The 84502-nt window shown below is 71.1% G+C and carries 82 protein-coding genes; 30 read left to right on the top strand and 52 right to left on the bottom strand.

The window, feature by feature from the left end:
- The first annotated feature begins 495 nt into the window (after positions 1 to 495).
- The 5 genes from ytfQ (at position 496) to TSO352_RS10765 (ending at position 6190) form a co-directional block, all read left to right on the top strand.
- Positions 496 to 1473, top strand: coding sequence for a galactofuranose ABC transporter, galactofuranose-binding protein YtfQ (gene ytfQ / locus TSO352_RS10785; RefSeq protein ID WP_109107304.1), 978 nt, complete (start codon positions 496 to 498; stop codon positions 1471 to 1473).
- 88 nt (positions 1474 to 1561) lie between these two features.
- Positions 1562 to 3124 carry a galactofuranose ABC transporter, ATP-binding protein YtfR gene (gene ytfR / locus TSO352_RS10780; RefSeq protein ID WP_109107303.1) on the top strand — a complete coding sequence of 521 codons (1563 nt, stop codon included), beginning with the start codon at positions 1562 to 1564 and terminating at the stop codon, positions 3122 to 3124.
- Positions 3121 to 4179: an ABC transporter permease gene (locus tag TSO352_RS10775; RefSeq protein ID WP_109107302.1), complete on the top strand. Its 1059-nt coding sequence runs from the start codon at positions 3121 to 3123 to the stop codon at positions 4177 to 4179. The genes ytfR and TSO352_RS10775 overlap by 4 nt, the downstream gene beginning before the upstream one ends.
- On the top strand, positions 4176 to 5153 hold the full coding sequence (yjfF, locus tag TSO352_RS10770; RefSeq protein WP_109107301.1) for a galactofuranose ABC transporter, permease protein YjfF: 978 nt from the start codon (positions 4176 to 4178) through the stop codon (positions 5151 to 5153). The genes TSO352_RS10775 and yjfF overlap by 4 nt, the downstream gene beginning before the upstream one ends.
- A complete protein-coding gene (locus TSO352_RS10765) occupies positions 5153 to 6190 on the top strand; it encodes an aldose epimerase family protein (RefSeq protein ID WP_109107300.1) in 1038 nt (345 codons plus the stop codon). The genes yjfF and TSO352_RS10765 overlap by 1 nt, the downstream gene beginning before the upstream one ends.
- A gap of 60 nt (positions 6191 to 6250) precedes the next feature.
- Here the strand turns inward: TSO352_RS10765 and TSO352_RS10760 are convergent, their stop codons facing one another.
- From TSO352_RS10760 to TSO352_RS10710, 9 genes are all read right to left on the bottom strand, one after another.
- Positions 6251 to 6547 (bottom strand): hypothetical protein, encoded by a 297-nt coding sequence (locus tag TSO352_RS10760; protein WP_109107299.1) that lies wholly within the window; start codon positions 6545 to 6547, stop codon positions 6251 to 6253.
- A gap of 120 nt (positions 6548 to 6667) precedes the next feature.
- The gene (locus tag TSO352_RS10755; protein ID WP_109107298.1) at positions 6668 to 7678 is read right to left on the bottom strand and encodes an ABC transporter ATP-binding protein; all 1011 of its coding nucleotides are present in this window, start codon (positions 7676 to 7678) and stop codon (positions 6668 to 6670) included.
- Complete coding sequence (locus tag TSO352_RS10750; RefSeq protein ID WP_109107297.1) at positions 7675 to 8679, bottom strand: ABC transporter ATP-binding protein; 1005 nt, start codon at positions 8677 to 8679, stop codon at positions 7675 to 7677. Before TSO352_RS10750 ends, TSO352_RS10755 begins: the two co-directional genes overlap by 4 nt.
- A 20-nt stretch (positions 8680 to 8699) precedes the next feature.
- On the bottom strand, positions 8700 to 9758 hold the full coding sequence (locus TSO352_RS10745) for a D-TA family PLP-dependent enzyme (protein ID WP_109107296.1): 1059 nt from the start codon (positions 9756 to 9758) through the stop codon (positions 8700 to 8702).
- A gap of 80 nt (positions 9759 to 9838) precedes the next feature.
- Entirely contained in the window at positions 9839 to 10222 is a 384-nt protein-coding gene (locus tag TSO352_RS10740; protein ID WP_109107295.1) for a RidA family protein, read from the bottom strand.
- Between the two features lie 25 nt (positions 10223 to 10247).
- Positions 10248 to 11855 (bottom strand): D-aminoacylase, encoded by a 1608-nt coding sequence (locus TSO352_RS10735; RefSeq protein WP_109107294.1) that lies wholly within the window; start codon positions 11853 to 11855, stop codon positions 10248 to 10250.
- A gap of 1 nt (position 11856) precedes the next feature.
- Positions 11857 to 12765: an ABC transporter permease gene (locus TSO352_RS10730; protein ID WP_109107293.1), complete on the bottom strand. Its 909-nt coding sequence runs from the start codon at positions 12763 to 12765 to the stop codon at positions 11857 to 11859.
- Between the two features lie 14 nt (positions 12766 to 12779).
- Complete coding sequence (locus TSO352_RS10725; RefSeq protein WP_109107292.1) at positions 12780 to 13721, bottom strand: ABC transporter permease; 942 nt, start codon at positions 13719 to 13721, stop codon at positions 12780 to 12782.
- A gap of 258 nt (positions 13722 to 13979) precedes the next feature.
- Positions 13980 to 15557, bottom strand: a complete 1578-nt coding sequence (locus TSO352_RS10710) for an ABC transporter substrate-binding protein (protein WP_109107291.1) — start codon at positions 15555 to 15557, stop codon at positions 13980 to 13982.
- 157 nt (positions 15558 to 15714) lie between these two features.
- Between TSO352_RS10710 and TSO352_RS10705 the strand changes: the two genes are divergently transcribed.
- The 5 genes from TSO352_RS10705 (at position 15715) to TSO352_RS10685 (ending at position 19047) form a co-directional block, all read left to right on the top strand.
- Complete coding sequence (locus TSO352_RS10705; RefSeq protein ID WP_109107290.1) at positions 15715 to 16494, top strand: IclR family transcriptional regulator; 780 nt, start codon at positions 15715 to 15717, stop codon at positions 16492 to 16494.
- Positions 16495 to 16596: 102 nt separating this feature from the next.
- Positions 16597 to 17256, top strand: coding sequence for a hypothetical protein (locus TSO352_RS10700; protein WP_109107289.1), 660 nt, complete (start codon positions 16597 to 16599; stop codon positions 17254 to 17256).
- A 99-nt stretch (positions 17257 to 17355) separates the two neighbouring features.
- Positions 17356 to 18147, top strand: a complete 792-nt coding sequence (locus TSO352_RS10695; RefSeq protein ID WP_109107288.1) for an SDR family NAD(P)-dependent oxidoreductase — start codon at positions 17356 to 17358, stop codon at positions 18145 to 18147.
- A gap of 126 nt (positions 18148 to 18273) precedes the next feature.
- Positions 18274 to 18534, top strand: a complete 261-nt coding sequence (locus tag TSO352_RS10690) for a hypothetical protein (RefSeq protein ID WP_109107287.1) — start codon at positions 18274 to 18276, stop codon at positions 18532 to 18534.
- Positions 18535 to 18651: 117 nt separating this feature from the next.
- On the top strand, positions 18652 to 19047 hold the full coding sequence (locus tag TSO352_RS10685; protein ID WP_109107286.1) for a hypothetical protein: 396 nt from the start codon (positions 18652 to 18654) through the stop codon (positions 19045 to 19047).
- Positions 19048 to 19099: 52 nt separating this feature from the next.
- Here the strand turns inward: TSO352_RS10685 and TSO352_RS10680 are convergent, their stop codons facing one another.
- The 6 genes from TSO352_RS10680 to TSO352_RS10655 are packed head-to-tail and all read right to left on the bottom strand — an operon-like array spanning position 19100 to position 23510.
- Entirely contained in the window at positions 19100 to 19825 is a 726-nt protein-coding gene (locus TSO352_RS10680) for a (5-formylfuran-3-yl)methyl phosphate synthase (protein WP_109107285.1), read from the bottom strand.
- The gene (locus tag TSO352_RS10675) at positions 19822 to 20400 is read right to left on the bottom strand and encodes a DUF447 domain-containing protein (protein WP_109107284.1); all 579 of its coding nucleotides are present in this window, start codon (positions 20398 to 20400) and stop codon (positions 19822 to 19824) included. Before TSO352_RS10675 ends, TSO352_RS10680 begins: the two co-directional genes overlap by 4 nt.
- A 28-nt stretch (positions 20401 to 20428) precedes the next feature.
- Positions 20429 to 21814 (bottom strand): DUF6513 domain-containing protein, encoded by a 1386-nt coding sequence (locus tag TSO352_RS10670; RefSeq protein ID WP_109107283.1) that lies wholly within the window; start codon positions 21812 to 21814, stop codon positions 20429 to 20431.
- Positions 21790 to 22497, bottom strand: a complete 708-nt coding sequence (locus tag TSO352_RS10665; RefSeq protein WP_199231554.1) for an aspartate/glutamate/uridylate kinase — start codon at positions 22495 to 22497, stop codon at positions 21790 to 21792. The genes TSO352_RS10670 and TSO352_RS10665 overlap by 25 nt, the downstream gene beginning before the upstream one ends.
- An 11-nt stretch (positions 22498 to 22508) precedes the next feature.
- Positions 22509 to 22955 carry a dihydroneopterin aldolase gene (locus TSO352_RS10660; RefSeq protein ID WP_109107282.1) on the bottom strand — a complete coding sequence of 149 codons (447 nt, stop codon included), beginning with the start codon at positions 22953 to 22955 and terminating at the stop codon, positions 22509 to 22511.
- Positions 22956 to 22997: 42 nt separating this feature from the next.
- Positions 22998 to 23510: a DUF3280 domain-containing protein gene (locus TSO352_RS10655; protein ID WP_247872019.1), complete on the bottom strand. Its 513-nt coding sequence runs from the start codon at positions 23508 to 23510 to the stop codon at positions 22998 to 23000.
- 66 nt (positions 23511 to 23576) lie between these two features.
- Between TSO352_RS10655 and TSO352_RS10650 the strand changes: the two genes are divergently transcribed.
- Entirely contained in the window at positions 23577 to 24182 is a 606-nt protein-coding gene (locus TSO352_RS10650; RefSeq protein ID WP_247872018.1) for a hypothetical protein, read from the top strand.
- A 12-nt stretch (positions 24183 to 24194) separates the two neighbouring features.
- On the opposite strand, the gene TSO352_RS10645 is transcribed toward TSO352_RS10650, so the two are convergent.
- From TSO352_RS10645 to TSO352_RS10625, 5 genes are all read right to left on the bottom strand, one after another.
- A complete protein-coding gene (locus TSO352_RS10645; protein ID WP_109107281.1) occupies positions 24195 to 25517 on the bottom strand; it encodes a quinoprotein dehydrogenase-associated putative ABC transporter substrate-binding protein in 1323 nt (440 codons plus the stop codon).
- 7 nt (positions 25518 to 25524) lie between these two features.
- On the bottom strand, positions 25525 to 26043 hold the full coding sequence (locus tag TSO352_RS10640) for a c-type cytochrome (protein WP_109107280.1): 519 nt from the start codon (positions 26041 to 26043) through the stop codon (positions 25525 to 25527).
- Between the two features lie 94 nt (positions 26044 to 26137).
- Positions 26138 to 27964 carry a methanol/ethanol family PQQ-dependent dehydrogenase gene (locus TSO352_RS10635; RefSeq protein ID WP_109107279.1) on the bottom strand — a complete coding sequence of 609 codons (1827 nt, stop codon included), beginning with the start codon at positions 27962 to 27964 and terminating at the stop codon, positions 26138 to 26140.
- A 411-nt stretch (positions 27965 to 28375) separates the two neighbouring features.
- Entirely contained in the window at positions 28376 to 29191 is an 816-nt protein-coding gene (locus TSO352_RS10630; protein ID WP_109107278.1) for an ABC transporter permease, read from the bottom strand.
- Positions 29188 to 30006, bottom strand: coding sequence for an ABC transporter ATP-binding protein (locus TSO352_RS10625; RefSeq protein WP_109107277.1), 819 nt, complete (start codon positions 30004 to 30006; stop codon positions 29188 to 29190). The genes TSO352_RS10630 and TSO352_RS10625 overlap by 4 nt, the downstream gene beginning before the upstream one ends.
- Positions 30007 to 30261: 255 nt before the next feature.
- On the opposite strand from TSO352_RS10625, the gene TSO352_RS10620 reads away from it, so the two are divergent.
- From TSO352_RS10620 to TSO352_RS10610, 3 genes are read left to right on the top strand one after another with little or no spacing between them, the layout of a single operon-like run.
- Positions 30262 to 31404: an ATP-grasp domain-containing protein gene (locus tag TSO352_RS10620; protein WP_109107276.1), complete on the top strand. Its 1143-nt coding sequence runs from the start codon at positions 30262 to 30264 to the stop codon at positions 31402 to 31404.
- Entirely contained in the window at positions 31401 to 32315 is a 915-nt protein-coding gene (locus TSO352_RS10615) for a RimK family alpha-L-glutamate ligase (protein WP_109107275.1), read from the top strand. The genes TSO352_RS10620 and TSO352_RS10615 overlap by 4 nt, the downstream gene beginning before the upstream one ends.
- Positions 32312 to 33151, top strand: coding sequence for a dihydrofolate reductase family protein (locus TSO352_RS10610; protein WP_109107274.1), 840 nt, complete (start codon positions 32312 to 32314; stop codon positions 33149 to 33151). The genes TSO352_RS10615 and TSO352_RS10610 overlap by 4 nt, the downstream gene beginning before the upstream one ends.
- 12 nt (positions 33152 to 33163) lie before the next feature.
- On the opposite strand, the gene pqqE is transcribed toward TSO352_RS10610, so the two are convergent.
- From pqqE to TSO352_RS10595, 3 genes are all read right to left on the bottom strand, one after another.
- Entirely contained in the window at positions 33164 to 34300 is a 1137-nt protein-coding gene (gene pqqE, locus TSO352_RS10605) for a pyrroloquinoline quinone biosynthesis protein PqqE (protein WP_109107273.1), read from the bottom strand.
- A gap of 182 nt (positions 34301 to 34482) precedes the next feature.
- Positions 34483 to 34563: a pyrroloquinoline quinone precursor peptide PqqA gene (gene pqqA / locus TSO352_RS10600; RefSeq protein ID WP_109107272.1), complete on the bottom strand. Its 81-nt coding sequence runs from the start codon at positions 34561 to 34563 to the stop codon at positions 34483 to 34485.
- Positions 34564 to 34839: 276 nt separating this feature from the next.
- Complete coding sequence (locus TSO352_RS10595) at positions 34840 to 35895, bottom strand: ATP-grasp domain-containing protein (RefSeq protein ID WP_109107271.1); 1056 nt, start codon at positions 35893 to 35895, stop codon at positions 34840 to 34842.
- A gap of 23 nt (positions 35896 to 35918) precedes the next feature.
- Between TSO352_RS10595 and TSO352_RS10590 the strand changes: the two genes are divergently transcribed.
- Positions 35919 to 36626 carry a HisA/HisF-related TIM barrel protein gene (locus tag TSO352_RS10590; protein ID WP_109107270.1) on the top strand — a complete coding sequence of 236 codons (708 nt, stop codon included), beginning with the start codon at positions 35919 to 35921 and terminating at the stop codon, positions 36624 to 36626.
- A 49-nt stretch (positions 36627 to 36675) separates the two neighbouring features.
- Here the strand turns inward: TSO352_RS10590 and fae are convergent, their stop codons facing one another.
- The 9 genes from fae to TSO352_RS10545 all read right to left on the bottom strand — a co-directional run bounded on the left by fae (position 36676) and on the right by TSO352_RS10545 (position 45162).
- Positions 36676 to 37197: a formaldehyde-activating enzyme gene (gene fae / locus TSO352_RS10585; RefSeq protein ID WP_109107401.1), complete on the bottom strand. Its 522-nt coding sequence runs from the start codon at positions 37195 to 37197 to the stop codon at positions 36676 to 36678.
- Between the two features lie 325 nt (positions 37198 to 37522).
- On the bottom strand, positions 37523 to 37894 hold the full coding sequence (locus tag TSO352_RS10580; protein WP_109107269.1) for a hypothetical protein: 372 nt from the start codon (positions 37892 to 37894) through the stop codon (positions 37523 to 37525).
- Between the two features lie 62 nt (positions 37895 to 37956).
- The gene (locus TSO352_RS10575; protein WP_109107268.1) at positions 37957 to 38163 is read right to left on the bottom strand and encodes a hypothetical protein; all 207 of its coding nucleotides are present in this window, start codon (positions 38161 to 38163) and stop codon (positions 37957 to 37959) included.
- A 137-nt stretch (positions 38164 to 38300) separates the two neighbouring features.
- A complete protein-coding gene (locus tag TSO352_RS10570; protein WP_109107267.1) occupies positions 38301 to 39275 on the bottom strand; it encodes a PQQ-dependent catabolism-associated beta-propeller protein in 975 nt (324 codons plus the stop codon).
- Positions 39276 to 39289: 14 nt separating this feature from the next.
- A complete protein-coding gene (locus TSO352_RS10565; RefSeq protein ID WP_247872017.1) occupies positions 39290 to 40543 on the bottom strand; it encodes an ABC transporter substrate-binding protein in 1254 nt (417 codons plus the stop codon).
- Positions 40521 to 41276 carry a formylmethanofuran dehydrogenase subunit C gene (locus tag TSO352_RS33905; protein WP_109107265.1) on the bottom strand — a complete coding sequence of 252 codons (756 nt, stop codon included), beginning with the start codon at positions 41274 to 41276 and terminating at the stop codon, positions 40521 to 40523. The genes TSO352_RS10565 and TSO352_RS33905 overlap by 23 nt, the downstream gene beginning before the upstream one ends.
- 24 nt (positions 41277 to 41300) lie before the next feature.
- Positions 41301 to 42212 (bottom strand): formylmethanofuran--tetrahydromethanopterin N-formyltransferase, encoded by a 912-nt coding sequence (gene fhcD / locus TSO352_RS10555; RefSeq protein WP_199231553.1) that lies wholly within the window; start codon positions 42210 to 42212, stop codon positions 41301 to 41303.
- Positions 42212 to 43879, bottom strand: coding sequence for a formylmethanofuran dehydrogenase subunit A (locus TSO352_RS10550; protein WP_109107264.1), 1668 nt, complete (start codon positions 43877 to 43879; stop codon positions 42212 to 42214). The genes fhcD and TSO352_RS10550 overlap by 1 nt, the downstream gene beginning before the upstream one ends.
- A complete protein-coding gene (locus TSO352_RS10545; RefSeq protein ID WP_109107263.1) occupies positions 43873 to 45162 on the bottom strand; it encodes a formylmethanofuran dehydrogenase in 1290 nt (429 codons plus the stop codon). Before TSO352_RS10545 ends, TSO352_RS10550 begins: the two co-directional genes overlap by 7 nt.
- Before the next feature lie 330 nt (positions 45163 to 45492).
- On the opposite strand from TSO352_RS10545, the gene TSO352_RS10540 reads away from it, so the two are divergent.
- The 7 genes from TSO352_RS10540 to TSO352_RS10510 are packed head-to-tail and all read left to right on the top strand — an operon-like array spanning position 45493 to position 52113.
- Positions 45493 to 46524 (top strand): beta-ribofuranosylaminobenzene 5'-phosphate synthase family protein, encoded by a 1032-nt coding sequence (locus tag TSO352_RS10540; RefSeq protein ID WP_109107399.1) that lies wholly within the window; start codon positions 45493 to 45495, stop codon positions 46522 to 46524.
- A gap of 14 nt (positions 46525 to 46538) precedes the next feature.
- Positions 46539 to 47441 (top strand): NAD(P)-dependent methylenetetrahydromethanopterin dehydrogenase, encoded by a 903-nt coding sequence (locus tag TSO352_RS10535; RefSeq protein WP_109107262.1) that lies wholly within the window; start codon positions 46539 to 46541, stop codon positions 47439 to 47441.
- The gene (gene mch / locus TSO352_RS10530) at positions 47441 to 48427 is read left to right on the top strand and encodes a methenyltetrahydromethanopterin cyclohydrolase (protein ID WP_109107261.1); all 987 of its coding nucleotides are present in this window, start codon (positions 47441 to 47443) and stop codon (positions 48425 to 48427) included. The genes TSO352_RS10535 and mch overlap by 1 nt, the downstream gene beginning before the upstream one ends.
- A 7-nt stretch (positions 48428 to 48434) precedes the next feature.
- Positions 48435 to 49271, top strand: a complete 837-nt coding sequence (locus TSO352_RS10525; protein ID WP_109107260.1) for a triphosphoribosyl-dephospho-CoA synthase — start codon at positions 48435 to 48437, stop codon at positions 49269 to 49271.
- A complete protein-coding gene (locus TSO352_RS10520) occupies positions 49268 to 50311 on the top strand; it encodes a hydantoinase/oxoprolinase family protein (RefSeq protein ID WP_109107259.1) in 1044 nt (347 codons plus the stop codon). The genes TSO352_RS10525 and TSO352_RS10520 overlap by 4 nt, the downstream gene beginning before the upstream one ends.
- A 14-nt stretch (positions 50312 to 50325) precedes the next feature.
- Positions 50326 to 51261 (top strand): quinoprotein relay system zinc metallohydrolase 2, encoded by a 936-nt coding sequence (locus TSO352_RS10515; protein WP_109107258.1) that lies wholly within the window; start codon positions 50326 to 50328, stop codon positions 51259 to 51261.
- Between the two features lie 57 nt (positions 51262 to 51318).
- A complete protein-coding gene (locus TSO352_RS10510; protein ID WP_247872016.1) occupies positions 51319 to 52113 on the top strand; it encodes a quinoprotein dehydrogenase-associated SoxYZ-like carrier in 795 nt (264 codons plus the stop codon).
- Positions 52114 to 52131: 18 nt separating this feature from the next.
- Here the strand turns inward: TSO352_RS10510 and TSO352_RS10505 are convergent, their stop codons facing one another.
- On the bottom strand, positions 52132 to 52476 hold the full coding sequence (locus TSO352_RS10505; RefSeq protein WP_109107256.1) for a hypothetical protein: 345 nt from the start codon (positions 52474 to 52476) through the stop codon (positions 52132 to 52134).
- Between the two features lie 170 nt (positions 52477 to 52646).
- Between TSO352_RS10505 and folP the strand changes: the two genes are divergently transcribed.
- On the top strand, positions 52647 to 53744 hold the full coding sequence (gene folP / locus TSO352_RS10500; RefSeq protein ID WP_109107255.1) for a dihydropteroate synthase: 1098 nt from the start codon (positions 52647 to 52649) through the stop codon (positions 53742 to 53744).
- A 36-nt stretch (positions 53745 to 53780) separates the two neighbouring features.
- Here the strand turns inward: folP and TSO352_RS10495 are convergent, their stop codons facing one another.
- Positions 53781 to 53975 (bottom strand): hypothetical protein, encoded by a 195-nt coding sequence (locus TSO352_RS10495; protein ID WP_109107254.1) that lies wholly within the window; start codon positions 53973 to 53975, stop codon positions 53781 to 53783.
- Positions 53976 to 54275: 300 nt separating this feature from the next.
- Between TSO352_RS10495 and otnI the strand changes: the two genes are divergently transcribed.
- Together otnI and putA are read left to right on the top strand one after the other, a co-directional pair.
- Positions 54276 to 55061, top strand: a complete 786-nt coding sequence (gene otnI / locus TSO352_RS10490; RefSeq protein ID WP_109107253.1) for a 2-oxo-tetronate isomerase — start codon at positions 54276 to 54278, stop codon at positions 55059 to 55061.
- A 555-nt stretch (positions 55062 to 55616) separates the two neighbouring features.
- Positions 55617 to 59348 carry a trifunctional transcriptional regulator/proline dehydrogenase/L-glutamate gamma-semialdehyde dehydrogenase gene (gene putA, locus TSO352_RS10485; RefSeq protein ID WP_199231552.1) on the top strand — a complete coding sequence of 1244 codons (3732 nt, stop codon included), beginning with the start codon at positions 55617 to 55619 and terminating at the stop codon, positions 59346 to 59348.
- 5 nt (positions 59349 to 59353) lie between these two features.
- Here putA and TSO352_RS10480 read toward each other — a convergent pair whose 3' ends face one another.
- From TSO352_RS10480 to cynS, 4 genes are all read right to left on the bottom strand, one after another.
- Entirely contained in the window at positions 59354 to 60199 is an 846-nt protein-coding gene (locus TSO352_RS10480) for a helix-turn-helix transcriptional regulator (protein ID WP_109107252.1), read from the bottom strand.
- 101 nt (positions 60200 to 60300) lie between these two features.
- On the bottom strand, positions 60301 to 61152 hold the full coding sequence (locus TSO352_RS10475; protein WP_109107251.1) for an alpha/beta hydrolase: 852 nt from the start codon (positions 61150 to 61152) through the stop codon (positions 60301 to 60303).
- Between the two features lie 29 nt (positions 61153 to 61181).
- Positions 61182 to 61559 carry a nuclear transport factor 2 family protein gene (locus TSO352_RS10470; RefSeq protein WP_109107250.1) on the bottom strand — a complete coding sequence of 126 codons (378 nt, stop codon included), beginning with the start codon at positions 61557 to 61559 and terminating at the stop codon, positions 61182 to 61184.
- Between the two features lie 159 nt (positions 61560 to 61718).
- Entirely contained in the window at positions 61719 to 62207 is a 489-nt protein-coding gene (gene cynS / locus TSO352_RS10465) for a cyanase (RefSeq protein WP_109107249.1), read from the bottom strand.
- Between the two features lie 183 nt (positions 62208 to 62390).
- Between cynS and TSO352_RS10460 the strand changes: the two genes are divergently transcribed.
- Positions 62391 to 64295 carry a sigma 54-interacting transcriptional regulator gene (locus tag TSO352_RS10460; protein ID WP_109107248.1) on the top strand — a complete coding sequence of 635 codons (1905 nt, stop codon included), beginning with the start codon at positions 62391 to 62393 and terminating at the stop codon, positions 64293 to 64295.
- 168 nt (positions 64296 to 64463) lie between these two features.
- Here TSO352_RS10460 and TSO352_RS10455 read toward each other — a convergent pair whose 3' ends face one another.
- On the bottom strand, positions 64464 to 67238 hold the full coding sequence (locus TSO352_RS10455) for an HAD-IC family P-type ATPase (RefSeq protein WP_109107247.1): 2775 nt from the start codon (positions 67236 to 67238) through the stop codon (positions 64464 to 64466).
- Between the two features lie 170 nt (positions 67239 to 67408).
- Here TSO352_RS10455 and TSO352_RS10450 point away from each other — a divergent pair, with 170 nt between their 5' ends.
- A complete protein-coding gene (locus TSO352_RS10450; RefSeq protein WP_158284564.1) occupies positions 67409 to 68224 on the top strand; it encodes a universal stress protein in 816 nt (271 codons plus the stop codon).
- Between the two features lie 33 nt (positions 68225 to 68257).
- Entirely contained in the window at positions 68258 to 70129 is a 1872-nt protein-coding gene (locus TSO352_RS10445; protein ID WP_109107245.1) for an alpha/beta fold hydrolase, read from the top strand.
- 11 nt (positions 70130 to 70140) lie between these two features.
- Here TSO352_RS10445 and TSO352_RS10440 read toward each other — a convergent pair whose 3' ends face one another.
- The 6 genes from TSO352_RS10440 to TSO352_RS10415 form a co-directional block, all read right to left on the bottom strand.
- Entirely contained in the window at positions 70141 to 70548 is a 408-nt protein-coding gene (locus TSO352_RS10440; RefSeq protein WP_109107244.1) for a host attachment protein, read from the bottom strand.
- A gap of 74 nt (positions 70549 to 70622) precedes the next feature.
- On the bottom strand, positions 70623 to 70979 hold the full coding sequence (locus TSO352_RS10435; RefSeq protein ID WP_109107243.1) for a c-type cytochrome: 357 nt from the start codon (positions 70977 to 70979) through the stop codon (positions 70623 to 70625).
- Positions 70976 to 71353, bottom strand: a complete 378-nt coding sequence (locus TSO352_RS10430) for a cytochrome c (protein WP_146210737.1) — start codon at positions 71351 to 71353, stop codon at positions 70976 to 70978. Before TSO352_RS10430 ends, TSO352_RS10435 begins: the two co-directional genes overlap by 4 nt.
- 42 nt (positions 71354 to 71395) lie before the next feature.
- Entirely contained in the window at positions 71396 to 71671 is a 276-nt protein-coding gene (locus tag TSO352_RS10425; protein ID WP_109107241.1) for a hypothetical protein, read from the bottom strand.
- A gap of 103 nt (positions 71672 to 71774) precedes the next feature.
- A complete protein-coding gene (locus tag TSO352_RS10420; RefSeq protein WP_146210736.1) occupies positions 71775 to 72632 on the bottom strand; it encodes a Crp/Fnr family transcriptional regulator in 858 nt (285 codons plus the stop codon).
- Between the two features lie 292 nt (positions 72633 to 72924).
- Positions 72925 to 75672, bottom strand: a complete 2748-nt coding sequence (locus tag TSO352_RS10415; RefSeq protein ID WP_109107239.1) for an ATP-binding protein — start codon at positions 75670 to 75672, stop codon at positions 72925 to 72927.
- Positions 75673 to 75962: 290 nt separating this feature from the next.
- Here TSO352_RS10415 and TSO352_RS10410 point away from each other — a divergent pair, with 290 nt between their 5' ends.
- Both TSO352_RS10410 and TSO352_RS10405 read left to right on the top strand, forming a co-directional pair.
- Positions 75963 to 77309: a sodium:proton antiporter gene (locus TSO352_RS10410; protein WP_109107238.1), complete on the top strand. Its 1347-nt coding sequence runs from the start codon at positions 75963 to 75965 to the stop codon at positions 77307 to 77309.
- Positions 77310 to 77416: 107 nt separating this feature from the next.
- On the top strand, positions 77417 to 77956 hold the full coding sequence (locus TSO352_RS10405; protein ID WP_109107397.1) for a hypothetical protein: 540 nt from the start codon (positions 77417 to 77419) through the stop codon (positions 77954 to 77956).
- A gap of 15 nt (positions 77957 to 77971) precedes the next feature.
- On the opposite strand, the gene TSO352_RS10400 is transcribed toward TSO352_RS10405, so the two are convergent.
- The 7 genes from TSO352_RS10400 to TSO352_RS10370 all read right to left on the bottom strand — a co-directional run.
- Positions 77972 to 78487: a flagellar protein FlgN gene (locus TSO352_RS10400; RefSeq protein WP_109107237.1), complete on the bottom strand. Its 516-nt coding sequence runs from the start codon at positions 78485 to 78487 to the stop codon at positions 77972 to 77974.
- The gene (locus tag TSO352_RS10395; protein WP_109107236.1) at positions 78484 to 78831 is read right to left on the bottom strand and encodes a rod-binding protein; all 348 of its coding nucleotides are present in this window, start codon (positions 78829 to 78831) and stop codon (positions 78484 to 78486) included. Before TSO352_RS10395 ends, TSO352_RS10400 begins: the two co-directional genes overlap by 4 nt.
- A gap of 41 nt (positions 78832 to 78872) precedes the next feature.
- On the bottom strand, positions 78873 to 80048 hold the full coding sequence (locus TSO352_RS10390; protein ID WP_109107235.1) for a flagellar basal body P-ring protein FlgI: 1176 nt from the start codon (positions 80046 to 80048) through the stop codon (positions 78873 to 78875).
- Positions 80049 to 80058: 10 nt separating this feature from the next.
- Complete coding sequence (locus TSO352_RS10385; RefSeq protein WP_109107234.1) at positions 80059 to 81162, bottom strand: flagellin; 1104 nt, start codon at positions 81160 to 81162, stop codon at positions 80059 to 80061.
- Positions 81163 to 81167: 5 nt separating this feature from the next.
- On the bottom strand, positions 81168 to 82565 hold the full coding sequence (gene flgK / locus TSO352_RS10380; RefSeq protein WP_109107233.1) for a flagellar hook-associated protein FlgK: 1398 nt from the start codon (positions 82563 to 82565) through the stop codon (positions 81168 to 81170).
- 25 nt (positions 82566 to 82590) lie between these two features.
- On the bottom strand, positions 82591 to 83835 hold the full coding sequence (locus tag TSO352_RS10375; protein ID WP_109107232.1) for a flagellar hook protein FlgE: 1245 nt from the start codon (positions 83833 to 83835) through the stop codon (positions 82591 to 82593).
- Between the two features lie 171 nt (positions 83836 to 84006).
- Positions 84007 to 84502: OmpA family protein (locus TSO352_RS10370; RefSeq protein ID WP_146210744.1), on the bottom strand; the 496-nt coding region annotated here is incomplete at its 5' end.

Below are 84502 nucleotides of genomic sequence, written 5' to 3'. Positions count from 1 at the left end.
CGGCGCCAAGTACGTCGTCGCCCCCGGCTTCAGCATCGGGCCGGAGTACAACCACTTCAAGCTCAGCTCCGATGTCGCCGCCAACAGCGACAAGGGCGACATGTTCCTGGTCCAGACCAACCTGGCCTTCTGACCTTCGCGCCGCCGCGGTGTCCATCCCACCGTGGCGGCGCGTCCCGGCGCGCTCTCCCTCGGGTGCGTCGGCCTCGTGTCCTCTCCCGGCGCGAGGTCAACTGGCGGCCAGACGGTGTTCCGTCTGGCCGTTTCTTTCCGGGCCACCGCCCGGATATACCGATTTCCGTATCAGGCTGGCCGATAAACATATTGGACAGTTATGTTTTTGAGTACTTAAAGTAGGCATAACGGACAATTTGTGAGCCGGCTAATGCCGTGATGCTGTGCCGCAGCGGCCCGCTTTCCACATTCCGCAGCCTCATCCCCCCTCGCCCCATCCCTATCGTCCAAGAACACGACAAAACTCAGGGAGTGAAACGAATGTCCAGGAATTGGCTGACGTCCGCCGCCACCGCCGCCGCCGCCGTGACGGCCCTGCTCATCGGGCTGGGATCGGTCCAGGCCGCCGACGGCAAGCTGGTGGTCGGCTTCTCGCAGATCGGCTCCGAGTCCGGCTGGCGCGCCGCCGAGACCAAGACCGCCAAGGCCGAGGCCGACAAGCGCGGCATCGACCTGAAGATCTCCGACGCCCAGCAGAAGCAGGAGAACCAGATCAAGGCGGTGCGTTCCTTCGTCGCCCAGGGCGTCGACGCCATCTTCATCGCGCCGGTGGTGGCGACCGGCTGGGATTCGGTGCTGAAGGAGGCCAAGGAGGCGAAGATTCCGGTGGTTCTGCTCGACCGCCAGATCGACACCAAGGACCAGAGCCTCTACATGACGGCCGTCACCTCCGACACCGTGCATGAGGGCCGGGTGGCCGGCGAATGGCTGGCCAAGCAGACCGGCGGCAAATGCGCGGTGGTGGAACTGCAGGGCACCGTCGGCTCCTCCCCGGCGATCAACCGCAAGAAGGGCTTCGACGAGGTCGTCGCCAAGAATCCCGGCATGAAGATCATCCGCACCCAGTCCGGCGACTTCACCCGCGCCAAGGGCAAGGAGGTGATGGAGAGCTTCATCAAGGCCGAGGACGGCGGCAAGAAGATCTGCGCCGTCTATGCCCACAACGACGACATGGCGGTCGGTGCCATCCAGGCGATCAAGGAAGCCGGCCTGAAGCCGGGCAAGGACATCCTGGTCGTTTCGATCGACGGCGTTCCCGACATCTTCAAGGCGATGGCGGAGGGCGAGGCCAACGCGACGGTCGAGCTGACGCCCAACATGGCCGGCCCGGCCTATGACGCGCTGGTCGCCTTCAAGAAGGACGGCAAGGCGCCGCCGAAGTGGATCAAGACGGAGTCGGCGCTGTTCACCCCCGACACCGCCAAGGCCGAGTACGAGCGCCGCAAGGACGCCTACTGATCCGGCGCCGGGGCGGTTGCGGGACGGCGTTTCCGCAACCGCCCCGGCGTCTTGTCGTTTTTGTCGACGCGTGGCTGGCGAGGCTCCGATGACGCCGCACATTCCCGAACCGTCTTCGCCGCTGCTGGCGATCCGCGGCCTGTCCAAGGGCTTTCTCGGCGTCCAGGCGCTCGACGGGGTCGATTTCACGCTGCGCCATGGCGAGGTCCACGCGCTGCTCGGCGAGAACGGCGCCGGCAAGTCGACGCTGATCAAGACGCTGACCGGCGTCTACCAGCGCGACGCCGGCACCGTCACGCTGGAGGGGCGGGAGATCGCGCCGCGCGGCGTCGAGGAGGCGCAGCGCCTGCACATCGGCACCGTCTACCAGGAGGTCAACCTGCTGCCCAACCTGTCGGTGGCGGAGAACCTGTTCCTGGGCCGCCAGCCGATGCGCTTCGGGCTGGTCGACCGCGGGGCGATGCGGCGGCGGGCGCGGGCGCTGCTGTCCGGCTATGGGCTGTCGCTCGACGTCACCGCGCCGCTCGGCCGCTTCTCGGTGGCGACCCAGCAGATCGTCGCCATCGCCCGCGCCGTCGACATGTCGGCCAAGGTGCTGATCCTCGACGAGCCGACCGCCAGCCTCGACGCCCACGAGGTGTCGGTGCTGTTCGGCGTGCTGCGCGGGCTGAAGGCGCGCGGCATCGGCATCGTCTTCGTCACCCATTTCCTCGACCAGGTCTATGCGGTGTGCGACCGCATCACCGTGCTGCGCAACGGCCGGCTGGTCGGCGAACGGCGGACCGACGAGCTGCCCCGCCTCGACCTCGTCGCCATGATGCTGGGGCGGGAGCTGGAGGCGGTGGCGCACCGCATCGCCGCCGATGACGCTGCCGACAGCGACGCCCGCCCGCCGCTGGTCCGGTTCCGCGGCTTCGGCAAGGCGCGCAGCGTCGAGCCGTTCGACCTCGACATTCGCCCGGGCGAGGTGGTCGGGCTGGCCGGGCTGCTCGGCTCCGGCCGGACGGAGACGGCGCGGCTGGTCTTCGGCATGGACCGTGCCGACCGTGGCGAGGCGATGGTCGACGGGCGCCCGGCGCGGCTGCGTGGGCCGCGCGAGGCGATCCGGCTCGGCTTCGGCTTCTGCCCGGAGGACCGCAAGAAGGAGGGCATCGTCGGCGAGCTGTCGGTGCGCGAGAACATCATCCTGGCGCTCCAGGCGCGGCAGGGCTGGCTGAAGCCGATCCCGCGCCGCCGCCAGGAGGAGATCGCCGACCGCTTCATCCGCCTGCTCGACATCCGCACGCCCGACGCCGAGCGGCCGATCCAGCTTCTGTCGGGCGGCAACCAGCAGAAGGCGCTGCTCGCCCGCTGGCTGGCGACCGAGCCGCGCCTGCTGATCCTGGACGAGCCGACGCGCGGCATCGACGTCGGCGCCCACGCCGAGATCATTCGCCTGATCGAGCGGCTGTGCGCCGACGGCATGGCGCTGCTGGTCGTCTCGTCCGAGCTGGAGGAGATCGTCGCCTACAGCCGCCGCGTCGTGGTGCTGCGCGACCGCCGCCACGTCGCCGAACTGAGGGGAGGGGAGGTCACCGTGGACCGCATCGTGTCCGCCATTGCGTCGGAGCCGGCTTCGGCTCCGGCCGGATCCGGGGAGGCGCGGGCATGACGCTGTCGCTTCCCGGCCCGACCCCCGGCCTGCTGCGCAACCTGCCGCAATACGGCGCGCTGGTCGCGGTGCTGCTGGCCAACTGGCTGTTGTTCCCCGATTTCTTTTCCATCCGCCTGCAGGACGGCCGGCTGTTCGGCAGCCTGATCGACGTGCTGAACCGCGGCGCCCCGGTTGGGCTGCTCGCCATCGGCATGACCATGGTCATCGCCACCCGTGGCGTCGACCTGTCGGTCGGCGCGGTGATGGCGATCTCCGGCGCGGTGGCCGCCACCATGACCCAGGCGGGCTGGGGCCTGCCGGCGGTGCTGGCGGCCTCGCTCGGCGCCGGGCTGCTGTGCGGGCTGTGGAACGGGCTGCTGGTGGCGCTGCTGCGCATCCAGCCGATCATCGCCACGCTGATCCTGATGGTCGCCGGCCGCGGCATCGCCCAGCTGATCACCGAGGGGCAGATCGTCACCTTCGTCAGCCCCGGCCTGGCGTCGATCGGCAGCGGGTCGTTCCTGACCGTGCCGATGCCGGTGGTCATCACCATCGCCATGCTGGTGGTGACGGCGCTGCTGGTGCGGGCGACCGCGCTGGGGCTGATGATCGAGGCGGTCGGCATCAACCGGCTGTCCAGCGCTGGGGCCGGTGTCAACACGCCGGTGGTGCTGATCGCCGTCTATGTCTGGTGCGGCCTGTGCGCCGCGGTGGCGGGCGTCATCGTCACCGCCGACATCCGCGGCGCCGACGTCAACAACGCCGGCCTGTGGCTGGAGCTGGACGCCATCCTGGCGGTGGTGGTCGGCGGCACGTCGCTGCTCGGCGGGCGGTTCGGGTTGCTGCTGTCGGTGGTGGGGGCGGCGATCATCCAGGCGATGAACACCGGCATCCTGCTGAGCGGCTTCAAGCCGGAGTTCAACCTGATCGTCAAGGCGGCGGTGCTGCTGGTCGTGCTGCTGCTCCAGTCGCCGGCCCTGACGTTGTTTCTGCCCCGGCCCAAGGGTGCGCTCGCGGTCAAGCCGACCCTCCAGCCGCCGGGCAAGCGCGAGAGCGGGAGCGTCAAGCCATGATCCACCGTTTCCTTCCCCTGATCGTCACCATCGCCGTGCTGGTGGTCGGCTTCCTGCTGTGCGCCGCGCAGTTCCCCAACTTCGCCTCGCTGCGGGTGGTGGGCAACCTGCTGACCGACAACGCCTTTCTCGGCATCACCGCGATCGGCATGACCTTCGTCATCCTGTCGGGCGGCATCGACCTGTCGGTCGGGGCGGTGATCGGCTTCACCACCGTGCTGCTGGCGGTGCTGATCGAACAGGGCGGCTGGGATCCGGTGGCGGCCTTCGCGGTGGCGCTGCTGACCGCCGCCGGCTTCGGCGCGGTGATGGGCGCCATCATCCATGTCTTCCGCATGCCGCCCTTCATCGTCACGCTGGCCGGCATGTTCATCGCCCGCGGCACCGCCTTCGTCCTGACCACCGATTCGCTGCCGATCAACCACCCGCTCTACGGCGAGCTGAACGACGTCGCCTGGCGCTTCGACGCCGGCGGCAAGCTGAGCCTGCCGGCGATGGTCATGCTGGGCGTGCTGGTGCTGGCGATGGTGCTGGCGCACTGGACCCGCTTCGGCGCCAACCTCTACGCGCTGGGCGGCAACCGCCAGTCGGCGGAGCTGATGGGCGTGCCGGTGGCGCGGACCACGGTGGCGGTCTACACCCTGTCGGGCCTGCTGGCCGGGCTGGCCGGCATCGTCTTTTCGCTCTACACCGGCGCCGGCTATTCGCTGGCGGCGACCGGGGTGGAACTGGACACCATCACCGCGGTGGTGATCGGCGGCACCCAGCTGACCGGCGGCTACGGCTATGTGCTGGGGACCTTCGCCGGGGTGCTGATCCAGGGGCTGATCCAGACCTACATCACCTTCGACGGCACGCTGAGCAGCTGGTGGACCAAGATCGCCATCGGCGCCCTGCTGTTCATCTTCATCCTGCTGCAAAAGGGTCTGCTGGCGGCCTGGGCCGGCCGCGGCGGCGAACCGGCGGAGGCGTGATGCCCATCCAAACCTTTCGCTTCGACGAACTGGACGGCCGGCCGGTGGAGGGCTTCACGCTTGCCGCCGGCGGGTTGGAGGCGACGGTCGTCGCCCATGGCGCCCGGCTGGTCCGCTTCGTGATGCCCGACCGCGACGGCCGGCCGGCCGACATCGTGCTCGGCTTCGACCGGCTGGCCAAGTATCTGGCGAGCGATGCCTATTTCGGGGCGACCTGCGGGCGCTACGGCAACCGCATCGGCGGCGCGGCCTTCACGCTCGACGGCGTCCGCCACCGGCTGACCGCCAATGAGCCGCCCAACCAGTTGCACGGCGGCAGCGACGGCTTCGACCGCCGGATGTGGGACGCGACGGTGGACGAGGCGGAGAACGCCGTCACCTTCACCTTGCGCTCGCCCGACGGCGACCAGGGCTATCCCGGCGCGCTGGCGGCGAGCGTCCGCTACCAACTGACCGGGGACGGCGTGCTCGACATCCGAATGGCGGCGACCACCGACCGGGCGACCGTGGTCAATCTGGTCCATCACAGCTATTGGAACCTCGCCGGGCATGCGGCCGGCGATGTGCGCGGCCACCGGCTGGCGGTGCGCGGCGGCTTCATCACCCCGGTCGGCGCCGACCTGATCCCGACGGGGGAGGTGCGGCCGGTGAACGGCACCCCCTTCGACCTGCGCAACGGCCCGTTTCTGGGCGAGGCGCTGGACGCGGTGGGCGGCTTCGGCTTCGACCACAACTGGTGCCTGGACGGACCGGCGGGGGCGTTGCGCCCGGTGGCCTCGCTGGAGGACCCGGCGTCGGGCCGCCGTCTGGAGCTGTCCAGCGACCAGCCGGGCCTGCAGGTCTACACCGGCGGCTATCTCAGCGACCGGGTGATCGGCAAGGGCGACCGGCCCTATGGACCCTTCGCCGGGATCGCGCTGGAGACCCAGCGCTTCCCCGGCACGCCGAACATCGCCCATTTCCCGTCCGCCCGGCTCGACCCCGGGCAGCGGTATGAGCACCACATGCAACTGCGGTTCCGGACCGAGGGGCGCTGACGTCGGCTGGGCTTGCCGGCACTCCGGCCCGCTTTGGGGGCGGAGGCCGGAGCGCCCGGTTCAGGCCTTGTCCTTGCCCGATTTGCGGCCGGCGCCGCCGGTCTCGCTCGGCATCGGCATCATGCCGGAGCCGGTGGTGAGGCCATGCTGCGGGTCGTCGCCCGCCCGCGGCGTGTTGCCGGGGCTCATGCTGTCGACCGCCCGCCGGGTGCGGTCGGCCTCCTTGCGGGCGTCGTCCCGGTCGCCCGGCAGGTCCTTGGCCTGATCGATGGCGTGGGTCATCCGGTCGCTGTCGGACGATGCCTGATCCCGGCTGCCCCGGTTGTCGTCCTGTCCCTTCGGGTTCTGGCTGGTCATCGGCGCTCCTTCCGTCTGGTGTGAGCGCACCGCGGGATGTCCGCCCGCCGTGCCGCATCACCATCAACCGGAACGGACGCCCGGATTGCTCCGGGCAATGGGGGTAGCCGGTCGCGGCGCTCAGGCCGTGGGTGCCACGATGTCGTCGCGGATGCAGGAGACGGCGTGGCCGGGACCGAGCTCGCGCAACGCCCGGGCGCTCGGTTCGGCGCAGGCGGGCAGGGCGAAGGGGCAGCGGGTGCGGAAGACGCAGCCCGACGGCGGGTTCATCGGGCTGGGCACGTCGCCCTCCAGCAGCAGGCGCGCCTTGGGCGCGTCGGGGTCCGGGTCGGGGGCGGCCGACAGCAGCGCCATGGTGTAGGGGTGGCGCGGCCGTTCGTAGAGCGCGTCGCTCGGCGCGATCTCCATCAGGCGGCCGAGATACATCACCGCCACCCGGTCGCTGATGTAGCGGACGACGGCGAGGTCGTGGGCGATGAACAGCACCGCCAGCCCGAGTTCGCGTTGCAGGTCGCCCAGCAGATTGACCACCTGCGCCTGCACCGAGACGTCGAGCGCCGACACCGGCTCGTCGGCGACGATGAAGTCCGGCTCCACCGCCAGGGCGCGGGCGATGCCGATGCGCTGGCGCTGGCCGCCGGAGAATTCGTGCGGGAAGCGGTCCATGGCGTCGGCGGTCAGGCCGACCTTGTCCAACAGCGCGGCGATGCGGTCGCGGCGGTCGGCGCGGCTGCCGATGTTGTGGATCACCAGCGCCTCGCCGATGACGTCGCGCACCCGCTGGCGCGGGTCCAGGCTGGCGTAGGGATCCTGGAAGACGATCTGCATGCGCCGGCGGCGGGCGCGCATCTCCGCCGCGGCCAATCCGGTGATCTCCTGGCCGTCGAAGCGGATGGAGCCGCCGGTCGGCTCGATCAGCCGCAGGATGCTCCGCCCGGCGGTGGTCTTGCCCGACCCGGATTCGCCGACCAGCCCCAGCACCTCGCCGCGGTTCAGGTCGAACGACAAATCGTCGACCGCCTTGACCCAGCCGACCGGCCGTTGCAGCAGCCCGCCGCGCACGGGAAAGCGCTTTTCCAGGTTGCGGACCTGGAGCAGGGGCTGGTCGGAGGAAAGGGTTTGGGCGCTCATTGGACGTCTCTCCAGCGGCGGCAGCGGACGGCGTGGGTGGGGCCGATGGCTTCGAGCGCCGGTTCCCCGGCGGTGCAGGCCGGCTCGGCGAGCGGGCAGCGCGGGGCGAAGGTGCAGCCGGCCGGGCGGTTGACCGGGCTCGGCGCGTTGCCGGGGATGGCGGCCAGCCGGCCGCCGTCGCCGCGGCGCTGGCCCAGATGCGGCAGGCAGGCGAGCAGGCCGCGGGTGTAGGGATGCCGCGGCGTCTTCAGCAGGGAGCGGACGTCGCCCTCCTCGACCACGCGGCCGGCGTACATGACGACGACGCGCTGCGCCACCTCCGCCACCACGCCCAGATTGTGGGTGATGAACAGGATGGAGGTCCCGGTCTCCTCCTGAAGGCGGCGCATCAGGTCGAGGATCTGGGCCTGGATGGTGACGTCCAGCGCGGTGGTCGGCTCGTCGGCGATCAGCAGGGTCGGCCGGCAGGCCAGCGCCATGGCGATCATCACGCGCTGGCGCATGCCGCCCGACATCTGGTGCGGGAACTCGTCCAACCGCCGCTCCGCCGCCGGGATGCCGACCTTCTTCAGCATGGCGAGCGCCTCGGCCCGCGCTTCTTTCCGGTTGAGGCCCTGGTGGTAGCGCAGCGACTCGCCGATCTGGTCGCCGACGCTGTAGACCGGGTTCAGCGAGGTCATCGGCTCCTGGAAGATCATGCCGATCTCGTTGCCGCGGATGCCGCGCATGGCGCGCTCGCTGACGCGGGCGAGGTCGCGCACCTGCCCGTCGCGGCCGCGGAACAGGATCTCGCCGCCGGCGATGAGGCCGGGCGGCGAGGGGATCAGCCGCATCATCGACAGGCTGGTCACCGACTTGCCGCTGCCGGATTCACCGACGACGGCCAGCGTCTCGTTGCGGCGGACCGTGAAGGAGACGCCGTCGACCGCCTTCGCCACGCCGGGATCGGCGGTGAAGTGGGTTTGCAGGTTGCGGATGTCGAGCGTGATGTCGGCGTCCATGGACGACTCCGGGGTTCAGGTCAGCGCGTGCAGCCGCGCGCCGCGACCGGCCATTCGCCGATCACGTCACCGTTGCGGCTGACCGCCATGCGGTCGTGCAGGTTGCTGACCACGCAGACATGGTTGGGCAGGATGCGGACGCGGTCGCCGATCTCCGGCTTGGCAGCGCTGTTGCTCAGGTCGACCACCGCGTGCTCCTCGTTGACGCGGACGATCACCGCGTCGGGGTAATCGAGGATCAGGCCGTAGCCCTCGCCGACCGACGGGGCGACGCGGTCGCTCGACAGCGTCTTGCTGCCGCAGTCGAGCACGGCGCGGTCGGGCGTCGGGCGGCTGACGACGGTGGCCAGCACATGCACCGCGCACTCGTCCAGCGTCGCCACCCCGGCGCCGACGGTGGCGCGGTCGTGGTAGATGTAGGTGCCGACGCGCAGCTCGGTCACGCCGGGCAGCTCGTGGGTGTCCCAGCAGCCGGGGGTGCCGCCGACCGACACGGTGTCGACCGGGATGCCGGCGCCGTCGAGCAGGGCGCGCGCCTCGGCGACGAAGGGCACGGTGCGGGGGCCGCGCGGGTAGGTCATCAGGCCGCGGAAGCGGGTCAGGCCGTTGCCGTTGGCGCGGCGCGCCAGCTCCAGCGCCTCGCCCGGGGTCTGCACGCCGCAGCGGCCGTCGCCGCTGTCGAACTCGACCAGGATGCCGATCTCCACCCCGGCCTCGGCCGCCGCGGCGGCGACGGTGTCGAGCGCCACCGGGTTGTCGAGCGCCACCGACAGCCGGGTCTTGCGCGCCAGCTCGGCCAGCGGGCCGATCTTGGTCGGGCCGACGATGGGGTAGGTCAGCAGGATGTCGGCGCAGCCGGCCTCCGCCATCACCAGCGCCTCGCCGATCTTCTGGCAGGTGATGCCGACGGCGCCCAGCTCGATCTGGCGGCGGGCGAATTCGGGGAGCTTGTGGGTCTTGATGTGCGGGCGCAGCGCCAGCCCGTGCCGGTCGCAGTAGGCCTGCATCTTGGCGAGGTTGTGCTCGACCCGGTCGAGGTCGATGACGGGGACGGGGGTGTCGAGATCGTCGACGCGCATGGGACCGCTCCGGAACGCAGATTTGGGAAAGGGGCCGATCCCGGCGGCGACGCCATGGGACCGGCCGTACGCATTGGATGTTACGCCGCCGGCAGGACGGCGATGCAGTCGATTTCGATCTGGATGTTGTTCAACTGGCAGCCGATGGTGGTGCGCGCCGGCGGCTGGTCGGGGAAGAACTCCGAATAGAGCGCGTTGTATTCCTGGAAGCGACCGAGGTCGGCGAGGTAGCTGTTGACCTTCACCACATGGGCGAGGTCGGTGCCGGCCGCCTTCAGGATGATCTCCAGGTTGCGCAGGGTCTGGCGCACCTCACCGGCGAAATCCTCGGGCAGGGCGCCGGTCTCCGGATGGTGCGGACCCTGGCCGGAGACATAGACGAAGCCGTTCGCGACGATCGCGTGGCTGTACTGGCCGGCGGGCTTCGCACCCTTTTCGGCGAAGATCGGCTTGCGGTTGGTCATGAGTCCTCACAGCTTTCTGGGAAAGTCAGGCGCGCGCCAGCGTTCGGCCGGGGCGGGCGCCGGTGTGCCCGCCGTCGCGCAGCACGAAGGCCCCGGCGACGAGCACGTCGGTGATGCCGTGCGGCGGCCGCGTCGGATCCTGGAAGGTCGCGCGGTCGGCCACGTCGGCGGTGAACAGGGTCAGGTCGGCCACCATGCCCGGCCGGATCAGGCCGCGGTCGCTGAGGCCGAAGCGTTGCGCCGGGACGGCGGTCATGTGGCGCACGGCATCCTCCAACCCCAGCTTGCCCTCGCCGGTGATGGCGCGGGCGAGATAGCGCGGGAAGCTGCCGAAGGCGCGGGGGTGCGGCTTGCCGGTCTCGCGCGGCAGGCCATCGGAGCCCAGCATGTGCAGCGGGTGCGACAGCGCGGTTTCCAGATCGGCTTCGGCCAACTGGAACATGACGATGTTGGTCCGGCCGCGATCGAGGGCGATCAGCCGGACCAGTGTATCGAAGGGCTGTTCCAGCCGCGTCGCCGCGATTTCCGCCAGCGACAGCCCTTCCAGGGGGCGCAGATCGTTCGCCGAAACGCCGCCGATGCGGACATTCTCCCAGCCGATCAGGCGGATCTTGGATTCCCAGCCGGGATCGGCCGGGGCCTCGCCCTCCTCCACCGCGCGGCGCAGGGTGGCCAGCCCGTCCGGGTCGGCGAGGCGGGCCAGCAGGGCGTCCACCCCGCCGGCCAGCGCCGACGGCGGCAGCAGTTGCAGGATGGTGCTGGAGCCGGCCGGGTAGGGGTACATGTCGAAGCTGACGTCGGTGCCCCCCCTACGCGCGATCTCCAGCCGCTCCACCGCCCGCGGCAGGCTGCCCCAATAGGGCCGTCCGGCCGCCTGCAGGTGGGAGAGCAGGCCGCTCGCCCCGCCGGCCTTCAGCAGGTCGAGGAACTCGTCGACCGAGGCGATCAGCCCGCCTTCGTAGGAGCGGACATGGGCGGTCAGCAGCGCGCCATGCTCCGCCACCACCTCGGCCAGCCGGACCAGCTCGGCGCGGTCGGCCCAGGCGCTGGGCGGGTAGACGAGGCCGAGCGACAGGCCGTGCGCGCCCTGGCGCAGCTGGTCGGCCAGCAACGCTGCCATCGCCTCGCGCTCGTCGGCGGTGGCGGCGCGGTTCTGCCAGCCCATCACGGCGAGGCGGAGCGCGGCGTGCCCGACCAGCGAGACGAGGTTGATGGCGGTGCCGCGCCCGTCGAGCGCGAAGCGGTAGGACGTGAAGTCGGCGAAGGTTTCCCGATCCGCCACGCTGCCCAGCAGGTTGCCGAAATGCTCGCGCAGCGGGCCGGCGCTGGCCGGGCTCTGCGGGTAGAGCCCGAAGGAGCAGTTGCCGACCACCACGGTGGTGACGCCCTGCGCCACCTTCTCCGGCCGGCCGGGCTGGCGCAGCTGGATCAGGTCGTCGTGGCAATGGGCGTCGATGAAGCCGGGGGCGAGGAAGCGGCCGGCGGCCTCCAGCGGTTTGGCGTCCGACGCGTCGAGCGCCGGGCCGACGGCGGCGATGCGGCCACGCTCCACCAGCACGTCGCCGGGGAACCAGGGGGCGCCGGTGCCGTCGAGGATGCAGGCGTTGCGAATGAGGATGGGGGAGGTGTTCATCTCACTTCGCCTTCTGGAGCCGGGGGTCGAGCGCGTCGCGCAGCCCGTCGCCGACGATCTGCAGCGACAGCACGGTCGCCACGATGGCGCCGCCGGGAAACAGGATCAGCCAGTCGGCCTGCTGGAAATACTGCTGGGCGCCGGCGATCATGTTGCCCCAGGTCGGCGTGGTCGGCGGCACACCGACGCCGAGGAAGGACAAGGCCGCCTCGGTCAGGATGGCGTAGGCGAAGATGAAGGTGGCCTGCACCAGGATCGGCGACATCAGGTTGGGCAGGATGTGCAGGAAGACGATGCGCGGCGTGGTGGCGCCCAGCGCCGTCGCCGCCTCGACGAACGGCATCTCGCGCACCACCAGGCAGGCGGCGCGGACGACGCGGGCGACGCGCGGGGTGTAGACGATGCCGAGCGCCAGCACGACGTTGTAGAGCGACGGTCCCAGCGCCGCCATGAAGGCGATGGCGAGCAGGATGTCGGGGAAGGCCATCAGCGCGTCGGTCAGCCGCATCAGCGCGCCGTCCAGCGGCCGGACATAGCCGGCGGCCAAGCCGAGCAGCGTGCCCAGCACGGTGGCGACCACCACCACCAGCAGCCCGACCAGCAGCGACAGCCGGGCGCCCAGCATCACGCGGGACAGCACGTCGCGCCCGAACTCGTCGGTGCCGAACCAATGGGCGGCCGACGGCGGCTTCATCCGGCCGAGGATGTCCATCTTCATCGGGTTGAACGGCGAGATCCACGGCGCCAGCAGCGCCACCGCCAGGATCGCCACCATCACCGCGAAGGCCAGCACCACCAGCCGGCGGCGGAAGAGCTGGCGCATCAGCAGGGCGAAGGGCGACCGGCTGCGGTGCGGCGTGGGCGCGGTGGCGAGGGGGACGCTGCCGGGGGTGGCGGGAACGCTGGCCATCGGGTCCTCCCTTCTCAATAGCGGACGCGGGGATCGACCACGGCGTAGAGCAGGTCGACCGTCAGGTTGATCAGGACATAGATGGCGGAGACGACCAGCAGGGCGCCCTGGATCACCGGATAGTCGCGGCGCAGCACGGCCGAGACGATCAGGTTGCCGACGCCGGGCAGGCCGAACACCGTCTCGGTCACGATGGCGCCGGCGATCATCACCGCGGTGGTCAGGCCGATCACCGTCAGGATCGGGATCATCGCGTTGCGCAGCGCGTGCTTCAGCACCACCACCAGCGGCGGCAGTCCCTTGGCCCGCGCGGTGCGGACGTAGTCGTGGCTCAGCACGTCGAGCATGCTGGTGCGGGTGAAGCGCAGGATCAGCGCCGAATTGGGGATGCCCAGCGCGATCGCCGGCAGCAAGAGGTGGCGCAGCCGCTCGCCGAGCGACGCGTCGGGCGGGCCGTAGCCGGCGACCGGGAACCAGCTGTGGTCGACCGCCAGATACTTGATCAGCGTCAGCCCGATCCAGAAGCTGGGCACGCTGGCCGCCAGCATGGCGAGGCCGAGCGCGGTCTGGTCGATCAGCCGGCCGCGCTTGGCCGCCGACAGGATGCCGATCGGCACGCCGATCAGCATGGCGATCCCCACCGACATGGCGGTCAGCAGCGCCGTCAACTCCGACCGCTCGGCCAGCGCCTGGGTGACCGGGCGGTTGAGGAAGATCGACTCGCCGAGGTCGAAGCGCAGGATCTGCCCGAGATAGAGCAGGAACTGGGTCAGCAGCGGCTCGTCGAGGCCGAGCCGGCCGCGTAGCGCCGCGACGTCCGCCGGGGTGGCGGAGGAGCCCAGCATCACGGCGGCGGGGTCGCCCGGCACGACGCGGGCGATCACGAAGACCACCATGGCGACGAGCAGCATGACGATCATCATGCCGGCGAACCGGCGCACGATGTAGACGAGCATGGATGCGGTCCCGGACCGATGGGGAAATAAAGCCCTCTCCCGTCCCGGGAGAGGGAGGGGACCCACGAAGTGGGGAGGGTGAGGGGCAGGGCAAGAAACCAGAACCGCATGGTTCCTTGCTTTACCCCTCACCCTTCCCATGCTTCGCATGGGCCCCTTCCCTCTCCCGGGGCTCTCAGCGGATCTTCGATCCGCCTGACGCCGTCAGCACAAACGAAGTTTGTGCGAGAGGCGGGAGAGGGAGTCTTCAGACGCCCCTCAGCTCTTCAGGCTGGTGTTCCAGAAGAACGGCCAGGGCGTCGGGGTGTAGCCGGTCAGTTTGTCGCTGGCGGCGGCGAGGTTGTAGAACTCGCCGACCTTGACGCTGGGCACCTCGCTGTAGAACAGCGTCTGCAACGCCACCCATTTCGTCTTGCGCGCCGCCGGGTCCATCTCGCGGTTGAAGGCGGCCAGCGCCTCGCGCTTGGCCGGGCTGTCCCACCAGCCGGGGTAGCTGGGGTTCAGCACGGTGATCAGCGACGGTTCCGGCACGAAGGTGTGGTAGGTGAAGAAGGCGTCCCATGCCTTCTCGTCGCCGCGGCGCTGCAGCAGCGTCGCCCAATCCAGCACCTGGAGGTCGACCTTGAAGCCGGCGAGTTCGAGCTGGGCCTGGGCGACCATGCTCATCTTGTAGAGGAACTCGTACTGGACCGAGGTCATGATGCGGATCGGCTCGCCCTTGTAGCCGGCGGCCTTCAGCAGCTCGGCGGCCTTGCCGGGGGCGTGGTCGGCGTAGGGCTTGGCGCTTGCCGCGTCGTAATAGGGTGTGCCGGGGGCGTAGATCGACCCCTCCGCCGCGACGAAGGCGGGGTCGCCGAGACCGGCCAGCAGCATGTCGCCCGGGTCGAGCGCCGCCAGCACCGCCTGGCGCAGCTTCGGGTTCGCCATCACGCCGGTCTTGGTGTTCATGATCATCAGCGGGAAGCCGAAGGGCTTGACGATCACGGGCTTGACACCGGCGGCGTCCTTGATGCGCGGCAGGGTTTCCGCCGGCAGGCTGTCGGCGAACTGGTACTGGCCGGCCAGCACGCCGGACACCCGGGTGGCGGCGTTCGGCACCGGGACGAAGCGCACCTCGCCGATGGTGGCCTTGCGGCTGCCGGCATAGCCGCTGGGCGCGCCGGCGGGCGAGGCGTAGCCGTCGTGGCGCACCAGCCGGATGTATTGGTCGGGCTTGTGCTCCAGCAGCTTGTAGGGGCCGGTGCCGATCAGCGACTTCAGGGCGCCCGGCCCGTCGATCACCGACTTCGGCACGATGGCGGCGGCGCCGTTGTTCATCGCCAGCAGGGCGGTCAGCGGCGCGAACGGCTCCTTCAGCGCGACGACGACGCTGTCGGCACCCTTGGCGGCGATGCTCTCGACCAGCGGGGCGACGGTCTTTCCGCGCGGCGACGCCTTGGTCCAATGGTCGAGCGAGGCGACCACGTCGTCGACCGTGACGGTGCTGCCGTCGTGGAAGGTGACGCCGCCGCGCAGCGGGATCGTGTAGGTCTTGCCGTCCGCCGACACCTGCGGCAGGGCGGACGCCACCAGCGGCGCCAGCTTCCAGTCGCCGTCGAAGGTGAACAGCGTCTCGAACATGTGCTGGGTGATGATGCTGACCAGATCGGACGTGGTGCCGACCGGGTCCAGCGTCGGCGGCTCGCCGATGGTGGCGACCGTCACGACCGAGGCGGCGGTGCCGGATTGAGCCCGCGCGGGCGTCGTCCAGGCCCCGAGGATGCTGGTGGAAAGCCCGCCGGTGGCGATGGTGGTGCCGAGGGCGGTGTTGAACAGGCGGCGTGAGAATCGTGTCATGTGAACCTCCCGGACCGTTTGTCCGAAATATCGGACGTCGGTCTTGTATTCCAGACAAGCGAACGGTATATCGGACAAAGAGCGCTGGCAAGCCGAAAAGCGGCGTGCTAATCGGTGGTGCGGCCCAGGAACCAGGGCAGGTTGGAGCGTGGACGCGATGAAGAGCGACGGGACCGTGGACATTCAGGACAAGGCGACCGGCCGTGCCCGCGGCATCGACCGCGTCATCGCGCTGATGAACCACCTTCACCAGCGCCGCGTGCCGACGCGGATCGCCGACATCGCGCGCGAAACCGGGACCCCACGCTCGACCATGTATGAGCTGGTGAACACGCTGGTGGAGGCGCGCTGGCTGGAGCTGCGCGACGCCGACGGCACGGTCTATTTCGGCCCGGCGATGCATTATTTCGGCAGCGACTATCTCGACAGCGTCGACCTGATCCGCAAGGCGCGGGTGGAGGTCGCCCACCTCGCCGAGACGGTGGGGGAGACGGCGCAGTTCTGCACGCTGGAGGGCGACAAGTATCTGGTCGTGCTGAATGAACCGGGCCGGCGCATGTTCCGCATCAGTTCGGAGATCGGCATCAAGGTGCCGATCCCGTGGACGGCGTCCGGCCGGCTGCTGGTCGACCACATGGCGCCGGACGAGATCCTGCGCTTCATCCCGGCGGACGACTTCACGCTGCCGGACGGCCGGCGCATCGTCGAGGACGAGTTCCTGCGCGACATCGACCAGGCGCGCGGCCAGGGCTTCGTCCGCACCACCGGGCTGGTCGACCGCTTCACCACCTGCCTCGCCGCCCCGGTGCGCGACCCGGCCGGGCGCTGCATCGCCACCATCTGCTTCGTCGTCCCGGCCGACACCGACGAGGACGCGCAGCAGACGATGATCGACACGCTGAAGGCGAGCGCGGAGCGGCTGTCGCTGGCGCGGTGACGGCGCCCCGGCCTTGCGGCTGCGCCCGTCCCGTCCCCGGGAACCAAACCGGAAGGGGGCGGTTGGACGTCAGGATCGTCCCCCACGCAAAGGCAGCCCGCCATGGGCACCGTGACTTGTCCCATGGGCATGGGCACCGCCGCCACCGTGTTCGTGCTCTCCTCCCTGGCGGCCTTCACGCCGGCCCGGGCCGCCGCCGAACAGCCGGTGGCGGTCGAGGGCTCCGGCTGCCGGCTGTGGGATCACTACCCCGACCGGCGCAAGACCCTGCGCTGGTCCGGCGCCTGCCGGAACGACTGGGTGAACGGACCGGGCGTGCTGGAGTGGTTCTACGACGGCCGTTCCGACGGGCGGGCCGAAGGCACCTTCGTCGACGGACGCCTTGAAGGCCGCGCCCGCGTCGCCTGGCGGGACGGCCGCCGCCTCGATGCCGAGTTCCGGCGGGGGGTGGCCTCGGGGCAGGGAACCCATGTGTGGCCCGACGGCCGGACCTACCAGGGCGCGTGGCAGGACGATCGCCGCACCGGGTTCGGCACGCTCAGCTTTCCGGATGGCAGCCGCTATGTCGGCGCGTTCCGCCGCAACCGGCCGACCGGCGAGGGGGAGTTCGTGACCGCCGATGGCCGGCATGTCCAGGCGCGCGTCGATGCGCGCGGCCAGGTCGGTCCGGGCGCCCCCCTGAACCCCCCGCAGCAATCCGCGACGATGCCGCCCGCACGGCTCGAGGACTGGTTGAACGAGCCGGCGCGCGCGCCGCGCTGATCGACAATGTTGCAGTGCGGCGGGGGTGGTGATGGGCCGGAACCTCCGCTCCGCCGATGCGGTTGACGGGACAGCACCATTTTCCGAGAGGGCAGTCCCATGGCTCGCGCCGCCAACACACAGCTTGCCGTCGTCACCGGAGCCTCCAGCGGCATCGGTCTCGAACTCGCCAGGCAATGCGCCCGCAACGGCTTCGACCTCGTCATCGCCGCCGATGATCCGGCGATCGAGACGGCCGCGCGGGAGCTGCGGACGCTGGGTGCGGCGGTCGAGACGGTCCAGGCCGACCTTGCGACGCTGGACGGGGTCGACCGGCTCTACGCCGCGCTGAAAGGGCGTGCCGTCGACGCCCTGCTGGCGAACGCCGGCCACGGGCTGGGCCACGGCTTCCTCGACCAGGAGTTCGCCGACGCCCGGCACGTCATCGACACCAACGTCACCGGCACGCTGGCCCTGATCCACAAGGTCGGGCGGGACATGCGCAGCCGGGGCGAGGGGCGCATCCTGATCACCGGCTCCATCGCCGGCTTCATGCCCGGCTCCTTCCAGGCGGTCTACAACGGCACCAAGGCCTTCATCGATTCCTTCTCCTTTGCGCTGCGCAACGAGCTGAAGGACAGCGGCGTCACCGTCACCTGCCTGATGCCGGGGCCGACCGACACCGAATTCTTCGAACGCGCCGGCATGATGGACACCCAGGTCGGGCAAGGAAAGAAGGACGATCCGGCGATGGTCGCCAAGGTCGGCTTCGACGCGATGATGAGCGGCGAGGGCGACGTGGTCGCCGGCTGGAAGAACAAGCTGCAGACGGCGATGGCGACCGTCACCCCGTCCGGCGTGCTGGCCGAGCAGCACCGCAAGATGGCCGAGCCGGGATCGGGCAAGCACTGAGCGCCGCCCGTCCCGGCGGCCGGGGCACGCCGCAGGCGACAAACGCGCTTTATGGTCTATGATGGCTCGCAACGCCCGGTCGGCGGCCCCGTCACCGTCACGCCGACCGGCTTGGGAGTTCCTGCGATGAGCGCCACCCGCAACACCGCGACCACGGTCGCCTTCACCCGCCCGTTCCAGTTCCGCAACATGGACCACCAGCGTCCGGCCGGAAACTATGTCGTGGAAACCGAGGAGGAGCGGATCGAGGAACTCTCCTTCGTCGCCTATCGGCGCACCGGCGCCTGGATCCGCCTGCCGCCCCAGCCGGGCGTGTTCGAGCCCGAACAGCTGGTGCCCATCGACCAGGACGAGCTGGAGGCGGCGCTGGGGGCCGCGGCGCCGTAGCGTTCCGGCACCCCCAAAAGATCAGGCCGGCGCTGGGGAATATCCGTTGCCTCGTCGCGTCCTTGATACGGCGGCACCGCCACCCGGCGGGCTCGCCTTTGGGGAGGATCTGCAACGATGACATCCGCACTCCGCATCACCGCCCTCGCGCTCGGCCTGGGCGCCGTCCTGTCGGGCTCGCCCGCCTTCGCCCAGGGGAAGGAGCCGGCGATGACCGGCAAGACCGCCATGGGTCCCGTCCTGACCGACGCGAAGGGCATGACGCTCTACGTCTTCGACAAGGACGCCGGCGGCAAGTCGGCCTGCAACGGCCAATGCGCCACGAACTGGCCGCCGCTGATGGCCGACGCCTCCGCCAAGCCGATGGGCAAATACACCATCGTCACCCGCGACGACGGGACCAAGCAGTGGGCCTATGGCGGAAAGCCGCTCTACACCTGGGCCAAGGACACCAAGGCCGGCGACACCACCGGCGACGGCGTCAACAACGTCTGGCACGTTGCCAAGCCGTGACCGCCGCCACCCGCTGCCCGGCCGGTGCCGGGTGGCGGGTGGTCCGGGGCGATCACGGCGCCGGTGTCGCCGCGCGCCCGGCCATGCAGGCGGCAACCCGCGCCACCGCTCGCGGGTCGATGCCGGCGGTGCGCTCCCCGCCGCACAGGGCGCCGCGGAAGCCGAGATAGTCGGGGGCGAGCGCCCGCAGCGCCGGAATGTCGGCGATGGTCAGCGACCCGGCCAGACCGGTCAGCAGGCCGCAAGCCCGCGCGCGGGCCACGAACCCGGCGAGCCCTTCGTCCGGCCAGTGGTGGCGCAGGCCCTGGCGCTTCCCGGCGGTGTCGAGCATCGCCCCGGCGAAGCCGGCGGCGGCCAGACGGTCGAGGGGCAGGGACAGCGAGTCGGCGGACCACTGGTCGGCGAAGCACACCGCGATCAGCCGGGCGCCGTCCGCCGCCAGCGGCGCCAGCGCGTCGATGCAGCCAAGCGGGTCGCCGTCCGCCGCGAAGCCGATCTTGACGAAGTCCACCCCGGTTGCGGCGATGCGCCGGGCCGCCGGCAGGATGGCGTCCGGCCGCATCGGGTGGTCGCCGATGGTGGCGCTCAGCCGCGGGCGCCGGGGCAGGCCCGCCATGTCCCGCACCACGGTGGCGACGTTGTCGGCCGGCCAGGCGCCGAGCGCGCCGGCGGCCGGATCCTTCAGGTCGAGGATGTCGGGCGCCATCGGAAGAACGCGGGCGATCTCCGCCACGTCCGCCACGCTGGCCAGCCATCCGGTGGTGGTGCTTCCGGTCATGATGCCTCCGTGTCGCGGTGTGCGGCGATGCGCTCCACCAGCCAGTCCCAGGCTTCGCGCTCGGGCGGGCCGGCGGTCTTGGCGATGGCGATCGACAGATAGTCGATTTCCCGAGCGATCTTGTCGGCGGGCAGCAGGTGCAGCCGGCTGACCAGGATGGCGGCCTCGATCACCGCCGCCTGCGCCCGGTTGAAGCCGCGAAAGGGCGCGTGCGCGGCGGCGTGGACGGTGCGGCAGAGGAAGCGCGGTCGCACCGGGTCGTCCAGCAGCTCGACCACCGTGATCTCCTCGTGCGCCAAGCAATCGGCCAGACGCGGGGCGTCGACCCGCTCCGCCGGGACGGTTGGCCAGTCGCGGCGCCGGCCGCTGATGCAGCCGGCGAAGACCCGGACGTCGTCGGTGTGGTTGACCACGGCGCAGCGGCGGGCGAGCAGGTTGTCCAGCGTCCGTGACGGCCGGAACGGGGCCAGCACGAACCGCTCGCCGTCGGGGCCGTCTTCGACGGTCACCCCCAGCGGCGCCAGATGGGGCCGCCCGTCGGCGCCGGTGGTGGTGACGATGGTTTCTCGGATCATTGGCATCGCAGGATGGCGGGCATCGGGATCAGGGGCCTGACTTGGTCGGACCGGCGGCGTGGAAGCCGGTGAGGTCGTCGGCGGGCGCGTCGGTGGCGACGCCCCAGCGCAGCGGGCTGTCCTGGACGTAGCGCTTGCCGAGCTGCCAGGCGATCTGCGCCCGCGCCAGCTCGACCCCCAGATAGAAGGCGTGGCCGGCGTCGGTGCCCGGATCGAGCCGCGGGAACAGGTCGAACGGGTCGGTGGCGACGTGGTGGCCGTCGCGGTTGTAGAGGTGGATGCCCTCCGCGCTGACCTCCATCCGGTAGTTGGCGTCGCGGATTTGCGCCGCGGTCTCGGCGATCTGCGCCGGGCTGCGGATGAAGGGCCGGCGGTCGCGCAGGCAGAGCAGCCCGTCGCCGAAGCCGCGCGGCATGCTGTGCGCGGCGCGGGCGGCGAAGAACTGGCGCCGCGCCGCGTCGAATTCGCGGATGGCGCGCCGGCAGTGCGGGCTGACCTGCACCGCCAGGACGTTGGCGATGCGCAGTTCCGACACCACGCCCATCAGCACGGCGGTGACGCCCGGCGTGTCGGCGTCGGTCAGTTCGGTGACGTTGCCGATGCCCATCAGCATCTCGGCGTCCGGCCAGCGTTCGCGCACCGTCCGGTAGCGCAGCAGGGAGTCGGTGAAGCCGTGATGGATCGGCTCCAGGATCGGATCGACCAGGAAACGCCGCCCGCCGCGGCTCATCCGGTTGATGGCGCGGCCCAGGCTGGCGAGATCCGGCGGGGTGACCGGGATCAGCACCGGCACCGCGTCGCCTTCCTCGGCAAGGTGGACCGTCTCCTCGGTCAGGCTGAGCAGATAGTCGGCGCCGGCGCGGTTGGCGCGGCGCAGCTCGTCGGGGTTCAGCGAATCGACGCTGACGGAGAAGCCGGCGTCGTGCAGGGCGGCAATCGCCTCCTCCAGATGCGGAAACGGGGTGTCCGGCAGGCAGCCGAGGTCGATGACGTCGGCGCCGTCGGCCCGCAGATCGCCGGCCTTGGCGAGGAGGGCGGCGGTGTCGCGCGCCGGGGCGTCGACGATCTCGGCGAAGATGCGGGTGTCGTGGCGGCTGAGGTCGAGCGGCCGGGCCTGCCGCTGGAAATACTGCGGCAGATCCTCAAGCTCGTCGGGGCCGCGCTCGAACCGCGTGCCGAACCGGGCGGCCAGCGCGTCGAGGTCGCCGCGGAAACGGCCGGGCAGCAGCACCAGATCGGCGCCGTGGGCGGAGTCGAGCCGCCGCAGCACGATCTCGGTGGTGGCGAGGGCGGCGACCTTGACGCCGAGGTTGACGACGGTCGCCTCGAACGGCAGTGGCTGGAGCGAGTCCAGCACCTGGCGCAGGCGGTTCTCGGCCAGCGAGCCGGTCAGGAAAAGGATGTGCCGGGCCATGCCGCCTCCGGTTCCATCCGGCGGCCCTGTTGCATCGGGGCGTCGGCCGTGAGCCGTGTCCCGGCCGGTCGGCCGCCGCGCAGCGCGGCGATGAACCGCGGGAGGTCGGCGCAGCCGACGCAGCGGACCTCCGCCGGCAGGCTTGCCATAAGGTCGGGCAGGACCGGGTCGATCACGCCGGCCCGCGCCAGCGCCCGCGCGTCGGCGCTTCCCGCCGGCAGCGGCGCCGACTTCACCAGCACCAGCCGCTCCGCCTCCAGCCGTCCGGCCAGCCACGCCGCCAGCGTGTCGGAGGTGACGTCCCAGCTTTCCGCGACGTCAGCCTCGGCCGCCAGCGGAGTGGGCAGCCAGACCACGGGACCCGACGCTTCGGTCATGTCGGCGACCGTGCGCGCCGGGGCCAGCCCCGGTTCCAGGTCGAGCAGCGCCAGGCCGTATTGCTCCATGCCGAGGATCGCCATGCGGTGCGCCGCCGCCGCGCCATAGCCGAGCACCGGTTGGGCGTGGCGGACGGCGTCGGCGAAGGGACCGCCGCCGGGGACGATGACGATGCGGCACGTCCGCCCGGCTTCCGTCCGCTCGGCCGCGAGAGCGGCGAGCCAGGGCCGCAGGGCGTCGCCGTTCCACAGGCTGCCGCCCAGCTTGACGACCCAGGTCGGGCGGCGGGTCACGGCTGGGGTCATCGCCGCCCTCGTCATCGCCGCCCGGCCCGCGTGCCGGCCAGCACGACGCCGACGCCGGCCGCCTCGGGGACGATCTCCAGCTTTTCCAGCCGCACCTGGGCGGACACCGCCTGCGGCGGCGACAGGCACAGCGCCAGCAGCCTTTCGCCCAGCACCTCCAGCAGCTGGATGTGCGGGCTGCCGGCCAGCGCCTTGACGCCGTCGATCAGGTATTCGTAGGAGACGACGGCGTCGAGATCGTCGACGAAGGGCCGGTTCGGCACCTCGACGGTGACGGTCAGGTTGACGCGCACGCGCTGGGTCCTGGTCTTCTCATGCTCCCAGACGCCGATCCGGAAATCACCGACATAGTCGTGGAGGACCAGATCGTAGCGGCGCGTGGCCGCCGCGCTGTGCGGTTCCATCGGCCGCATGACGTTCATCAGGGTGGCGTAGCCGCTTTGGGAATCGTCCGGCATCTCTCTCGTCCTCTGTTTCCCGTCGGCCTCGACCGGCGGCGCTCACCGCGCGGCCGGCGCGTGCTGCGCCAGGCGATGTTCGACCAGCCAGCCGATCCCGCGCGACCAGGAGGCGTCGTTGTCGCCGCGGATGTCGATGCGCGCGGTCGTCACCGCCCGGTCGCTGGCGACATCCTCGACCACCAGCAGGATCGACAGGATCAGGCTGCTGATCTTGTGAACAACACCGAACACCACCAGATCGGCACCGGCGGCGCGGGCGATGTCGTTCTCGCAGCCGTTGCAGGAGCGGATTTCGATGCCCTGCGGCTTGAACCGCGCGGCGGTGGCGGCGTCCATCACGTCATAGCCCTTGTCGTTCAGCCCCCGGCGCAGCTCCTCGCTGACCCGCTTCAGCCGCTCCGCATGGTCCGGCGAGGCGGCCTCGCCGCTGGTGTCGAGCAACTCCAGGTCCAGCACCAGCGTCCGCGCCGCGGCGGTGCCGGACAGCGTGACCAGAACGGTCATCACGATGGCGATGATAGCGAATCTGGCCGCCCGTCCGGCGTGATCCATCGGGCTTCTCCTTTTGCGCAACGTTTCCGACTGGCGGTCGGGCGTCGGATGCCCCACCATCCAGTCATGGATCGACGCCCCTTCCCCCTCGCCGCCGCGGTTCTGATCATCGGGTTGCCGGCTGCCGCCCTGGCGCAGGACCCGAAGAACCCCGACTGGCCGTGCCCGCAAGTCCTGGTCCCCACCCTGTCGGCCGCCTCGGTCTGGGACGGTCCGCCGGTCGAGGGGCTGGCGGACGACTGGCAGCGCGACCCGAAGATCGTCGCCCTGGTCCGGCGCGCCGCCGACGACGGCGTCGATCCCGCCAGCCTGGAGCCGGACGCCCAGGCGCTGGCCGCCGCGGCGGGGGAGGGGAAGGATCGGGCGCTGACGCTGGTCTTCGCCGGGACCTTCCAGACGCTCGACCGCCAGCGCAGCGCCGCCATCGCCTCGATCGAGCGCTACGCGCAGAACCAGCGCGCGCTCCGCGACCGCATCGCCGGCCAGTTGCACCAGCTCGACGCGGCGGCGGGCGACGCCGCCCGTGCGCAGGAGATCAAGAGCGAGATCGCCTGGGACCGCCGCGTGCTCGACGACCGCCGACGGGCGCAGGGCGCGGTGTGCGACCAGCCGGTCCGCATCGAACGGCGGCTCGGCGACATCGCCCGCCTGCTGTCCGGCCTGCTGTCCTGACGAGGATCGCACTCAGTTGGCCGCGCGCGGTTCCGGGTCGACCGTGACGAGGTCGTGGCCGGCGGCCTTCCAGCCCTCGGTGCCGGCGGGAAACCAGTTGACCGCCTGATAGCCCCAGGCGACGGCGCGCTTGGCGGCGTTCCAGCTCATCCAGCAATCGGGTTGGCAGAACACCACCAGCGGGCGTTTGCGGTCGCCGCCGGTCAGTGCCTCCAGGTTGGTGCGGAAATACGCCTCCTGGTCGGCCGACAGCGCGCCATAGCCGACGTTCGGCAGCCAATGCGCCCCCGGCAGGCTGAGATGGGGCGGCGGCACCCAGCGGCTGTCCGCCGACAGCCCGGCCGGTTTCGGCGGCGTCGGCAGCACGTCGATCAGGACGGCGCCGGCCTTCGCCAGCCGCTCGACCTCCGCCGGCACCACCGTCTCGGCGCCGCGCAGGGTCGCCGGGACCGGGGCGCGGTAGCCGTCCATCCGGTAGCCGTCCGGTTCCATTGTTTCTGATCGAGCCGCCGGTGGCTGGGCCGCCGCTGCCCGGATCGTTCCGTCGGCGTTGACCAGCGGGACATGGTAGTCGGCCAGGATGCGGTCGATGTCACCCTGGCGGCGCACGATGAACTCGTTCAGCCAGTGGCGCCAATCGGGCTCGTCGGGGCGGAGGCCCATGGAGATCATGTATTCGAAGGGCGTCGCCCCCGGCTCGTCCGTCAGCGGGACGACGACCATGGGGACCGTCTGGCGGTCGGCGAAATAGGCGGCGATCGGCCCCCACACCACCGCGGCGTCGGTGCGCGCCGCCGCGACGTCCTCGACCGCCTGCTGCGCCGGGTGGTGGACACGCGTGTCGGTGTCGAGCTGGTAGGGCTCCATGTTGGTCAGCCCGTGGCGCAGCATCACCGAGGACGGCGGCGTGCGCGCCACCACGCCGATGCGCGCGCCCTGGAGCGACGGGTCGGCCAGCGACTTGGCGGTGATCCCGGAATCCTTGCGGTAGATCAGCGCGTAGGTCGACCGGTAATAGGGGTTGGTGTTCTGCATCAGCTCTTCGCCGACCGCCGTCCCCATCACCAGGTCGCACTGGCGGGTGCGCAGGGTGTTGCGGACGAAGCCGATGGTCTGCGGCCACCAGGTGAAGGTCAGCGGCACCTTCAGGTCGTTGGCGATCAGTTGGGCGATGCGGTTCTCGAACCCCTCGCCGCGGTCGTTGGAGAAGGGAAGCAGGTTGGCGTCGGCGCAGACCCGCAGCGCATCGGTCGGGATGCCCTCGGCCGCCCGGGCGGAAGAACCGGCCGCCACGCACAGCGCGGCGGCCAGCAGAAGGACGGGCCGGCGGATCATGCCGGTCTCACGAGGCCGGGAACCGTTCGGGCCGGCCGCGGCCGACCTGATCGTCGGAGCGGGCCTTGAGGTAACGGTAGATGTCGGCAAGGTTGAGCATGACGTTGGGGTCGCTGCCGAAGGTCGGCATCACCTTGTCGCCGGTGGCGCCCATGTTGGTGCGGCCGTTGGTGACCACGTCGGTGAACTGCCAGTAATCCATCCGCTTCAGGCTGTCGACCAGCGCGGGCGCGAAGGAGGACCCGAGCCCGTCGGGGCCGTGGCAGACATGGCAGGACGACGCGTAGCGCCGGTAGCCGTTGTAGGTCCCCTGGTCGACCTTGCCGTCCTTCACCGTGTAGAGCGGCACGCCCTGGTCGTCGACCTTGTCCTTGGCGTCGGGGATCTTGGCTTCCTGGGTGGATTGGGGCTGGGTGTTTTGGGCTGAGGGGGTTTTGGTAGCGTCCTGCTGGCCGAACGCAGTGCCCAGCGCCAGCGTGCCGGTGAACGCCAGTGCCGTGCACAGTCCGATCAGGTGTTTGGGCATCTCGATGGTTCTCCCCGGGGGTCTCGTGCTTGGGTGTCGTCTGCTTGGAAAAGAGGGGCGCCGGCCCCTTGGGAGCGGCGCCCGACGATCGAGGTCACTGGCTGTCGGGCAGCGCGAACACGGTCAGCACGCCGCCGAGCTGGGTGTATTCGCCCAGCGACTTGTGCGCGCCCACCGCGCCCAGGCCTTCCTGCGCACCGGTCAGGCCGGCGGCCAACCCGATGCCGGCCCAGCCGCCGACGCCCGACAGGACGGCGACATACTGCTTGCCCTTGTGCGTGTAGGTGTTGACGTTGCCGATGATGCCCGACGGCGTCTTGAAGCTGTACAGCTCCTTGCCGTCACGCAGGTCGACCGCCTTCAGGTAGCCCTCGAGCGTGCCGTAGAAGGCGAGGCCGCCCTTGGTCGTCAGGGCGCCGCTCCACACCGCGAACCGCTCGGCCTTCGACCAGACCATCTTGCCGGCGCTGGGGTCCCAGGCGATGAAGTTGCCCATGCCGCCGTGCGAGTTCGGCGCCGGGTACATGCTGAGCGTCGCGCCGACATAGGGCTGGCCGGCCGAGTACTCCACCTTGAACGGCTCGTAGTCCATGCAGATGTGGTTGGTCGGCACGTAGATCAGGCCGCTGTCCGGCGAGAAGGACGCCGGCTGCTGGTCCTTGGAGCCCAACGCCGCCGGGCAGACGCCGGTGGTGTTGTGATCCTCGCCCTGCGCGAAGGTGCTGTACTTGTCGTTCACCTTCGGGCGGCCGGTCTTCATGTCGATCTCGCTCGCCCAGTTGACGGACGGATCGTACTTCTGCGCGACCAGCAGCTCGCCGTTGGTGCGGTCGATGGTGTAGGCGAAGCCGTTGCGGTCGAAGTTGATCAGGGCCTTGCGCGGCTGCCCGCCGATGTTCACGTCGGCCAGGATGTTCTCGTTGACGCCGTCATAGTCCCATTCGTCGAAGGGCGTCTTCTGGAACACCCATTTCGCCTGACCGGTGTCGGCATCGCGGGCGAAGATGGTCATCGACCATTTGTTGTCGCTCTTGGCCCGGTCCTTGTCGACGGCGCGCTGCGTCGGGTTCCAGGTGCCGGGGTTGCCGGTGCCGTAATAGATCAGGTTCAGGTCGGGATCGTAGGTGTACCAGCCCCAGGTGGTGCCGCCGCCGATCTTCCACTGGTCCGCCGGCCAGGTCTTGATGCCGAGGTCGGGCTCGCCGATCGGCTTGCCGAGCATCAGCGTCTTCTGCGGGTCGATCATCACGTCCTTGTCGGGACCGGTCGAATAGGCCCGCCACACCTGCTTGCCGGTGTTGATGTCATAGGCCGTCAGGTGGCCGCGCACGCCGAACTCGCCGCCGCTGATGCCGACATAGACCTTGTCCTTGACCACCAGCGGGGCCGCCGTCAGCGTCTCGCCCTTCGACGCGTCGCCGTTCTTGGCGGTCCACAGCACCTTGCCGGTGCTGGCGTCCAGCGCCACCAGGGTGTTGTCGGCCTGGCCCAGGAACAGCTTGTTGCCGGCGACCACGACGCCGCGGGTGACGGTGTCGCAGCACATCACCGGAATGACCGACGATTCCTGCTTCGGTTCGTACTTCCACTTGATGCGCCCGTTCTCGTTGAGGTCGAGCGCGTAGACGATGTTGGGGAACGGGGTGGAGATGTACATCGTGTCGCCGACGACGATCGGACCACCCTCGTGGCCGCGCAGCACGCCGGTGGAGAATTCCCACACCGGGCGGAGATTCTTCACGGTGTCGCGGTTGATCTGTTCGAGCGGGCTGTAACGCTGGCCGGCGTAGTTGCCGAGTTGCAGGGCCCAGTTCGCCGGGTCCTTCTGGTTCTTGAGAATGTCATCGTTGGCGTACGCGGTGACGGCGGTGGCCGCCTGGATCGCGGCGGTGACGAGCAGGCAACGCACGAGGGACTTCATGTGTTTCCTCCCAGTTTATTAGGGGTGGTCCGTGTTCCCAGGGACTGTGCGGTGACGGTGTTCGAGATGACGGTCGGTCTTTCAGTCGAGCGGTTTCCCTTTGGCGAGTGGGACGCGATGTCGACCGGGGCGGCGTCGCGGTGGAGGCGGTCCGTATGCTTCCGATTTCAAGCTGCTGCGGCGTCGCGGACGTGGTCGGCCACGGTCGCCGGAATGCGTCGTGTCACAAGCTATGGCCTGACTGGAGCCATGTTTGGTATGCTGATAATCAGTGTCGTAAAATACTGATAGGCTGTGAAGAATTTTTTCCAGCCCCGTTCGAAAGTTTTTTGGTCAAACGAAATAGTGTATAAGTATCTCCAAGAAGAGGTAACACCATCGGCGAGGTCATAACCGATGGCGGCAGCGCGATCAGGACTGTTCCGCCGGTCCGCCGCGCCGTGCCCAGAAGCCGCGGCCGGGATCGTAGGCCAGCACCGCCGCGCCGAGGAAAACAGCCAGACAGCCGAGCACCCACAGCAGGGCGCCGCCGTCGAATCGGAGATACAGGCTGAAGCGGATCAGCTCGACCGCCTGGGTGAAGGGGTTGACGGCGGCGATCTGGTACAGCGTCGGGCTGCCCTCCTTGATCCGCCACAGCGGGTAGAGCGCCGAGGAGGCGAAGAACATCGGGAAGATCACGAAGTTCATCACCCCGGCGAAGTTCTCCAACTGCTTGACGAAGGACGACAGCAGAAGCCCGAGCGCGCCCAGCATCAGCCCGCTGAGCAGCAGCGCCGGCAGCGCCGCGAGGTAGCCGAGCGGCGGCGGCTCCACCCCCCACAGATACGCGATGCCCAGGAAGACATAGACCTGGGCGATCGACACCGTGACGCCGGCCAGCAGCTTGGCGACCAGCAGGTACCAGCGCGGCAGCGGGCTGACGAGCAGGGTCCGCATGCTGCCCATCTCGCGGTCATAGACCATCGACAGCGAGTTCTGCATGCCGTTGAACAGCTGGATCATCGCGACCAGCCCGGGAACCACGTATTCGTCGTACAGCACGTAGGTTTCATAGGGCGGGATGATCGACACGCCCAGCACCGCGCGGAAGCCGACGGCGAAGATCGCCAGCCAGACCAGCGGCCGGACCAGCGCCGCGAAGAAGCGCTCGCGCTGGTGGAGGAAGCGCAGGCCTTCGCGCACGATGATGCTGCGCAGGCAGTACCAGCAGGTCGCGGCGTTCATCGTCTTGGTTCCTGGGGTTTGGGCTCGTGGGGTCCGGCATCACGGGTGGTCAAGGCCCTGAAGGCGTCGGGCAGGCTCGACGCGCCGGTCGCGGCGCAGACCGCCCGCACGCCGCCCGACGCGCACAGGCGGCCCTGGTGCAGCACGACGACGGCGTCGTCCGCATCGGCCTCGTCCATCAGGTGGGTCGCCCACAGCACCGCCAGCCCCTGGTCGCGGCAGAGGGCGCGGACATGGCGCAGGATGTCGCGGCGCGACTCGACGTCGAGGCCGACGGTCGGTTCGTCGAGCAGCAGCAGGCTCGGCCGGTGCAGCAGGGCGCGGGCGAGTTCCACCCGGCGGCGCTGCCCGCCGGACAGCGCGCGGACCTTGTCGTTCGCCCGGTCGGCCAAGCCGATGCGCGCCAGCTCTTCCCGCGCGCGCGCCTCGCAGTCGGCCGGCCGCATGCCGTGCAGGCCGCCGTGGTAGCGCAGATTCTGCAGGACGCTGAGATCGAGGTCGAGCGTCGGCTGTTGGAAGACCACGCCGATGCGCTCCAGCGCACGGGTCGGCTGGCGCCGGAGGTCGAAGCCGAAGATGCGGATGGCGCCGGTGCGGTTGGAATAGAGCCGGGTGATCAGCGAAAACAGCGTCGTCTTTCCGGCGCCGTTGAGCCCCAGCAGCATGGTGAAGCCGGCCGGGGGAATGGTGAAGGACACGCGGTCCAGCGCCTCACGCGTGCCGAAGCTGTGGCTGAGATCCTCCACCGCCAGCGCCGCCGGACCCTGGATGACGGGGATCGACGGAGGCTCCGCGCGGGTTGCGGCTTCGTACATCCTGTCTTCCTCGATCTGTCTCGCCCCCAGGGCGGCGCACCGCGGGAGCAGCGGACGCCGATGTTCGGGATGACCATTGAAAAGATGGCTTTGGAGCATGATTGTTGGGACTGCAAAGGAATGTTCAAGGCGTATGACCGGGCACATCGCCGCCCCGCCCGCGGTGGTAACCCGCAAGGGTCTGGGCGGCGTGGCCTTGACTGTGGTCGCATCTCCGCTGTGGCCCGTCTTGGACCGGTTCACGGTGAGGCTGAGATGGCGGACCCGGAGCTTGTGATCGCGGCGTTGTCGGCCCGCGCGCTGGTAGCGAGCGCGCGCCGCGACGGGCGGCGTGTCGCCGCGCTGGACCTGTTCGCCGACACCGACACGGCGGCGATGGCCGACCCGTGCCTCGCCCTGCCGTCGCGCCGGTTGCGCATGCCCGCTCCGGCGCTGCTGCGGGCGCTGGCCGCGCCGGGCCTGCGCGGGGTGCCGCTCGTCTATGGCGCCGGATTCGAGGATCGGCCGGACCTGTTGGCCGCGCTGGCGCGGGACCGGCCGCTGCTCGGCAACCGGCCGGACACGGTGGCGTGGCTGAAGGACCCGGTCGCCTTCGCGGCGCTGCTCGGTCGTCTCGGCATCGCGCACCCGGAGGTCGCTATGTTGCCGCCACGCGACGGCGAGGGGTGGTTGCTCAAGCGGGCCGGCGCGAGTGGCGGGGCCCACATCCGGCGGCCTGCCGGGCAGGCGGCGGTCCGGACGCTGGCCGGGCATTATTGGCAACGCCGGGCGCCGGGGCGTCCGCTGTCGCTGCTGTTCCTGGCAGACGGGCGGCGGGCCAACGGGCGGCGGATGATGCCGGTCGGCTTCAGCCGGCAATGGACGGCGCCGACTCCGGACCATCCCTATCGCTACGGCGGCGCGGTCGGTCCGCTGTCCGTGTCGGCTTTCGCCACCACCGCAAGGTCGATGATCGACGCGGTGGCGCGGATCACCGAGGCGGTGGGGCTGGTCGGGCTGAACAGCGCCGATTTCCTGGTCGGACCCGCCGGCTGGTGTCTGCTGGAGATCAACCCGCGGCCGGGGGCGACGCTCGACCTGTTCGACCGCGCGCCGATGCCCAGCCTGCTGGCGCTCCATCTCGACGCCTGCGCCGGCGCCCTGCCGGACCGGCTGCCGGCGCTGACCGGCTGCCGGGCGGCGGCGATCGTCTACACCAGGGTGCCGATGGCGCTGGCCGACGACACCCGCTGGCCGCGCTGGACCGCCGACCGGCCGGCCGTGCCGGCGCGGATTCCGGCGGGGGTGCCGCTCTGCACCGTGCTGGCCGACGCGGCCGATCCGGTGACGGCCCGCCGCCTTGCGGGCTGGCGCGCGCGGTGCCTGCTCGATCAACACGCCATGGTGGAGGCTGCATGACGGACGCGATCGCCCTGTTCACCGACGGGGCCGACTGGCACGCGGCGCGGCTGGCGCGCGCCATCGAACGGCGGGGGGTGGAGTGCCGCCGCGTCTCCCTCAACGCCTGCGGCTTCGCGGTGGGGCGCACGGCGACCGGGCTGCACCTGCCGGGCTTCGGCGACGCGCTGCCGCTGGGCGCCTTCGTCCGGGTGGTCGGGCAGGGCAGCTTCGAACAGGTGACGCTGCGGCTGGGCGTGCTCCACGCGCTCGACCGGCTGGGGGTGCCGGTCTACAACGGCGCCCGCGCCATCGAACGCTGCGTCGACAAGAGCACCACCAGCTTCCTGCTGGCCCAGGCGGGCATCCCGACGCCGCCGGCCGTCGCCGTGCAAACCGCCGACGCCGCCCGCGCCGCCGTGGAGGAGTGGCCGGACTGCGTGCTGAAGCCGCTGTTCGGTGCCCAAGGGCGCGGCCTGCGCCGGCTGTCGCGGCCCGACGAGGTGCCGGAGCCCGAGGCGATGGCCGGCGTCTACTACCTGCAACCCTTCGTGCCGCCGCTGCGGGAGGGGGCGTGGCGCGACTGCCGGGTCTTCGTCGTCGGCGGGGTCGCCGTGGCGGCGATGATCCGGCACGGCCGGAGCTGGATCACCAACGTCCACCAGGGCGCCCGTTGCGAGCCCTTCCGTCCCGACGGCGTCGTCGCCGATCTGGCGGTGCGCGCCGCCGCCGTGGTGGGGGCGGATTACGCCGGCGTCGATCTGATCGCCGCACCGGAGCGAGACAGCGACAGCGGCTGGCTGGTGCTGGAGGTCAACTCCATGCCGGCGTGGCAGGGGCTGCAAACCGTCAGCGACACCGACATCGCCGGCTGTCTGGCCGATGATTTCCTGCGGCGGGTCGGCGCCGCGGCGTTGGTGAGGCCGCAATGACCGCGCGCATGCTCCGCCTGTTCCCCGGCCCGGTCGAGGAGGTGCCGCTCGACGGCGCGTACCTCGCCCACCGGCTGCACAGCCTGGGAAGCCCGGCCAGCCCCTTCGTCTACGCCAGCTTCGTCAGCAGCCTGGACGGCCGCATCGCGGTGCGCGACCCCGCGACCGGGGAAAGCCGTCTGCCGGCCGGACTGGTCAGCGGCAACGACTTCCGCCTGTTCCTGGAGTTGCAGGCGCAGGCCGACTGCCTGATCACCCACGGCGGCTACCTGCGCGACCTTGCGGCGGGCCGGCTGGACGACGTGCTGCAGGTCGGGACGCAGGAGGCGACGCGGGGCTTGGCGCGCTGGCGGGCGGACAACGGCCTGTCGCCCCAGCCTGCCGTGGTGATCGCCAGCGCCAGCCTGGAGTTCCCGATCCCGGACTCGCTGGCGCGCCATGGGCAACGCGTCCTGATCGCCACCGGGGCCGCGGCGCCGGCCGAGCGGGTGGCGCGGTGGCGCGCGGCCGGCTACGAGGTGCTGACCGTTGGCGCGGGAGAATCGGTGGAGGGGGCGCCGCTGGTGCGCGAACTGGGGCGGCGCGGGCTGTGCAGCCTCTATCTGCTCGCCGGGCCGCGCATGCTCGACACCATGCTGCGGGATGGCCGGCTGTCGCGGCTGTACCTCACCACCGCCCACCGGCTGCTGGGCGGCGAGAGCGTCCACACCATGCTGGCGGGCCCCGAACTGGGCGCCGCCGGCCGCCTGCGGCTGTGCGCGCTGCACTACGACGCCAGCGCGCCGGACGGCACCGGGCAGTGCTTCGCCCATTTCGAGCCGCGGCCGGTCGGCTGAGGGGGAAAGACGTCAGGCCGCGGGTTCGGTGTTGCGGACGGCCGCGTGCGGGCGATGGATGAAACTCTGTCCGGTGGCCGCCGCGTCCCGCTCGGCGATGGCGGCGACGGCGGCGTGGTCCTCGGCCAACTCGCAGACCGGGTCGGTCGCCGCGGCGTTGCCGGAGATCGCCAGCGCCTGACAGCGGCAGCCGCCCCAGTCGATCTCGCGCCGGTCGCATTCCCGGCAGGGCGACGGCATCCAGCCGGTGCCGCGGAACCGCTCGAACGCCGGGGAGTCGCGCCAGATGTCCGCGATGGAACGGTCGTGCACCGTCTCGAAGACCAGGCCGGGGATGGTTTCCGCGGCGTGGCAGGGCAGCACCTTGCCGGACGGCGTGACGTTGAGGAAGCGGCGGCCCCAGCCGCCCATGCACGCCTTCGGCCGGCGGGCGTAATAGTCGGGCACCACGTAATCGACGACCAGCCGGCCCTTCAGCGCGGGAAGCCGGGCCCGGATCACCGCGTCCATCGCCACGAGCTGGTCGTGCGTCGGCATCAGCGCCGCCCGGTTCAGCAGGGCCCAGCCGTAATACTGGACGTTGGCGACCTCGATCCGCCCGGCGCGCAGGTCGAGCGCGAGGTCGAAGAACTCGTCGACATGGTCGATGTTGTGCCGGTGGACGATGGCGTTGACGGTGAGCGCCAGACCGGCGTCGACCACCATGCCGGCGGCGCGCCGCTTGCGCTCGAACGCGCGCTGGAAACCGGCGACGCGGTCGTTCCCGTCGGCCCGGGTGTCCTGGAAACTGATCTGCACATGCTGGAGCCCGGCCGCCTTCAACCGGTCCAGCCGTTCGCGGTCGAGCGTGACCGCCGAGGTGATCAGGTTGGTGTAGAGCCCGGCCCGGGCGGCGTGCGCCACCAGCGCCTCCAGGTCGGGGCGGGCGCAGGGCTCGCCGCCGGAAAAATGGACGTGCAGGGCGCCGGCCTCCGCCACCTCGTCCAGCACCCGCATCCAGGTGGCGGTGTCCAGCTCGTCCGTCTTCGGCTCCAGCGCCAGCGGGTTGGAGCAGTAGGGACAGGCCAGCGGGCAGCGGTGGGTCAGTTCGGCCAGCACCGCGTAGGGTGGATCGGGGGGAGGGTCGGGGAGCGCAACTGGCGTGGTCATGCGGTGATGAACCCCCGTTCGGTCATCCGGCGTTCGGTCATCGGGCGCGCAGGAACCCGGCGATCACGGCGGCACCCCACACGCGACGTCACCGTCACCGCGGGGCACCGCCGCCGACCGTGGAACCGGACACGATGAGCCTCATCGCGGCGGCGGCCTCAACCTTTGCAAACCGGCATCCTTTACAAGCCGGCGCAGGCGTATGCGTTGATCTCGGTGCCGACCGGAATCTCGACGATCGTCGGCTTGCGCCACGTCTTCATGTCCATCTCCTCCGTGTGATGCGGGTGGTGCGGGCCCCGTTGCCGGCTGGCCCGTTAGGAAAGTGTACCGGTGACGGCAGGGTGCGACCATAACCCGAAAGGAGAGGGATGTGAGAATTATGGCTAGCTCTTTGTGCGGCGCACCATGGATTCGGCGGTGGGCAACGGTTTGGAATTAGAATAGTTCTACGCAATACAGCTTGATTTTGGGGGATAAAGAAAGAGAAGTCCGTTTATTAGAAGGGACGCTTGCCGTCCGCGGCGTGGTGCGGCCAGTCAAACGGTCTGTAAAAAGGTTGGCAATACGAAAGGTATTTCATCCTTCTCGGTGCGGTGCGACGCCGCTCCCAGGTCAAGGGTGACCGGCTGTGGCCGCTCCACCGGCGCCGGCGGGACCGGCGGGTCCTGCAGCAGGCCCAGGACGGCGGCGGCGACGTTCATCCCGGTGGCGCGTCCGATGGCGGCGTAGGAGGTGGTCAGGCGCGGGTTGATCTCCAAAACCACCGGTCCGTCCGGCGTCGCGATGAAATCGACGCCGACATAGCCGGCAAGCCCCGGCAGCGCCGCCGCGACGCCGCGGGCCAGGGCCGACAGCTCCGGCGTGATGGCGGAACTGCCGATGATGCCGCCCTGGTAGGCGAACAGCGACCCGGACAGCGCGACGCGTTGCGTGTTCACCGTCAACGGCCAAGCCTGCCCGTCGCGGCACAGCATGGACAGGCTGGCGGCGGTGCCGGCGATGTGGGGTTGGACGATGAAGCCGGCCGTCGCGGCCCCGGCCCGCCACCGCGCCCAGTCGGCCCGATCGCGCAGCAGCCGGGTGTCCTCGCATCCGGCGCCGTCGTCCGGCTTGACCACCCAGGGGCCGTCGTCCGGCGGATCATCGACGGCATCGACGTGCCAGGCCGGCGCCACGGGTAGGCCGGCCGCGGCAAGGGCCGTCGCGGTGGCGGACTTGCTTGCGGCGATGGCCACGGCGTCGGGGGCGCTGTTCAGCAACCGTCCACCGCCATCGACGACCAGCCGGCTGAGCCGTTCGAGAACGCCGTCGGTTTCCGGGGCGATCGGCCACACGGCGTCGATCGTCCCGGCGAGATGCTTCCAAAGAGCCCAGGCCTCCCCGCTGTCGGCAACTGCTATGCTCTGGGCCGGCGGGGGCAGCGGGGGCAGGCGGGCATCGCGGGTCGCCACCACCTCGACGCCGGGGACGGCCAGCAGGTCGCCGACCAGGGCGCGCAGCATGAGGTCGCCCTCATGGGCAAGCCCGGCCGGAATCGGCTCGCCGCCCGGCATGCCGCCGCCCGTCACGAATTCACAGACCAGTATCCGCATGTCCGGCTCCAAGGAGGGTTGAGGTGTTCCAGGTCATACCCGTGCTCGATCTGCGCGATGGTCAAGTGGTGCACGCCCGCCGTGGCGAGCGGGAGCGTTACCAGCCGTTGCGGTCCGTGCTGTGCGAGGGGAATGGGCCGGTGGCGGTGATGCGCGGGCTGCTCGGTCTCTTTCCCTTCCGCACCGTCTATGTCGCCGACCTCGACGCCATCCAGGGGACCGGCGACAACCGGGCTGTGCTGGCGGAGCTGGCGACGGCGTTCCCGCAGGTCGCCTTCTGGGTCGATGCCGCGTTTCGGGGGGGTGACGACATCCGCGACTTTCTCGGCCGGCATCCGGGGGAGGCCGTGCTGGGCAGTGAAAGCCTGTCGGGCGTGGCGGCGCTGGAGGCGCTGAGGGCGGATCCGGCTTGGCCGCGCGTCGTCCTGTCGCTCGACTTCCGGGACCGCTTCATCGGACCGCCGGAACTGCTGGAGCGCAGCGCGTTGTGGACGCAGCGGCTGATCGTGATGACGCTGGCGCGCGTCGGGTCGGGCGCCGGTCCGGACCGCGCGCGACTGGCGGACATGCGCCGTCTGGCCCCGCTGGCCGCTCTGTTCGCGGCCGGGGGGGTGCGGGGTGGCGACGACCTTCGGGAACTGGCGTCGCAGGGCGTGGCCGGCGCGCTGGTGGCGACGGCGTTGCACGACGGCCGCATCACCGCCGCCGATCTGGAGGCCGTGATCCGGTGACGCACCCCCCACGGCAACCGGCCGCGGCAAAGGAGCGTCACCGGTGTCCTCAGGCGGCGAAGGGGTGCTTGGCGTTGTCCTTCTGGGCGAGCAGGTCCTTGGCGGTCGGGAAGCCGGACACCGCGCGCTCGATGGCTTCCTTGGTGGCGCGGTAGTTGTAGTCCTGGATCTTGGCGTTGTCCTTGGCTTCCCAGTGGATGAAGACGCCGACGCAGATGAAGATGTTGTCGATCTCGTCCTGCGGGATGGTGCCTTCCGCCACGCAGTCGGCCACCGCCTTGGCGACGCCGTGCTGGGCCGGGCCGAACATCTGCACCGCCTGCTCCGCCCCCTTGATCGTGACCTTGTTGAACAGGATGGTCGAGGGCTTGCACTGCAGGTTGGGGGCGATGACCGCCAGAAGGCTGGTGAAGCCGTTCTTGTTGTTGGTCAGCGCGTTGCAGAAGGCGGTTTCCGCGGCGCTTCCGCGCGGTCCCATGATCAGGTCGATGTGGGCAACCTCGTTGCCGTCGCCGACGAGCGATTCGCCCACCAGCACACGGTTGATTTTCGGGGAAGAACCTTGCCACATGCCCATTGTCGTTTGCTCCCTAGTTTTCGACGTCGTTGGGGACCGCCGCAGTCGCTGCGGACACGCCGGCCACGCCGCTCCAGCAAAGATAGCTCTGGATCAGGCGCGGCAATGGCGCTGGTCAGGCTGGCATTATGCCAGTGTCTTTCGGTTCCGGCCAAACTCACAAAAGTGGTTCGGAGTAACTTAAAATCGCAGCCGCCGCCTTCGCACTGCGCCAATACTGCGATGGACGGCGCGGTGGCTTGGTCGGTACTACCCCATATTTGAGACAGCGGCTGCGATATTGGCACGAAAGAATACCCGTTTGGCGGACGGCCGCGGGTTACTGGTCGCTGCTGTTGGACGAGGACCCGCTGCCCCCGCCTTGGGTCACCGGTTTGCCGCCGATCGTGCCCTGGCGCTCCTGCGGCAGCGAGTTGCCGGGAAGTTGCCCGGTCGGCGACGCCGTGCTGTCGCTCGACGAGCCGGAATTGCCCTGGGTCACCGGTTCACCGCCGATGGCCCCCTGGCGCTGGCCGGGCAGGGAGTCCGGCGGCAACTGCCCGCTGGTTGCGGCGGGGGCGTTCTGGGTGGTCGTGCCGTTGGGCGACGTTGCACCGGAGGAGGAGCTGGACTGGGCCGAGGCCGGCAGCGCCGCCGCCGCCACGCCGATGGCCAGACCGATGGCACCGAACAGGATGGTCGAGGTCTTCATGGTTCGTCTCCAGAATCAGGCGCCCTATTCAGGCGATTGTCACGATGGGGACACGGTGCGGCTTACGACCGGTCGGTTCCGCCGTGCTTGGCACCGGACGGCGTGCTGGCCGCCCCGGTCTTGCCCGCCCCGGCCTTGCCCGTGTCGCTCATGTGGGAGACCGTGTCCTTGCCTTCGTCCTTCTCGAACTCCGCCTTGTCGCTCAGGACGCTCTTCTGACCCGGCTTCGACGCTGGCTTGGACGCTTGATCCTTGCGGTCGTTCTGCATGGAGTCTACCTCCCTCTGACCGGGTCATCGTCGACCGTCGGCGACGCACCCGTGCTGGTCTGTCAACCAAGCGCACGGGTTGCGGGTTCCCCCGGCGTCGCCTCCTCCTTCGGGGCCTGTCGTTCAGGGCGCCTCTTTCAGGGCTTCACGACGACGCCCCAGGGCGCGCCGCCGACGGGAATGCTCTTGATCACCTTGTTGCGTTCCAGATCGATGACCGACAGGTCGTTGCTGATGCCGTTGGTCGTGTAGAGCCGCTTCTCGTCGGGCGAGAAGGCGAGGTTCCAGACGCGTTGGCCGACCAGGAAATAGCGCTTCACCTCCAGGCTGTCGGCGTCGATCTCGGCGATCCGGTTGGCCGGGCCGAGCGCCACGAAGACCCGCTTGCCGTCGCGGGTCATCTGGATGCCCACCGCCTGGATGGCTTCGCGCCGGACGCCGGTGACCTCGAAGCGGATCTTCTTGATCACCTTGCGCGCCGCGGCGTCGATGACGCTGACCGTGCCGCCGATCTCGCTCGACACCCACACTTGGCGGCCGTCGGCGGTGAAGCGGGCGACGCGCGGCCGGGTGTCGACCAGCACGTTGCCGATGACCGCGCGCTTCTCGGTGTCGATGAAGTGCGCCATGTTGGTGGTTTCGGAGGTGTTGACCAGGATCTTGCCGTCGGGGCTGATGCCCATGCCTTCCGGTTCGACGCCGACCTGGATGGTGCCGGCGATCGTCCGGCTCTGGGTGTCGATGATCGTCACCATGTTGTCGTTCTCGTTGGCGACGTAGAGCTTCCGTCCGTCGGGGGACAGCACGAACAGCTCCGGATCGGGGCCGGAGGGCAGCGGGTCGACCAGCTTGCCGCTGGCGATGTCCAGCACGTCGATGCGGTTGTCGTCGCCGACGCAGATGTAGAGCTGGGTGCCGTCGCCGCTCAGCGTGATGCCGCGGGGGCGTCGCCCGACCTTGATCTTGTTGGTGATCTGCAGGCTGTCGCCGTTCACGACGGCGACCTGGTTGTCCTTTTCGTTGGAGACGAAGATGGTTTCCGCCGCCGCCGCCCGTTCGGCGACGAGGGCGGGGGCGGCGAGAATCAGCAAAACGCGCAGTAGGAATCGCATGGGGTTGGCCCGCCTTATCGGTTGAGACGGCATTTGGTTTCCGGCGCATCATCGCCGAGCGTGTCGAGGGTGCTCACCGGGTGCAGGAAGCCCTCCTGGGGCGACACCGAGACCAGCATGCGCGGTCCGGCGATCAGGATGGGCTGGCGCATCTGGCCGTCCCATTTGCGGAAGGACAGGGCTTCGCCCTTGAACCCGGCCAGTTCGAAATCGGGGCTGTGCAGGTAGGCGGCGAGATCGTCGAAGCCGGTGCCGTTGGTGCGGGACGCCGCCTCGCCGACGCTGCGCACCGCCAGCCACGCGGCGTAGTCGCGCGGCGTCATCCAGCGGCCGGCCTGCTTCTCGAAACGCGCCTGCAACTGGGTGCCGCCCCACTGCTCGTTCACCCGCGACCACGCGGTGGCGGTCAGCCCCTGGGTGCCGGCCACCGGGCGGGGGTACCAGGTGTGGCCGTCGAGATAGTCGCCGAAATTGTCGGCCTCGTCGGCGACGACCAGCACGTCGTGGTCCGGCCCCTGGGTGGCGAGCGGAACGTCGGACTGGATGGTGGTGACGCCGGTGTCGGTGCGCCGGTTGCCGGTGTCGAAGGTCCAGGTCTTCTCGGCGACGATCCGGCCGCCGAAGCGCTTGGCGGCGCGGCGGACGGCGTCGGCGTAGAGCGCGTCGCCGGGGTCGCGGCCGACCAGCAGGCTCCAGTTCGTCCATTTCTTCCAGGCGAGATACTGCGCCAGCGCGTCGGCCAGCATGCGGCGGCTGGGCGCGGTGTGCAGGATGTTGGCCCGGCACTGCTCGTTGCGCAGCGCGTCGTCGGGGGCGCGGGCGTTGAACAGCAGCATGGAGCGGGCCTCCGGCCGGTCGGCGGCGGCGAGCAGCGCGTCGGCCGGCAGGTCGGCGACGATGAAGCGCACCCCCTCGTCCGACAGCGCCTTCAGTCCGGCGCCGAGGTCGCCGTCCGGCGGCAGGACCTGCTCCACCAGCCGGTAGGTCTGGTTGAGGAACGCCCCGGTCGTGGTGTTGTCGGCGATGGCGAGCCGGGCGCCCTGAAGCCCCTCGTCGGTCGCCACCGGTTCGAGGAAGCTCAGCGGCGTGCGCGGCTCCTCCTGGCGGCCGAGATAGCCGATCATCAGCGTTTGCGCCGGCCCGCCGGACTCCTGCGCCAGGGCGGCGGTGGCTGGCAGGAGGGTGAGCAGGCCGACAATCGGCAGGATCGCGGCCGCGCGCTGTCGCTTCCCGACGATCGATAAGTCAGAGCATCGCCAGAATCTCACCCCGTCCTCCTTCCGCCAGATCGCCGATGAACCGATGGGCGCGGGTCGAGGTCGCACCGCCGAACCAGCTTCCGGTGCCCTCCAGCGCGCGCCGCAGCAGATGCAGGAACAGCCAGTCGCGCTGGCCGCCGTCGACGAAGCCATCCGGCCGTGCGTCGGGGCGGCGGCCCAGCAGCAGCGTGCCCCGCCGCATGCCGAAGCCTGGACAGGGGCCGCAGCCGCCGCCGGCGGCAACGGTGCCGGCGATCATGAAGGCGGCGGCGTAGGCGCCGACGCGGCCGTCCACGGCGACGATCCCCCGGCGCATCCGCTCGCCGGTGCGGTCCCCGGCGTCGCCGGCGACGACGATCAGCCCGCCGCGCATCCCCTGCGGCAGGCCGGGCAGGGCGCCGCCCAGCGACGGCCCGGCGCTTCCGGTGATGCGCAGCTCGCCGCCGCTCATCCCGGCACCGGCGTGGCCGCCGACGTCGCCCTCGACCAGGATGCGTCCCGAGGCCATGCCGGCGCCGACCCGGTGCAGCAGGGCGCCGCCCGGCCGGATGAGCAGGCCGTCCGCGGCGTCGCCGCCCTGGATGTCGAACAAATCGCCCAGCGGCGCCTCGCCGCCGCCGCAGGGCAGCGCCAGCCGCATTACCGACTCCGCCGGCAGGCCGGCGAGGCGGTCGGGCAGCACGGCGGACAGGTCCACCGCCAGCCCGGCGTCGCCCCGGAAGGTCAAGGTCATGCCGGTCATGTCGCCGCCCTCATGCCATCACCCTCATGCCATCACCTCGTGGAGGTGGAAATGGTGCGGCCCCAGCTTTCCGCCGTAATTGCCGGCGGTGATCGCCACCACCCCGGCCGCTGTCCCGCCGGCCGCGGCGGCGGCGATGCCGGCCCGCATGCCGGCGCGGATCGCCGCCTCGTCGGTGCCGTCGAGCACCAGTTCCAGCACCGCCTCGACATTGTCGGGCAGCAGCGTGCCGGGCTCGGTCGCCCGCAGCGTCGGGCAGAAGAAGGTGTTGGTGGAGGCGATCAGCTTCTTGTATTTCGACCCGACCTTGGAGCCGGAACGCACCACCCCGCCGGGGAAGGGCAGGATGATGCCGGGCATCGGCCGGATCGCCGCGACCGCCGCCTCGGCCGCCGCCAGGCATTGGCGGTGGCTGGCGGCGAGGATCAGGAAGTTGCCGCCGCCGATCCCCTTGGCCACGGCGACGCTGTCCTCGCAGACGAACTCGCCGTCCATCACCGGCAGCCGCCAGAAGCGGCGGGCGCCGAACAGCTTGGAGATCTGGTGGCCGTCGCCGAAATAGCGCAGGCCGCCGCCGAGCGGGATGCGCTTGGTGCCCTCGCTCAGCCCGGCGTAGCAGGCCGACCCCGGCGAGGTCATCACGCACTGTCCGACGCGGTTGACGACGTGCTTGGCGAGGTCGGCGGTGGACATGCCGAAGATCATCACCGCGGCGCCCGGCCGGCGGTCCGGCGTCTCGTCCGGGGTCAGCGGGCGTTCGACCGCCGCCTCGCAGCCGCAGCCGATGACCGAGGTGGCGAAGCCGGTCAGGCTGGCGGTCGCGGCGTCGACCCAATGAGGGGTGTCGGCGGTGATCACCAGCCGGGTGTAGGTCATCGGGAACGCCTCGGCGAAGGTGTCCTCGATGCGCACGCCGTTGACGAGCATCTCCGCCATCACGGCGCCTCCCGCCGCTGGCAGGGGTGGAGGAGCGGACCGGCGCCGTGCCGGATCTCCTCGTCGCGGATGCGGAAATGCTTGATCGGCAGGCCCAGCCGCTCGTCGAAATGGCGGGCGATGCGGCCCTCGATCAGGTTGTCGTAGCCGGGCCGGACGACGTGGGTGCAGCCCTGAGCCATCGCCACCAGCGCACCATCCCGCACGACGAGCTGCCCGCTCTTGAAGACGAGGTCCGGGCGCTCGAACATGGCGCGGCGGTCGGGCTGGTCGGTGTAGACGGTGACGTCGGCCGAGGCACCCGGCCCGAGATGGCCGCGGTCGAGCAGGCCGAGGATGCGGGCCGGGGCGGCGCGGGTCATGATGGCGATCTCGGCCAGCGTGTATTCGCGGGTGATCGAGCCCAGCGTGGTGTGGGCAGGCGCGTCGGGATGGATCTCCGCCAGCTTGGCCAACCGATAGTCGCGGTCCATCAGCAGGCGGATCAGCTCCGGATAGAAGGTGAAGGGCGCGCCGTTGGGGTGGTCGGTCGTCAGGAACACCCGCCAGGGATCGTCGAGCAGCAGGAACAGCTCCAGCCCGATCGCCCATTGCAGCGCGTTGACGTAGGACTTGTCGCGGTAGCGGAAGGGCACGACGCCGCAGCCGGCGTCGCATTCGATGTCCATCGCCAGCCATTTGCGCGGGTGGGCCAGCGGGGCGGTGTGGCGCTGCGCCATGGTGTCGGCCGACGCGGTGACCGTCTGGCCGAACATGACTTGGCCGATGTCCACCGACAGCGTCGGCGTGCGGTTCACCGCCTCGGCCAGCGCCGCGGCGCCCGAGGAGAATTTCCGGTCGCCCGCGGTGTCGTAGCTGTGGAACTGGATGTGCGTCATGTGCAGCGGCAGGCCGGCCGTCGCCTCGATGGTGCCGAGCGTCGTCGCGATGTTGCCGGGAACCCCCAGGTTGCAGCCATGGACGTGCAGCGGGTGGGGCAGGCCGAGGTCGAACACCGCGCGGGCCAGGGTGGTCAGGACGGTGCGCGGGGTGACGCCGTAATGCGGCCCGGCCTCGTCGAGGTCGAGGGTGCGGGCGTTGTACTTGAAGGCGTTGATGCCGCCGGGGTTGACCACCTTGACGGCGAGGCTCTGCGTCGCCGTCAGCATCCAGCCGATGTAGTCGTTGACCGCCGCCTGCCCGGCGTTGGTGGCGATCAGGTCGAGCAGGAAATCGTCGCTGCCCAGGACCAGATAGCCGCCGGTGTCGATGTAGGGGATGTCGCTCATCTCCAGATGGGCGTGGCGGGCGTTGCTGCCGAGCATCGCCGGCTCGAAGGCGGCGGTGAAGCCCATCTCGATGTAGCGGGCGCCGGTGGTGTGGGTGGAGGGCGTCGCGATGCCGCTGCCGCCGCCACAGCCGCAGGGGCTGCCGGCGAAGCGGTGGCTCTCATGCTCCTCCCCCATCAGCAGGCGGGCCAGATTGACCTTGCCGCCGGCGATGTGGCTGTGGATGTCGATGGCGCCGGCCATCACCACCTTGCCGGACACGTTGTGCACGGCGTCGGGTGCGGCGCCCGGCCCGGGATCGGCGACGACGCGCCCGTCGCGCAGCCAGAGGTCGGCGGTCTCGCCGTGGCGGCCGTTGGCCGGGTCGAACAGGCGTCCGCCGGACAGCTTGGTCAGCATTGAGCAGTCTCCAGGCGGGCGGATGTCCCGCCGGGCGCGCTTCCGAGCGCGGTGTCGATTTGGCGCAGCACCGCGGCGGCGCTGGGCAGGCCGCGGTCGATCAGCGCCCCGGCGTGCAGCGCCACCACGCTGTCGGCGCGGAACACGTCGCCGGCATGGTCGATGCCCGGCGTTCCGACCGGGATGAACACCGCCGGTTCCGGCGTGACGGTGGCCTCCGGCGGGGCCAGCATGATGACGGCGCCGTCGGTTTCGATCGCCGGGAACTCCGGCCGGAAGGCGGACAGCCACAGGACGACGTCGGCGTCGCGGGCGCGCCGGCGCCAGTCGAACCGCTCGGGATCGTGCCCCGGCACACCGGCGGTGAAGCCGGTGCGCAGCGGGAAGCCGGTGCGCCAGGTGCAGGCCTGGTTGGCGCCGATCAGGTTGTCGGCCCCCGACAGCGGCAGGCCGGCGCAGCGCGTCGTGCCGTCCACCGTGCGGATCAGGCGGACCAGCGACTCGACGATCAGGTCGGGCTGCGGCGCCTCGAACAGGCCGGCCGCCCAGACCACCACGGTGTAGCGCGCGGCGCGGAGCCGGGCAGCCAGCTCGGCTGCCCAAGCGGCGGCCGGCCCATTTGTCGAACGATCCGCCAGCGCCACGCGCAGACCGGTGACGAGGCCGGCGAGGTCGGGTTGCGGGCCGCCCGCCACCCCCACCGTTTCGACCCGGCCGCCAAGCTGCCGCGCTGTTTCGGGCAAAGGCTCCCCACCCAGGAAGACCACGCTGCGGTCACCGCTGCCGGCCGGGAAGGCCGGCTCGGGCACCACCCAGCGCTCCCACAGGCGGGGAAAGGCGGAGGCCGGGTCGGGACCGACGACCAGGACGAGGTCGCAGCGGTTGCGCAGCTCGGCCAGCGTCGTCACCGACCAGCCGAACCGCCGGAGGACCGCCAGATTGCGGAACAGCGCGTCGGACCGCTCGTGGTCGACCGTCGCGCCGATGCGCCCGGCGAGCGTCAGCGCGGCGAGCACGCCGTCGACGTCGGCCGCCAGCCCGGCGATCAGGGGCGCGCGGCTGGTGCCGAGCAGCCGGGCGGCTTCGGCCACCGCCTGGTCCAGCGGGACCGTTGCGCCGCCCAGCCGTGCGTCGGTCGGCACGGCGGCGGAGCGGCGGAACAGCCGGTCGGCCTCGGGGCAACCGGTGGGGCGGGGGGTGATGCCGGAATCGTCCTGCTCGATCCCGATATCGCCGCACCCCAGCCCGCAGAAAGGGCAGAGGATGTCGGAGAGGAAAGCCATGGCGCCGCGGTCACCTGTGCGGGAGATCGTTGGGGCGAAACGCTGTCCGTCATCCGGCCGCAGTCATGGCGCCGGATGACGGACGGGATGATCATCTTCGTGAAGATCCGGCCGGGTGCGTGCCAGCAACGGTGGGCACGCGCCCGGCACCCGATACGATGATTGGGGGCGAGACGACTGGTCCGGCCATGTCCATTTTCCTCCCCGCTGTTCTTGTCGCCGCCGACCGCACCCCGTTCGGACTACTGCGCAGGGGTACTCGTTCGCGCTGCGGTAAATTTTGTTCGTAACGCTAACATCTGCGTCGTGGACCGCGCAAAGGGAATGCAGATGAGCGATCAGCGCAATCGGATAGGGGAGGTGCGGGTCCATGCCCCGGCCCGTCTGCACGCCGGCTTCGTGGATCTCAATGGTGGGCTGGGGCGCCGTTTCGGCAGCCTCGGCATCGCCATCGACCGTCCGGCGATCACCTTGCGCGTCCGCCCGGCCGACCATCTGACCGTCACCGGCCCGTCCGCCGACCGCGTCCGCCGCAGCGTCGAGCGCCTCAGCCGCGACGCCGGCTTATCGGACGCCGTCGCGGTGACGGTGGAGGAGGCGATCCCGCCCCATGTCGGGCTGGGCTCCGGCACGCAGACCGACCTTGCCGTCGCCACCGCGCTCGCCTGCCTGGAGGGACGGCACGCCGCGGCCCGCGAGCTGGCGCGTGTGCTGGAGCGCGGCGCGCGGTCCGGCATCGGGCTAGCGGCCTTCGAGCAGGGCGGCGTGCTGCTCGACGGCGGGCGGGGGGGCCTCGACGCCGCACCGCCGCTGATCGCGCGCGCGCCCTTCCCCGACGACTGGCGCATCCTGCTGCTGCTCCACAGTGGCGGACACGGCCTGCACGGCGCGCCCGAGGCCGAGGCGTTCCGCCGCCTGCCCGCCTTTCCGCCCGACGCGGCGGCGCATCTCTGCCGGCTGATGCTGATGGTCGCGCTGCCGGCGCTGGCCGAGCGCGACGTCCAGCGCTTCGGCCAGGCCATCGGCGAGCTTCAGCGCATCGTCGGCGACCATTTCGCCCCGGCCCAGGGCGGTCGCTTCACCAGCCCGCTGGTGGCCGAGGCGCTGGGCTGGCTGGAGGACCAGGGCATCCCCGGTGTCGGGCAAAGCTCCTGGGGGCCGACCGGCTTCGCCATCGTCGGTGACGCCGGGCAGGCCGACCGGATGGCCGGACAGCTGCGGCAGCGCTGGGCCGGAACGCCGCTGGAGATCCTGGTCTGCCGCGGACGCAACATCGGCGCGACGGTCGAGAACACCGCCGCCGCGAGCGGGGTTTCCATCGGGCTTGGTCCGCCGGTCCGCCGGGCGGTGGGCGAGAAATAAGGAGGAGGGCAGGGATGAGCGCCCCTTACGTGCTGCACATGATCACGCCGCTGGCCAACGTCAGCCCGTTCGACGTCAACATGGCGGTCGATGCCGGCATCGACACGGTCGTCCCCTACACCGGGATCGACACCGCGCAGGTCGAGGCCCTGACCCAGGACGCCATGTTCTCCCGCGATCCGAAGAACGCGGCGCACACCGGCCTGTTCATCGGCGGGCGCGACGCCGCGATGGCGCTGGACATGCTCGACGCCGCCCGCAAGGCGATGTTCCCGCCCTTCCGCATCTCGGTCTTCGCCGACCCGTCGGGCGCCTTCACCACCGCCGCCGCGATGGTTGCGGTGGTCGAGCGGGCCTTGCGGCGCGGCGGGGTGGATGGCCTGACGGGGCTCGACGTCCAGGTCTATGGCGCGACCGGGGTGGTCGGCGGCATTGCCGGGCTGATCGCCGCGCAGGCCGGCGGCAACGTCACCCTGGTCAGCCACCGCGGCGTCGCGGCGGTGCAGGGCAAGGCGGAGGAGTTCGGCCGGCGCTATGACGTAAAGCTCTCCTGCGCCGACACATCCGCGGACGGCAAGGCGGCGCTGATGGAGCGGGCGGAGGTCGTGCTGGCCTGCGGCAAGGCCGGGGTCACGGTGCTGACCGCCGAGGATCTGCGCGCGGCGCGGCGCCTGCGGGTCGCGGCCGACATCAACGCGGTGCCGCCGGCCGGCGTCGAGGGCGTCGGCGTGCAGGACGACGGCGTCGCGCTTCCCGATGGGAAGGCGGTCGGCATCGGCGCGCTCGCCATCGGCAACGTCAAGTTCAAGGTCCAACACCAGCTGCTGGAGCGCATGCAGACCGGCGGCACCGCGGTCGCCTTCGACTTCCGCGACGCCATGGAGGCCGCGCGCGTCATCGTCGGAAAGGCATCGTGATGGACAGCGTCCTGCCGCGCCCCAGCCTGTCGGCCCTGGCCGCCCCGCTCACCGCCGCGCTGGTCGCGGACGCCGTCCGGCTGCGGCTGGGCATCGACCAAGTGGCGGGGGCGACCATCGTCGACGCCGGCATCGCCCACCCCGGCGGGATGGAGGCCGGCCGCCGCATCGCCGAGCTGTGCATGGGCGGCCTGGGCCGGGTGACGCTGCAGGCCGACGCCCAGGCCGAACGCTGGCCCGTCCTGGTGGCGGTGCACAGCACCGATCCGGTGCTCGCCTGCCTCGGCAGCCAGTATGCCGGCTGGAGCCTGTCGCACAAGGACGAGGCCGGGTCCTTCTTCGCGCTCGGCTCCGGGCCGGGGCGGGCGCTGGCCCGCAAGGAGACGCTGTTCGACGAGCTGGGCTACAGCGACCGCGGCGACGACGCCGTCTTCGTGCTGGAAAGCGGCACCGTGCCGCCCGCTCCGCTGGTGGAGCGGATCGCCGAAGCCTGCGGGGTGGCGCCGGACCGCCTGACGCTGGTGCTGACGCCGACGGAAAGTCTGGCCGGCACCGTGCAGATCGTCGCCCGCGTGCTGGAGGTCGCCCTGCACAAGGTGCACGCGCTGGGCTTCCCGCTGGAGCGCGTCGTCGACGGCCTCGGCTTCGCGCCGCTGCCGCCGCCCGGCAAGGGCTTCGTCGCGGCGATGGGGCGGACCAACGACGCCATCCTGTTCGGCGGCACCGTCCAGCTCTTCGTCACCGGGCCGGAGGACGCCGCCGCCGATCTGGCGCAACGCCTGCCGAGCACCGGGTCGCGCGACTACGGCCGCCCCTTCGCCGAGGTGTTCGCCGCGGTGAACAAGGACTTCTACGCCATCGACCCGCTGCTGTTCGCGCCGGCGCGGGTGGTGGTCACGGCGCTCGACAGCGGCCGCAGCTTCCACGGCGGGCGGCTCGCCACCGACCTGCTCGACGCCTCCTTTGGCGCGTCCTTTGGCAGTTGAGCGGGCGATGGCGCCGGACATCGCCGGGCTGTTCATCGCCGCCTGCCGGGCCGAGGTGATGGCGCTGAAGCCCGGCAACGTCCATGTCCACGCCGCCGGCCATGGCATGACGGTCGAGGACTTCCTGGCGTCGGCGGCGGTCGCGGCGCCGGAGATCGCGCGGGCCGGCGTTCCCGTCGGCGCACGCATCCTGGCGGCGGTGCGGGCGACGCGGGGGGTGGTGGACTGCAACACCAACCTCGGTATCCTGCTGCTGGCCGCCCCGCTGGCCCGTGCCGCGGAGTTGCCGGATGGTCGGCCGTTGCCGGCGCGGGTGGGCGCGGTGCTGGCGGGGCTGACGGTGGCGGACGCCGAGGCGGCCTTCGCGGCGATCCGGCTGGCGCAGCCCGGCGGGCTGGGCCGTGCCGCGGAGCACGACGTCGCCGGTCCGGCCACGGTGGATTTGCGGACCGCCATGATGGCGGCCAGTTCCCGCGACCGCATCGCGGCGCAATATGCGGAGGGGTACGCCGACGTCTTCACCATCGGCGTCGCCCGCGCCCGGGCGATGCCCGGCGATGACGCGGTGGCGCTGGCCGAGGCGGTCTATCTCGACTTCCTGACCGCCTTCCCCGACAGCCACGTCGAGCGCAAGCAGGGCCAAGCGGCGGCCGAAGCGCTGCTCGCCGAAGCGCGGGAGCTGCGGCGGCGGGTCGAGGCGGCGGCGTCGGCCGCGGAACGCCATGAACGGCTGCTCGCCTTCGACACCGGGCTGAAGCGGCGGGGCATCAACCCCGGCACCTCGGCCGATCTGACCGTGGCCAGCCTGTTCGCCCATTGGCTGGATGAAGGATTGCGGACATGACGATCACCCTCGGCCTCGACGTCGGCGGCGCGCATCTCAAGGCGGCCTGGTTCTCCACCGGCGAGCTGGTCGAGGTGGCGCAGGAGCCGTGCCCGTTGTGGCAGGGGCTCGACCGGTTGGAGGCGGCGCTGGCGGCCATCGTCGGCCGGCATGGACGGGTTGCGCGCGCGGCGGTCACCATGACCGGGGAACTGGTCGATCTCTTCGCCGACCGCGCCGACGGGGTCGGGCGGATCCTCGACACGCTGGCGGCGGCGCTGCCGGGGGTGGAACTGGCGGTGTTCGCCGGTCCGGCCGGGTTTCTCGATCCCGCCACGGCGCGGTTGCGGGTGGCGGAGGTCGCCTCGGCCAACTGGCACGCGACGGCGGCGCTGGCGGCGCTGGTGCTGCCGGCCGGGATCCTCGTCGACATCGGCAGCACCACCACCGACATCGTGCCCTTCGCCGATGGCCGGGTGCGCAACGCCGGCTACACCGACGCGACGCGGATGGAGACCGGCGAGCTGCTCTACACCGGGGTCGTCCGCACGCCGGTCATGGCGGTGGCGGCGCGCGCGCCGGTCAACGGCGTCTGGCGCGGCGTCATGGCGGAGTATTTCGCCACCATGGCCGACGCCCATCGGCTGGCCGGCACGTTGCCGGAGGGCGCCGACCTGCACCCGACCGCCGACGGCCGCGACAAGGGGCTGGAGGCGAGCGCACGCCGACTCACCCGCATGATCGGCGCCGATCTGGCGGACGCAGACGCGGCGGCGTGGCGGCGGCTCGCCAGTTACTTCATCGACCGGCAGACGCGCGCCGTCGAGGACGGGCTGGCCCAGGTCGTGTCGCGCGGGGTGGTGCCGGACGACGCGCCGCTGGTCGGGGCGGGGGTCGGCCGCTTCCTGGTGGAGCGCGTCGCCGCACGGACCGGCCGCGCCCATTGCCCGCTGATGGCGGCCGCCGGCCTGCCGGAGCGCTGGCGCTCCGCCGCCGCCGACTGCGCCCCGGCGGTGGCGGTGGCGCTGCTGTGCGACGCCGGTCCGCGGAGCGACGGATGAGGAGGAGGCCGGGCATGGGCAGGACGCGGGTGCTGGCCGCTGTTCTGTGCGCCGCCGTGCTGGCGACGACGGCGGCGGCGCGCGCCGCCCCGCTGGCGGTGACGGAGATCGCGCCGGGGGTGTTCGTCCACCAGGGGGCGATCGCGGAGCCGGCGCCGGACAATGGCGGCGACACCGCCAACCTCGGCTTCATCGTCGGCGGCAGCGGCGTGGCGGTCATCGACACCGGCGGCACGCCGGAGGTCGGGCGGCGGCTGCGCGAGGCCATCGCGGCGCGGACGGACAAGCCGGTGACCGTCGTCATCGACACCCACATGCACCCCGACCACATCTTCGGCAACGCCGCCTTCGCCGGCGTGCCGGTCGCCGGCCACGCCAACCTCCAGGACGCGGTGGCCGCCCGGCAGGAGGTCTATCAGCGCCGGCTGGCCGACGAACTCGGCGCCGACGCGGCGGCGGGCATCACGCCGCTGCGGGTCGACCAGCCGGTCGCCGACGCGTTGCGGATCGAGCTCGGCGGGCGCACACTGGTGCTGACGGCATACCCGACGGCGCACACCAACAACGACCTGACGGTGTTCGATCCGCAGACCGGGACGCTGTTCGCCGGCGACCTGCTGTTCCTCGACCATCTTCCGGCGGTGGACGGCAGCGCCGTCGGCTGGCTGGGCGTGATCGACACGCTGGCCCGGGTGCCGGCGGTGCGTGTCGTCCCCGGCCATGGACCGGCGGTGGGACCGGCGGTCGCCGACTGGCCGGGCGCGCTGGAGCCGGAGCGGCGCTACCTGACGGCGCTGGTCGAGGGGGTGCGGCGGGTGCTGAAGGCCGGCGGCAGCATCCAGGAGGCGGTGACCCAGGTCGCGCAGGACGAACGGGCGCGCTGGCTGTTGTTCGACGCATACAACCCGCGCAACGTCACCGCGACCTTCGCCGCGCTGGAGTGGGAGTAGGAAAACAGGGAGGGACCAATGGCCGGACATCCGCTCGCGGGGCTGATCGGGCTCCTGATGCTTGTGACCACACCGGTTCTCGGCGCCACCACGGCGGCCGGGGGCACGGCCGATGGCGGCACGGCGGAGGACGCGGCGCGCTGGGACCTGCTGCACGACCTCTATTTCAAGGATCGCCCGGTGGAGGACGCCGGCGACCGGATGCGGATCGACGCGCCGGCCCGCGCCTACGACGCGGCGCTGGTGCCGGTGCGGGTCGAGGTCGAGCCGTCGCTTCACCTGAAGAGCCTGTCGCTGATCATCGACAACAACCCGGTGCCGCTGGCGGCGACCGTCCGTTTCGGCCCGGCCAGCGCCGGCAACAGCATCGAAACCCGGGTGCGCGTCAACGAATACACCAACGTCCGCGCCGTCGGCGAGACGGCGGACGGTCGGCTGATGATGACCCGGGTCTTCGTCAAGGCGGCGGGCGGCTGCTCCGCCCCGGCGGTCAAGGACCCGCAGGAGGCGCTGGCGCGGCTCGGCCGCATCAAGGTGAACCTGCCGGACACGGTGATGGCCGGCAGCCCGGCGACCGCGCAATTGCTGATCAGCCACCCCAACAGCAGCGGGCTGCAGTTCGATCAGGTGAGCCGGACCTACATCCCGGCCCACTACATTCGGTCGATCGCCATCCGCTACGGCGGCCAGCCGGTGCTGGACATCGACACCGACATCTCGATCAGCGAGGATCCCAACATCCGCTTCAGCTTCGTACCCGGCACGGGCGGCAGCCTGGAGGTGGTGGCGCAGGACACCAAGGGCGCCACCTTCACCCGGACGGTTCCGGTGAAGACCGGGCCGGCCCTGTAGCCGCCGGTGTTCCGGGGGTCAGAAGCACTGGCGGTCGGCGGCGATCTGGGCCTGGCGGAGGCGGTCCATCAAATCCTTGGCCCAGCCGGCGCCACGGAACAGCGAGGCGCGCTCCCCCGGCAGGTCGCCCATCACCTTCACCGTCTCCATCGCCGTGTAGTCGTCGTAGGGGATGCGGTCGGCGATGGCGTCGATGCTGCAGGCGCATTTCTGCATGACGGTGTGCGACTGGCCGTTCGCCATCATGCAGCCGATCACATAGTCGGCCCTGGCCTCGGTCGGGTAATCGTTCGCCGGGCTGGCGGCGGCGGGCAGGGCCGACAGCGCGGCCACGGCGAAGACAAGCGCGAAGCGGACAGGCATGACCGGAATTCCCCATATCGTCTTTGCGGTTGTCAGCCGGGACGGCCGCTCCGCCGGGTCACGATGATTGGTCTATATAACAATCATTCGCGCGGATTGAACGCGCCCCTTTCGGGGGAGGCGGCTGCTCCTTTCCGGTTGCTCCCACCCCTGTCGAAAGAGGGGGGCTGATGGACGACGAGGCTTCCTGCGGGGCTTCCCGGCTGTATCTGCGCCCGCTCGGGCTGACGGCGCCGGAACAGGCGCTGCCCGGTGCGCGCCGTCTGGCCGGCGGCTGGCTGCGCTTCGACCGCTGCGAAGCGGTGCTGCGCACGGAAACGGGGGTCGAGCGCCGGATCCTGCCGCTGGCTGAATTGGAGGCGTGGCTTGGCCGTCTGCCGGCGCCGGTGCGGCACAGCGGCCGGGACCGGCTGGCGCGGCTGACGGCGGCGCGGCCCCCGGTGCTGGGGCTGTCGCTCGACCGGCCCCGGCTGATGGGCATCGTCAACGTCACGCCGGACAGCTTCTCGGACGGCGGGCTCTACCTCGACGTCGACCGGGCCGTCGCCCACGGGATGCAACTGGCGGCCGACGGGGCCGACATCGTCGATGTCGGGGCGGAATCGACCCGCCCCGGCGCGGCGGCGGTTCCGGCGGAGGAGCAGATCGCCCGCGTCGTCCCGGTGATCGCCCGGCTGGCGGAACGCGGACTCGTCGTGTCGGTCGACACCCGCAGCGCGGCGGTGATGGTGGCGGCGCTGGCCGCCGGGGCGCGGCTGGTCAACGACGTGTCCGGCCTCGGCCACGATCCGCGGGCGCTGGCGGTGGTGGCGGACGCGATGGCGCTGAATCCGGGCGTGGCCGTGGTCGTGATGCACATGCGCGGCGTTCCGGCGACCATGAACCAAGCGCCGGCCTACGCCGATCCGGTGCTCGACGTCTTCGACGAGTTGGCGGCGCGCCTGCGCGACTGCGAGGCCGCCGGGCTCGACCGGGCGCGCATCCTGGTCGATCCGGGGATCGGCTTCGCCAAGCGGATGGAGCACGGCGCCGCCGTCACCCGCGCCCTCTCCCTGCTGCATGGGCTGGGTTGCGGCGTGCTGGCCGGCTTCTCACGCAAGGGGCTGGTCCGGCGCTGGGCGGACGCCGCCGAGCCGCGCGACCGGCTGCCGGGATCGCTCGCCGCGGCGCTGGCCGCGTTCGAGCAGGGTGTCCAGATCCTGCGCGTCCACGACGTGCGGGACACCGCTCAGGCGCGCGACGTCTGGGAGACGCTGCGGGTGCGCTGAGGTGCCCTGGCGGCCCCTTCGCCGTGCCGGCCCGCGTCAGGTCTGGCGCGGTTCGCAGCGCCAGCGGCGCACGGTGTATTTCGGATGCTGCTGCGCCCACTCGGCGGCACGGAACAGGCCGGTGCGCGAGCAGGCCATCACGTTGGTGAACGGCTCCTGGAACGACGGGTGTTCGACGGAGCACCGGTCGGGTTCGGAGAGCAGGCAGACCACAAAGAGCAACTCGATCATGACATCTCCACGCAGTCGGAAATGTTGGGGTGTACCGCGGGCGACGCCATGGTCCGGCGTGTGGCGGCATGCATTATATTGCACTGCACACAAACACTGCGCCGGAGTCAATACATTTGTCATATGACCACGACGCCGGTGCATGAATATGGGGCGGGTGTGGCGCGAGGAAACCCGGGCTGGCCATCCGGTCAGGTGGGCCGCCGCCGTCCATTGCCGGGAGCCATTGCCGGAAGGCGGCGACGATGGCACGGTGGCGGCTCCCCGCCTGGGGGAGTGCCTGACGGGGGGTCCGACGCCATGCCCATCTTCGCCGCCAACCTGACGATGATGTTCACGGAGTGGCCGTTCCTCGACCGCTTCGACGCCGCCGCCGACGCCGGCTTCCAGGCGGTGGAGTTCCTGTTCCCCTACGACCACGCGCCCGACGCGGTGGCGGCGCGGCTGCAGCGCAACCGCCTGACCCAGGCGCTGTTCAACATGCCGCCGGGCGACTGGGCGGCGGGGGAGCGCGGGCTGGCGGCGCTGCCGGACCGTTTCGCCGATCTCCGGGCCGGTGTGGAGACGGCGCTGATCTTCGCCGAGGCCACCGGCTGCCGGCGGCTGCACCTGATGGCCGGGCTGGCCGATCCCGCCGATCCGGCGGCCCAGGCCAGCTACCGCCGCGCGGTGACCCACGCCGCCGGGGCGCTGGCGGAGCGCGGCATCGACCTGCTGCTGGAGCCGATCAACGGCCGCGACATGCCCGGCTATTTCCTGAACGACTTCGCCCTGGCCGAGCGGCTGATCGCCGAGACCGGGCTGCCGAACGTGAAGCTGCAGTTCGACCTCTATCACCGCCAGATCCTGCACGGCGACGTCACCATGGCGTTGCGCCGCCTGCTGCCGATCACCGGCCACATCCAGGTCGCCTCGGTCCCGTCCCGCCACGAACCGGCGGGGGAGGAACTGAACCATCCCTTCCTGTTCGCGGAGTTGGACCGGCTGGGCTATCGCGGCTTCGTCGGCTGCGAATACCGCCCGCGCGCCGGCACGCTGGCCGGGCTGGGCTGGTTCACCCCGCAGCGGGACCGCCTGGTCGGCTGACCCGACCCTGGCGCCGTATCTTCGGCAGACGGGCCGGAACGCCGACGATTCTTTCGTGTTGTATCGCTGTGGCTGCAACCGGTCCCATGAGGTGGGGACCGTGCCGCCCGCCGTCACTGGGGGCTGGGGCGGTCGCATTGCAGGATGCGGAATTTTCACCGGAACACAAGATGATGGATGGGATGAGCGTCGGCTTGCCGTCTGATCTCCGGATTCTGTGGTCATTTTCCGAATTGGGCGGATGGGTTGCCGTGCCGGCGGCGGAATCCGCAGGTGAATCAAGGCAATGCTGCGGAAGATCGGCGAAATTGCCGTCATTCATGAGTCGTGCAAACTCCAAAACAGAACAATCATCGGGGAAACAGCGAAAATACCCTATGGAGCCACGGCGGCATTCCGGGTTACCGTTTGAACGCTGAACCGATGGTCCGATCATGCGATGTCCGCCTGACCGGCATGGCGTCACGAGATGCGTTTCGTTCTCTCCTGCGCCCGGATCGCTCCCGGCCGACCGACACACCCTGAGCCCCGACCCAGAGCCCGATGATGACCCCCATGATCGATCCGAGCGTTGCCGTCACCCCCGCGCCCCAGCCCGCGCCCGACCCCGGCGCCGGTCCCTTCGCCGCCTTCGCCCCGCCGATCCGGACGGCGACGGCGCTGCGGCAGGCGATCACCGACGCCTACCGCCGGCCGGAACCGGACTGCGTGTCCTGGCTGGTCGAGCAGGCGACCCTGCCGGCGGCGGTGACGGACGCGGCGCAAGCGACCGCGCGGACGCTGATCGCCGCGCTGCGCGCCAAGCCGCAGGCGCGCGGGGTCGAGGGGCTGATCCACGAATACAGCCTGTCGAGCCAGGAGGGCGTGGCGCTGATGTGCCTGGCGGAGGCGCTGCTGCGCATCCCCGACCGCGCCACCCGCGACGCGCTGATCCGCGACAAGATCGCCGGCGGCGACTGGCGCTCGCACCTCGGCAACAGCCCGTCGCTGTTCGTCAACGCCGCGACCTGGGGGCTGCTGGTCACCGGCAAGGTCACCGGGGTGTTGGGTGAACAGGCGCTGTCCTCGGCGCTGACCAAGCTGATCCTGCGCGGCGGCGAGCCGCTGATCCGCCGTGGCGTCGATTTCGCCATGCGGATGATGGGCGAGCAGTTCGTCACCGGCCAGACCATCGACGAGGCGCTGGCCAACAGCCGCAAGATGGAGGCCGAGGGTTTCCGCTACTCCTACGACATGCTGGGCGAGGCGGCGACGACGGCGGCCGACGCCGACCGCTATTACGCCGACTATGAAACGGCGATCCACGCCATCGGCCGGGCGTCGGCCGGGCGCGGCATCTACAACGGGCCGGGCATCTCGATCAAGCTGTCGGCCCTGCACCCGCGCTATTCCCGTGCGCAAAGCCAGCGCGTGATGGCGGAGCTGCTGCCGCGGGTGAGCGAACTCGCCCGGCTGGCCAAGGACTACGACATCGGCCTGAACATCGACGCGGAGGAGGCCGACCGGCTGGAGCTGTCGCTCGACCTGCTGGAATCGCTGTGCTTCGATCCGACGCTGGCGGGCTGGGACGGCATCGGCTTCGTCGTCCAGGCCTATGGCAAGCGCTGCCCCTACACCATCGACTTCATCGTCGACCTCGCCCGGCGCAGCGGTCACCGGCTGATGGTGCGGCTGGTGAAGGGCGCCTATTGGGACAGCGAGATCAAGCGCGCCCAGGTCGATGGGCTGGAGGATTTCCCGGTCTACACCCGCAAGCTCCACACCGACGTGTCCTACGTCGCCTGCGCCCGCCGGCTGCTGGACGCCCCCGACGCGGTGTTCCCGCAATTCGCCACCCACAACGCCCAGACGCTGGCGACGATCTACCGGATGGCCGGCGACGACTTCCAGGTCGGCCGCTACGAGTTCCAGTGCCTGCACGGCATGGGCGAGCCGCTGTACAAGGAGGTCGTCGGCCCGCTGAAGCGGCCCTGCCGCGTCTACGCCCCGGTCGGCACCCACGAGACGCTGCTGGCCTATCTGGTCCGCCGCCTGCTGGAAAACGGCGCCAACAGCTCCTTCGTCAACCGCATCGCCGACAAGAGCGTGTCGATCGACGAGCTGGTCGCCGACCCAGTAGCCCAGGCGCGGGCGGCGCTGCCGGTCGGCACGCGCAACCCGCTGATCGCGCTGCCCCGCGACCTGTTCGGGACGGAGCGCCCGAACTCCGCCGGGCTCGACCTGTCGAACGAGAACAGCCTGACGGCGCTGGCCGCTGCGCTGCGCGAGAGCGTGGCGGTGCGTTGGACCGCCGCGCCGCTGCTGGCGGACGGCGAGGGGGGCGGGGCGGCCCAACCGGTGCGCAACCCGGCCGACCACCGTGACATCGTCGGGCAGGCGGTCGACGCCACGCCGGCCGACATCGCCGACGCCTTCCGCTTCGCCGAGGCCGCCGCACCGGTCTGGGCGGCGACGCCGCCGGCCGAGCGGGCCGCCTGCCTGATGCGCGCCGCCGACGCCCTGCAGGCGCGGCTGCCGACCCTGCTGGGGCTGATCATCCGCGAGGCCGGCAAGTCGGCGTCCAACGCCATCGCCGAGGTGCGCGAGGCCATCGACTTCCTGCGCTATTACGGCGCCCAGGCCTGTGACCGCTTCGCCAACGACAGCCACCGGCCGCTGGGACCGGTGGTGTGCATCAGCCCGTGGAACTTCCCGCTCGCCATCTTCACCGGGCAGGTCGCCGCGGCGCTGGCCGCCGGCAACCCGGTGCTGGCCAAGCCGGCGGAGGAAACCCCGCTGATCGCCGCCGAGGCGGTGCGCATCCTGCGCGCCGCCGGCGTCCCGGCCGGCGCGGTGCAGCTTCTGCCCGGCGCCGGCGCGGTCGGCGCCGCGCTGGTCGGCCACCCGGCCACGCGGGCGGTGATGTTCACCGGCTCGACCGAGGTGGCGCGGCTGATCCAGCGCCAATTGGCGGACCGGCTGGCGCCGGACGGCTCCGTCATCCCGCTGATCGCCGAGACCGGCGGGCAGAACGCGATGATCGTCGACAGCTCGGCGCTGGCGGAACAGGTGGTGGGCGATGTCGTCGCCTCGGCCTTCGACAGCGCCGGCCAGCGCTGCTCGGCCCTGCGCATCCTCTGCCTGCAGGAGGACATCGCCGACCGCACCCTGGCGATGCTGAAGGGCGCGCTGCGCGAACTGCGCATCGGCAACCCCGACCAACTGGCGACCGACGTCGGCCCGGTCATCACCGCGGAGGCGCGCGACGGCATCGACCGCCACATCGAGGCGATGCGCGCCAGGGGCCGCCGCGTCACCGCCCTGCCGCTGCCCGATGAGGCCGCCCACGGCACCTTCGTGGCGCCGACGATCATCGAGATCGACCGCATCGCCGATCTGGAGCGCGAGGTGTTCGGGCCGGTGCTGCACGTCCTGCGCTACCGCCGCGACGATCTCGACCGGCTGGTCGACGCCATCAACGGCACCGGCTATGGCCTGACCTTCGGCCTGCACACCCGCATCGACGCCACCGTCGAGCGGGTGACCAGCCGGATCGCCGCCGGCAACCTGTACGTCAACCGCAACACCATCGGTGCGGTGGTCGGCGTGCAGCCCTTCGGCGGCCACGGCCTGTCCGGCACCGGCCCGAAGGCCGGCGGCCCGCTCTACCTGACGCGGCTGCTGTCGGTCCGTCCGCCGGTGGACGTCGGCGTGCGCGGGACCGCGGCCGACCGGGCGCCGGCGCTGGCCTTCGCCCAATGGCTGAAGGGGCAGGGGATGGTGGCCGAGGCGGCGCGCTGCCTGGACGTCGCCGAGCGGTCGCCGCTGGGCGGCAGCGTCGAGCTGCCCGGTCCGGTGGGCGAGAGCAACCTCTACAGCCTGGATCGGCGCGGCCGCATCCTGCTGCTGCCGCAGACCGAACAGGGGCTGGTCCTGATGCTGGGCGCGGTCTTCGCCACCGGCAACGACGCGGTGGTCGATGCGCCGGCCGGGATCGCGTCACGCCTCGGCAGCCTGCCGCCGGATCTTGCCGCCCGTGTCCGCGTGACGGCGAGCTGGGAAGCGGCCAAGGGGATGGCGGGCGCGCTGGCCGGGGCGGTGGTGGAGGGTGACGCCGCCCGGCGGCTCGAGGTCAACCGCCGCATCGCCGAGTTGCCCGGCCCGATCGTGCTGATCCAGGCGGTGTCGAGCGCCGGGCTGGCGTCGGGTGTCGAGGAGGTGCAGATCGCCTGGCTGCTGAACGAGCGCTCGCTCAGCATCAACACCACCGCGGCCGGCGGCAACGCCAGCCTGGTGGCGATGAGCTGAGACGGCTACGGCGCCAGCGCGGCGCGGAGGCGGTCCGCCGTCTCCGCGTCGGCCGGGAAGAAGGCCTCGATCGCCAGTTCCGACAGCGTCACGTCGACGGCGGTGCCGAAGACGGTGGTGGTGCTGAACAGGTTGAGGGTGCCGGCCGCCGTGCGCAGCCGCAGCGGCACCACGACGTCGGGGTGTCCGTCGCCGCCGGGGGGTGGCGACGGCGTGGCCGTGGTCGGGGCCGGATAGCCCTGCAATTCGCTGCGGAGCGCGATCAGCGCCGGGTCGGCGGCGACCTCGATCTGGCGCGACAGGCGGGTCAGGATGTGGTCGCGCCATTCCGCCCAGTTCCCGATCCGGCCGGCCAGCCCGTCGGGGTGCAGGCTGAGGCGCAGGACGTTCACCGGCGGGGTGAGCAGCGCCGCCGCCACCCCGTCCAGCAGCGGCGCCACCGCCCGGTTCGCCGCCAGCAGATGCCAGTGGCGGTCGACGGCCAGCGCCGGAAAGGGCTCGTGGCCGGCCAGCACCAGATCGACCGCCTTGCGCGCCGCCTGCATCGCCGGGCTGTCCAGGCTGTGTTCGCTGTAGACCGGGGCGTAGCCCGCGGCGACCAGCAGCGCGTTGCGCTCGCGCAGCGGCACGTCCAACCGTTCGGCCAGATGGATCAGCATCGACCGGCTGGGCTGCGACCGCCCGGTTTCCAGGAAGCTGACATGGCGCGTCGAGATGTCGGCCTCGCAGGCCAGGTCGAGCTGGCTGAAGCCGCGGCGCTGGCGCCACGACCGCAGCAGGGCGCCGACCGGCGGCTGGGCCAGTCGGGCACCCAGCCGGGCCGGCGTTGCGGTGGACGCGGTTTGGGGCATGGGGCGCACTCTCCTTGGTCGGGACGGTCGGCGGTCTCGGACGGTAGCAGGCGGGGGCCGCCGCGGTCAGTCGTCCAGACGGCCGATGGCCGGGGGCAAGCTCAGGGCTGTTCCCGGACGAACCGCAGCAGTTCGTCGTTCAGCCGCTCCATGTGGGTCAGGAACAGGCCGTGCGGGGCGTCGCGGTAGACCGACAGGGTGGCGTTGGGCATCAGCGCCACCGTCCGCTTCGCCAGCGCCAGCGGGGTGGTGACGTCGCGGTCGCCGTGGATCACCAGCGTCGGCACGTCGATGGCCGCCAGCTCCGCCCGGAAATCGGTGGAGGTGATGGCGCGGTGGCAGTCCAGCAGCGCCTTCAGCGACGCCTGCAGCGCCATGCCGGTGACCCAGCCCATCATCGCCACCGACGTCTCGGCGTTCAGGAAGGGGCGTATGTTGTCGTCCAGCCATTTCGGGAAGTCGCGCAGCAGGCAGTCCGACCGGAACGCCTCGGCCGTCGCCGGGTCGATGCCGTCGGGGTTGTCGTCGCTGCGGCCCAGCGCCGGCGTGATCGTCCCCACCATCACCACCCGCGCCACCCGTCCGCTGCCGTGCCGCGTCAGGTAACGGACGATCTCGCCCGTCGCCATCGAATGGCCGACCAGCGTGACCCCGCGCAGGTCGAGGCCGTCGAGCAGGGCGGCGATGTCGTCGGCCAGCCGGTCGAAGCCGTAGCCGGAGGGCGATTCACCGGACCGGCCATGGCCGCGGCGGTCGATGGCGATGCAGCGGCATCCCTGCTCCGCCAGGGCGGCCATCTGGTAGCCCCAGGATGCGGAGTGCAGCGACCAGCTCGACACGAAGACGACCGGCCGGCCCTGGCCCCAGTCGCGGTAGAACAGGGGGACGCCGTCGTCGGCGCGGATGAAGCCGAATTCGTTCAGCGGTTCGGTGGCGTTCGAAACGGTGCTCATGATCGACCTCGCGGGTGATGAGGGGCGGTTCAGGCGGCGGCCGGGGCGTGGTCGAGGAAGCCGGTGACGCTGAGCAGCCGGCCGTCCGGCGCCAGCACCGCGAAGTCGGTCCCGCCGGCCACCGGCGCGCCGCCCGCGGGCGCCAGCGACCAGGAGAAGCGCAGGCGGTCGTTGTGCCCCTCCGCCGTGCCGCGCAACGAGAAGCGCAGGCCGGGGAACTGCCGCTGCACCGCGTCGATCAGGGCGTTCAGTTCGGCGTGGCCGCGCACCCCCGCCAGCGGGTCGAGGTAGCTGGCGTCCTCCGCCCAGCCGGCGGCGATCAGCGCCCGGCGGCGGTCGGGGTCGGTCTCGTTCCAGGTGGCGATGTAGCGGTCGGCGATGGCGGCGGCGTCCAGGGTGGCGGTCATGGCGTTCGTCCTTTCGTGTCGGCCGGAACAGCCCGGCACCGACACGATCGCCCATCGGCACGCCGCCGATCGATTACGTCGGAGGTAAAATTCGCACACAAAATGAAAGCCCGCCGGCCCCGGCGGGGCGGCGGGCTTTGCCGTCGGTTCCGTCGGTGGTCAGGCGTCGCCGAAGCCGTAGTCGGGCACCGTCTCGTCGTTGCCGTAATACTTGTAGGGCAGGAACTTGCCGGACATCGTCAGCTTGACCCGGTCGCCCTTCGCGTGGGGCAGGCGTTCCATGTCCATCTCGAAGTCGATGGCCGACATGATGCCGTCGCCGAACTCCTCCTGGATCAGCTCCTTGAAGGTGGTGCCGTAGACCATCACCAGCTCGTAGAAGCGGTAGATCAGCGGGTCGGTCGGCGGCATCGCCGGGATGGAGCCGCGGTAGGGCACCTCGTTCAGCATCTTCGCCTCGACCGGCGACAGGCCGAACAGCGCGGCGGCCTTTTCGGCCTGCGGCTTGGTCAGCTTCATCTGGCCGAGCAGGGCGGCGGTGATGATGATGGGGGAGCTGCCGCCGATGGTCTCGGCGATTTGCGCCCAGCTCAGGTCCCGCTCGCGCTTGATGTCGAGGATCTTCTCGGTCAGGTCTTCGCGCTTCATCACACTCTCCCGGTTGGTTGTCGGTCCGGGGTGGGATTGGCAAACGGCGTGCCAAGAGCGGGACGCCGTTGGAAGCCTTGGAAACCGCCGTGGCCGGTGCTATGCGGTAAGTAACGAGATATCGTAAACGCGGAATGTCGTGAGAAAAACACGAGAATTCGTGATTGCGGGGGGGTGACGCGCATGGCGGACGGTGACGGCTGGCCGGTCTTCGACTGCGGGGTGGAGGCCGCGCTGGTCGTGGCGCTGGAATCCGGCCGCATCCTCGACGCCAACCCGGCGGCCTGCCGGCTGCTCGGCTACGACGGTGCGCTGTTGCGGCGGATGGCGATCGTCGACCTCCACCGTGGCCAGGAGCCGGCGTTGCTGGTCTTCACCGAAGCGGTGCTGGACCGCGGCGTCTACTGGACCCGCAGCCTGTCGGCCCGCCACGCCGGCGGCGCGGCGCTGCGGCTGGAGTATGCCGGCGCGCTGCTGCCCGGCGGCGTCCTGCTGCTGACCCTGCACGACCTCGACGCCCGCCGCCGCCGCGACATCGAGGCGGAGGGGGAACTGTACCTGCATGACGGGCTCGGCGCCTGGCAGCGGGTCGAGCGCGTCTTTCACGAGTTCGAGCGCGAGAACCGCTTGATCCTGCAGGCCGCCGGCGAGGGCATCTACGGCGTGAACGCGGAGGGGTTGACGACCTTCGTCAACCCGGCGGCGGAGCGGATCCTCGGCTGGTCCGCCGCGGATCTGCTGGGCCGCGACATGCACGCGCTCGTCCACCACCACCGGCCGGACGGCGCGCCCTACCCCGCCCAGCAATGCCCGATCTACGCCGCCTTCCGTGACGGCGAGGTGCATCGGGTGTCCGACGAGGTGTTCTGGTCGCGCGACGGCCGGCCGATCTGGGTGGAGTACACCAGCACGCCGATCCATGGCGACGGGGTGGTCGCCGGCGCCGTCATCGTCTTCCGCGACATCTCCCAGCGCCGCGAGGCCGAGGAGCGGCTGCGCGCCGCGCTGGCCGAGGTCGACCGGCTGCGTCGCCGGCTGGAGCTGGAGAACACCTATCTGCAGGAGGAAATCCGCCTGTCCGGCAACCACCAGGGCATCATCGGCCGCAGCCCGGCCATCCAGGCCATCCTGCGGCAGGTCGATCTGGTGGCGCCGACCGACGCCTCCGTCCTCGTCACCGGCGAGTCGGGCACCGGCAAGGAGCTGATCGCCCGCGCCATCCACGACGCCAGCCGGCGGTCGGGCCGGCCGCTGATCCGGGTGAACTGCGCCGCCATCCCGCGCGAGCTGTTCGAGAGCGAGTTCTTCGGCCACGCCCGCGGCGCCTTCACCGGCGCGCTGCGCGACCGCGTCGGCCGCTTCGAGCTGGCCGACGGCGGCACCCTGTTCCTGGACGAGGTCGGCGAGATCCCGCCCGACCTGCAGGGCAAGCTGCTGCGGGTCCTGCAGGACGGCCTGTTCGAGCGGGTCGGGGAGGAGCGGACGCGCGCCGTCGATGTGCGGATCGTCGCCGCCACCAACCGCGACCTGCGGGCGGAGGTGGAGCGCGGACGGTTCCGCCAGGACCTGTATTTCCGCCTGAACGTCTTCCCCATCGTATCGCCGCCGCTGCGCGACCGGCCGGAGGACATCCCGCTGCTGGCCGCCCACGCCCTGCGCAACGCGGTGGCAAGGCTGAACTGCGGGCCGCTGGCGCTGACCGAGGGCGACGTCCGCCGGCTGGCGGCCTACCGCTGGCCCGGCAACGTGCGGGAGCTGCAGAACGTCATCGAGCGGGCGGCGATCCTGGCGCGCAACGGGCGCATCCATCTGGACCTGCCGGCGGGGGAGCCGGCGGTGGTCCCGGCGGCGGCGGTCGCGACGCCGGGCGTGGCGACGATCGAGACGGCGCAGGACCTCCGCGCCCGCGAACGGGCCAACATCGTCGCGGCGCTGGAGGCGGCGGGCGGCAAGGTGTCGGGTCCCGGCGGCGCCGCCGAACGGCTGGGCGTGCCGCCGACGACGCTCGCCTCCCGCATCAAGGCGCTGGGGGTGGACGCGCGGGCGGTCCGGGAGCGGGGACGGAGAGGTGTGATGCCCCCTCCCTAACCCTCCCCCACCTTCGGTGGGAGAGGGAACTCCGCCGCCTTCGCAATCAACTCCCTCTCCCGCGAAGCTCTCGCACAAAGCTTTGCTTTGTGCTGACGCGACAGGCGGACCATAGGTCCGCTGAGAGCGGGGGAGGGATGGGGAGGGGGCCGCCGGTCGTGACCTCGCTCAGCGCCCCGTCGCCCATTTCTCCAGCTCCACCACCAGGAACAGCCCGAGGCCGACGGCGATCATGGCCGCCCAGGCGGTGGCGTCGATGGCGGCGGTGCCGAACAGGGCCTGCAGGGGCGGGGCGTAGGTGAAGGCCAGTTGCAGCAGCGCCATCAGGGCGATGGACAGCCACACCGGCCGGCTGGCGAACACGCCCCGCGGCGACAGGTCGGCGCGGTGGAGGCTGCGGGCGTTCAGCAGGAAGAAGATCTCGCCGACCACCAGCGCGTTCACCGCCATCGTCCGCGCCACCGCGACGCCGTCGCCCTGAAGGCGGTGGAAATAGAAGAAGCCGAAGCTCGCCGCCACCAGCAGGACCAGCGCCAGCAGCATCCGCCGGACCAGCCGGCCGGACAGGATCGGCTCGTCCCGCGGGCGCGGCGGGCGGGCCATGACGCCGGGCTCCGGCGCCTCGAAGGCCAGCGCCAGCCCCAGCGTCACCGCGGTCACCATGTTGACCCACAGGATCTGCACCGGCGTGATCGGCAGCAGGGTGCCGGTCATCACCGCGGCCAGGATGACGACCGCCTGGGCGCCGTTGGTCGGCAGCAGGAACAGGATGGTCTTGCGCAGATTGTCGTAGACGGTGCGCCCCTCCTCCACCGCATGGACGATCGAGGCGAAATTGTCGTCGGCCAGCACCATCGCCGCCGCCTCCTTCGCCGCCTCGGTGCCGTTGCGCCCCATGGCGACGCCGACGTCGGCACGCTTCAGCGCCGGGGCATCGTTGACGCCGTCGCCGGTCATGGCGACGGTGTTGCCGGCCGCCTGCAAGGCGGTGATCAGCCGCAGCTTGTGCTCCGGCGTGGTGCGGGCGAAGACGCTGTTGGCGCGGGCGGCCGCGGCGAAGCCGGCCTCGTCCAGCCGGTCCAGCTCCGGCCCGGTGATGACGCCGCCACCGGAGCCGCCACCGGAGCCGCCGCCAAGGCCGCCACCAAGGCCAAAGGTCCGGGCGATGGCGGCGGCGGTGGCGGCGTGGTCGCCGGTGATCATCGCCACGCGGATCCCGGCGTCGCGGCAGGCGGCCACGGCACGAAGCGCCTCCTCCCGCGGCGGGTCGGTCAGGCCGCACAGGCCGAGCAGCTCCAGCCCCTCGTCCAGGCTGTCGAGGATCAGTTCGGACGGACCGATCGGGCTGCGCCGCATCGCCAGGGCCAGCACGCGCTGCCCCCGGCCGGCCAGGTCGCCGGTGATCGTGGTCCAGCGCGCGCGGTCGATGGCGACGCCGCCGCCGGCCCGCCGCTCCCGCTCGCACAACGCCAGCACCCGCTCCGGTGCACCCTTCACCACCAGGATGCCGTGGCCGGCGTGGTCGTGGTGCAGCGTCGCCATGAACTGCCGTTCGGATTCGAAGGGGATGGCGTCGCGCCGCGGGCAGCGGCCCAGCTCCTCCGCCGGTTCCAGCCCGGCCTTCATCGCCAGCGCCAGCAGGGCGCCGTCGGTCGGGTCGCCGGCCAGTTGCCAGTCGCCGTCGGCGTCGCGATGGAGGCCGGCGTCGTTGCACAGCAGGGCGGCGCGCGCCAGTTCGGTCAGGCCCAAATCCTGCGCCGGATCGACAAGCCGGCCGTCCCGCCGGATCTCCCCCTCCGGCCGGTAGCCGCTGCCGCCCACCGCGTAGGCGCCGTCGGCGGTGACGATGGTCTGCACCACCAGCTCGTTGCGGGTCAGCGTGCCGGTCTTGTCGGTGCAGATGATGCCGACCGACCCCAGCGTCTCCACCGCCGGCAGGTGGCGGATGATGGCGTTGCGCCGGGCCATGCGGGTCACGCCGACCGCCAGCGTGATGGTCATCACCGCCGGCAACCCCTCCGGGATCGCGGCGACCGCCAGCCCGACCGCGGCCAGCACCATGTCCTGCCACGGCTCGCCATGGACCAGCCGGCCGAAGGCGAAGGTCGCCGCCGCCAGCAGCAGGATCCCGCCGGTCAGCCAGCGCCCGAAGCGCCCCATCTGCACCAGCAGCGGCGTCGCCGCCGGGGCGACCGAGGCGAGGAGATGGCCGATCCGCCCGATCTCCGTCGCGTCGCCGGTCGCCACCACGATGCCGGTGCCTTGGCCCTGGGCGACCATCGTCCCGGCATAGGCCATGCCGGCGCGGTCGCCGAGCGCGGCGTCGGCCGCCACCGCCGGCGGCGCCTTGGCGGTCGCGGCGGACTCGCCGGTCAGCGCCGCCTCCTGGACCAGCAGGCCCTTGGCCCGGTCGACCCTGAGGTCGGCCGGCACCTTGTCGCCGGAGGCGAGGAAGACGCGGTCGCCCGGCACCAGCTCTTCCGCCGGCAGCGTCACGGCGTGGCCGTCGCGCAGCACCACCGCCTGCGGCGACAGCATGTTGCGGATCGCCTCCAGCGCCTGTTCGGCCTTGTCCTCCTGGACATGGCCGATGACGGCGTTGATCAGGACGACGCCCAGGATCACCGCGGCGTCCGTCCAGTGCCGCAGCAGCAGCGCCACCGCGCCGGACACCAGCAGGACGTGGATCAGCAGGTTGTCGAACTGCGTCAGGAAGCGCCGCCACGCCGGGCGCCGCGGCGGCGGGGTCAGCCGGTTGGGGCCGTACTTGGCCTGCCGGGCCGCGGCCTCCGCCGCATCCAGCCCATCGGCCGGGCTGCCGACGCGGGCGGCGACGTCGTGGGTGTCGAGCGCGTGCCAGGGCGGGGCGGGGTCCGGCCGCTCATCGGGCCGTCCGATGGAGGGCGGCGGGATCGACGGTCCCGTTTCTGCCAGCGGTGCCATGGGCATGCTCCCGTGGTTGGCCTCATCCCATCACAGCAGCGATCGGCGGCGATGTCCTTAATCTGGCTCAATCGTTCGTTCCGGTCACCGTCTTAACCGATGTTAAGGCGCCGGCCGGTCGCCGGGGCAGGATGGAAGGCCGGACACGGGAACGCCGCGATGGGAGGGCCATGACGATGGACGTACGCTCGGTGCTTGTGCTGGTCGGCGACGATCCTGCCTCCTCTCCGGCGCTTTCGGTAGCGCTCGCCGTCGGTCGCCTTGCCGGGGCCGGGGTGACGGCGCTCCACAGTTCGGTGTGGCGCGAGCCCTCCTGGGTCGCGGATGCCGGGTCGGCCGCGAAGGCGCCGCGGCAGGGACCGACGGTGGAGGCGCTGGACGCGGCCTTCCAGGCGCGTTGCGCGGCGACCGGCGCCACCGGGCGCTGGGTCGAGGATCGGGGCGACCCGGTGGAGCGGCTGGCCGTCCACAGCCTCTACGCCGATCTGGTGGTGGTGGAGCGCGGCAACCCGGCGGTCATCGACGGCACCCTGACGGCGCCGGAAGCCGGGCGGCTGGCCCTGATGGTGGGGCCGTCGTTGCTGATCGTCCCGCCCGGCTACGGCCGGGAGTTCGCCCTGCGCCGGGTGCTGGTCGGCTGGAACCGCCGCCGGGAGGCGGCGCGGGCGATCCGCAGCGCGCTGCCGCTGCTGCGCGGGGCCGAGCAGGTGGTGGTGCTGTCGGTCTGCGCGCCGGGGCGGGACGACCGTCCCGACCAGCGGATCGCCGACTATCTGGCCGCCCACCAGGTGCATGCCGACGTGCGGATCAACTTCGCCGCCGAGTTCGAGGCGCCGGGCGCCATCCTGGCCCAGGCCCACGCGCTGAACGCCGACGCGATGGTCATGGGCGCCTACGGCCATTCGCGGTCGTTCGAGACCGTGCTGGGCGGCGTGACCCGCCACATGCTGGAGAACGCCGACCTGCCGGTCTGGACCTCGCACTGAGGCGGCACTTCCCACAAGAACAAGGAAAAAACCATGCCGACAACTGAGCGTCGCGCCGATGGGCGCGCGTCCGGAAGCGGGGCGGTCACGCCCGTCCTCCCGGAATCGGCCGCGGAGCCGGCGGTCCCGCCGGACGGGCGCGGCGACCGGCCCAGCCCGGCCTACGGCTTCCCCTATCTGCCGATCCGCGGCGAGATCATCGACCGGCTGGTGCATGCCTGGCAGGGCCGCCTGACGCTGTCGGTCTCCCCGGCGGCGCTGACGCTGGCCTTCGCCGACTGGGCGATGCATCTGGGCAACGCGCCGGGCAAGCAGGCGATGCTGGCCGACAAGGCGATGCGCAAGCTGGTCCGCCTGATGGTCTATGCCGGTGCCGCGGCGGTCGACCGCGACTGCCCGCCCTGCATCGAGCCGCTGCCGGGCGACCGCCGCTTCGCCCACCCGGACTGGCGCCTGTTCCCCTACACGCTCTACGCCCAGTCCTTCCTGCTGGCGCAGCAGTGGCTGCACAACGCCACGACCGACGTGCCGGGCCTGTCGCAGGCCCACGCCCGCATCGTGCCCTTCGTCGCCCGCCAGATCCTGGACGTCTTCGCGCCGTCCAACAACCCCGTCACCAACCCGGAGATCCTGCGCACCGCCATCGCCACCCAGGGGATGAACTTCGCCTACGGGCTGGCCAACTGGACGGAGGACGTGACCCGCCTGATGACCGGCCGGCGGGCGGCCGGGCTGGAACGCTTCCAGGTCGGCCGCGACGTCGCGGTGACGCCGGGCAGCGTGGTCTTCCGCAACGAGCTGATCGAGCTGATCCAGTACGCGCCGACCACCCCGGCGGTGCGGGCGGAGCCGGTGCTGATCGTCCCGGCCTGGATCATGAAATACTACATCCTCGACCTGTCGCCGGAGAACTCGCTGGTCCGCTATCTGGTCGGGCGCGGCTTCACCGTCTTCGCCATCTCCTGGCGCAACCCGGGGCCGGAGCTGCGCGACTGCGGCCTGGAGGATTACCGGCGGCTCGGCGTCATGGCGGCGCTCGACGCGGTGGAGGCGATCTGCGGCCGGCAGCCGGTCCACGCCTGCGGCTATTGCCTGGGCGGCACGCTGCTGTCGATCGCCGCCGCCGCCATGGCGCGCGACGGCGACGACCGGCTGAAGAGCGTGACCCTGCTCGCCGCGCAGACCGATTTCACCGAAGCGGGCGAGCTGATGCTGTTCATCAACGAAAGCCAGGTCGCCTATCTGGAAGACATCATGTGGGAAAGCGGCTTCCTGGACACCAACCAGATGGCCGGCGCCTTCCAGCTGCTGCGGTCGAACGACCTGATCTGGTCGCAGGTGATCCAGCAGTACCTGCATGGCCACCGTCCGGAGGTCACCGACCTGATGGCCTGGAACGCCGACGGGACGCGGCTGCCCTACCGCATGCATTCCGAATACCTGCACCGGCTGCTGCTGGACAACGATCTGGCGGAGGGGCGCTATCGGGCGGAGGGCGGGCCGGTGGCGCTGACCGACATCCGCGCGCCGATCTTCGCGGTCGGCACGCGGCGCGACCATGTGGCGCCCTGGCGGTCGGTCTACAAGATCCATCTGCTGAGCGACACGACCACGGTGTTCCTGCTGACCGACGGCGGGCACAACGCCGGCATCGTCGCCGGTCCGGACCGGTCCGACCGGCAATACCGCATCAGCGAACGCGGTCCCGACGACCGCTACGTCGACCCCGACCGCTGGATGGCGGCCACCCCCGCCCGCACCGGCTCCTGGTGGCCGGCCTGGGCGGACTGGCTGGAGCGGCAGTCGGGAGCGGGCGAGGTCCCCGCCCGCGGCGCCCCGGGCGCGCCGGAGCGCGGCTATGCCCCGCTGTGCCCGGCGCCCGGCCGCTATGTGCTGGAGCCGTGAGGGCTCCGGTCTCAGCGGTGGCGCAGCAGCGTGGCCAGCCGGGCGGCGCGCGCCGGTTCCGGCAGGGCCAGCAGGTTGCGGGCTTCCTCCCGGATGGCGCAGACGCCGGCCGCCGGCCGAAGCGCCCGCCTCAACAGCCCGAGCGTCGGCGGCGGCGCCACCAGCATCAGGCCGTCGAAAAGCCCGAGCGCCGCGGCCTCGTTGACGATGCCGGCGATTTGCGTGATCGAGGTGGGCGCGGTGGGGCGCGGCAGCAGGGCGCAGGAGCCGGTGTCGTGCCCGTCATCCACGGGTGCATCCTCTTCCGGGCAGGCGCAGGCGAGCGGTTCGAAGCGCCCCGGATGGCAGGAGCGGTGGCGAAGAAGCCGGGCTCCGGCTTCGTCGGCCAGCACGATCCAGAGGTTGGCGGGCCTGTGCATCGGATGGTCTCCCCCGATGGTCCCCCCCGTCTCGCCCAGGGGGCCACCCCCCGGCGGTCATCGGTGAGCGAGGGTCATTCGTGCGCGAGCTGGTTCAGATAGGCGACCACGTTGTCGATGTCGGCCCGGGTCAGGGACGGGTTCGGCATCGGCGGGTGCGGGTTGCTCAGCCAGCCCCGGAGCCGGTCGGGCCCGCGGTTGGGGTCGCGGGCGATGGTCGCCAGCGCCGGGGCGGCGTCGGTGCCGCCCGGCCCCTTCCCCTGGCCCCCGACGACGTGGCAGGAGGCGCACCATTGCTCCGCGATCCGCCGCCCCTCGGCCGCGTCGGCGGCCTGGGCGGCGGTGGGCGGCATCAGGCTGGCCGACAGGACCGCGGACAGGGCTGCGGCGACCAGCAGTCCGCCGCAGGATCCTTTGATGAACCCGTTCATCGCCGATTCTCCTTCAGGCTCAGGAGATAGGCGACGATGTCGTCGGTCTCCTCGCGGTTCGGCATCACGTTGGGCATGATGGGATGGGACGTGCGCAGGTAGCTCCGCAACGCCAGTTCGGTGATGGCGGGGTCCTGGACCCGTTCGACGAGATCGGGACCCGCCATGCCGAGACCGCCGGGGCTGCCGGGAACGACCGAATGGCAGTCGCCGCACAGCGCCTGCGCCAGCCGCTTGCCGTTCGCCGGGCTGGCGGAACCATCCGGTTCCCGCGCCCCGGTCGAGGCCGCCAGCCCGGCGGCCGCCGGCAGGCAAAGAGCGGAGGCGACGAGAGCCGCCATCAGGGATCGTCGCGCCATCGGGAATCGTCGCATGGTGCCCTCCGTCCGTCGGGTGTGACCCTGGGCGCCGCCGCTTCACGTGCGGACGAACCGGGCCGCCTTGTGGTCCTTGAGGAATTGGCACAGCGTGATCTTCAGCACGGCGACCCGCTCCAGATGGCCGTGCGTCTTGGCCGTGGCGATGTCGTCTTCGATCATCCGGCGGATTTCGTTCTGGCCGGCCGTGGTCGCGGCCAGATAGTTGCCCAGCTCGGTGGCGACGATCTCGGGCAGATGTTCGTGCTCCGCGATGGCGTCGATCTCCTCGCGGGTCAGTCCGCTCATGCCGATGCAATCTTCGATGGTGATCATGGCGTTGGTCCTCCCTGACAGGGAAGTCTATCCCCCAGGGAGAGCCGGACATTAACCTGCGTCAAGACGCGTCCGCACGCACCTTTTGCGCAGGCGGCCGGCCTCAGGCGGCGGCCCAGGGCGCGGCGGCGAGGGCGCCGTCCGCCGGCACGGCGGGGTCGAGCTGGGCAATTCCGGCCAGCCGTTCGGGGTCGAGCAGGACCAGCCACCCCTTCTGGAAATCCAGCAGCCCCATCTTGCGCATCTGCTTCAGCGTCCGGCAGACATGGACCGAGGTCAGGCCGGTCGCGTCGGCGATGTGGATCTGGCTGATCGGCAGATGCACCGCCGGCGCCGGTGCGGCGTGATGGGCGGCCTGATCGGCGGCCTTATGGGCGGTGACGCGGCGGTGCAGGTCGAGCAGCAGGTTCGCCACCCGTCCCAGCGCCGGTTGCTGCCCCAGGGCGCCCAGATGGTTCCAGGCCGACAGCACCTCGCGCGTCAGGGTGCCGGCGTAGGTCATGGCGAGCCGCGGCGAACCGGTGCAGACGTGGAAGAACAGCGCGTGGCGCACCTTGCACAGCGTGACGTCGGTGATCGCCTCGGCGCTGCACGTCATTCCGGTGGCCTCGTCCCCCTCGAACCCCAGCAGGTCGCCGGGAAGGGCGAAGCGGATGATCTGCCGCTGGCCGTTCTCGAACATCTTGCTGGTCATCACCCAGCCGCTTTTCAGGATGAACACCGACTGGAGCGGGTCCCCCTGCCGGAACAGCGTCGCCCCGGCCTTGCGCAGCTGGATGTGCGGGCCGTGGGGAAACAGGCGGTCGCGGTCCTGGTGGCTCAGCAGGCGGCACAGGCCGTCCTCGCGGGTCGGGCAATGGTCGCACGGCCAATCGAACGAGCGCGCGACCGGCAGGCCGCACGCCTCGCCGCAATCCCGGGGGGCATGGAAATCGAAGGGTATGGGTTTGGTCCCGTCCATCGCGTCGACCTTCCCGTACAACCGGCCCGTCACGCCGTTCCGGTAATGCCCCGGCTCCGCATCCGGACGGCGCGCACGGACCGCGCGGAGGCCATCCCATCCACCGGAGATTTAAAATCCCGCGGCTTCCGCCGGTCAATGCTCAAAAAGGAGTAGCAGTTCCACGGTGATCACCAAGTCTTTGGCCAACATTCCGAATTTACACGCGCTTTTAGTGGCGGCCACCATTGGGCGGCGGTTCCCCGCCGACAGCGCGAATACACGGAGAATGGAGTTGGTATAGACTCTTAAATTACGGCGCCGCGTCGGCGGCGTGCGCCGTCGTGCCGGACCGGCCGGGTTGCGGTCTCGGCCGGCCGGCTTCGGTCAGCACGCTGTCCAGAACCCCGACCAGATGGTCGATGCGGTAGGGCTTGGGCAGCACCTGCACGCCGGTGGCGCGGGCGACCTCCTCGCTGTAGCCGGTCGCCAGAACGACCGGAAGGCCGGGGAACAGGCGCTGGGCGTTGCGGGCCAGATCGACTCCGCTCATGCTGCCGGGCATCACCACGTCGCTGAACAGCAGGTCGATCCCGCCGGCCTCCAGCAGCGGCAGCGCCTCGTCCGCCGTGGCGGCGCGGGTGACGGTGAAGCCGGCCTCCTCCAGCGCGCTGCCGACGGTCAGCGCGACGATCGGGTCGTCCTCCACCACCAGCACCCGGCCGCCGAGCCGCGATCCGGCCGGTTCGACGGCGCGCGGCTCGACCTCCGCCGAGGGGGCGGTGGCGGAGCGCGGGATCAGCAGCCCGACGGTGGTGCCGTGGCCCTCCTCGCTGTCGATCCAGGCGGTTCCGCCGGAATGGCGGGCGAAGCCGTAGACCTGCGACAGGCCGAGGCCGCTGCCCTTGCCAATCTCCTTGGTGGTGAAGAAGGGGTCGAAGGCGCGCGCCCGCACCTCGGCGGGCATGCCGGTGCCGGTGTCGGTCACGGTCAGCCGCACGAAATCGCCCGACAGCCCGTCCGGTGCGCCGGGGGGCAGCGTCACGTTCGCCGCCCGCACCGTCAGCGTGCCGCCGTCCGGCAGGGCGTCGCGCGCGTTCACCGCGAGGTTGAGCAGCGCCAGTTCCAACTGCGTCGGATCGACCTCCACCGGCCACAGCCCGCCGGCGAAGTCGATCTCCAGCCGGACGTCGGCGCGCAGCGCGCGGTTCAGCAGTTCCGACAGGTTCAGCACGCGGTCGCGCAGGTCGACCGGCTCGGGCCGCAGCGCCTGGCGGCGGGCGAAGGCCATCAACTGCTGCACCAGCTTGGCGCCGCGGTCGACCGCCTGCCGTCCGGCATCGACCAGCGTCCGGATCCGCGTGTCGCCGGTCCGCTGTTCGATCATGTGCAGGCAGCCCGACAGCGCCTGGAGCAGGTTGTTGAAGTCGTGCGCGACGCCGCCGGTCATCTGGCCCAGCGCCTCGGTCTTCTGGGTCTGCAGCAGGGCGACCTGGACGCGCTCGCGCTCGGCCACCTCCTCGGCGACACGGGCCTCCAGGGTGGCGTTGAGCTGGTGCAGCTCGTCCGCCGCCCGCTTGGCCTCGGTCACGTCGCTGCCCTCGACGAACAGGCCGGTGACCCGCCCGGCCTCGTCCTTGATCGGCTGGTAGACGAAGGTCAGGAAGCGCTGTTCCAGCGCCTCGCCGGGGCGGCGCTGGAAGCTGATCGGCATGCTGCGGCCGACGAAGGGTTCGCCGCCGGCATAGACCCGGTCGAGCAGTTCGAAGAATCCCTGGCCCGCCACCTCCGGCAGCGCCTCGCGGGCGGAGCGCTCGACCAGATCGCGGTGACCGACGAGCTGGAGGTAGGCGTCGTTGACCAGCTCGAAGACATGGTCCGGCCCGCGCAGCACGCACATGAAGCCGGGCGCCTGCCGGAACAGCGTGCGCAGCCGCTCGCCCTCCGCCGCCAGCCGGGCGTTGGCCGCCTCGACCGCCGCCCGCTCGCGCGTCAGCGCCTGGTTGGCGGCGCGCAGCGCCAATTCTGCCCGCACCCGCTCCGCCGCCGCCCAGGTCCGCTCCGCCACATCCTCGGCCAGGGCCGCCTCGGCGTCGGTCCAGCGCCGCCGCCCGGCCTCGTGCAGGTAGAGGATGGCCGTCAACTGCCCGGCCTTCAGCAGCGGCACCACCAGAAGCGCCCCCACCCCGACGGCGGCGACGCCGGCCGCCGGGTCGGCCGCCACATCGTTCAGCCGCAGGGTGCGGCCGGCCCGCAGCGCGTCCACCACCGCGCTCCCGAAGCCGTCGAGCGGCCGGACGGCGCCGGCGAGGCTGGGGAGCCGGCCGTCGGTCCAGTCGAGGTCGACCGACACCGCGCGCCCGGTCGGGTCGATCCGGCCATAGCCGGCCCGCGCCACGCCCAGATGGCGGCCGATGGCTTCGGCGGCGGCGCTGGTGACGCCGACCGGGTCGTTCAGCCCGCGCAGCCGCTCAGCCAAATCGAGCTGGAAGGTCAGCCGCCGTTCGGCGAGCACGCGCGCCGTGTTCTCGGTGCAGGCGCAGAACATGCCGGCGACGCGGTCGGTCTCGTCGCGCACCGGGCTGTAGGAGAAGGTGAAGTAGGTCTCTTCCCGATAGCCGTGCCGCTCCATCACCAGCAGCAGGTCTTCGTTGAAGGTCGCCTCGCCCGCCAGCGCCCGCGCCACCAGGGGCGACAGGTCGGTCCAGATGTCGGCCCAGACCTCGGCGAAGGGGCGGCCCAGCGCCTCCGGCTTGTTGCCCAGGATCGGGCGGTAGCCGTCGTTGTAGAGGAAGGACAGCGCCGGTCCCCAGACCACGAACATCGGGAAGCTGGAGGTCAGCATCAGGTTGACGACGGTGCGCAGCGACTGCGGCCAGCCCTCCACCGGGCCGAGCGGGGTCGCGGACCAGTCCATCGCCCGCATCCGCGCGCCCATCTCGCCGCCGCCGGTGAAGACGTCCGGCCGGTCGCCGGCCTCACCCAGGCCGGCCGCCTCCGCCGCCCGGATCCGCGCCGCCTGCTGCCAGACCGGGTCCGTCCCCACCGGATCCATGCTCATCCGATGGCCGCCGCGGCTCGGGCGGGACGCTGGCGGTGACGGCACAGGATCAAGGGCGAGGGACAGGCGCAGATCGGGATCATGGCGGGAACATAGGTAATCGTAAGAGGCAGGGCAATGCGGTGTCCCTAGCCCTTTCGCGGTAGCATTCTTGGTTTTCGACCACGCTGTGACGTTCCGGGATCGGATGATGTTGACCCTCTCGCCATGGGAACCGTCGGACTGCTGTGTCGGGGCACGGCGCCAGCCCCGTTATCCTGCCCAATCTCTTTGTCCGCCGGAGGATGTGCTTGGATCCGTTCGACCTGATCGCCATCCTGCTGACGCTGGCCGCCGCCTTCGGATTCATCAACTATCGTTGGTTGCGGATGCCCAGCTCCATCGCCCTGTTCCTGGAAGGGCTGGCGCTGGCGCTGCTGGCCGGCGGCCTCGACAGTTTGACGGCCACGCTGGGGGCGGGGAACTGGCTGCGCCACCTGACCGAGCAGGTCAACCTGCCCGCCATCCTGCTGGACGGCATCCTCAGCCTGCTGCTCTACGCCGCGGCGGTGAACGAGGATTTGGGCGCCCTGCTGACGCGGAAATGGACGATCCTGGCGCTGGCGACCATCGGTGTCCTGCTGTTCACCGGCATGATGGGCGCCGGCCTGTGGTTCATCTTCGCGACGGTCGGGCTTCCGGTGCCGCTGATCTGGTGTCTGGTGCTGGGCGCCGCCATCGCCCCGACCGACCCGGTCGCTGTGCACGCCATCCTGGGCCGCCTGCCGGTTCCGGGCACGTTGCGGACCGTCATTTCCGGCGAGAGTCTGTTCAACGACGGTGTCGGCGTGGTGGTGTTCACCACCCTGCTGCATCTCGCCACCGGCGATGGGGCGGCCGGTGACGGGGCTGCCGGCGGCACGCCCGCCTTCGCCGTGGTCCCCGCCGTGCTGGATTTCGTGAAGGAGGCGTTCGGCGGCGGGCTGCTCGGCTTCGTCTGCGGCTGGGTGGCCTTCCAGGCCAAGCGGCGGGTCGACGAGAGCACGCTGGAGCTGATGATCTCGCTGGCGCTGGTGATGGGCACCTATTCGCTGGCGAGCGTCCTGCATGTGTCGGGGCCGATCGCCGTGGTGGTGGCCGGGCTGCTGATCGGCTACACGACCGAGCGCCATGTGCGGAGCGAGCGGAGCCGCCGCGACCTGCGCGTGGTCTGGACGATGATCGATTCCGTGCTGAACGCGCTGCTGTTCCTGCTGGTCGGGCTGGAGGCGACCGTCGTCATCACCTGGACGGGCCCCGCCCTGATCGCCGCCGCGCTGGCCCTGCCGTTGGCCCTGCTGGTGCGGCTGTTCAGCTTGGCCCCCGCCCTGCTGATGCACATGGGCCGCTCCGGCAAGGCCAGCGCGCTGGCCATCCTGACCTGGGCGGGCCTGCGCGGCGGCATCGCGGTGGCGCTGGTGCTCTCGCTGCCGGAGAGTCCATACCGCGATCCGATCCTGGCGGTCTGCTACGCCGTCGTCGCCTTCACCATCCTGGTGCAGGGACTGACGCTGGAGCGGATCGGCCGGGCGCTGTACGGCGGGCGTGGAGCGGAAACGCGCGGCGGCGCGGCCGAAACGTCCCACGGCCACGGCTCCACCGGCGCCGGCGGGGCCTGATCGGCGTCCCGGCCGCCATATTTCTTGCGGCGCTTCATCGGCTATTAACGTGTTTTTGCTGGATTGGGAGGGTGAGGGCCGCCGTCTGGTGGTGTGTGGGGATGGCGATGGGCGACACGGACGATCTCTTCGATATCTACCGCAAGGACCACGCCGCCGCGGCGATGACCGGGACTGCCCTGGCCGCGGCGCTGACCGAGACCGTGCGGCGCAGCTTCACGCTGATCGACGAGCTGTGCGCCGACGTCACGCGGGCGCTGGCCCAGGCGCGCTACACGACCCGGCTGGCGCCCACGGTGGTCGACCGCTCCACCTACGTGCGGCTCGACCGCCATTCCGAGAGTTTCCGGGATTACCTGCGCGGCTGGAGCCAGCAGCGGGCGGAGAAGGCCGCCGGCGGCATGCATTGGGAGGCCCAAATCCTGGTCACCGACCATCGCCGGACCACGGTGGAGGTCGGGTTGGGGCTGGCCTTCGAATGGCCGACCGGCGCGGCGGAGGCCGGCCTCGCCTTTGTGGAGTTCTGGCCGACCGGGCAGGGCGTGGCACTGCCGGCGGAATCGCGCGAGTTCCAGCGCGGGCTGCTCGCCTGCATCATCAAGCTGGAACAGGCCGGGACGCTGGCCAGCGTCAAGGGCCGCGGCTGACCCCGCCCGCCGGCCCTACAGGGTGGTGTTGAGGCCCGACGCCGACAGCTCGACCGGGCGGCGGGCCTGACCGTCGCGGGCGTAGGTGCCGTCGCTCGACGCCTTTTCCAGCGCCAGCAGCAGGTTGCGGTTGATCGTCAGCACCGCCTTGCGCAGGGCGACCAGCCCGGAGGCGTTGACCGACACCGCACGATCGAGCCGGTCGATCCGCTCCAGCGTCATCGCGCGCAGATCGTCGGGCAGGCGGATGCCCTCGTCGCGCGCCCGCAGCGCGGCGTTTTCCAGCTGTTCGGCCATCGCCGCCTTGCGGTGGGCGTAGGCCTCCAGCCGGTCGAGCATGCCGGCGGCGAGACAGGCCGATTCCTCCTCCAGCACCGCCGACAGCGCCTCGATGGCGTCGAGGAAGTCGCGGACCACCAGCGCGGTGGCGCCGTCATAGCCGGGGGCGGGGGCCGCCACCTCGTCCGCCGGCGCGGCGGCGGCCGGGTCGGGGGCGAATTCGTGGATCAGGTCCTTGAGGGTCACGCTCACGACGCGCTCTCCGCCTGGCGGGCGTAGAGCCGGGCGACCTCGTCGCGGGTCATCCGGCCGATGCCGAGCGTGCCGGCGTCGGCGATCGCCTTGCCGTACTCCTGGAGCAGCATGCTGCGCCACGGCTTTTCCGCCGGGCCGCCGCCGCCGAACAGCGCGCTTTCCTTCATGCCGGCGAACATGCTTTCCATCAACTGGCCGACGATCATCGCCTCGAACTCCTTCGCGACCTTGTCGGCCGCCGCCGGGTTGGGGGCGTCGAGGGTCGCCTTTGTTGGAGCGGCCATTGTCGGGGCCGGGGCCGGGGCGGCCGGCGGCCGGATGTTCATCGTGCTCACGTCCATCGATGCCCTCCTGTCGTGGTCCAGGCTGTAGAGGCCGGCGGTCAGATGATTTCGAGGTCGGCGTGCAGGGCGCCGGCCGCCTTGATCGCCTGCAGGATGGCGACCATGTCGCGCGGGCCGACGCCCAGCGCGTTCAGGCCGTTGACCAGTTGCTGCAGGCTGACGTTGCCGCCGACCGTCACGAACTGGCGGCCGTTGCCCTCCTGCACCTGCACGTCGGTGCGCGGCACCACGACGGTGGAGCCGTTGCTGAAGGGCTGCGGTTGCGACACCTGCGGCGCCTCCACCACGCGGACGGTCAGGTTGCCCTGGGTGATGGCGACCCGGCTGACCCGCACGTCGTCGCCGATGACGATGGTGCCGCTGCGCTCGTCCACCACGACGCGGGCGACCGCGTCGGGGCGGACCTGCAACTGCTCGATCTCGCCGATCAGCCGCGACACGTTGCCGACATAGGCGCCGACGATGCGGACATCCACCGTCGACAGATCGAGCACCCGCGCGTTGCCGGAGCCCAGCCGCGCGTTGACGGCGTCGGCGATCCGGTTCGCCGTGGTGAAGTCGGGGTTGCGCAGCGCCATCCGCACCGCGCCGATGTCGTTCAGCGCGTGCTTCAGCTCGCGCTCGACGATGGCGCCGTTGGCGATGCGGGCGGTGGTCGGCACCCCCTTGGTCACCGTCGCCGCCGCGCCGCCGGCGGAAAAGCCGCTGACCGACAGCGGCCCCTGGGCGACGGCGTAGGCCTCGCCGTCGGCGCCCAGCAGCGGGGTGACCACCAGCGTGCCGCCCAGCAGGCTGGTGGCGTCGCCCAGCGCCGACACGGTGACGTCGACGCTGGTGCCCTGGCGGGAGAAGGGCTGCAGGCTGGCGGTGACCATCACCGCCGCGGCGTTGCGGGTGCGCAGGGTCTCGCCGCGGGTGTTGATGCCCAGCCGCTCCATCATCCCCTTCAGGCTCTGTTCGGTGAAGGGGGCGTTGATCAGACGGTCGCCGGTGCCGTTCAGCCCGACCACCAGGCCATAGCCGACCAATTGGTTGCGGCGGACTCCGTCGAAGGTGACGAGATCCTTCACCCGCGTCTGCGCCGCCGCCGGACCGGAGCCCGAGACGAGCAGGGCCAGCGCCAGAACCCCGGCGACCAGGGCCGCCGCGGCACGGAAGGGCCGCCTTGCGGACCGGGCGGGGAGCTGCCGGGAGATCGGGGTGCCGGGGCGCATGCGATGTGGCCTACAGGTAGTTGGTCAGGTGCAGCTTGGCGATGCGTGCGGTGGCGCTGGACGTCGCGTCGATCTGCGCCTCCAGCTGGCTGATCCGCGTGCTGGCCTCGTAGGCGTCGACGCCTTCGAGATGGTCGATCTGGATCGACAGGATGGACTTCTGCGTCTTGTGCTGTTCGGCCAGCGTCGCGACCTGGGCGCGCTGGATGCCCAGTTGCGCCGTCGCCTCGCGCAGGTTGCCCAGGCCGTTCGACAGCTTGTCCACCGCCGTCCGGATGTAGTCGGGATAGGCGTCGACGTTCATCTTCGAGGTGTCGACCGCGGCCAGCATGTAGATGCCTTCCAGCAGCTCGCGCATCTCCGGGTCATTGGCCTGCACGCCGTAGGGAATGGTCGAGGCGTCCGCCGGCTGGCCGCTGACGCGCGGCGAGGCGGTGCCGCCGGGCTGCAGCGCCGTGGTGCCGGTGTAGAGCCCGCCTTCGAAGCTGTCGGTCAGCGGCGCCGGGGCCGGCGTCGCCGGGTCGCGCACGGCGAACAGCGCGTCGAGCTGGGTGATCACCGCCGCGGTTTCCGCCGCCGTCTTCGGCGCCGGCGTGCCGCCGGTGGCCGAGGCGATGGCGTCCTGGACGATCTGCATCGGCGAGCGCAGGCCGGACTTGTCGCCGTCGACGCTGCGCATCGGCGGCTGGTCCACCGCGGTGCCGGCGAACAGATAGCTGTTGCCGGCCGACGCGTTCAGCAGCCCGACCACCTGGTCCAGCACGCCGCGCGCCCGGATCTGCAGCGAGGTGCCGGTCGGCGACTGCTGCCCCAGCCCGGTGGAGGCGGCGGCCAGCAGATCCGTCCCGGAGGTCAGGATGCTGGTCATCGCGCTGTCCATCATGCCCATGCGGCCGTCGAGCAGGTCGGTGGTCTTGATGTACTCGTCGGTGCGGTCGAACAGGTTGCGTAGCGCGATGTCGCGCCCGGTGCTGGCGCCGATGGTGGCGCTGACGTCGGCGTGGACGCCGGTCGACACCTCCTCGTTCGCACGGGTCAGCTCCAGTTGCAGGTGGGTCATGGTGCCTTGCAGGCGGCGGCTCATGCCCAGGGTGGACAGCGTGTTGTACAGCATGGGCCTTACCCCTTGATCTGCAGCAGGATGTCGATCATGCGCCCGGCCACCTGCACCACCTGGGCGCTGGCGCCGTAGCTCTGCTCGATCAGCATCAGCTTCTGCATCTCGTCGTCGACGTTGACGCCGTCGCGGTTGATCCGGGCGCTCTGCAGGGTGTCGGCGCTGATCTTGCGCGCGTTCATCTCCGACTCCGCGCCGGTGCGGTAGCCCTGCTGGGCCGACACCATGGCGGTGGCGTAGTCGCCCAGCGTCGCCGTCGCCGGCATGTCGGCCGCGCTGAAGGCCCGCGGGGCGGTGAAGGCGGCCTGGAAGACGGCGATCTGGGTCTGGTCGCCCGGCTGCAGCGGGGCCGCGGCCTGCACGCCGCTCTGCACCCGCCAGCTTTCCGTCCGCACCACGTCGTTGACCGCGATGCGCGAGGCCAGCCCGGCGGTGATGCCGTAGACGGCGCCGGCGTCGGTGAACAGGCCCGCCTTGGTCGGGTCGGCCTCCGCCGCCTGGAAGCCCTTGACCAGCCCGGCGGCCAGCTCGTCGAGCTGGGCCAGCGCGCGCGGCATGTCCTGGTTGATGGTCTGGACATAGCCCATGATCCGGCCGCTCTGGATCTCGGTGTCGGGCTTGGCCGACAGCGACACGCCGTTGGCCATCACGTCGCCGCCGACGATGGTCAGCGGCGTCTCGCCGGGATCCAGCGTGTGGTCCAGCAGGGTCTGGCCGTTGCGGGTCATCACCACGACCTGGCCGTCGTCGCGGCCGTAGGTGCGGATGCCGATCTCGTCCGACATCTGGTCGAGCAGGCGGTCGCGCTCGTCGCGCAGGTCGCCGGCGTCGCCGCCGCGGGCGTCGAGCCCGGCGATGCTGCCGTTCAGTTCGCTGATCCGGTGCAGCGCGGTGTTCACGCTGTCGACCGAGGTCGCCAGCCGGTCGCGGGCGTCGGCCTGCACCGTCGTCGCCGCCTCGGCGGCGCGGTTGATCCCCTGGGCCAGCGCCGTCGCCTGCGACACCACGGCGTTCTGCGCCGCGTCGTCGTTGGGCATGCCGTGCAGGCGGGAGAAGGCCTGCTGCAGCTTCGACAGCTGGGTCGAGACCGATTTCTCGTCCTGCGGCTGGCCCAGCACCAGCGCGTAGTCGGCCAGCGCCGACGCGCGCGCCTCCTGGCCGGAGTAGCGGCTGGTCTCGTAGCGGGCGTCGCGGATCAGCAGCTCGTCGACCCGGCGGGCGACCGCGTCGACCTGGACGCCGGCGCCCTGGCCGGCGGTCGTCGTCGCCGACAGGGCGAGGTCGCGGCGGACATAGCCGGCGGTGGTGGCGTTGGCGATGTTGTGGGACACCATCGCCGCCTGCTGCTGGCTGGTGCGCAGACCGGACAGCGCGGCGGTCAGGGCGAGTTGGACGCTCATGGCAGGGACTCCGTCGCGGTCGGGCTCAACGCTTCAGGCGGTTGGTTTCGTCGACCATCTCGTCGGTGGTGCGGACGATGGTGGCGTTCGACGAATAGGCGCGCTGGGTTTCGATCAGCGACACCAGCTCGGTGGCGATGTCGACGTTGGACTGCTCCAGCGCGCCGCCGACCACCGTTCCCGCCGCCCCGCTGTTGCCGGCGCTCAGCGTCAGCGGCCCGGATTCCGCGCCCAGGGTGAAGCGGTTGCCGGCCTGGGCGACCAGCCCGTCCGTGTTGGTGACGGTGGCGACCGGGATCTGGTACAGCGCCTGCTTGGCGCCGTTGTCGTACAGCACCCACAGCTTGCCGCCCTTGTCGATGTCGACCGAGGTGACGCGGCCGACCTTCGAGCCGTCGGCGGTGACCTGCGGCACGTAGTCGCCGGTCAGCTGGGTGACGTTGTTCAGCGCGACGTTGAACGTGTCCGCGGTCGGCGACGCCGGCGAGGTCACGCTGAAGGACGGCATCGGGTTGAGCGGCAGCCCCGCCCCGTCCACCGGCATGCCGGCGTAGGGACCGGTGGCGGCGAAGGTGACGGTCATCGGCGCGCCGGTCACCGTGTAGCCGGTCGGCGCCGTGGCGCCCAGCGTCCACTGGTTGGGAGTCGCGGTCTTGGTCCAGGTCAGCCCGACGTCGAGCGGGTTGCCCAGCCCGTCGTAGAAGGTCGGGCTGGTGGTGAAGGCGTCGCCGGCCGCCGCCTGGGCCGGCAGGTTGCCGGAGAAGGCCATCTGGGTGGTCCGGCTGCCGCCATAGAGCAGGTTGCCGACATTCACCGACTGGAGATCGTCGAAGCGCGACGTGCTGACGTTGGGCAGGGTGCCGTCGGGCGACAGCTTCCAGGCTTCCAGGTACTGGCCGGCGCTGTTGTGCAGGAAACCGCTCTGGTCGGGCGTGAAGCTGCCGGCGCGGGTCAGGGCGTATTCGGGGGAGCCGGACGGGGCGTTGCCGACGACGAAGAAGCCGTCGCCGCTGATCGCCAGGTCGGTGGCCGACGTGGTGCCCAGGATCGTGCCGTCCTGCTTGATCTGGTAGTGCGTGTTCGACTGCACGCCGCTGGCGGTGTAGGTGGTGGTGCTGCCGGGCGAGGTGACCAGCGTCGAGAAGTCCACGGTGGCCCGTTTGTAGCCGACCGTCTGCGAGTTGCTGATGTTGTCCGAAATGGCGGCAAGGCGCGAACTCTGCGCCGACATGCCGCTGACCCCGGATCGCATGGCGCTGTACAGGCTCATCCTTGGAATCCTCTGGTCAACCGACTGGCGGAAGGGGAATGGGGTGTCCCGGGATTCTCCGCGGAAGACTGTGACCGAACCATAGCGGCGCGGTTTTAAAGGGGCTTTAAAAGAAAAGGCGGGCGCTTTTGTTAAAATACGCCGCGCTTTCTCTTGACGGTGATTGTGGTGTCAGCCGGCCGGGCGGCGCAGCAGCGTGATGCTGATCCGCCGGTTGGTCGGGTCGAGCGGCGCGCCGGCGGCGAAATGGTCGAGGTCGGCGCGCCCCTCCACCCGGACGATGCGCTGGACCGGGATGCCGCTGCCGATCAGCTCGCGGCGGGCGGCGTTGGCGCGGTCGCTCGACAGCTCCCAATTGCCGTATTTGGCGTCGGGGGCGTAGCCCAGCCCGTCGGTGTGGCCGGTGATGCTGATCGCGTTGGGCGCCGACAGCAGCGCCGTCGCCACCAGCCGCATCAGCCGGCGGCCCTGCTCGTTCATCTGCGCCGAGCCGACCTTGAACATCGAGAAGCGCGCCTGATCGGTCAGCTGGACGCGCAGGCCGTCGGGCGACTGCTGGATCACCAGGCTGCCCGACAGGGCGCTCAGCTCCGGCGAGGAGGCGAGGCGCTGGCGCAGGTCGCGTTCCAGCGTTTCCATCGCCACCCGCTCGGTCAGCTCGGTCGAC

Source organism: Azospirillum sp. TSO35-2 (genome assembly GCF_003116095.1).
Lineage (GTDB): Bacteria > Pseudomonadota > Alphaproteobacteria > Azospirillales > Azospirillaceae > Azospirillum.
The sequence above is the reverse complement of the archived record's forward strand: the minus strand, read 5'-3'. Positions and strand labels throughout refer to the sequence as shown.

Excerpts from the sequence above, each read along its gene's own strand:
- TSO352_RS10620 (WP_109107276.1), top strand. The coding sequence starts at position 30,262 with ATGGCGGACCCGGAGCTTGTGATCGCGGCGTTGTCGGCCCGCGCGCTG.
- pqqA (WP_109107272.1), bottom strand. The coding sequence starts at position 34,563 with ATGAAGACGTGGCGCAAGCCGACGATCGTCGAGATTCCGGTCGGCACC.
- TSO352_RS10420 (WP_146210736.1), bottom strand. The coding sequence starts at position 72,632 with ATGGACGGGACCAAACCCATACCCTTCGATTTCCATGCCCCCCGGGAT.
- TSO352_RS10425 (WP_109107241.1), bottom strand. The coding sequence starts at position 71,671 with ATGATCACCATCGAAGATTGCATCGGCATGAGCGGACTGACCCGCGAG.
- TSO352_RS10750 (WP_109107297.1), bottom strand. The coding sequence starts at position 8,679 with ATGGACGCCGACATCACGCTCGACATCCGCAACCTGCAAACCCACTTC.
- TSO352_RS10745 (WP_109107296.1), bottom strand. The coding sequence starts at position 9,758 with ATGCGCGTCGACGATCTCGACACCCCCGTCCCCGTCATCGACCTCGAC.
- TSO352_RS10415 (WP_109107239.1), bottom strand. The coding sequence starts at position 75,672 with ATGAGCATGGATCCGGTGGGGACGGACCCGGTCTGGCAGCAGGCGGCG.
- cynS (WP_109107249.1), bottom strand. The coding sequence starts at position 62,207 with ATGAAGCGCGAAGACCTGACCGAGAAGATCCTCGACATCAAGCGCGAG.
- pqqE (WP_109107273.1), bottom strand. The coding sequence starts at position 34,300 with ATGACCACGCCAGTTGCGCTCCCCGACCCTCCCCCCGATCCACCCTAC.
- TSO352_RS10775 (WP_109107302.1), top strand. The coding sequence starts at position 3,121 with ATGACGCTGTCGCTTCCCGGCCCGACCCCCGGCCTGCTGCGCAACCTG.
- TSO352_RS10540 (WP_109107399.1), top strand. The coding sequence starts at position 45,493 with ATGAGCGATCAGCGCAATCGGATAGGGGAGGTGCGGGTCCATGCCCCG.
- TSO352_RS10725 (WP_109107292.1), bottom strand. The coding sequence starts at position 13,721 with ATGCTCGTCTACATCGTGCGCCGGTTCGCCGGCATGATGATCGTCATG.
- TSO352_RS10440 (WP_109107244.1), bottom strand. The coding sequence starts at position 70,548 with ATGCACAGGCCCGCCAACCTCTGGATCGTGCTGGCCGACGAAGCCGGA.
- TSO352_RS10740 (WP_109107295.1), bottom strand. The coding sequence starts at position 10,222 with ATGACCAACCGCAAGCCGATCTTCGCCGAAAAGGGTGCGAAGCCCGCC.
- TSO352_RS10475 (WP_109107251.1), bottom strand. The coding sequence starts at position 61,152 with ATGAGCACCGTTTCGAACGCCACCGAACCGCTGAACGAATTCGGCTTC.
- TSO352_RS10635 (WP_109107279.1), bottom strand. The coding sequence starts at position 27,964 with ATGAAGTCCCTCGTGCGTTGCCTGCTCGTCACCGCCGCGATCCAGGCG.
- yjfF (WP_109107301.1), top strand. The coding sequence starts at position 4,176 with ATGATCCACCGTTTCCTTCCCCTGATCGTCACCATCGCCGTGCTGGTG.
- TSO352_RS10460 (WP_109107248.1), top strand. The coding sequence starts at position 62,391 with ATGGCGGACGGTGACGGCTGGCCGGTCTTCGACTGCGGGGTGGAGGCC.
- TSO352_RS10480 (WP_109107252.1), bottom strand. The coding sequence starts at position 60,199 with ATGCCCCAAACCGCGTCCACCGCAACGCCGGCCCGGCTGGGTGCCCGA.
- otnI (WP_109107253.1), top strand. The coding sequence starts at position 54,276 with ATGCCCATCTTCGCCGCCAACCTGACGATGATGTTCACGGAGTGGCCG.
- TSO352_RS10685 (WP_109107286.1), top strand. The coding sequence starts at position 18,652 with ATGACATCCGCACTCCGCATCACCGCCCTCGCGCTCGGCCTGGGCGCC.
- TSO352_RS10625 (WP_109107277.1), bottom strand. The coding sequence starts at position 30,006 with ATGTACGAAGCCGCAACCCGCGCGGAGCCTCCGTCGATCCCCGTCATC.
- putA (WP_199231552.1), top strand. The coding sequence starts at position 55,617 with ATGATCGATCCGAGCGTTGCCGTCACCCCCGCGCCCCAGCCCGCGCCC.
- TSO352_RS10765 (WP_109107300.1), top strand. The coding sequence starts at position 5,153 with ATGCCCATCCAAACCTTTCGCTTCGACGAACTGGACGGCCGGCCGGTG.
- TSO352_RS10575 (WP_109107268.1), bottom strand. The coding sequence starts at position 38,163 with ATGCAGAACGACCGCAAGGATCAAGCGTCCAAGCCAGCGTCGAAGCCG.
- TSO352_RS10675 (WP_109107284.1), bottom strand. The coding sequence starts at position 20,400 with ATGATCCGAGAAACCATCGTCACCACCACCGGCGCCGACGGGCGGCCC.
- TSO352_RS10760 (WP_109107299.1), bottom strand. The coding sequence starts at position 6,547 with ATGACCAGCCAGAACCCGAAGGGACAGGACGACAACCGGGGCAGCCGG.
- TSO352_RS10610 (WP_109107274.1), top strand. The coding sequence starts at position 32,312 with ATGACCGCGCGCATGCTCCGCCTGTTCCCCGGCCCGGTCGAGGAGGTG.
- ytfQ (WP_109107304.1), top strand. The coding sequence starts at position 496 with ATGTCCAGGAATTGGCTGACGTCCGCCGCCACCGCCGCCGCCGCCGTG.
- TSO352_RS10495 (WP_109107254.1), bottom strand. The coding sequence starts at position 53,975 with ATGATCGAGTTGCTCTTTGTGGTCTGCCTGCTCTCCGAACCCGACCGG.
- TSO352_RS10755 (WP_109107298.1), bottom strand. The coding sequence starts at position 7,678 with ATGAGCGCCCAAACCCTTTCCTCCGACCAGCCCCTGCTCCAGGTCCGC.
- TSO352_RS10405 (WP_109107397.1), top strand. The coding sequence starts at position 77,417 with ATGGGCGACACGGACGATCTCTTCGATATCTACCGCAAGGACCACGCC.
- TSO352_RS10730 (WP_109107293.1), bottom strand. The coding sequence starts at position 12,765 with ATGGCCAGCGTTCCCGCCACCCCCGGCAGCGTCCCCCTCGCCACCGCG.
- TSO352_RS10550 (WP_109107264.1), bottom strand. The coding sequence starts at position 43,879 with ATGCTGACCAAGCTGTCCGGCGGACGCCTGTTCGACCCGGCCAACGGC.
- TSO352_RS10680 (WP_109107285.1), bottom strand. The coding sequence starts at position 19,825 with ATGACCGGAAGCACCACCACCGGATGGCTGGCCAGCGTGGCGGACGTG.
- TSO352_RS10390 (WP_109107235.1), bottom strand. The coding sequence starts at position 80,048 with ATGCGCCCCGGCACCCCGATCTCCCGGCAGCTCCCCGCCCGGTCCGCA.
- TSO352_RS10615 (WP_109107275.1), top strand. The coding sequence starts at position 31,401 with ATGACGGACGCGATCGCCCTGTTCACCGACGGGGCCGACTGGCACGCG.
- TSO352_RS10375 (WP_109107232.1), bottom strand. The coding sequence starts at position 83,835 with ATGAGCCTGTACAGCGCCATGCGATCCGGGGTCAGCGGCATGTCGGCG.
- TSO352_RS10570 (WP_109107267.1), bottom strand. The coding sequence starts at position 39,275 with ATGCGATTCCTACTGCGCGTTTTGCTGATTCTCGCCGCCCCCGCCCTC.
- TSO352_RS10665 (WP_199231554.1), bottom strand. The coding sequence starts at position 22,497 with ATGACCCCAGCCGTGACCCGCCGCCCGACCTGGGTCGTCAAGCTGGGC.
- TSO352_RS10670 (WP_109107283.1), bottom strand. The coding sequence starts at position 21,814 with ATGGCCCGGCACATCCTTTTCCTGACCGGCTCGCTGGCCGAGAACCGC.
- TSO352_RS10630 (WP_109107278.1), bottom strand. The coding sequence starts at position 29,191 with ATGAACGCCGCGACCTGCTGGTACTGCCTGCGCAGCATCATCGTGCGC.
- TSO352_RS10450 (WP_158284564.1), top strand. The coding sequence starts at position 67,409 with ATGACGATGGACGTACGCTCGGTGCTTGTGCTGGTCGGCGACGATCCT.
- TSO352_RS10535 (WP_109107262.1), top strand. The coding sequence starts at position 46,539 with ATGAGCGCCCCTTACGTGCTGCACATGATCACGCCGCTGGCCAACGTC.
- TSO352_RS10700 (WP_109107289.1), top strand. The coding sequence starts at position 16,597 with ATGGGCACCGTGACTTGTCCCATGGGCATGGGCACCGCCGCCACCGTG.
- ytfR (WP_109107303.1), top strand. The coding sequence starts at position 1,562 with ATGACGCCGCACATTCCCGAACCGTCTTCGCCGCTGCTGGCGATCCGC.
- TSO352_RS10430 (WP_146210737.1), bottom strand. The coding sequence starts at position 71,353 with ATGCGACGATTCCCGATGGCGCGACGATCCCTGATGGCGGCTCTCGTC.
- TSO352_RS10735 (WP_109107294.1), bottom strand. The coding sequence starts at position 11,855 with ATGAACACCTCCCCCATCCTCATTCGCAACGCCTGCATCCTCGACGGC.
- fae (WP_109107401.1), bottom strand. The coding sequence starts at position 37,197 with ATGTGGCAAGGTTCTTCCCCGAAAATCAACCGTGTGCTGGTGGGCGAA.
- mch (WP_109107261.1), top strand. The coding sequence starts at position 47,441 with ATGGACAGCGTCCTGCCGCGCCCCAGCCTGTCGGCCCTGGCCGCCCCG.
- TSO352_RS10595 (WP_109107271.1), bottom strand. The coding sequence starts at position 35,895 with ATGCGGATACTGGTCTGTGAATTCGTGACGGGCGGCGGCATGCCGGGC.
- TSO352_RS10655 (WP_247872019.1), bottom strand. The coding sequence starts at position 23,510 with ATGGATCACGCCGGACGGGCGGCCAGATTCGCTATCATCGCCATCGTG.
- TSO352_RS10520 (WP_109107259.1), top strand. The coding sequence starts at position 49,268 with ATGACGATCACCCTCGGCCTCGACGTCGGCGGCGCGCATCTCAAGGCG.
- TSO352_RS10505 (WP_109107256.1), bottom strand. The coding sequence starts at position 52,476 with ATGCCTGTCCGCTTCGCGCTTGTCTTCGCCGTGGCCGCGCTGTCGGCC.
- TSO352_RS10645 (WP_109107281.1), bottom strand. The coding sequence starts at position 25,517 with ATGATCCGCCGGCCCGTCCTTCTGCTGGCCGCCGCGCTGTGCGTGGCG.
- TSO352_RS10660 (WP_109107282.1), bottom strand. The coding sequence starts at position 22,955 with ATGCCGGACGATTCCCAAAGCGGCTACGCCACCCTGATGAACGTCATG.
- TSO352_RS10640 (WP_109107280.1), bottom strand. The coding sequence starts at position 26,043 with ATGCCCAAACACCTGATCGGACTGTGCACGGCACTGGCGTTCACCGGC.
- TSO352_RS10695 (WP_109107288.1), top strand. The coding sequence starts at position 17,356 with ATGGCTCGCGCCGCCAACACACAGCTTGCCGTCGTCACCGGAGCCTCC.
- TSO352_RS10690 (WP_109107287.1), top strand. The coding sequence starts at position 18,274 with ATGAGCGCCACCCGCAACACCGCGACCACGGTCGCCTTCACCCGCCCG.
- TSO352_RS10545 (WP_109107263.1), bottom strand. The coding sequence starts at position 45,162 with ATGGCTTTCCTCTCCGACATCCTCTGCCCTTTCTGCGGGCTGGGGTGC.
- TSO352_RS10445 (WP_109107245.1), top strand. The coding sequence starts at position 68,258 with ATGCCGACAACTGAGCGTCGCGCCGATGGGCGCGCGTCCGGAAGCGGG.
- TSO352_RS10435 (WP_109107243.1), bottom strand. The coding sequence starts at position 70,979 with ATGAACGGGTTCATCAAAGGATCCTGCGGCGGACTGCTGGTCGCCGCA.
- folP (WP_109107255.1), top strand. The coding sequence starts at position 52,647 with ATGGACGACGAGGCTTCCTGCGGGGCTTCCCGGCTGTATCTGCGCCCG.
- flgK (WP_109107233.1), bottom strand. The coding sequence starts at position 82,565 with ATGAGCGTCCAACTCGCCCTGACCGCCGCGCTGTCCGGTCTGCGCACC.
- TSO352_RS10470 (WP_109107250.1), bottom strand. The coding sequence starts at position 61,559 with ATGACCGCCACCCTGGACGCCGCCGCCATCGCCGACCGCTACATCGCC.
- TSO352_RS10515 (WP_109107258.1), top strand. The coding sequence starts at position 50,326 with ATGGGCAGGACGCGGGTGCTGGCCGCTGTTCTGTGCGCCGCCGTGCTG.
- fhcD (WP_199231553.1), bottom strand. The coding sequence starts at position 42,212 with ATGGCGGAGATGCTCGTCAACGGCGTGCGCATCGAGGACACCTTCGCC.
- TSO352_RS10510 (WP_247872016.1), top strand. The coding sequence starts at position 51,319 with ATGCTTGTGACCACACCGGTTCTCGGCGCCACCACGGCGGCCGGGGGC.
- TSO352_RS10650 (WP_247872018.1), top strand. The coding sequence starts at position 23,577 with ATGGATCGACGCCCCTTCCCCCTCGCCGCCGCGGTTCTGATCATCGGG.
- TSO352_RS33905 (WP_109107265.1), bottom strand. The coding sequence starts at position 41,276 with ATGACCGGCATGACCTTGACCTTCCGGGGCGACGCCGGGCTGGCGGTG.
- TSO352_RS10385 (WP_109107234.1), bottom strand. The coding sequence starts at position 81,162 with ATGCTGTACAACACGCTGTCCACCCTGGGCATGAGCCGCCGCCTGCAA.
- TSO352_RS10525 (WP_109107260.1), top strand. The coding sequence starts at position 48,435 with ATGGCGCCGGACATCGCCGGGCTGTTCATCGCCGCCTGCCGGGCCGAG.
- TSO352_RS10710 (WP_109107291.1), bottom strand. The coding sequence starts at position 15,557 with ATGACACGATTCTCACGCCGCCTGTTCAACACCGCCCTCGGCACCACC.
- TSO352_RS10580 (WP_109107269.1), bottom strand. The coding sequence starts at position 37,894 with ATGAAGACCTCGACCATCCTGTTCGGTGCCATCGGTCTGGCCATCGGC.
- TSO352_RS10395 (WP_109107236.1), bottom strand. The coding sequence starts at position 78,831 with ATGGACGTGAGCACGATGAACATCCGGCCGCCGGCCGCCCCGGCCCCG.
- TSO352_RS10705 (WP_109107290.1), top strand. The coding sequence starts at position 15,715 with ATGAAGAGCGACGGGACCGTGGACATTCAGGACAAGGCGACCGGCCGT.
- TSO352_RS10455 (WP_109107247.1), bottom strand. The coding sequence starts at position 67,238 with ATGGCACCGCTGGCAGAAACGGGACCGTCGATCCCGCCGCCCTCCATC.